The 97,819-nt window shown below is 61.9% G+C and carries 94 protein-coding genes (1 of these 94 cut by a window edge); 56 read left to right on the top strand and 38 right to left on the bottom strand.

Annotated features, from left to right (window positions below):
* Positions 1–334, top strand: partial view of a glutathione peroxidase gene (locus F2P47_RS12085; protein ID WP_152216626.1) — the 3' portion only. The gene continues 155 nt to the left of window position 1, outside the view; only the last 334 of its 489 coding nucleotides appear in the window; its start codon lies off the left edge, out of view; it ends in the stop codon at positions 332–334.
* On the opposite strand, the gene F2P47_RS12090 is transcribed toward F2P47_RS12085, so the two are convergent.
* From F2P47_RS12090 to F2P47_RS12100, 3 genes are all read right to left on the bottom strand, one after another.
* Complete coding sequence (locus F2P47_RS12090) at positions 331–1,290, bottom strand: formylglycine-generating enzyme family protein (RefSeq protein WP_343032311.1); 960 nt, start codon at positions 1,288–1,290, stop codon at positions 331–333. The two genes, F2P47_RS12085 and F2P47_RS12090, sit on opposite strands and share 4 nt — an antisense overlap.
* Before the next feature lie 29 nt (positions 1,291–1,319).
* Positions 1,320–2,975 (bottom strand): sulfatase-like hydrolase/transferase, encoded by a 1,656-nt coding sequence (locus F2P47_RS12095; protein WP_152216627.1) that lies wholly within the window; start codon positions 2,973–2,975, stop codon positions 1,320–1,322.
* A 109-nt stretch (positions 2,976–3,084) separates the two neighbouring features.
* Positions 3,085–3,768, bottom strand: coding sequence for a TetR/AcrR family transcriptional regulator (locus F2P47_RS12100; protein WP_152216628.1), 684 nt, complete (start codon positions 3,766–3,768; stop codon positions 3,085–3,087).
* A gap of 137 nt (positions 3,769–3,905) precedes the next feature.
* Between F2P47_RS12100 and F2P47_RS12105 the strand changes: the two genes are divergently transcribed.
* Both F2P47_RS12105 and F2P47_RS12110 read left to right on the top strand, forming a co-directional pair.
* Positions 3,906–4,748: a DAPG hydrolase family protein gene (locus F2P47_RS12105; protein WP_152216629.1), complete on the top strand. Its 843-nt coding sequence runs from the start codon at positions 3,906–3,908 to the stop codon at positions 4,746–4,748.
* Positions 4,749–4,753: 5 nt separating this feature from the next.
* Positions 4,754–6,094, top strand: a complete 1,341-nt coding sequence (locus tag F2P47_RS12110; RefSeq protein WP_152216630.1) for an FAD-binding oxidoreductase — start codon at positions 4,754–4,756, stop codon at positions 6,092–6,094.
* Positions 6,095–6,100: 6 nt separating this feature from the next.
* Here F2P47_RS12110 and mtnA read toward each other — a convergent pair whose 3' ends face one another.
* The 7 genes from mtnA to petA all read right to left on the bottom strand — a co-directional run bounded on the left by mtnA (position 6,101) and on the right by petA (position 12,992).
* Positions 6,101–7,192: an S-methyl-5-thioribose-1-phosphate isomerase gene (gene mtnA / locus F2P47_RS12115; protein WP_152216631.1), complete on the bottom strand. Its 1,092-nt coding sequence runs from the start codon at positions 7,190–7,192 to the stop codon at positions 6,101–6,103.
* Between the two features lie 12 nt (positions 7,193–7,204).
* Positions 7,205–8,752 carry a TerC family protein gene (locus F2P47_RS12120; RefSeq protein ID WP_152216632.1) on the bottom strand — a complete coding sequence of 516 codons (1,548 nt, stop codon included), beginning with the start codon at positions 8,750–8,752 and terminating at the stop codon, positions 7,205–7,207.
* Between the two features lie 8 nt (positions 8,753–8,760).
* Entirely contained in the window at positions 8,761–9,288 is a 528-nt protein-coding gene (locus tag F2P47_RS12125; RefSeq protein ID WP_152216633.1) for an adenine phosphoribosyltransferase, read from the bottom strand.
* A gap of 14 nt (positions 9,289–9,302) precedes the next feature.
* Positions 9,303–10,193, bottom strand: coding sequence for an S-methyl-5'-thioadenosine phosphorylase (locus tag F2P47_RS12130; RefSeq protein ID WP_152216634.1), 891 nt, complete (start codon positions 10,191–10,193; stop codon positions 9,303–9,305).
* A 140-nt stretch (positions 10,194–10,333) separates the two neighbouring features.
* Complete coding sequence (locus tag F2P47_RS12135; protein ID WP_152216635.1) at positions 10,334–11,161, bottom strand: cytochrome c1; 828 nt, start codon at positions 11,159–11,161, stop codon at positions 10,334–10,336.
* A 17-nt stretch (positions 11,162–11,178) separates the two neighbouring features.
* On the bottom strand, positions 11,179–12,438 hold the full coding sequence (locus F2P47_RS12140; RefSeq protein ID WP_152216636.1) for a cytochrome b: 1,260 nt from the start codon (positions 12,436–12,438) through the stop codon (positions 11,179–11,181).
* 14 nt (positions 12,439–12,452) lie between these two features.
* Positions 12,453–12,992, bottom strand: a complete 540-nt coding sequence (petA, locus tag F2P47_RS12145) for a ubiquinol-cytochrome c reductase iron-sulfur subunit (RefSeq protein WP_152216637.1) — start codon at positions 12,990–12,992, stop codon at positions 12,453–12,455.
* 277 nt (positions 12,993–13,269) lie between these two features.
* Here petA and F2P47_RS12150 point away from each other — a divergent pair, with 277 nt between their 5' ends.
* The 3 genes from F2P47_RS12150 to F2P47_RS12160 are packed head-to-tail and all read left to right on the top strand — an operon-like array spanning position 13,270 to position 15,133.
* Entirely contained in the window at positions 13,270–13,761 is a 492-nt protein-coding gene (locus F2P47_RS12150; protein ID WP_152216638.1) for a tRNA (cytidine(34)-2'-O)-methyltransferase, read from the top strand.
* On the top strand, positions 13,758–14,642 hold the full coding sequence (gene hemF / locus F2P47_RS12155) for an oxygen-dependent coproporphyrinogen oxidase (RefSeq protein ID WP_152216639.1): 885 nt from the start codon (positions 13,758–13,760) through the stop codon (positions 14,640–14,642). The genes F2P47_RS12150 and hemF overlap by 4 nt, the downstream gene beginning before the upstream one ends.
* A gap of 14 nt (positions 14,643–14,656) precedes the next feature.
* The gene (locus F2P47_RS12160; RefSeq protein WP_152216640.1) at positions 14,657–15,133 is read left to right on the top strand and encodes an aminoacyl-tRNA deacylase; all 477 of its coding nucleotides are present in this window, start codon (positions 14,657–14,659) and stop codon (positions 15,131–15,133) included.
* Positions 15,134–15,153: 20 nt separating this feature from the next.
* On the opposite strand, the gene F2P47_RS12165 is transcribed toward F2P47_RS12160, so the two are convergent.
* From F2P47_RS12165 to F2P47_RS12190, 6 genes are all read right to left on the bottom strand, one after another.
* On the bottom strand, positions 15,154–16,404 hold the full coding sequence (locus F2P47_RS12165; RefSeq protein WP_204886662.1) for an aminotransferase class I/II-fold pyridoxal phosphate-dependent enzyme: 1,251 nt from the start codon (positions 16,402–16,404) through the stop codon (positions 15,154–15,156).
* A 267-nt stretch (positions 16,405–16,671) separates the two neighbouring features.
* A complete protein-coding gene (hemN, locus tag F2P47_RS12170; RefSeq protein WP_152216641.1) occupies positions 16,672–18,021 on the bottom strand; it encodes an oxygen-independent coproporphyrinogen III oxidase in 1,350 nt (449 codons plus the stop codon).
* 459 nt (positions 18,022–18,480) lie between these two features.
* Positions 18,481–19,029, bottom strand: a complete 549-nt coding sequence (locus tag F2P47_RS12175) for a putative periplasmic lipoprotein (protein WP_152216642.1) — start codon at positions 19,027–19,029, stop codon at positions 18,481–18,483.
* Between the two features lie 94 nt (positions 19,030–19,123).
* Positions 19,124–20,374 (bottom strand): CCA tRNA nucleotidyltransferase, encoded by a 1,251-nt coding sequence (locus F2P47_RS12180; RefSeq protein ID WP_152216643.1) that lies wholly within the window; start codon positions 20,372–20,374, stop codon positions 19,124–19,126.
* Between the two features lie 18 nt (positions 20,375–20,392).
* Positions 20,393–21,061, bottom strand: a complete 669-nt coding sequence (locus F2P47_RS12185) for a CoA pyrophosphatase (protein WP_246176867.1) — start codon at positions 21,059–21,061, stop codon at positions 20,393–20,395.
* Complete coding sequence (locus F2P47_RS12190; RefSeq protein ID WP_152216644.1) at positions 21,058–21,672, bottom strand: DUF1285 domain-containing protein; 615 nt, start codon at positions 21,670–21,672, stop codon at positions 21,058–21,060. The genes F2P47_RS12185 and F2P47_RS12190 overlap by 4 nt, the downstream gene beginning before the upstream one ends.
* A 136-nt stretch (positions 21,673–21,808) precedes the next feature.
* On the opposite strand from F2P47_RS12190, the gene F2P47_RS12195 reads away from it, so the two are divergent.
* The 4 genes from F2P47_RS12195 to F2P47_RS12210 are packed head-to-tail and all read left to right on the top strand — an operon-like array spanning position 21,809 to position 28,643.
* Positions 21,809–22,804: an AAA family ATPase gene (locus tag F2P47_RS12195; protein WP_152216645.1), complete on the top strand. Its 996-nt coding sequence runs from the start codon at positions 21,809–21,811 to the stop codon at positions 22,802–22,804.
* A 13-nt stretch (positions 22,805–22,817) separates the two neighbouring features.
* A complete protein-coding gene (locus F2P47_RS12200; RefSeq protein WP_152216646.1) occupies positions 22,818–23,756 on the top strand; it encodes a DUF58 domain-containing protein in 939 nt (312 codons plus the stop codon).
* 6 nt (positions 23,757–23,762) lie between these two features.
* Positions 23,763–26,552 carry a DUF4159 domain-containing protein gene (locus tag F2P47_RS12205; protein ID WP_152216647.1) on the top strand — a complete coding sequence of 930 codons (2,790 nt, stop codon included), beginning with the start codon at positions 23,763–23,765 and terminating at the stop codon, positions 26,550–26,552.
* A gap of 3 nt (positions 26,553–26,555) precedes the next feature.
* Positions 26,556–28,643 carry a hypothetical protein gene (locus F2P47_RS12210; protein WP_152216648.1) on the top strand — a complete coding sequence of 696 codons (2,088 nt, stop codon included), beginning with the start codon at positions 26,556–26,558 and terminating at the stop codon, positions 28,641–28,643.
* Positions 28,644–28,648: 5 nt separating this feature from the next.
* Here F2P47_RS12210 and F2P47_RS12215 read toward each other — a convergent pair whose 3' ends face one another.
* The 3 genes from F2P47_RS12215 to F2P47_RS12225 form a co-directional block, all read right to left on the bottom strand.
* On the bottom strand, positions 28,649–29,395 hold the full coding sequence (locus F2P47_RS12215) for an alpha/beta fold hydrolase (protein ID WP_185681088.1): 747 nt from the start codon (positions 29,393–29,395) through the stop codon (positions 28,649–28,651).
* A 1-nt stretch (position 29,396) separates the two neighbouring features.
* Positions 29,397–30,362 carry an isopenicillin N synthase family dioxygenase gene (locus F2P47_RS12220; protein ID WP_152216650.1) on the bottom strand — a complete coding sequence of 322 codons (966 nt, stop codon included), beginning with the start codon at positions 30,360–30,362 and terminating at the stop codon, positions 29,397–29,399.
* Between the two features lie 99 nt (positions 30,363–30,461).
* Positions 30,462–31,388, bottom strand: a complete 927-nt coding sequence (locus F2P47_RS12225; RefSeq protein WP_152216651.1) for a LysR family transcriptional regulator — start codon at positions 31,386–31,388, stop codon at positions 30,462–30,464.
* A 260-nt stretch (positions 31,389–31,648) separates the two neighbouring features.
* Here F2P47_RS12225 and F2P47_RS12230 point away from each other — a divergent pair, with 260 nt between their 5' ends.
* From F2P47_RS12230 to F2P47_RS12245, 4 genes are all read left to right on the top strand, one after another.
* Entirely contained in the window at positions 31,649–32,392 is a 744-nt protein-coding gene (locus F2P47_RS12230) for a metal ABC transporter ATP-binding protein (RefSeq protein WP_152216716.1), read from the top strand.
* Positions 32,389–33,261, top strand: a complete 873-nt coding sequence (locus tag F2P47_RS12235; RefSeq protein ID WP_152216652.1) for a metal ABC transporter permease — start codon at positions 32,389–32,391, stop codon at positions 33,259–33,261. The genes F2P47_RS12230 and F2P47_RS12235 overlap by 4 nt, the downstream gene beginning before the upstream one ends.
* Positions 33,262–33,275: 14 nt before the next feature.
* Entirely contained in the window at positions 33,276–34,160 is an 885-nt protein-coding gene (locus F2P47_RS12240; RefSeq protein ID WP_152216653.1) for a metal ABC transporter substrate-binding protein, read from the top strand.
* 156 nt (positions 34,161–34,316) lie between these two features.
* Positions 34,317–34,796 (top strand): GNAT family N-acetyltransferase, encoded by a 480-nt coding sequence (locus F2P47_RS12245; protein WP_152216654.1) that lies wholly within the window; start codon positions 34,317–34,319, stop codon positions 34,794–34,796.
* A 3-nt stretch (positions 34,797–34,799) separates the two neighbouring features.
* Here the strand turns inward: F2P47_RS12245 and F2P47_RS12250 are convergent, their stop codons facing one another.
* Positions 34,800–35,342 carry a GNAT family N-acetyltransferase gene (locus tag F2P47_RS12250; RefSeq protein ID WP_152216655.1) on the bottom strand — a complete coding sequence of 181 codons (543 nt, stop codon included), beginning with the start codon at positions 35,340–35,342 and terminating at the stop codon, positions 34,800–34,802.
* Positions 35,343–35,693: 351 nt separating this feature from the next.
* On the opposite strand from F2P47_RS12250, the gene F2P47_RS12255 reads away from it, so the two are divergent.
* A complete protein-coding gene (locus F2P47_RS12255; RefSeq protein ID WP_152216656.1) occupies positions 35,694–36,608 on the top strand; it encodes an SDR family NAD(P)-dependent oxidoreductase in 915 nt (304 codons plus the stop codon).
* Between the two features lie 305 nt (positions 36,609–36,913).
* On the opposite strand, the gene F2P47_RS12260 is transcribed toward F2P47_RS12255, so the two are convergent.
* Both F2P47_RS12260 and F2P47_RS12265 read right to left on the bottom strand, forming a co-directional pair.
* The gene (locus F2P47_RS12260) at positions 36,914–37,309 is read right to left on the bottom strand and encodes a hypothetical protein (RefSeq protein WP_152216657.1); all 396 of its coding nucleotides are present in this window, start codon (positions 37,307–37,309) and stop codon (positions 36,914–36,916) included.
* 6 nt (positions 37,310–37,315) lie between these two features.
* Positions 37,316–38,260 (bottom strand): LysR family transcriptional regulator, encoded by a 945-nt coding sequence (locus tag F2P47_RS12265; RefSeq protein ID WP_152216658.1) that lies wholly within the window; start codon positions 38,258–38,260, stop codon positions 37,316–37,318.
* Positions 38,261–38,380: 120 nt separating this feature from the next.
* On the opposite strand from F2P47_RS12265, the gene wrbA reads away from it, so the two are divergent.
* The 3 genes from wrbA to F2P47_RS12280 all read left to right on the top strand — a co-directional run bounded on the left by wrbA (position 38,381) and on the right by F2P47_RS12280 (position 40,805).
* Positions 38,381–38,989, top strand: a complete 609-nt coding sequence (gene wrbA, locus F2P47_RS12270) for an NAD(P)H:quinone oxidoreductase (RefSeq protein WP_152216659.1) — start codon at positions 38,381–38,383, stop codon at positions 38,987–38,989.
* A 113-nt stretch (positions 38,990–39,102) separates the two neighbouring features.
* Positions 39,103–39,813 (top strand): pirin family protein, encoded by a 711-nt coding sequence (locus tag F2P47_RS12275; RefSeq protein WP_152216660.1) that lies wholly within the window; start codon positions 39,103–39,105, stop codon positions 39,811–39,813.
* Positions 39,814–39,824: 11 nt separating this feature from the next.
* Positions 39,825–40,805, top strand: coding sequence for a glutathione S-transferase family protein (locus F2P47_RS12280; RefSeq protein ID WP_152216661.1), 981 nt, complete (start codon positions 39,825–39,827; stop codon positions 40,803–40,805).
* 6 nt (positions 40,806–40,811) lie between these two features.
* Here F2P47_RS12280 and F2P47_RS12285 read toward each other — a convergent pair whose 3' ends face one another.
* Positions 40,812–41,165 (bottom strand): hypothetical protein, encoded by a 354-nt coding sequence (locus F2P47_RS12285; protein WP_152216662.1) that lies wholly within the window; start codon positions 41,163–41,165, stop codon positions 40,812–40,814.
* Positions 41,166–41,264: 99 nt separating this feature from the next.
* On the opposite strand from F2P47_RS12285, the gene F2P47_RS12290 reads away from it, so the two are divergent.
* Entirely contained in the window at positions 41,265–42,695 is a 1,431-nt protein-coding gene (locus tag F2P47_RS12290) for an amidase (protein WP_246176869.1), read from the top strand.
* A gap of 15 nt (positions 42,696–42,710) precedes the next feature.
* Here F2P47_RS12290 and F2P47_RS12295 read toward each other — a convergent pair whose 3' ends face one another.
* Positions 42,711–43,187 carry an NUDIX domain-containing protein gene (locus F2P47_RS12295; RefSeq protein WP_152216663.1) on the bottom strand — a complete coding sequence of 159 codons (477 nt, stop codon included), beginning with the start codon at positions 43,185–43,187 and terminating at the stop codon, positions 42,711–42,713.
* Positions 43,188–43,301: 114 nt separating this feature from the next.
* Here F2P47_RS12295 and F2P47_RS12300 point away from each other — a divergent pair, with 114 nt between their 5' ends.
* From F2P47_RS12300 to F2P47_RS12320, 5 genes are all read left to right on the top strand, one after another.
* Positions 43,302–44,093 carry a hypothetical protein gene (locus F2P47_RS12300; RefSeq protein WP_152216664.1) on the top strand — a complete coding sequence of 264 codons (792 nt, stop codon included), beginning with the start codon at positions 43,302–43,304 and terminating at the stop codon, positions 44,091–44,093.
* 53 nt (positions 44,094–44,146) lie between these two features.
* Positions 44,147–45,013, top strand: coding sequence for a class I SAM-dependent methyltransferase (locus F2P47_RS12305; RefSeq protein ID WP_185681089.1), 867 nt, complete (start codon positions 44,147–44,149; stop codon positions 45,011–45,013).
* A gap of 123 nt (positions 45,014–45,136) precedes the next feature.
* Positions 45,137–45,631 (top strand): response regulator, encoded by a 495-nt coding sequence (locus F2P47_RS12310; RefSeq protein ID WP_152216666.1) that lies wholly within the window; start codon positions 45,137–45,139, stop codon positions 45,629–45,631.
* A 10-nt stretch (positions 45,632–45,641) separates the two neighbouring features.
* Positions 45,642–46,142: an Hpt domain-containing protein gene (locus tag F2P47_RS12315; RefSeq protein WP_152216667.1), complete on the top strand. Its 501-nt coding sequence runs from the start codon at positions 45,642–45,644 to the stop codon at positions 46,140–46,142.
* Positions 46,139–46,642, top strand: a complete 504-nt coding sequence (locus tag F2P47_RS12320; protein ID WP_152216668.1) for a response regulator — start codon at positions 46,139–46,141, stop codon at positions 46,640–46,642. Before F2P47_RS12315 ends, F2P47_RS12320 begins: the two co-directional genes overlap by 4 nt.
* Here F2P47_RS12320 and F2P47_RS12325 read toward each other — a convergent pair.
* Entirely contained in the window at positions 46,632–47,450 is an 819-nt protein-coding gene (locus F2P47_RS12325) for an alpha/beta fold hydrolase (RefSeq protein ID WP_185681090.1), read from the bottom strand. The two genes, F2P47_RS12320 and F2P47_RS12325, sit on opposite strands and share 11 nt — an antisense overlap.
* Before the next feature lie 225 nt (positions 47,451–47,675).
* On the opposite strand from F2P47_RS12325, the gene F2P47_RS12330 reads away from it, so the two are divergent.
* From F2P47_RS12330 to F2P47_RS12390, 13 genes are all read left to right on the top strand, one after another.
* On the top strand, positions 47,676–48,809 hold the full coding sequence (locus tag F2P47_RS12330; RefSeq protein WP_152216670.1) for a ferritin-like domain-containing protein: 1,134 nt from the start codon (positions 47,676–47,678) through the stop codon (positions 48,807–48,809).
* Positions 48,810–48,994: 185 nt separating this feature from the next.
* Positions 48,995–50,608, top strand: coding sequence for an acyl-CoA synthetase (locus tag F2P47_RS12335; RefSeq protein WP_152216671.1), 1,614 nt, complete (start codon positions 48,995–48,997; stop codon positions 50,606–50,608).
* A gap of 19 nt (positions 50,609–50,627) precedes the next feature.
* Positions 50,628–51,107 (top strand): nuclear transport factor 2 family protein, encoded by a 480-nt coding sequence (locus F2P47_RS12340; RefSeq protein WP_152216672.1) that lies wholly within the window; start codon positions 50,628–50,630, stop codon positions 51,105–51,107.
* 128 nt (positions 51,108–51,235) lie between these two features.
* Entirely contained in the window at positions 51,236–52,423 is a 1,188-nt protein-coding gene (locus tag F2P47_RS12345) for an acyl-CoA dehydrogenase family protein (RefSeq protein ID WP_152216673.1), read from the top strand.
* Between the two features lie 60 nt (positions 52,424–52,483).
* A complete protein-coding gene (locus tag F2P47_RS12350; protein WP_152216674.1) occupies positions 52,484–53,623 on the top strand; it encodes an acyl-CoA dehydrogenase family protein in 1,140 nt (379 codons plus the stop codon).
* Between the two features lie 197 nt (positions 53,624–53,820).
* Positions 53,821–54,129, top strand: a complete 309-nt coding sequence (locus F2P47_RS12355; RefSeq protein WP_152216675.1) for a hypothetical protein — start codon at positions 53,821–53,823, stop codon at positions 54,127–54,129.
* Positions 54,129–54,794, top strand: a complete 666-nt coding sequence (locus tag F2P47_RS12360; protein WP_152216676.1) for a DUF1007 family protein — start codon at positions 54,129–54,131, stop codon at positions 54,792–54,794. The genes F2P47_RS12355 and F2P47_RS12360 overlap by 1 nt, the downstream gene beginning before the upstream one ends.
* 13 nt (positions 54,795–54,807) lie before the next feature.
* Positions 54,808–55,884 (top strand): nickel/cobalt transporter, encoded by a 1,077-nt coding sequence (locus F2P47_RS12365; RefSeq protein ID WP_152216677.1) that lies wholly within the window; start codon positions 54,808–54,810, stop codon positions 55,882–55,884.
* A gap of 106 nt (positions 55,885–55,990) precedes the next feature.
* Positions 55,991–56,230 (top strand): AMP nucleosidase, encoded by a 240-nt coding sequence (locus F2P47_RS12370; protein ID WP_152216678.1) that lies wholly within the window; start codon positions 55,991–55,993, stop codon positions 56,228–56,230.
* 277 nt (positions 56,231–56,507) lie between these two features.
* Positions 56,508–56,711 (top strand): cold-shock protein, encoded by a 204-nt coding sequence (locus F2P47_RS12375; protein WP_152216679.1) that lies wholly within the window; start codon positions 56,508–56,510, stop codon positions 56,709–56,711.
* A gap of 167 nt (positions 56,712–56,878) precedes the next feature.
* Positions 56,879–57,802 carry an alpha/beta hydrolase gene (locus F2P47_RS12380; RefSeq protein ID WP_152216680.1) on the top strand — a complete coding sequence of 308 codons (924 nt, stop codon included), beginning with the start codon at positions 56,879–56,881 and terminating at the stop codon, positions 57,800–57,802.
* Positions 57,799–58,422 carry a glutathione S-transferase family protein gene (locus F2P47_RS12385; RefSeq protein ID WP_152216681.1) on the top strand — a complete coding sequence of 208 codons (624 nt, stop codon included), beginning with the start codon at positions 57,799–57,801 and terminating at the stop codon, positions 58,420–58,422. Before F2P47_RS12380 ends, F2P47_RS12385 begins: the two co-directional genes overlap by 4 nt.
* Positions 58,423–58,438: 16 nt before the next feature.
* On the top strand, positions 58,439–59,065 hold the full coding sequence (locus F2P47_RS12390) for a DedA family protein (RefSeq protein ID WP_152216682.1): 627 nt from the start codon (positions 58,439–58,441) through the stop codon (positions 59,063–59,065).
* On the opposite strand, the gene F2P47_RS12395 is transcribed toward F2P47_RS12390, so the two are convergent.
* Positions 59,062–59,637 carry a YbhB/YbcL family Raf kinase inhibitor-like protein gene (locus F2P47_RS12395; RefSeq protein ID WP_185681092.1) on the bottom strand — a complete coding sequence of 192 codons (576 nt, stop codon included), beginning with the start codon at positions 59,635–59,637 and terminating at the stop codon, positions 59,062–59,064. The two genes, F2P47_RS12390 and F2P47_RS12395, sit on opposite strands and share 4 nt — an antisense overlap.
* A gap of 510 nt (positions 59,638–60,147) precedes the next feature.
* Between F2P47_RS12395 and pstS the strand changes: the two genes are divergently transcribed.
* The 4 genes from pstS (at position 60,148) to pstB (ending at position 63,929) form a co-directional block, all read left to right on the top strand.
* A complete protein-coding gene (pstS, locus tag F2P47_RS12400; RefSeq protein WP_152216684.1) occupies positions 60,148–61,191 on the top strand; it encodes a phosphate ABC transporter substrate-binding protein PstS in 1,044 nt (347 codons plus the stop codon).
* 124 nt (positions 61,192–61,315) lie between these two features.
* The gene (pstC, locus tag F2P47_RS12405) at positions 61,316–62,263 is read left to right on the top strand and encodes a phosphate ABC transporter permease subunit PstC (protein ID WP_246176871.1); all 948 of its coding nucleotides are present in this window, start codon (positions 61,316–61,318) and stop codon (positions 62,261–62,263) included.
* On the top strand, positions 62,260–63,105 hold the full coding sequence (gene pstA / locus F2P47_RS12410; RefSeq protein WP_152216686.1) for a phosphate ABC transporter permease PstA: 846 nt from the start codon (positions 62,260–62,262) through the stop codon (positions 63,103–63,105). The genes pstC and pstA overlap by 4 nt, the downstream gene beginning before the upstream one ends.
* 29 nt (positions 63,106–63,134) lie before the next feature.
* A complete protein-coding gene (gene pstB / locus F2P47_RS12415; RefSeq protein ID WP_152216718.1) occupies positions 63,135–63,929 on the top strand; it encodes a phosphate ABC transporter ATP-binding protein PstB in 795 nt (264 codons plus the stop codon).
* Between the two features lie 9 nt (positions 63,930–63,938).
* Here the strand turns inward: pstB and F2P47_RS12420 are convergent, their stop codons facing one another.
* The 8 genes from F2P47_RS12420 to F2P47_RS12455 all read right to left on the bottom strand — a co-directional run bounded on the left by F2P47_RS12420 (position 63,939) and on the right by F2P47_RS12455 (position 73,323).
* On the bottom strand, positions 63,939–65,105 hold the full coding sequence (locus F2P47_RS12420; RefSeq protein WP_152216687.1) for an acyl-CoA dehydrogenase family protein: 1,167 nt from the start codon (positions 65,103–65,105) through the stop codon (positions 63,939–63,941).
* Between the two features lie 26 nt (positions 65,106–65,131).
* Complete coding sequence (locus tag F2P47_RS12425) at positions 65,132–65,830, bottom strand: fumarylacetoacetate hydrolase family protein (protein ID WP_152216688.1); 699 nt, start codon at positions 65,828–65,830, stop codon at positions 65,132–65,134.
* A 13-nt stretch (positions 65,831–65,843) separates the two neighbouring features.
* Positions 65,844–67,796, bottom strand: a complete 1,953-nt coding sequence (locus F2P47_RS12430; RefSeq protein ID WP_152216689.1) for an acetoacetate--CoA ligase — start codon at positions 67,794–67,796, stop codon at positions 65,844–65,846.
* Between the two features lie 21 nt (positions 67,797–67,817).
* A complete protein-coding gene (locus tag F2P47_RS12435) occupies positions 67,818–68,591 on the bottom strand; it encodes an enoyl-CoA hydratase (protein ID WP_152216690.1) in 774 nt (257 codons plus the stop codon).
* A 25-nt stretch (positions 68,592–68,616) separates the two neighbouring features.
* A complete protein-coding gene (gene mmsB, locus F2P47_RS12440) occupies positions 68,617–69,507 on the bottom strand; it encodes a 3-hydroxyisobutyrate dehydrogenase (RefSeq protein WP_152216691.1) in 891 nt (296 codons plus the stop codon).
* A gap of 13 nt (positions 69,508–69,520) precedes the next feature.
* Complete coding sequence (locus F2P47_RS12445; protein ID WP_152216692.1) at positions 69,521–70,561, bottom strand: enoyl-CoA hydratase/isomerase family protein; 1,041 nt, start codon at positions 70,559–70,561, stop codon at positions 69,521–69,523.
* A 5-nt stretch (positions 70,562–70,566) separates the two neighbouring features.
* Positions 70,567–71,703, bottom strand: coding sequence for an isobutyryl-CoA dehydrogenase (locus F2P47_RS12450; RefSeq protein ID WP_152216693.1), 1,137 nt, complete (start codon positions 71,701–71,703; stop codon positions 70,567–70,569).
* Between the two features lie 120 nt (positions 71,704–71,823).
* Positions 71,824–73,323 carry a CoA-acylating methylmalonate-semialdehyde dehydrogenase gene (locus tag F2P47_RS12455; RefSeq protein WP_152216694.1) on the bottom strand — a complete coding sequence of 500 codons (1,500 nt, stop codon included), beginning with the start codon at positions 73,321–73,323 and terminating at the stop codon, positions 71,824–71,826.
* Positions 73,324–73,408: 85 nt separating this feature from the next.
* Here F2P47_RS12455 and F2P47_RS12460 point away from each other — a divergent pair, with 85 nt between their 5' ends.
* The 3 genes from F2P47_RS12460 to F2P47_RS12470 all read left to right on the top strand — a co-directional run bounded on the left by F2P47_RS12460 (position 73,409) and on the right by F2P47_RS12470 (position 77,131).
* Positions 73,409–74,332 carry a LysR family transcriptional regulator gene (locus F2P47_RS12460; protein WP_204886671.1) on the top strand — a complete coding sequence of 308 codons (924 nt, stop codon included), beginning with the start codon at positions 73,409–73,411 and terminating at the stop codon, positions 74,330–74,332.
* Between the two features lie 106 nt (positions 74,333–74,438).
* Positions 74,439–76,694, top strand: a complete 2,256-nt coding sequence (locus F2P47_RS12465) for a CHASE2 domain-containing protein (protein ID WP_185681093.1) — start codon at positions 74,439–74,441, stop codon at positions 76,692–76,694.
* A gap of 50 nt (positions 76,695–76,744) precedes the next feature.
* The gene (locus F2P47_RS12470) at positions 76,745–77,131 is read left to right on the top strand and encodes a DUF3307 domain-containing protein (protein WP_152216696.1); all 387 of its coding nucleotides are present in this window, start codon (positions 76,745–76,747) and stop codon (positions 77,129–77,131) included.
* 13 nt (positions 77,132–77,144) lie between these two features.
* Here F2P47_RS12470 and F2P47_RS12475 read toward each other — a convergent pair whose 3' ends face one another.
* A complete protein-coding gene (locus F2P47_RS12475) occupies positions 77,145–78,575 on the bottom strand; it encodes a mechanosensitive ion channel family protein (protein WP_152216697.1) in 1,431 nt (476 codons plus the stop codon).
* Positions 78,576–78,752: 177 nt separating this feature from the next.
* Here F2P47_RS12475 and F2P47_RS12480 point away from each other — a divergent pair, with 177 nt between their 5' ends.
* From F2P47_RS12480 to F2P47_RS12500, 5 genes are all read left to right on the top strand, one after another.
* Positions 78,753–80,078, top strand: a complete 1,326-nt coding sequence (locus F2P47_RS12480; protein WP_152216698.1) for a PP2C family protein-serine/threonine phosphatase — start codon at positions 78,753–78,755, stop codon at positions 80,076–80,078.
* A gap of 255 nt (positions 80,079–80,333) precedes the next feature.
* On the top strand, positions 80,334–81,419 hold the full coding sequence (locus tag F2P47_RS12485; RefSeq protein ID WP_152216699.1) for a FecR family protein: 1,086 nt from the start codon (positions 80,334–80,336) through the stop codon (positions 81,417–81,419).
* A gap of 104 nt (positions 81,420–81,523) precedes the next feature.
* Positions 81,524–81,772 (top strand): GIY-YIG nuclease family protein, encoded by a 249-nt coding sequence (locus F2P47_RS12490; protein ID WP_152216700.1) that lies wholly within the window; start codon positions 81,524–81,526, stop codon positions 81,770–81,772.
* A 15-nt stretch (positions 81,773–81,787) separates the two neighbouring features.
* Positions 81,788–82,009: a SlyX family protein gene (locus F2P47_RS12495; protein WP_185681094.1), complete on the top strand. Its 222-nt coding sequence runs from the start codon at positions 81,788–81,790 to the stop codon at positions 82,007–82,009.
* 10 nt (positions 82,010–82,019) lie between these two features.
* A complete protein-coding gene (locus F2P47_RS12500; protein ID WP_204886677.1) occupies positions 82,020–82,691 on the top strand; it encodes a pseudouridine synthase in 672 nt (223 codons plus the stop codon).
* Positions 82,692–82,714: 23 nt separating this feature from the next.
* On the opposite strand, the gene F2P47_RS12505 is transcribed toward F2P47_RS12500, so the two are convergent.
* The 3 genes from F2P47_RS12505 to F2P47_RS12515 all read right to left on the bottom strand — a co-directional run bounded on the left by F2P47_RS12505 (position 82,715) and on the right by F2P47_RS12515 (position 87,011).
* The gene (locus F2P47_RS12505; protein WP_152216702.1) at positions 82,715–82,984 is read right to left on the bottom strand and encodes a hypothetical protein; all 270 of its coding nucleotides are present in this window, start codon (positions 82,982–82,984) and stop codon (positions 82,715–82,717) included.
* Positions 82,985–83,163: 179 nt separating this feature from the next.
* Positions 83,164–84,333, bottom strand: coding sequence for an acyl-CoA dehydrogenase family protein (locus F2P47_RS12510; protein WP_152216703.1), 1,170 nt, complete (start codon positions 84,331–84,333; stop codon positions 83,164–83,166).
* 212 nt (positions 84,334–84,545) lie between these two features.
* On the bottom strand, positions 84,546–87,011 hold the full coding sequence (locus F2P47_RS12515; RefSeq protein ID WP_152216704.1) for an EAL domain-containing protein: 2,466 nt from the start codon (positions 87,009–87,011) through the stop codon (positions 84,546–84,548).
* A gap of 493 nt (positions 87,012–87,504) precedes the next feature.
* Between F2P47_RS12515 and F2P47_RS12520 the strand changes: the two genes are divergently transcribed.
* The 7 genes from F2P47_RS12520 (at position 87,505) to F2P47_RS12550 (ending at position 97,524) form a co-directional block, all read left to right on the top strand.
* A complete protein-coding gene (locus tag F2P47_RS12520; protein ID WP_152216705.1) occupies positions 87,505–87,594 on the top strand; it encodes a K(+)-transporting ATPase subunit F in 90 nt (29 codons plus the stop codon).
* Between the two features lie 9 nt (positions 87,595–87,603).
* A complete protein-coding gene (gene kdpA, locus F2P47_RS12525) occupies positions 87,604–89,331 on the top strand; it encodes a potassium-transporting ATPase subunit KdpA (protein ID WP_152216706.1) in 1,728 nt (575 codons plus the stop codon).
* Between the two features lie 30 nt (positions 89,332–89,361).
* Positions 89,362–91,422 (top strand): potassium-transporting ATPase subunit KdpB, encoded by a 2,061-nt coding sequence (gene kdpB, locus F2P47_RS12530; RefSeq protein ID WP_152216721.1) that lies wholly within the window; start codon positions 89,362–89,364, stop codon positions 91,420–91,422.
* Positions 91,423–91,432: 10 nt separating this feature from the next.
* Positions 91,433–92,032, top strand: a complete 600-nt coding sequence (gene kdpC, locus F2P47_RS12535) for a potassium-transporting ATPase subunit KdpC (protein WP_152216707.1) — start codon at positions 91,433–91,435, stop codon at positions 92,030–92,032.
* Positions 92,033–92,055: 23 nt separating this feature from the next.
* Positions 92,056–94,761 (top strand): sensor histidine kinase, encoded by a 2,706-nt coding sequence (locus F2P47_RS12540; RefSeq protein WP_152216708.1) that lies wholly within the window; start codon positions 92,056–92,058, stop codon positions 94,759–94,761.
* Positions 94,758–95,447, top strand: a complete 690-nt coding sequence (locus tag F2P47_RS12545; protein WP_152216709.1) for a response regulator — start codon at positions 94,758–94,760, stop codon at positions 95,445–95,447. Before F2P47_RS12540 ends, F2P47_RS12545 begins: the two co-directional genes overlap by 4 nt.
* A 283-nt stretch (positions 95,448–95,730) precedes the next feature.
* Entirely contained in the window at positions 95,731–97,524 is a 1,794-nt protein-coding gene (locus F2P47_RS12550; protein ID WP_152216710.1) for a site-specific integrase, read from the top strand.
* Positions 97,525–97,819: the final 295 nt, after the last annotated feature.

Raw genomic sequence — 97,819 nt, forward strand, 5'->3', positions numbered from 1 at the left:
GAAGTACAAGGACGAAGGGCTGGTCGTGCTTGGTGTGCCGTCGAACGACTTCGCCAATCAGGAGCCGGGCGGCGCGGACGAGATCGCCACGTTCTGCGAAATGAATTTCGGCGTCGACTTCCCGCTCACGGCGAAGGTCAGCGTCAAGGGGCCCGACGCGCATCCTCTTTTCAAATGGATCGGCGCGCAGGGCGGTTTTCTCTCGAAGCCACGCTGGAACTTCTACAAGTATCTGATCGGGCGCGACGGCAAGCTCAAGACATGGTTTGCCAGCACCACGACGCCGGACTCGGCGAAGTTCGAGAAGGCGATTTCGGAGCTGGTGAAGGGCTAAGGCGCCGGTGCTTCAAGAATGGTGCGGAAACCGAGATGGCTTGTCGCCAGATCGGCTTCCTGCCCCTGCCGCGCGCCTGCGCGATAGCGCATGCAGTAGTTCGGCGCGCAGAGATATGAACCGCCCTTGATGACGTGGCGCGGCGCCATGTCCTTGTTATCGTCGGAATAGATGTCCGACGTCCATTCCCAGACATTGCCGATCATATCGTACAGGCCGAAACCATTCGGCTTGTAACAACCAACTGGCGCAAGTCCGACGAAGCCATCTTCCGCCGTGTTGAGCACCGGAAAGATGCCCTGCCAGCTATTGGCCTCTTTCGGCTGCTCGTGCTCGTCGAGCGGATGGCCGGAGCCGCCTCGCGCCGCCCATTCCCATTGCGCCTCATTGGGGATCGCCCGCCCCTTCCAGCGTGCATAGGCTTCGATGTCTTCCATCGTGACGGCAACGACGGGATATTGCTCGCGGCCATCAATGCCCGTATCCGGCCCGCCGGGATGGCGCCAGTTCGCACCCGGAATATATTGCCACCACTGGCTGATATCGCCCGTGCCGTCCACCTTGTTCGGCATGACGAAGACGACCGCGCCCGGCTTCATCATGTACGAAGGCAGGTCATCATGCTTCGTCCTGTCGACGGGACGCTCCGCGAGCGTGACATAACCCGTCGCGGCAACGAATGTGGCGAAGTCGGCATTCGTCACCTCGTGACGGTCGATCCAGAAGCCTTTGACCTCGACATCGTGGATCGGCCCCTCTTCCGGATAGACGGTATCGCCCATATGGAGGCGTCCGCCCGGAACCCAGACCATGCCTGGATGCGCGCCTGTCTCATCGACCGAGGCCGCAAGACAGCGAGCAGGTTCGGCGCTCGCATGCCTCTCCGCCTGCCGCCCGCCGACGATCCAGAGAGTCGCGATCGCGGCGGCCGCAAGGCCAGAGGCCAGCGCTGCCACCGCGATCAAGCGTCTCCCCCTCGGAGTCATCAGTTCGCCCAATAGATATATTCGTCGTCCGGACTATCCGGCGAATGGGCAGGATGATCGATCGCAACGGGTGCTTCCGCAAGGGCCGGCCAGATCGGCTTGTGCTGCTGGCCGTCAATGCCTTGCAGGACGCCGAGTAGTTCCGTCACTTTCGCGGCGTCGGCATCCGCGAGGTTCTTCCGCTCCGTCGGATCGTCCTTCAGATTGAAGAGCCAGTTCTTCTTCGGCCGCTCCGAGACCTGCAGCTTCCAGTCACCCGCCAGCAGAACCTTGTAGTCGCCCGAGCGCCAGAAAAGTGTCTCATGCGGGCGGCCTGGCTGTTTGCCTTCGAGGAAGGGCAACAGGTTCACGCCGTCCATCACGCGATCCGTCGGCATGGCCGCGCCGGCTGCACCCGCCGCCGTTGCAAAGATGTCGACATGCGCCACGGGCAGGCCATATTTCGCAGCCTTGGGCAACGCAGCAGGCCACTTCATGAAATAGGGCACGTGAATGCCGCCCTCAAAGAAGGTCGCCTTCCAGCCGCGATAGGGCTTGTTGATGTCGGGAAGCCCAATGTAGTGCGCGCCGCCATTGTCGCTGGTGAAGATCACCAGCGTATTGTCGTCGAGACCCTGATCCTTAAGCGCCTGAAGCACACGACCGACATTGCGGTCGAGCGCGCGGATCATGGCGGCATAGACCCGCATCTCATGGTCCTTGATCATCGGCAGTGCGTCATAGTCTTCCTGCGTCGCCTGAAGCGGCGTATGCGGAGCATTGAAAGCGAGATACATGAAGAACGGGCGGTTCCTGTTCGCCTTGATCGCGTCCACGGCCTGTTCACCGAGATAGTCGGTCATGTATTTGTCGGGCGTAAAGCGTGGGCCGCCATCCTTGCTCACGGCAAAGGGCAGCGCCGCCCACAGGAACTTGTCGATCGGATCCCAGTCCTGCTTGTTCTGCTGGATGCCCGGCGCGCCGTCCGGCGCGTAGAGCGAGGCACCGAACAGGAAGCCGAGCGACTCGTCGAAGCCCTGCGCCTGCGGACGCATCTCGGGCTTTTCGCCAAGATGCCACTTGCCGAACATCAGCGTGTGATAGCCCTGCGCCTGAAGCAGCTTGCCGATGGTCACCTCGCCGCGCGGGATTCCCATGTCGGCGACGGGAATGTTGTCCTTTTCACGCTCAGGGAAATAGATCCCCTTGCGCGAACCGTACTGGAATTCGCCGATCATCTTTTCGAAAACGGGATGCGTCGGCGTGAATTCGAAACCGAAGCGCGTCGCATAGCGCCCGGTCATGATCGCAGCGCGGGACGGCGCACAGGTCGCGTTACCCGCATAGCCCTGCGTGAGATCGACGCCATCAGCCGCAATCGAATTGATGTTGGGCGTCGGCACGACACCACCCGCTACGCCGCCGCCATTGAGCGTGATGTCGTTGTAGCCGAGGTCGTCGGCGAGGATCAGCACGATATTGGGCGGACGCTTGCCGGCAGGCGGCGTTTCCGGGCCCTGCTGCCAGACGACAGGATGGTTCGGGCCGACCGGGTCGCGCCAATTGTTAATGAGTTTCACCACCGCGAGAGGGTGCTGCTTCACATAGACCACACCGCCAACGGAGACGATTGCCAGCAGGCCGAGCACCGCCCCGCCCCATTTAAGGATTTTCATGCAACTCCCTCCCCCATGCCTGGACGCCCAGCCACGCAGGACGTCATTTAATGCTTTGCATTAAACTAAAGCAGCGGGCAAGCATTGGCAATGGGCCTCGCGCAAAGGGCTATGGCTGCCGCCCGACCGGCCAAGTTTTCGCCAGGGGCCTGATGTGCAATTCCAGCGGCGGAATCTCCCGCCACGCCACCTTCGCCGCCTTGCGGGCGGGGACCCCCAGCATCCGCAATTGCAGCTCCGCGACGCGCGACCCCAACTCCGGCCCGAATCTGCCGTTCAGTCGCCCGAACAGCGCACCCATCGCCATCGAGACGAAGGTGTCGATCACGACGTCGTCTATTTCTGTCGTGAAGACGCCTTGGCTCACGCCCCGCTGCAGATCGGCGCGAAGATAGCCGATCACGCTCTCACGAAGATCCTGAAAGGTCAGGACAGCCCGGAAAAGGGCACCGCCCCAATCCGGTTCGCTGCCGGCAAGGTCGATGAAGCGGCGCGTCGCCATGCTCGTGCGCTCCATGGCGTCGTCGATGTCTGTCATCGCCTCATCGAGCTGACGCACGACCTCCTGCGCAATGCCGAAGGCTACGGCGCCTGCAATCTCGTCCTTGTCGCGGAAATGCACATAGAAGGTGCCATTGGCTACCTCCGCGACCCTGGCGATTTCATTGACCGAGACCGCTTCGAAACCCTGCCTGGCAAAGAGTTGGGCGGCCGCGTCCATGAGCCGGGCGCGGGTGCGCGCGCTTTTGCCCAATAGCACAGCCTCGCTGACAAAAAGCCCCTTCGAACTCACCCTCTACTCCCGCTGTTGAGCACCCAGATTAGCCTGCACGACAATATTTGACAAATATCCCATTTTTGGGAATTCTCTCATTTATTGGATTTGCGGTCGAACACGCCTTCGGCCGAGCAGGAGGAGGATGAGACGCCATGCCGTCGATTGCCGAAAAGGAGCTTTATCTCGGCTACACGCCTGACGAGCTGGAAAGGAGCGCCTATGCCAGATTCTTCCGTCCGCAGATGGCGCCGCTGGCCGGTCATGTCCGCGAGGCATTGCTGACGGGCGCGATTGCCCACGAGCTCATGCCGCCGGTTTCACGCGCCGGCGACCTCCATCACCCCGGCTATTGGGCCGCCGAAACTGGCTATTCGACCTGCTTGGACGGCTCCGCACGGGTTTTTGTGCTGACCCCTATGCCCGGCGTGACCCCTGCCATGTGGGACTGGTGGTTTGCATGGCATGGCAGCGAGGCACAGCGATACAAGCTCTGGCACCCGAGGGCCCATGTTCATGTGGGCTGGGCGGATGGCGAGGGCGATCTGGGCCGCTATGTCGGACGGATCTCGAATGTCGTCGAGTTCGTCGGCCCCGCCCGCATGAACCTGACCATACGCTTCGTCCGACCGTCGGAAGCCGGGCTCGATGAGAAGCGGCTGGTAGCCTCCGGGGAGGTGGCGATCTGCGCGCGAGGCGGCATCGCCGGAACGCCAATGGAGACCGGCTGGCTGATCCATCATGTGCGCCCCGTCGAGGGCGGATCGGAGATGCGATCCCGGTTCTGGGTGGGAGGCGAAAACGTCCGTCCGCGGTCTATGCCGGGCGCTGTCGGCGGGGTGATCGGCAGCATCGCCAGCCGCCTCGTGCCGCTCAAAGCCATCCAGGCCTCCGAGCTCCTCGTCCATTGCGCTCAGGAAATGGCCCATCTCGCCGCCTTTCTGCCGGAGCTCTACGCCACCTTCGGCCCCGCACATCAGCAAGAAAATCGGGAATAGAGAAGATGAAACCCTCGACCGGAAAAGGCATCACCCTCGAACGCAGGACGCCCGGCTTCGACGGTGCCGTACTCGGCACAAGCTTCAACGCTCGCGACCCCGGACGCCGGCCTGACGTGGTCGTTCAGGCAAATGACGTATTCGATGTGATCGCCGCGGTGCAGCGCGCGCGACGGGAAAATCTGAAGATCGGAATCTGCTCGGGCGGACACAGCTGGGCACAGAACCATATCCGCGACGGCGGAATGATGCTCGACCTGTCGCGCCTGAACCGCATCGAGATTGACGTCGCGTCAAAGACCGCGATTGTGGGGCCCGGTTGCCTGTGCGGCGACGTAGACGCGGCTGTCGCGAAAGAGAATCTGTTCTTTCCCGTCGCCCACGCCTACACGGTCGGCATAGGCGGATTTCTGCTGCAAGGCGGCTTCGGCTGGAACAGCCGCATGCTCGGACTGGCCTGCCAAAGCGTGATCGGGCTCGACATCGTGCTGGCGGATGGAAGCCTCGTTCATGCCAGCGAGACGGAAAACGCCGATCTCTACTGGGCCGCACGCGGTTCCGGGCCCGGCTTCTTTGGCGTCGTGGTTCGCTTTCATCTCAAACTGCATCCACGCCCCAAATTCATCGGGCTGAAGATTCAGGTCTTCCGCATGAAGCATCTGGAAGAGGTCTTCGCCTGGGCGGACCGCGTTGGCCCGCATGTATCGCAGAAGGTCGAGTTCCAGATGGTGCTCAACCGCAAGGCGATGGGCATCTTTGCCCCCGGCATCGAGGTCATTACCCCGGTCCTTGCCGACAGCTTCAAGGACGCTCGCGAAGCGGTCTCCTTCATGTCGAAAAGTGCAATCAGCTCGAAGGCCAGCTTCACGCTGCCGCTGCTACCCATGTCCTTGTCCATGATGATGAAGACGGGGGAGCGGACGCTCTTTTTGCCTAACACGCATTGGAACGCGGACAATATGTGGATGAACGGACCGATAGATCCGCTGTTGCCGCATCTCCGCCATATGGCCGACACCCAGCCACCGGCGCCGACCCATGTGCTGTGGCTCAACTGGAACCCGCCACAGCAAAGACCCGACATGGCCTTTTCCATGGAGGCGAGAACCTATCTCGCGCTCTATTGCGGCTTGCGCGACGGCGCCGACGCCGCGCGGCATGAAAGCTGGGCGACAGATAACATGCGTGCGATGGAACCTTATGGCGTCGGCATCCAGTTGGCGGACGAGAATCTCGCGCGCCGCCCCGCCCGCTTCGTATCGGACGCAAATCTCGTCAGGCTGGACGAAATCCGCGCCGTGCGCGATCCGGAAGGACGCTTCCATCCCTGGATGGGCAGGCCGTGACGCCGCTCAGCGCCGTTCGGGATAAAGCGACAGCAGCCCCTCGCGGGTTGCCGCGGCGACGCCGCGCTCGGTGATAAGGCCAGTGACCAGGCGGGCGGGCGTGACGTCGAATCCGTAATTCGCGGCGGCGCTTCCAGGGGCGGATATTTCGACGGTGACGATCTCGCCCGCGTCGGTGCGGCCCGTAATATGCGTGACTTCGCGAGCCGAGCGCTGCTCAATGGGGATTTCCGCCACGCCGTCATCTAGCGTCCAGTCGATCGTCGTGTGCGGCAACGCGACATAGAAAGGAACGTCATTGTCAAAAGCGGCGAGCGCCTTGAGGTAGGTGCCGATCTTGTTCGCGACATCGCCCGTGGCCGTTGTGCGGTCGGTGCCCACGATGCAGAGATCGACCTGCCCATGCTGCATCAGGTGACCGCCCGCATTGTCGGGAATGATCGTATGCGGAACACCGTGGCGGCCAAGCTCGAAGGCGGTGAGCGATGCGCCCTGATTGCGCGGCCGTGTCTCGTCGACCCAGACATGCACGGGGATGCCCGCGTCATGCGCCATGTAGATCGGCGCGAGCGCGGTGCCCCAGTCGACACAGGCGAGCCAGCCCGCATTGCAATGCGTGAGGATGTTGACGGTCTTGCCCGGTTTCACCTCGGCATGGCCGCGAATGATCTTCAACCCGTTCTCGCCGATGCGACGACAGATCTCGACGTCATCGTCGCAAATCTTCGAAGCGGCAGCGTAAGCCGCGTCGACGCGGACGCTGTGACCGTGAGGCTTCACCGCCTTCACCATCTCGTCCAGCGCCCATTTGAGATTGACGGCGGTGGGTCGCGTCGCCGCGAGCATTTGATAGGCTTCGTTCAGCGTGGCGTCTGACGCGTCGTCGCGCAGCGCAAGACAGAGGCCATAAGCGGCAGTGGCGCCGATCAGCGGCGCACCGCGCACCACCATGTCCTTGATCGCCCGGGCCGCATCATCCGCCGAGCGCAGGCGGACCGTTTGAAAGGCATGGGGCAGCTTCGTCTGATCGATAACCTCGATGGACCAGCCGTCATCCGCGACCCAGATGGTGCGATAGTGAACGCCGTCGATCTTCATGCGCGCTTTCCCTCAATGACCGCCATTCGACTGCAGCGCCTCGATCTCGAGTTCGGCAATGCGGCGGCTATCCATCTTCGTCACAGTGAAAACGAGATCGTCATGCTCAATGCGGTCTCCCGTCTCCGGCACACGCCCGAGATACCAGAGAACATATCCGGCCACTGTCGAATAATTATCGCCTTCCATCGAAAGATCGCGGCCAATGGCAAAAGCGAGGCGGCGAATATCGGCCATGCCGTCAACCCGCCAATGGCCCTCGCCCAGCCTCTGCAGCCAGGGCGTTTCATCATGCGCATCGGGGAACTCGCCCGCAATCGCCTCAAGCACATCGAAGGGCGTAACAAGGCCTTCGATACTGCCATATTCATCCGTCACCAGTGCGAGCTGAACATGCGAGCGACGGAACTGTTCCAGCAGTTGCAGAACGCCGAGCCCCTCATGGACGACGAGCGGCTTGCGGACACTCTTCGCCTCATTGATGGCGCCATGCGTGAGCAGGTCTTCCATCAGGTCTTGCGCCCTCGCATAGCCGACGAGTTCCTCATCCGATGAGCGGCAGACCGGATAGAGCCCATGCGGAGAACCGCGCAACAGGTTCAGCAGATCTTCGGCGCTGTCGGCAAGCTTCACCCAGACGATGTCCCGGCGCGGCGTCATGATGGAGCTTACCTGCCGCTCACCGAGCGTCAGCACGCCGCTCACCATGGTGCGCTCCTCCGCGCCGAAACCTTCCGGAACACCCTCTGTACCGGTCGCCTCCGCCCCCTCCTCCGCGGCAGCCGGGCCACCAAGCAGACGGAAGACCGTCTCGGCGGTGCGCTGGCGGAAGGGCCGAGCGGCGGCGTGGCGCACCCGGTTCCGCTGCGCCCATTGGTTGAAGCTCTCGATCAGAATCGAGAAGCCGATTGCCGCGTAGAGATAACCCTTGGGGATATGGAAGCCGAAGCCTTCCGCGACGAGGCTGAAGCCGATCATCATCAGGAAGCCGAGGCAGAGAACCACGACGGTCGGATGCGCGTTGACGAATTTCGTCAATGGACCCGAGGCCAGCATCATCACGCCCATGGCGACGATCACGGCGGCCATCATCACCGGCAGATTGTCCACCATGCCGACGGCGGTGACGACGGAGTCGATCGAGAAGACCGCGTCGAGAATGATGATCTGCGCGACGACGATCCAGAATCTGGCATGCGCCTTCGCTGCCCCGCTCTCTTCGGACGCCGGCTCCAGCCGCTCGTGCAGCTCCATCGTCGCCTTGGTGAGGAGGAAGATGCCGCCACCCAGCATGATGAGATCGCGGCCCGCGAAGTCGATGCCGTAGATGATAAAAAGCGGCGTCGTCAGCGTCACCAGCCAGGAAATGCTAGCGAGCAGACCGAGGCGCATGAAGAGCGCGAAACCAAGGCCAGTGAGCCGCGCACGGTTGCGCTCGGAGACCGGAAGCTTGTCAGCCAGGATCGCGACGAAGACCAGATTGTCGATGCCGAGCACGATCTCGAGCACGACAAGCGTTGCGAGACCCACCCAGATCGTCGGATCAGCGATCCATTCCATTGTTGCTGCTAATGCCCTTCATAGGCGCAAAGCGAAAGGACCTCGATGTCGAGGGCTTCGAGGCGCTGCCGTCCGCCGAGTTCCGACAGCTCGATCACGAAGCTCGCGGCCAGCACATTGCCGCCCGCGCGGGCGAAGAGCTTGACCGCCGCTTCCGCTGTGCCGCCCGTGGCGATCAGATCGTCGATGAGAAGGATGCGGTCGCCTGCGGAGATGGCGTCGGAGTGAATTTCGACGGTATCGGTGCCATATTCGAGATCATATTCTTGGCCGATTGTGGTCCAGGGCAGCTTGCCCTTCTTGCGCACGGGAACGAATCCGAGGCCGAGCTGATGCGCGACAGCGCCGCCGAGAATGAAACCGTGTGCCTCGATGCCCGCAACCTTGTCGAATTTCGCGCCCTTATGCAGCTGCACCAGCGCATCGACGGCGGAACGGAACCCCTCTGCATCGCCGAGAAGCGTGGTGATGTCGCGGAAGAAGATGCCTTCCTTCGGGTAGTCCGGAATGGTGCGGATGAATTGCTTCACGTCCATTGTTCTTCAAAACCTCAGCTGGAATGCAATACGCGGCCCGCGACCGCATCGAGCTTGCGAACAAGCTCAGGGTCGCGCTTGGCTGGCGCGGTGATCAGCGCCGTATCGAGAACGCGGTCGAGGCCATGCGGCGACGGCGTGCGCTCCGGTCCGAAGCTCGCCGCGACCGAGCGGATGACGGTTCGCGCATGGCCGGCATTTTCTTCCAGCACACGCACGACGTCCGACACTTCGACATGGGCGTGGTGCGGATGCCAGCAGTCATAGTCGGTGACCATGGCGACCGTCGCGTAGCAAATCTCGGCTTCGCGGGCGAGCTTCGCCTCCGGCATGTTGGTCATGCCGATGACCGAACAGCCCCAGGAACGGTAAAGGTTCGACTCCGCCAGCGTGGAGAATTGCGGACCTTCCATGACAAGATAGGTGCCACCCCGCGCATAGGCGATGCTGTTATTCTTGCACGCCTTTTCGAGATGGTCGCCGAGGCGCGGGCAGACCGGCTGCGCCATGGAGACATGGGCGACGAAGCCTTCGCCGAAAAAGCTCTTCTCGCGCGCAAAGCTGCGGTCGATGAACTGATCGACGATGACGAAGGTTCCCGGCGGAAGCTCTTCCTTGAGCGATCCGACCGCCGAGACCGAGATGATGTCGGTCACGCCGACGCGCTTCAGAGCGTCGATATTGGCGCGGTAGTTGATGCTTGAGGGCGAATGCGGATGGCCGCGGCCGTGGCGCGGCAGAAACACCATTTCGACGGTGCCGCTCTCGGTCGGCAGTTCGCCGAAATGCAGCTCGTCGGAAGGCTCGCCCCAGGGGCTTGAAACCTTCTCCCAGCGCTCGTTCTTCAAGCCCGGAAATTCGTAGACGCCGCTGCCGCCAATGACGCCCAGAACCGTTTTCGCCATATTCGCCTCGCCAAATCCGCCGCCCCGCTCCGAACCGATGCTCACGTCGCGGGCGGCGAAACATAACAAACAAATATGCGATAGACATGAAAAAGGGCCTCGCGAGAGGCCCTTTTCCGTTCAAAAACCGCTCCGCCAGCTCAATGCTGGTCGGCCCAGATCTTCCGGGTCGCGAAGTAGAGGATGCCAGTAAGCGCGATCAGGTAGAGCACGACCTGGAGGCCCAGGCGGTGACGCTGCTCGAGCTTGGGCTCTGCCGCCCACATCAGGAACTGGGCCACGTCCTTCGACATCTGTTCGGCGGTATTGGGCGTACCGTCCGTGTAGTCGACCTGCCCGTCGCTGAGCGGCTTGGGCATCGCGATGATGCCGCTGCCAGCCACGAAGACGGGATTGTAGTTGCCGCCAGCCGGGACATGAACATTTGCCGGGGCTTCTTCATAGCCGTTCAGCAGCGAGTAGATATAGTCCGCCCCGCCTTCACGCGCCTTGGCGATGAGCGAGAGATCCGGCGGCGCGGCGCCGAGCGAAGCGGCAGCCGCTTCGTCGTTCGGATAGGGCGACGGGAACGGGTCCTTGCCCTCGGCGGGACGCTCGAACATTTCACCCGAGGAGTCCGGGCCGTCCTGCACCTTGTATCCGGCAGCAATCGCCTTCACTTCGGCGGCCGTGAATTCCGGCCCGCCTTTCTCGGCGAGGTTGCGGAAGTGGACCATGCTCATCGCATGGCAGGTCGAGCAGACTTCCTTGTAGACCTTGTAGCCACGACGCAGCGCGTCGCGGTCATAGGTGCCGAACGGGCCGTTGAAGGACCATGCGACATGCTTGAGCGGAGCTTCCGCGCCCTCGGCCTGGGCCGGAGCCGAGGCACCGAGGGACAGGCCCAGCGCGAGGGCGCCGAAGGCTGCCACGCCAGCGAGTTTCGAAGCGAACCCGATGCGGAAAGTTTTGGTCATTTTCTGCGTCATTTGCGTCTCGCCCCGTCTCAGTTCTTCGTTCCGAGAACCGACGCCGAGATACTCTCGGGCAGCGGCTTCGTCTTCTCGATCAGGCCGAGGAGAGGGAAGAGAACGATGAAGTGGAGGAAATAGTAGCTTGCGAGGATGCGCGCGAAATGCGTCACCGTGAAGCCACCATCGCCAACATGGATCAGGATCGTGTCCGGCGACTGGGCACCGCACCAGCCGAGCGCAAGGCAGACGGCAAGGTGAATCCAGAAGAACTGCTTGTACAGCGGGCGGAACCGCGCCGAACGCACCTTCGAGGTGTCGAGCCAGGGCAGCACGAAGAGCACTGCGATGGCGCCGAACATCAGGACGACGCCGGCAAGCTTGTCCGGGACGGCGCGCAGGATCGCGTAGAACGGCAGCAGATACCATTCCGGCACGATGTGCGGGGGCGTCTTGAGCGCGTTCGCCACGACGTAGTTCTCGACGTCGCCGAGACCGTTCGGGTTGAAGAACACGAAGTAGGCAAAGAGGATCACAAAGAGCGAGAGACCGAAGGCATCCTTCACCGTCGCATAGGGCGTGAAGGGAACCGTGTCCTGATCCTTGTTCTTGACTTCGACGCCCGCCGGATTGTTCTGGCCCGTCACATGGAGCGCCCAGATGTGGAGGATGACCACACCGGCGATCAGGAACGGGAACAGGTAGTGCAGCGAGAAGAAGCGGTTCAGCGTCGGATCGCCGACCGCGAAGCCACCCCAGAGCCAGGTGCGGAGCGACTCGCCCACCAGCGGGATCGCGCCGAAGAGGTTGGTGATGACCGTCGCGCCCCAGAAGCTCATCTGGCCCCAGGGAAGCACGTAGCCGAAGAAGGCGGTCGCCATCATCAGGAGATAGATGAGGCAGCCGAGGATCCACAGCACTTCGCGGGGCGCCTTGTAGGAGCCGTAATAGAGACCGCGGAACATGTGGATATAGACGGCGATGAAGAACATCGACGCGCCGTTGGCGTGGATGTAGCGCAGCAGCCAGCCATAATTCACGTCGCGCATGATGCTTTCGACGGACCTGAAGGCCAGTTCGGTCTGCGGAATGTAGTGCATCGCAAGCACGATGCCGGTAATGATCTGCACGCCAAGGCAGAAGGTCAGCACGCCGCCAAAGGTCCACCAGTAATTGAGGTTCTTCGGGACGGGATAGCTGACCGCAGTGTCGTGGCCGAGCCGAAGGATCGGCAGGCGCGCATCGAGCCAGCGGGTAAAGCCGTTGCTCGGGTTGTAGGTGCTATGACCACTCATTTTTTCAGGTCCCCTCAGCCGATCAGGATCTTGGAGTCGGATACGAACTTGTAGGGCGGCACCTCGAGGTTGAGCGGCGCCGGGCCCTTCCGGATGCGGCCGGACGTGTCGTAGACCGAACCATGGCAGGGGCAGAAATAGCCGTTGAACTCGCCCTTGTAAGCGAGCGGCACGCAACCCAGATGGGTGCAGATGCCGATGAGCACCAGCCACTGCTTTTCGAGCTGACCGTTCGGGCCCTTCACGAGGCGGACATCATCGGTCTGCGGATCACGCAGCTCGGCAACGTCGACGCTCTCGGCGGCCTTGATCTCGTCTTCGGAGCGGTGGCGGATAAAGACCGGCTTGCCGCGCCATTTGATGGTGATTTCCTGACCGACGGGGATTTTCGAAATATCCACTTCGATCGAGGCGAGCGCCAGAACCGAGGCGTCCGGGTTCATCTGGTCGATGAGCGGCCAGACGGCAGCCGCTGCGCCAACTGCGGCGAAGGCTCCGGTGGCCACGTAGAGGAAATCGCGCCGTGTCGGCTCGGCCGCGTGGATTTCTGCCACGGTTCAGGTCTCCTTGAATAAAAGCCGAACGCCGCCAGCCCGCCATGGGCGGTTACCCCACGCTTTCGACGTGTGGCTGAAGGCGGCGCGGCGCAAACCCGCGAGATCGAACGAAAGCGTACGAATCCCCCGCTTTCATCCCATACGCGGCGTTTTGTGGCATTCAATCCCAGGCTTGTCCAGCCCCGCCTGCGCTGCGGCAGGATGACGCATCGCCGCATCTGCCGGAGCGGGGCAAGGCTCAAGACGCGCCTCGTTCTCAAACCCGGAAAAACCCATGCGATTGGCCCTCTTCGAGCCCGATATTGCGCAAAACACAGGGACGCTTCTCCGCCTCGGCGCATGCCTCGGTGTTGGGCTCGATATCATCGAACCTTGCGGCTTCCCCTGGGGCGCCAGCGCCTTCAAGCGGGCGGGCATGGACTATGTGCCCCTTGCCGATGTGGTCCGGCATGACAGCTGGGAGGATTTCCTGAGCGCGCGCCCCTCCACGGGCCGCCTGATCCTGCTGACCACAAGGAGTGCCGAGCCCTATACCGGCTTCGAATACCGGCGCGACGACACCCTGCTCCTTGGCCGGGAGACGGCGGGCGTCCCGGCCCATGTCCATGAGCGCGCCGACGCCCGGGTCACGATTCCGATGCTGCCCCCTGCCCGGTCGCTCAATGTGGCCATCGCTGCGGCCATGGTTCTCGGCGAGGGCTTGAGGCAGACAGCGGGCTTTCCGCCGGTTACAAGTGCCCCGGAAACGGATGGAGGCGGCATATGAGCGACACGGCATTGATCGAAGAGCGCAAGGTCCGGGCGGCGGCCTGGTTCCGCGGGCTTCGCGACCTGATCTGCGCCGGGTTCGAACGGCTTGAGGACGAGCTGACCGGCACCTATGCCGAGCGAGCGCCCGGCCGCTTCGAACGTACGCCCTGGAAGCGCGGCGACGGCTCCACCGATCAGGGCGGCGGCGAGATGTCCATCATGCATGGCCGCGTCTTCGAAAAGGTCGGCGTCCATATCTCGACCGTCCATGGCGAATTCTCGGAAGACTTCCGCAAGCAGATGCAGGGCGCCGAGCAAGACCCGCGCTTCTGGGCGGGCGGCATCTCGCTCATCGCCCATATGCAGAACCCGCGCGTGCCGGCCGTGCACATGAATACGCGCTTCGTGGTGACCACGAAGACATGGTTCGGCGGCGGCGGCGATCTCACCCCCGTGCTCGACGTGCAGCGGCAGCAGGACCATCCCGACACGATCGACTTTCACGCCGCGATGAAGGGCGCCTGCGACGCGCATGACGCGAGCTACTATCCGCGCTTCAAGAAATGGTGCGACGAATATTTCTTCCTGCCGCACCGCAATGAGCCGCGCGGCACAGGCGGCATTTTCTACGACCACCACAATTCCGGCGACTGGGAGAAGGACTTCGCCTTCACGCAGGATGTGGGCCGCGCCTTCCTCGACATCTATCCGAAGCTGGTGCGACGCCACATGAACGAGGCGTGGACGCCGGAGGAACGCGAGGAGCAGTTGATCCGCCGCGGGCGCTATGTCGAGTTCAACCTGCTCTATGACCGCGGCACGACATTCGGATTGAAGACCGGCGGCAACGTCGCCTCGATCCTGTCGTCCATGCCGCCGGAAGTGAAGTGGCCGTGAGAGTCTGAGACGCCATGGCGAAAGGCGAAACGGCGGCGCAGCGCTTTCTGCGTCTCAACGGGCTCAAGGGCACGTTCCGCGAGGTGCCGGTGCCGAAGGACCGCAAGACCTCGGCGCTGGAAATGGCGGAAGCGAGCGGCATAGACCCTGCCCGGCTATTCAAGACGCTGGTCGTGGAGACGGATGACGGCAAGCTCGCAGTCGCCATCGTCCCCGCCTCACGCGATCTCGACCGCAAGGCGCTCGCCCGCGAGATCGGCGCGAAACGCATCGACCTCGCGGCGAAGGACAAGGCGGTGAAGATCACCGGCTATCAGATGGGCGCTTGCAGTCCGCTCGGCCAGAAGAAGAAGCTGCCGACATGGCTCGACGCAAGCGCGGAAGGCTTCGCAACGATCTATGTCAGCGGCGGCGCCTTCGGCCTTGAACTGGAAATCGAGGCAAGCGAATTGCTGAAGGCGACAGAGGGTAAGCTCGCCTCCATCGCCTGAAGCAATTGATCGCGCGGTGCTCAGCCTGCGAGCAGGCCCTGGTTTTCTTCCAGAACGCCAGCAAGACGCCCGATCTGCTCGCGCGTGTGGCCCGCATTGAGCATCACCCGGAGCCGCGCCTTGCGAATGCCGACCGCCGGAAACTTCACGGCGTCGACATGGATGCCCGCATCCTTGAGCAGGCCGGCGAAGCGATCGCAGAGCCTTTCGTCGCCGATGAACACCGGGACGATGGGCGTGGTGCGCGACAGGACGCGGTAGGGAAGCTTGTCCATCAACGAGAGGAAATATTGCTGATTCGCCCACATGCGCGCCCGACGTTCCGGCTCGTCGCGGACCATGTCGATGGCTTCGATGCAAGCGAGCGCCTGATCGGGCGGGAGCGTCGAGGTGAAGGAATAGGCCGAGCAGCTCAGGCGGAGGATGTCTCCGATATAGCTTTCCGTTGCGATGAAGCCGCCGATCGCACCATAGGCCTTGCTCAGCGTGCCCATCTGGATGAGCCGCGGGCTCGTCACGCCGAAATGTTCCGACGTGCCGCTGCCATGGGCCCCGAGCACGCCTGTGCCATGCGCATCGTCGATATAGACCATCGCATCGTAGCGATCGGCGAGGTCCAGCAATTCCGGCAACGGTGCTATGTCGCCATCCTGGCTGAAGACACCATCGCTGACGATGATCTTGCCCTCGGCGTCGGATTTGCCGAGCAACGATTCCAGATGGTTCATGTCGCGGTGGCGATAGTTGAACTTCTGGACTTCGGAAAGCCGGATGCCCTCGCGAATGCTCAGGTGATTGTATTCGTCGGAGAAATAGGCGTAGTTGAATTTGCACTGCGGCCGGAAGCCATAGATGCGCGCGGATTGCGCGGGCTTCACGAGCGAGGAGAGCACGCCGAGATTCGTGAGGTAGCCCGTCGCGAAGATCAGCGACGTTTCCTTCTTCTTCAGCGCCGCGAGCTTCGCTTCCAGTTCGACATAGACATCGAGATTTCCACCGAGCAACCGTGACTCGCAATTGCCGACGCCGTAGAGATCGAGGCCTTTGCGCGCTGCCGCGACGAGGCGCGGACTGTCGGCCAGACCCAGATAGTTGTTGGTGCTGAAGGACACATAGGTCTTGCCCTTTTCGCGGAAGGTGGGTGAAGGGAGGCTTGCGACAGTCTGCACCTCATGGAGTGCATCGCCGCCACCCATCCAGTCTCCGATGTCGCGATATTCACGCATCGTCGAGACAGCACGAGTCGTTACGTCGCTTTGCGCGAACGTCATTGCAGCTTCCGGCAAAATGGATGCTCCTCAGATAAACAACTATCGCGCCCCGGCGCCCTTACATCGCCGATGCGAATAAACCTGTTCACATAGAACAAGACATCATCGGCGGGGCTAAACTCTTCCGCTTTCTGATAGCTGTCGAATTAAATTTCAGACAGAGGTGCTTTATGTATTTGTGTGTACTTATATGTACTTACGCCGAAAGTAACGCCGTATGTAAACGGCATTGATCCGTATGGAAACATATCGAAATTTGGAAGGCAATCAGACCGCTTTTGAATGACGCGCTTCGCCCGCCATGAGATAGCGGTCGAAGACGGCGCAGGCGGCGCGGACGAGCGGCTTACCCTCTTCCGTGACGACAAGGCGATGTCCTTCGCGTCTGACGATGCCATCGGCTTCGAGGCCGGCCATCGCTTCGAGCTCCGGCTCGAAGCTCGCACCGGTCTTGCCATAAAGGGCAGCGATGTGGTCGAGATCGACGCCCATGTCGCACATCAGCCGCTCGATAATCGCGCGGCGAAGTTCATCGTCCGCGTCGATGGCGATGCCGCGCGTGATCGGCAGCTTTCCCGCATGCACCATCTCCCTGTAGCGGTCGATGGCGATTTCATTCGCAACATAGCCCTGCGGCAAAGAGCCAATGGCCGACGCGCCGAAGCCGATCAGCGCGGGCGCGCTGTCGGTCGTGTAGCCCTGAAAATTGCGATGCAGTTCGCCCTTCTTCTGCGCGAGCGTGAGCTCATCGTCAGGCAGGGCGAAATGATCGAGGCCGATGGCGACGTAGCCTAGCTCCTGAAGCCGCGCGGACGCCGCCTCATATTGCCGCCAGCGTTCCGCCATGCCGGGCAAAGCCTCTTCGGGGATGAGCTTCTGATGCGTCTTCATCCATGGCACATGCGCGTAGCCGAAAAGCGCGATGCGCGCGGGGCGCAGCGACGCGCCGCGTTCCACCGTCTCGACCACGCTTTCAACCGTCTGATGCGGGAGCCCGTAGCAGAGGTCCATGTTGATCGCATCGACGCCATGCTTGCGCAGCCAGAGGATGACGCGCTCCGTTACCTCGAAGGGCTGAATGCGGTTGATCGCCTTCTGCACGACGGGGTTGAAGTCCTGCACGCCGATGGAGGCGCGCGTGACACCCGCCCTCGCCATGGCGATCACATAGTTCTCGTCAGCCGTACGCGGGTCGAGCTCGACGGCAATCTCGGCACCCGGCAGCATGTCGAAATTCGCGCGCAGCTTCTCGACCATGCGGGTGAAGTCTTCCGGTTTCAGAACCGTCGGGCTGCCGCCGCCGAAATGGATGTGTCGGAACGCCATTCGGGCGGGGAGTTTCGAGGCGACGAGTTCGATTTCGGCAAGCAGCGCGTCGAGATAGCTCGCCACCGGCGCATAGCGCTTCGTCGCCTTGGTGTGGCAACCGCAGAACCAGCACATCTCCGCGCAATAGGCGACATGGAGATAGAGCGAGAGAGGCGTCGCGGGATCGAGTTCGCCGAGCCAGCGCTCATAGCGCGCGCCATCGACGCCGGGGCCGAAATGGGGCGCCGTCGGGTAGGAGGTGTAACGCGGCACCCGGAGGTCGTATCTTTCAATGAGATCGGCACGCATGGCGGGACGCTATCCTGATTTACACGGCGGGCAATCGGTCGCTTTGTCGCGGCTGATCTTCCCGGAAGTCGATGCAGCAAACTCGCCTTCAGGCGGATTCGCGGCATTGATCGGGGTCAAAATCGCGACTTCCGGCCCAATTCTGCCCTCTGCTCGGGGAAGCCTGCGACATTGCGTCAGATCAAGGCGTGTAAGAACGACTCGCGCTCTATTGTCCCCGACTCCAGCAAGGGAGAGCACCATGCTCGTTCAAATCGATTCCAATCCGCGCCTCGCCGCGATCTGGCATTTCGGTGAGGTGATGTGCGTTCCCGTGGCCGTGCTGCTGACGGTGACGGCGTTTATGTTCTAAGGTGCTTGTTGCCGAAGTCCCAGGTCGCGCCGGTTTGATATCGCCCCACAAACTGCAATGAGCGGCAAAGCCGGCTTTCCCATTCGGAAAAGCCGGCTCTGTTATTCTCATTTGCTGACAAGGTTTGAAAATTCCGGGTTCGTGACCGCGTTCTTGATGAGACCCTGTACCGCCGGTGTAAGAGCCTGTGCGGTTTGGGTGCAGGCAGTTGCAGCGTCGAATCCGCTGGGAAACTCATACCTGCTCTGCGCCGAGAGAGATGCGCCCGTCTTCGGATTCTTGAGCGTTGCCGCTAAGTCCCACCAACCGTTGGTCAGGCCGGAAGTCGACGAAAATTCAGCGTGATCCAAGCGGGCGTCAAGGGCCACGTTTGTGCCATAGACATCCGCAAACTTGAGCTCATCGTTGAATGAATCCTGCACGAATTGCGCAATGCTGCGCTTGTTGGATGCCTCAATAGGCCCCATCAACCGGCAGTTCGCACTGAAATTACTTGCATCGACCATGTTTGAGACATTGACTCTGGCGCCAGCCAGCTTGCGCAACGCAACATTGTTGTCGGCGTTTACAGCATAGGTTGACGGTGTCATCGTCGAACAGCCAGCAAGAACAAAACACGTAGCAACGATACTCACTACAGAGAGAAGTTTTTTCATATTGCCCCCCAAAGGTTGAAAATCAGCCCACGGGACAATTATCACAACTCTCATCACTGAAGAAACCGTCAGCTCAGGAACTGCTGGCACAAACTCAGTAAATCGTCGCCTGCACCACGGCCTTCAGCCGTTCTATGATCGAGAACTCGTCGTCGGTGAAATCGGCGTCGATCCACCACTCCTCGACCTCGCGCCAGACGCGGCCGATTTCCGGCCCTTCGGGTACACCTGCCGCCTTGATCATCGCGCCCGTCAGCGGGAATTCCGGCTTCGTCCAGCTATCGGCCATGGCGAGCAGCGCGCGCCACTGGAAGGCGTTGTGTCCTTTGCGATCATTTGCCCAGCCGAGCATGACACGGTCTTTGAAGAGTTCCGACCCCATCAGATAGAGCGCGCGATGGAGTTCGCGCATGGAGAGATAGGAAACGATCTTCGTCTTGTCGTTGAGCGCTTTTGAAACGCGATCGCGATCCTTGTTCGACAGACGCAAACGCTCGGCCAGCACCGCAACGCCCGTCTCGTCGAGATCGAGCATGGAGGCAAGGCGCAGGATCGGCGTCACCGTGAAGAGCTGGTTCGCCTCGATGTCGACGAGCTTTTCGAAGCGGTCGAGGCGCGAGGCTTCCGGCAGCACGACGGAGAGAATGCCCGCCGCCGCCATCTGGCGGAAAGCTGCGCCCGCATTGTCGGCCGCCGCCGTCTTCAGAAGTTCGTCGCGCACGCGCTCGCCGGAAAGCTGGCGCAACCCCTCGCGCAGATCGGCGCACGCCTTGAGTCCTGTGCTGTCGGGTTCGCCTACGCCATACCAGGCATGAATGCGGAAGAAGCGCAGGATACGCAGATAATCCTCACGGATACGCGCATCCGCGTCACCGATGAAGCGCACGCGACGCGCCTTGAGGTCCGCGCGGCCCTGCCCCAGCGGATCGTGAACCGTGCCGTCGGCATCGGCATAGAGCGCGTTCATCGTGAAGTCACGACGCTCGGCATCGGCCTGCCAATCCTCGGTGAAGGCGACGTCCGCATGGCGGCCATGCGACTTCACATCGACGCGCAGCGTGGTGATCTCGAAATGCCGCGTCGGCGTCACCGCGGTCACCGTGCCATGGGCGATGCCGGTCGGCACAACCTTGATGCCTTTCGCGGTGAGCAGCACGCTGGCGCGCTCCGGCGTTTCATTGGTGGCAATGTCGATGTCGAGAACCGGCTCGCCCAACAGCGCGTTGCGAACGCAGCCGCCGACGAAGCGTGCCGTACCGCCATCCGACGCCAATGTCTCCATGACGGCGCGCGTGTCCGCTTCATTCAGCCAGCTGGCGCGGGCAAGCTCCTTCTCGGCACTCATGGCGTATCCCCTCAACTCTTATTCGCCGGCGAAAATCCGGTCGTACATGTTCTTCAGCATTCCAGCGGTCGCGCCCCATATGTAATGGCCATTATAAGGCATGGCGTAATATTCGCGCTTCTTTCCCCGCCATGTGGCGCTGTGCCGTTCGTGATTCTCCGGGTTCATCAGAAACGAGAGCGGCACCTCGAAGACTTCCGCCACCTCGGCGTCCTGCACGGTCAGCGTGAAGCCGGGCCGGACGAATCCGACCACCGGCAGGATGCGGAAGCCGGTGCCCGTCTCATAGCTGTCGAGAAAACCGGCCACCTCGACGAATGAGGATTTGAGCCCCACTTCCTCATCCGCCTCGCGCAACGCCGCCTCCCTGGGCGTTTCCCCCGGCTCGATCTTGCCGCCGGGAAAGGCCACCTGACCGGCGTGATTGCCCAGATTGTCGGATCGCCGCGTCAGCAGCACAGTCGGCCCGTTTGCATGCTCCACGATGGGCACGAGCACGGCGGCGGCACGAAGCGTGATGACAGGCGTGTCGTCGTCATCGTCCGGGTTCATGTCATGGTCGCCACGCAGACGCCCATTCGCCGCCAGCGTCATGCGCGGCGCAAGCAGGGTTTCGAGCGTCGGCGACATCCGGTCCACCCGGGCAATAATGCGGTCGCGGTAATGGTCCATGACGGGCAGCTTCAAAAAGCCATCTCCTCTACCGGCATGAAGGGAAAGAAGACGCCGCCCGACCAGATGCCGAACCAGCGCTTGCCCTCATGCTCCTCTTCCGTCCCAAGCTCCACGAGATCGTAGAAGACCGCGCGGTTGATCAGCGCTTCGAGCCTTGCCCTTACGTGCACGTAAGGGGCGGGTTCGCCCGTTTCCGTGTCGACCACGAATCGAATCGGATGTTCCGCCCCCGCCACCGTCACATCGCCCACATTGGTGGTGAAGGTCAGTGTCTGGTCGCGGGCCGTCCCCTCCCCCGACATGGCAACGGCGAGGAAAGGCGCGTCATCGACCTTGATGCCGACCTTCTCGACGGGAGTGACAAGATAATATTTTCCGTCCTCGTCATGGCGCAGGATGGTCGAGAAGAGGCGGACCAGTCTTTCGCGGCCGATGGGTGTCCCCATGTAGAACCAGGTGCCGTCGCGGGCGATTCGCATGTCGATATCGCCACAAAACTCCGGATTCCAGAGGTGAACGGGCGGTAGGCCGCGCGCCTTCTTCCCCTCCGACTCGGCGGCGGCTAGCAGCCCTGACGGAGCGGCGGTGCGCTCCCTGGCCCCTTTATCTTCCGGCGAACCCATCAAACAACTATCCCTGATGCCAAACTGATCAATCCGGCCATAATATCGTCACGAAACCCACCGCGAATGGTCGGGCTAATGCGGCTTCCGCCCCTTTCACTTCTGAATGGGACCGGCTCACTCTATACTTAGGTCAATGCAGACACTCAGTGAAGCGGACGGCAGCGCCGTCCAGGAAATCGAAGCCGCCGGCGTCAAGATCGCGGCGGCCCGCGCGGCCATTGCCGAAGTCATCTACGGCCAGGAACAGGTCATAGACCAAACGCTGGTGACGGTGCTGGCAGGCGGCCACGCGCTGCTTGTCGGTGTGCCGGGCCTCGCCAAAACCCTGCTGGTCCATACCATGGGCGTGGTTCTGGGGCTCGACGACAAGCGCGTCCAGTTCACGCCGGACCTCATGCCCGCCGATATTCTGGGTTCCGAGGTGCTGGAAGAGACGGAACGCGGCCATCGCAGCTTCCGCTTCATCAAGGGCCCGGTCTTCTGCCAGCTCCTGATGGCGGACGAAATCAACCGCGCCTCCCCACGCACCCAGTCCGCGCTCCTGCAGGCCATGCAGGAAAAGCAGGTGACGGTGGCGGGTGTCCGTTACGAACTCCCCTCGCCCTTCCATGTGCTGGCGACGCAGAACCCGCTGGAGCAGGAAGGCACCTATCCGCTCCCCGAAGCGCAGCTCGACCGCTTCCTCATGCAGATCGATGTGCTTTATCCCGACCTTGAAGCCGAACGGCGTATGCTGCTGGCGACGACGGGTCTTGAAGACGTGACCGTGCGCCCGGCCATGACGGTGGAAGATCTCCGCGCCGCGCAGCGCCTCGTGCGTCGAGTGCCCGTGGGGGAGAAGGTCGTCAACGCTATCCTCGAACTCGTTCGCGCGGCGCGGCCCGAGGAAGGCGCGTCGGAGGAAGTCGAGCGCCATGTCGCCTGGGGCCCCGGCCCCCGCGCGAGCCAGGCTCTGATGCTGGCCGTACGCGCCCGCGCCCTCATCGACGGGCGCTTCTCGCCCTCGATCGAGGATGTGAAGGCGCTCGCTGCGCCGGTTCTCCGCCACCGCATGGCCCTCAACTTCTCGGCCCGCGCGGAAGGCGTCACCGTCAGCGGCGTGATCGACCGCCTCTGCCGCAACATCTGAGGGAACCACGCCCATGCGGCTTCCCTTCCCGCTCGCGGCAAACCCGGCGGCGACCGCCCTGCGCGAACAGGCCGAGGCGCTGGCCGAAGCCTTTCCGCCGCTTGTCGCGGAAGCGGAGCATGTGGCAAGCACCGTGGCACAGGGCGTTCATGGACGCCGCCGCACCGGCATGGGCGAAAGCTTCTGGCAGTTCCGCCGTTTCCGCGAGGGTGACACCGCCGCCTCGGTGGACTGGCGCCATTCCGCGCGCTCGCGCCACCTCTTCGTGCGCGAGGCCGAATGGTCGGCGGCCGAAAGCGTCTGGATATGGCGCGATGCCTCGCCCTCCATGGATTATGCCTCCGACAATCAGGTGCCGACGAAGAAAGACCGCGCAACAGTCCTCGCGCTGGCGCTGACATCGCTCCTCATTCAGGGCGGCGAGAACGTCGCGCCGCTCGGCGGCGGCTTTGCCCCGACGACGGGCCGCACGGCGCAGCGGCGCATGGCCCATGCGCTGATCGATAAGCCCGCCGATGGCGCGGCAGCATCGAGCCTTCCGCCCCTCGAGCACCTGCCGCGCTACGCGCAGGTGGTCCTCATCAGCGATTTTCTCTCGCCGGTCGAAGATATCGTCGCCAGCATCAAGGGCTATGCCGCGGAAGGCATTCGCGGGCACATGATCCAGATACTCGATCCGGCGGAAGAAGACCTGCCTTTCAATGGGCGAACCGAGTTCGAAGGAATCGAGGAAAATCTGCGGCTGATGACCGGCCGCGCCGAGCGGCTGCGCAAGGCCTATCACGCGCGGCTCAACCTTCACCGCGACCGCATCATCGAAGCTGCCCGGCGCGTCGACTTCACCTTCGCCACGCATCGCACCGACCGCGCGCCGCATACGGCGCTCCTCGCGCTCTACGTCGCTTTGTCCGGCGCAAAAGATGCCCGCAAGCCGCCGCGTCCGGGAGCCTGAGCCCTCATGCTTCAACTCGGCGCTCTCGCTTTTGCCAGCCCCTGGGTGCTTCTGGGCCTCGCCGCGCTTCCAGCGATCTGGTGGCTGCTCAGGATCAGCCCGCCGCTGCCGAAGCGTGTGCGCTTTCCGGCGATCCGCCTGCTCGTCGGTCTCGCGCATGAGGAAGAAACACCGGCCCACACGCCGCTCTGGCTGCTGCTCCTGCGGCTCGTGCTCGCGGCGGTCGTTGTCTTCGCCATAGCCGATCCAATGTGGAACCCCGCGCCCCGTGTCGCGGGCTCCGGGCCGCTTCTCATCGTCGTCGACAATGGCTGGACCTCCGCGACACGCTGGCGCGACCGCGTGAATGCGATGGACGCTCTCATCGCCGATGCGCGGCGCAACGACCGGACTGTGCTCGTCGTCGGCACGGCTCCTTCGCCCTCGTCGTCGGGCATGGTGTTCAAATCGCCCGACGACGCTGCAGCACAGGCCCGAGCGCTGCGGCCGGAACCTTATGCGACCGATCGCATGGCGCTGCTCCAGCGCCTCGAAGCCGCCGCCCCGATTCCCACAGACGGCGTACAGACGATCTGGCTGTCCGATGGCATCGACAATGGCAAGGCTTCGGACTTCTCCGCCGGGCTTTCGAAACTCGCAGGCAATCGTGGCCTTGAAGTCGTGGAGCCGCGCGCCAGTGACCTCGCTCTCGCGCTACTGCCGCCTTCGGTCGAGGGAGACGAATTTGTAGCGAGCGTCATCCGCGCCGACGCGACGGCGCCCGCAACCGGCGCGGTGCGTGCGCTCGAAGCGGATGGCGGATTGCTGGGCGAAGCGCCTTTCAAATTCGAGATTGGCGAGCGCAAGGCCACGGCAAAATTCGATCTGCCCATCGAGCTGCGCAACCGCGTCAGCCGTTTGGAAATTGCAGGCGAAACCTCGGCGGGCGCGGTGAGCCTCATCGACGAGCGTTGGCGCCGGCGCACTGTCGGCCTCGTCTCGGGGGCACCCATCGAGGAGGCGCAGCCGCTTCTCTCCGACCTCTATTATCTCCAGCGCGCACTCGACCCCTTCGCCGAAATCCGCCACGCCGCCGCCGATCGTGGCGCGAAAAGCGAAATCGCCGATCTCCTCTCGAAGCCGCTTTCCGTGCTGGTGCTGTCCGATCTCGGCAATCTCATTGGCTCCGATCACAATGCCATTGCAAGCTGGATCGATCAGGGCGGCGTACTGCTGCGCTTCGCAGGGCCGCATCTCGCGGGCGCGAGCGACGATCTCGTTCCCGTTCCACTGAGAACCGGCGGGCGCGCGCTTGGCGGCGCGCTCTCATGGACGAACCCGCAGCACCTCGCGCCCTTCGAGGCAGGCAGCCCCTTTTACGGTCTTGCGACGCCGGACGATGTCACCGTCTCTCAACAGGTGCTTGCCGAGCCGACGCTCGACCTCGCCGCTCACACATGGGCGCGGCTCGCGGATGGCACGCCGCTTGTCACCGCGACGCGGCGCGGCAAGGGCATGATCGTTCTCTTCCATGTGACGGCGAACAGCGAATGGTCAAACCTGCCGCTTTCAGGCCTGTTCGTCGACATGCTTCGCCGCGTGATCGGCCTGTCGCAGGGTGTCGCGGCGGAAGACAATGACGCCACGGATGTGACGCTTGCCCCTGTCCACACGCTGGACGGCTTCGGTCGCCTTGGCATACCGCCCGCAACGGCGACATCTCTTCCCGCCGCCAATGTCGACGATACGCCGGCAGGTCCGCACCATCCGCCGGGCCTCTACGGACCCGCCGACGCCCCGCGCGCCTTCAATCTCGGGCGCGACGGGCTGAAACTCGAACCCATCGGCTCGCTTGCAGGCGGCGCCTCGCGCCATCCCTTCGCCGAGACGCGCGAAACGCGGCTTCGTCCTTTGGCTCTCGCCCTCGCCGTTGCGCTTATCATCGCCGACGGCATTGCCGCGCTCTATGTGACCGGGCTTTTCGACACGACGCCGATCCGACGGCGCGGGCGGCGCATGATGGCGCCCGCGCTCTTGCTCGCCATCGGCGGGTTGGCGCTTCTGCATCCCCTGCCCGCCCGCGCGGCCGACGATGCCGACGCCTTCGCGCTCAAGGCGACGACGGACACGCATCTCGCCTATGTCATCACAGGTGACAGGACGGTGGACGATGTAAGCGAGGCCGGGTTGCGGGGCCTGACCGAGGTCCTGCGTCAGCGCACCTCCTTCGAGCCGGGCGATGCCATGGGCGTCGACATCGCGCATGACGAGCTTTCCTTCTTCCCCGTGCTCTACTGGCCGATGACGTCAGGCCAGGAAAACCTCTCCGCCGAAACATTGACGCGCATCGACCTCTACATGAAGAATGGCGGCACCATTCTCTTCGACACGCGCGATCAGGATCGCTCGGTCGGCGGCCTGCCTGGCCCCGGCACCGAGACGTTGCGCCGCCTCCTCGGCCGTCTCGACCTGCCGCCCCTGCAACCGGTGCCGGAAAGCCATGTGCTGCGGAAGTCCTTCTACATTCTGCAGAGCTTTCCGGGACGCATGGATGGCGGCCAGATATGGATCGAGACGAGTAACGGCGGCAGCGCCAATGACGGCGTCTCTCCCATCCTCGTCGGCTCGAACGACTACGCCGCCGCCTGGGCGCGTGACGCGAACGGCCGTCCGATGTTTCCCTGCCAGCCGGGCGGCGAAATGCAGCGCGAAATGGCCGAGCGTTTCGGCGTCAACCTCGTGATGTATGCGCTGACCGGCAACTACAAGTCCGATCAGGTCCATGTGCCTGCCCTTCTCGAACGGATGGGGCGTTAGCACATGGCTGGCTGGGACATCATTTTCGAACCCTCCGTGCCGCCAGCGCTCATTCTGGCGCTCGCCATGACAGGTATTGCCGTCCTTCTCTACTCCGCCTATCGCCGCGCGCGGGGCGCGCCCTGGCGTGCTGCCGCGCTCGCCATCACACTCATCGCCCTCGTCAACCCGACGATGCGACAGGAAGACCGGCAACCCGTTCCTGATGTGGCGGCCATCGTCGTCGACCGCAGCGACAGCATGAATATCGGCGCGCGGCCCCAGGAAGCTCAGGCCGCGCTCGCCCGTGTCGAGGCCGATCTCAAATCGATCAAGGGCATCGACACGCGCGTCGTCTATGTCGAAGGCGGCTCCGAGGGCACGGATGAAAGCGGCGAAGGTACGCGCGCCTTCGCAGCGCTGGAGCAGGCGCTTTCCGATGTGCCGCGCGAGCGCGTCGCGGGCGCAATCATCATTACCGACGGCGAGGTTCATGACGCGCCGAAGAACGCAAAAGCACTTGGCTTCGACGCGCCGGTCCACAGCCTCATCGTCGGACGCAAGAACGAGAAAGACCGCCGCCTCACTATTCTCGAAGCGCCGCGCTTCGGAATCGTCGACGAGCCGATGAAGCTCGCCTTCCGCGTCGACGACACGGGCGCCGAGGGACAGGGCAAGGCCGAAGCGCCCGTCACCATCTCGGTCGATGGCAAGGAAATGATGAGGACAGATGTCGTCATCGGCCAAAAGACAGAAGTCACCCTGTCGTTGAAACATGGCGGACCGAACGTCATCGAAATTGACGCGGCGCCGGGCACCGACGAGCTGACGCTGCTCAACAACCGCGCAGTCGTCGTCGCCAACGGCATTCGCGACCGGCTGCGCGTGTTGCTGATCTCGGGCGAGCCGCATCCCGGCGAGCGCACATGGCGCAACCTCCTCAAGGCCGACCCCTCTGTCGATCTCGTTCACTTCACGATTCTCAGGCCGCCAGAAAAGCAGGACAACACGCCGATCAACGAGCTCTCGCTTATCGCCTTTCCGACGCGCGAGTTGTTCGTCGACAAGCTCGATGAGTTCGATCTGATTATCTTCGACCGCTTCAAGCGTCAGGGCATTCTGCCGCTCGAATATCTGTCGAACATCGCGCGTTATGTCGAAGACGGCGGCGCCGTGCTCGACGCGGCAGGCCCTGCCTTCGCGTCGCCCTACTCGCTTTATCGCACACCGCTTGCCGCCGTCCTGCCAGCGCAGCCGACGGGCGAGGTGACGCTTGGCGGCTTCAGGCCGGAAGTGACGGAGACGGGGCGCAAGCATCCCGTCACCGCCGATCTTCCCGGCGCGGACGGCCCTTCGCCGAAATGGGGCCGCTGGTTCCGCGTCATCGACAGCAAGGTCGATCGCGGTGAAGTGCTGATGAGCGCGCCGGGCGGCCGCCCGCTGATGGTGCTCGACCATGCGGGCAAGGGCCGCGTCGCGCAGCTTCTCTCCGATCAGATATGGCTATGGTCGCGCGGCTACGAAGGCGGCGGACCGCAGGCGGAACTGTTGCGCCGCCTCGCCCACTGGCTGATGAAGGAGCCGGACCTCGAGGAGGAAAACCTTGCCGCCTCGATGGAAGGCGCCACGCTCGCCGTCAAGCGCCGCACCATGGCCGACGCGACATCGCCTGCGGAAGTGACGCTGCCATCGGGCAAGGTCGTGGAGCTTCCGCTAGAAAAGACAGCGCCGGGCCGCTTCGAAGGCCGGATGCCGGCGAAGGAACTCGGCCTTTATCGCGTGGCGCAAGAGGGGCTCAATGCGGTGACGGCGGCAGGCCCGCTCAATCCGAAGGAATTCGCAGATGTGCGGGCGACCGACGCTATCCTGAAGCCCATCGCAAACGCGACGGGCGGCGGCACCTACTGGGTCGGTGAGAATGCCGCCGACACGCCGCAGGTGCGTGGTGTGCGTCCTGATCATGACGCGGCGGGCGACAACTGGATCGGCCTCAAGCGCAACGATCAATATCTCGTCAACGCCGTGCGTCAGGTGCCGCTGCTCTCCGGACCCATCGCGCTCATTCTGATCCTCGGCGCATTGGCCCTCGCCTGGCGCCGTGAAGGCCGGTAGAACCGTCAGGCCGCAGCCGTTGCGCTCTCGACTTCCTCGATGATGATCCTTGCGACTTCCGCGGGCGCAGAGAGCAAGGGCGCATGGCCCGTTTCGAGCTTTGCGACGCGCGCACCGGGCAAAAGTTCCTGCATCCGGCGCTGCGCCACCAGCAAAACGGAACGGTCGCCCAGCGCCTCGACGTAAAGACGCGGCACCCGGCCAAAGCGCTCATCCGTCAGGTGCGGCGTCAGAACAAGACCGCCCAGAGGCTGCGGCACGAGTTGCGTGAAGGCCCAGTCCGCGAGATCGACGGGCGCATCGTGATAGAAGATTTCGCGCGCACCCTGCTTCGACACCGCGCAGACCGTGCGCCCCTCGTTCCAGACGAGAAACGGCCAGATGCCGTCGATGCCGCGTTCCTCGCCTAGCTCCGCCGTAATGTCGCTGAAGCTCTTTCCATCCGGCGGAGTAATGCCCGCGATCAGGATGAGGCCACGCACCCGGTCGGGATCGTTCTCGGCCACCTGACAGGCGACCGTCGCGCCGCCGCTATGGCCGACGACGAAGGCAGGCGCATCGAGCGAGCGGAGAACGTCGCTGACCTGTGCCGCATAGAGATCGAGCGAAATCCCCTCGGTGGGTGAAGGCGGCACCATGGGCAAGTCGACCGCATGAACCTCGAAACCCGCGGCTTCAAGATAGGGCCGCACCAGATTCCAGGCCCAGCTACCCTGCCAGGCGCCATGGATCAGGACGAGATGATGCTCCATTTCAGTAGGTCGCCGCGAAGCAATCGCGCAGATGCTGCTCGACCGTGATGGGAAGATATTTCGAGGGATTCGCCTCGTCGGCGCAGCCTGGCAGGCAATCGACCACATAATCGGGATGGCCGTCGAAGAAATAGGGCAGCGAATAACGCGCCTTGCCCGACTTGTTGATGACGCGATGCAGGTTCGAGCGATAGCGGTCATTGGTCCAGCGCGCGATCATGTCGCCGAGGTTCACCACGAAACTTCCGGGGATCGGCGGTGCATCCACCCAGCCGCGCACAGGATCCTTTACCTGCAAGCCGCCGGAATCATCCTGCATGAGCAGCGTCACGCCGCCGAAATCCGTATGTGCGCCGCAGCCGATTTCCCCCTCGCGCGCCGCAACGGGCTGCGGCGGGTAATAGAGAAGGCGCTGCACGCTCACGGGATCGCGATTGAAGTCGTCGAAGAAATCTTCGGGCAATCCGAGCGTCTGGGCGATGCCACTCATCAACAGACGCGCCAGCCGCTCCATCTCGTCGGCATAGGCGCTTATCGTCTCCTTGAAGCCCGGAAGACCCTCGGGCCACTGGTTCGGCCCGCGATTATACTGTCCGGCCACGACGCAGGGATGATCCAGCGGATAGTCGACGCCCATCAGGAAGCTTTCCTTGAGGTCGGGAAGCGTGCCGGGATCGAGCGTCTGAAGGCCGGGCACTTCATAGCCGCGGTTCTGCGTCAGCGAGTGCGCCACGTCGAGCGCCATCTTCTCTTCCATCGGCTTGGCGAAGAACTGCTTCGCATAGTCGAAGGTCCGGTCGATCAGCTCCTGCGGCACACCGTGGCCGACAAGGTAGAGAAAGCCCTTGTCCACGCATGCCGATTTCAGCTTCGCAATGGCGGCGGCGCGAACCGCGTCATCCGCCGAAGCGAGTTCGGAAGCGTCAACAATGGGAAGCGCGGGAGCGTCGATTTCGACCGTCAACATGGTGGCACTCACGAAAAGACTGGAACCGGCTATGAGCCTACGTCCGGTCAAGCGATGCCAAAAGCAGAGAAAAAAGGACAGCTTGATGCCAAAACGGCATCAGCGCTTATAGGCGGGGTCCGCCTCGGCGCGAGCAGCCAGTTCCTCGGCCAGGAGCCGAAGCAAGACATCCGCCGCAACCGGCAACGAGCGCCCGGCGCGCGCATAAATGCCGAGATCGCTCAGCACGAACCGCTTGGCATGAACGAGCGGAATGTGCAGGAAGCGTTTGTCGCGCAATTCGCCCTCGATGCCGAAGCGAGTCTGAAAGGCGATGCCGACACCCAATTCCGCAAGCCGCTTCGTCAGCGCGATCGAATTCGACACGACCGTCTTTCGCACTGGCGCCGAACGCGCCATCAAGGGTTCGAGGGCGCGGTAGATCGAGAGGTCGGGCTTTGCCAGAAGCGCCGGATAGGCGCTGCATTCGGAAAAGCTCACCGTCTTGTGTTTTTTAAGCGGGTGGTTGCGCGGCATGACCGCGCCGAGAACGAAGCGTCCTACCGCTACCTGTCTGAGCGCCCTGTCATGCGGCAGATCGAAGGCGATGCCGATATCCGCCTCGCCCTCGGCCACCGCCTCCGCAATGGCGCCCGACCCCATGCTGGTAATGCCGATCGTAATGTTGGGATATTGCTTGTTCAGTTTTTCGATCACGGTGGGCAGAAAGTCCGTGGCGAGCCCTTCGACGGCGGCGATTTCCACATGGCCGATGCGAACGCCCTTCAACGCCTCGAGTTCGGAGCGTGTGCGCTCGGCATCCTGAAGCACCTCAATGACGTGGCGGCTCAACACCTCGCCCGCCGCAGTCAGCTTCAACCCACCGGGCAAGCGCTCGAAGAGCGGCATGCCGATCTCCTCCTCAAGCCGAAGGATCTGCCGGTTCACGGCGGAGGAGGCGACATTGAGCTGCCGCGCCGCCTCGCGGATCGAGCGGCAGCGCCGGACAACGTCGAAATAATGGAGAGCGGAAGAATGAAGACGCAAGGAACACCCGAATGCCGAGAGAGTTTCCGATCATACATCGTCGGCGTGCATGACGGGACGTTCACTTGCACGCCGGATCGTTTCGGCCTAGTTTCGCGATGTTATAATATTACATCGACATGAAGCTCCATCATGCAGAGTCACGACGCGGATATCCCCTCCCCCAGCTTCTCGGCGCTTGGCGCGAGCCTTTGGCTGAGGCTCATCGTGGCGCTTTGCGCCTCGGGTTTTCTTTGGCTCGCCGTCTGGTGGGCAAACTGATGGGCGGCATCATCGACGTTATAGACCTGACGGTCGCCTATGACCGCCAGCCTGCCGTCCATCACGTAAGTGGCAGTTTCGCGCGCGGAAGCCTCACCGCCGTTGTCGGGCCGAACGGCGCCGGCAAATCAACGCTCATCAAGACCATCGTCGGGCTGATGAATCCGAGCACCGGCCGCGTCGAACGCCACGGGCTCGGGCGCCGCGCCATCGCCTATTTGCCGCAACAGGCGGAAATCGACCGCAGTTTCCCCATCAACGTGGCGGACACAGTGGCGCTCGGCCTCTGGAACGAGATCGGCCTCTGGGGCTCAATCAAGCCGAAGGGCTGGAAGCGCATCGCCGACGCACTGGCGCATGTGGGCCTCGAAGGCTTCGGCCACCACCCTATTGCGGCACTTTCCGCCGGGCAGTTCCAGCGCGTGCTCTTCGCGCGGCTCCTGCTCCAGGACTCAGCCGTCATCCTGCTCGACGAGCCCTTCGCCGCAATTGACGAGCGCACCACCGCCGACCTTCTCGCCATCATCCACCATTGGCATGAGGAAGGCCGCACTGTCATCGCGGTGCTGCACGACATGGAGCAGGTGCGCCAGCACTTCCCGCAAACGCTGCTCATGGCGCGTGAACTCATCGGCTGGGGCGCCACATCGCAAGTGCTGACCGACGAAGCGTTGCGCCGCGCCCGTGCCATCGCCCAGGGATGGACAAACAATCACAATCACGCGACGGGGCACGCGGCATGAGTATCTACGCCACACTCATCGCGCCCTTCGCCGATTACGGCTTCATGCGCCGCGCCCTTGTTGCCTGCCTCGCGCTGGCGCTCGGATCGGGACCCATTGGTACTTTCCTCGTTCTGCGACGCATGAGCCTGATGGGCGACGCGATGAGCCATGCGATCCTCCCCGGCGCGGCGATCGGCTTTCTGGTCGCAGGCCTTTCGCTCTGGGCCATGTCGGCCGGCGGGCTCATCGTCGGCCTCGCCGTCGCGCTGCTTGCGGGGCTGGTCAGCCGCGCAACGTCGCTGCGCGAGGATGCGAGCCTCGCAGGCTTCTATCTCATCAGCCTCGCGCTCGGCGTTCTCATCGTCTCGACGCGCGGCTCGAACGTCGACCTGCTGCATGTCCTCTTCGGCAGCATTCTTTCGGTAGACGATCAGGCGCTGATGCTCGTCGCCGCCATCTCGACGCTGAGCCTCGTCGTCCTCGCCATCATCTATCGCCCGCTTGTCGTCGAATGTTTCGATCCGGGTTTCCTGCGCGCGGCAGCGGGCGGCGGCTCGCTCTACCACATCATCTTCCTGGTCCTCGTAGTGCTGAACCTCGTCGCCGGCTTCCAGGCGCTTGGCACGCTGATGGCCGTCGGCTTGATGATGCTGCCAGCCGCCGCAGCGCGTTTCTGGGCGAGCGCCGTCTGGTCACTCGCGGCGCTCTCGTCGCTCATCGCCTTCGTATCGGGCTGGGTGGGACTTCTCGTCTCCTACAATTTCAACCTGCCCTCCGGCCCCGCCATCATCCTGACGGCGGGCGCGTTCTACAGCTTCTCGATCATCCTCGGCCGCCACGGAAGCCTGCGCAATCGCTACTTCCCCGGCGCTCATTTCCACAATTGAAGCGGAGGCCCACAGTGAAGAAGATTTTCGCTCTTGCCGCGATCCTGCTCTCGCTCGCTGCCACGCCCGCTACGGCGCACGAGCTGAATGTCGTGGCGAGTTTCAGCGTTCTCGGCGACATCGTCGCCCGCGTGGGCGGCGACAAGATTTCGCTCACCGTGCTGGTCGGCCCCGATGGCGACGCGCACACATTCGAGCCGAGCCCGAAGGACGCAAAGGCGCTCGCCCATGCCGACCTCGTCGTCGTCAACGGGCTGCATTTCGAAACGTGGATGGACAAGCTCGTCGCCGCCTCGGGCTACAAGGGCCCCATCGCAGTCGCGAGCAAAGGCATCGTTCCCCGCGAAATGGTAGAAGATGGCCACACCATCCCAGATCCCCATGCCTGGCAGGATCTCGCCAACGGCGCGATCTATGTCCACAACGTCGCCGCCATGCTGAAGGCCGCCTCGCCGGAGAACGCCGCCACATTCGAGGCGAATGCCGCTACGCTCTCCAAGGAAATTGCCGATCTCGACCGCTGGACGCATGACGAAATCAGCTCCGTGCCGCAGCAGAAGCGCATGGTCATCACGACGCATGATGCCTTCGGCTATTTCGGCGCGGCCTATGGCGTCACCTTCAGGGCGCCCGAAGGCCTCAGCACCGAAGCAGAGCCAAGCGCGGGCGCGCTCGCAGGCCTCATCGACCAGATCAAGCGCGAGAAGATCAAGGCGCTCTTCATCGAGAACATGACCGATCCGCGCCTTATCCAGATGATCGCCCGGGAAACGGGCGCGGTCATGGGCGGAGAACTCTATTCCGATGCGCTGTCGAAGCCAGGCGGCCCGGCGCCCACTTACCCTGCCATGTTCCGCAACAATGTGCCGAAACTTGTCTCGGCCATGATGAAGAACTGACGGTGCGCCACTCCTGCGACGGTGCGCCACTGGCGATTTTTCATAAACGATGTATAGGTCTGCGCCGTCAGGGGCTTTAGCCCCGGCGCATTCACAATCTTGCATTCACAATCTTCAGGTCTACCCGTGCTTACGCTGGTTTCAGAGTGGCGCCAGATGACGCCGGACGATGTCCGCGAGGTCCACAGGATCGGCGAAATCGTCCATCCCGCCTATCCCGAGGATATTGAAACGGTGAAGGAGCGGCTTTCGCTCTTCCCGGCCGGCAGCTTCGTCGCATACGCAAAAGACCGACTCCTCGGCTATGCGATCTCGCATCCTTCGGTGGTCGGCAAGCCGCCGGCGCTCGACAGCATGCTCGGCAGCCTGCCCGAAGACGCGAATTGTCTGTTCCTGCATGACATCGCGCTCACCGAGGCGTCGCGCGGGCTCGGCCTCGGCCGTTCGCTGCTCGACCGGCTGAAGACTGCGGCGCAACAGGCCAATCTCGGCCGCATAGCGCTCGTCTCGGTGAACAATTCCCGCGGCTACTGGCAGGCGCAGGGCTTCCGCGTCTTCGAGGCCGACGCGGCGCTGGCGGTGAAGCTCGCCACCTATGGAGACGACGCCGCCTATATGGTTCTGGAGATCGCCTGATCGTCAGGCTGCGCCAACCGCCGCAATCTCTTCAGACGGCTTGCCGGGCATAGGCTTCGTGATCGCCCCATGCGCGTGGCCAAAGGCGCCGATATCGAGCTCGCGGTAGAGAAGCCGTGCCGGATCGACCGGGCCCGGCATGGTGAGCCGCCCTGCCGGAACCGGACCGAAACCGACTTTCACATAATAGGGTTCGTCGCCCACCAGAATGACGAGCTGATAGCCCATCGCCTTGGCATCGGCGAGGCCCCGCCGCATCAGATTGATGCCGACGCCCTGCCCCCGGAGCATGGGCACAACCGCGAGCGGCCCCAGCATCAGGCCCGGCACGCCGCCGATCACCACCGGCCAGAAACGCAGGCTGCCGATGAGCTTGCGCTCCTCGCCCTCGCCCATAAAGGCGACGTAGCAAAGCTCGGGGATTGCTTCGTTGCCCTCACGCAGCCGCTGGGCTGTCTTGGCGTAGCGGCCGGGGCCGAAGCTCAGGTCGAGAAGGGCTTCGATGGCGGGGCCGTGCTCGGGCCGTTCGATCTCGATGTCAAACATGGGATTGGGTCTTTCGGACGGGACATTGCAAAGGCTGAAAAGCGCCCGCCGCACGGTCAACTCGGGCAATCAGCCCCGGTAGACGCCGTAAACGCGGCAGCACGCCTGGGCGAGAGCCGAGCGGCCCTCGCTACCCATTCGTCGTCGCTGCGTCGTAAAGCGCGTCATGTCCGATCCCTCTGGGCTCCGCCCTTTTCGGCGAAAAGACCCTATTAGCCGCAGGCGGATAGCATGGGGCCGCCCCGACGTAAAGCGAAAGCTCGGGGCGTATCCGGTCAAAAAGGCTGGAATGTCGGGCCTTCCATCGGCTAGCTTGCCCTCCAATTCCAAACGAAAAGCAGGGAGAATTCCATGGGACTTCTTGAGGGCAAGGTCGTTCTGGTCACCGGCGCCGCCGGCGGCATCGGCAAGGAATGCGCGCTGATCGCAGCCCGTGAGGGCGCGAAGGTCATCGTCAACGACCTCGGCGGCAGCGTGAAGGGCGGCGACGAGGGTAATGCCTCGGCCGCGCAGAAGACGGTCGACGAGATCAAGGCGGCGGGCGGCGAAGCGGTCGCGAACTCCGACAGCGTGGCACTGAAGTCTGGCGCCGAGAACATGATCGCCCAGGCGCTCGACACCTTCGGCGGCCTCCACTCGATCATCAGCCCGGCCGGCATCCTGCGCGACGGCATGTTCCACAAGATGCCCGACGAGGACTGGAAGGCCGTCATCGACGTCCATCTCCATGGCAGCTACAACATCACGCGCGCGGCCATCAATCACTTCCGCGAGCAGCAGGAAGGCAGCTTCGTTCTCTTCACCTCGACCTCGGGCCTCATCGGCAATATCGGCCAGGCGAACTACGCCGCCGCCAAGATGGGCATCGCCGGTCTCTCGCGCATCATCGCCATGGAAGGCGCGGCGAAGAACGTCCGCTCCAACATCATCGCGCCCTTCGCCTGGACGCGCATGATCGCGACCATCCCGGTCAAGGACGAAGTGTCCGCGAAGCGCGTCGAGCGCATGAAGAACGCGATGCGCGCCGAGCAGGTCGGCAATTTCGCCGTGGCGCTTGCCGCGCCGAGCTGCACGTCGAACGGCCAGATCTATTCGGTCCGCGGCAACGAGCTGGTGCTCTTCTCCCAGCCTCGCCCCGTGAAGTCGGTCGCCCGCATCGACGGCTGGACGCCCGAGACGATCCTGACCCACGCCTTCCCTGCCATGGAAGGCGGCTATACCGACCTTGGCAATACGGGCTCGGTGTTCACCTGGGAACCGGTGTAAGCGCTTACCCACATTTCGTCACGGCCCGCATAAAGCGGGCCGTGACGAAGAAGTGCATATGGACTTTTCAGGCGGCGACACCCATATAGGTGTCGCCGTTTGGCTTTCAGGAGGTTGCGATGGCCCATCGAAAGAAGGCGCCTCCCAAGAGGCGCAATATCGCGGCGAAGGCACTCGCCTCACCGCTCCACCGACAGCGAGTCGTGAAAAACCGCTGCAAATACGACCGCAAAAGGCGCGATGCCACCGAAGGCCTCGCGTCTTTTCATTTTGCTGGAAGGCAGATGAACGACCGATCTTTCTGTTCAATCCCAGCCGGAGCGTAATCTCGAATATGCTCTTTGCCACCAATGCGGCAAACCAGCGTTCATACCATGCGCCTCAGAGATATTGCATAAGACGCTAATTAATACGTCGTCGGGATAGCGCCCTTCCGGGTTGCCCATTTTCAGAAGATGACCCGAAATCTGGTGGTGCATGTCGGTCAAGCCGCGGGCAATCTCTATCTTCTCAGCATCCGAATAGCTTCTCTCCCGTATCGCAACGACATTGGATTCGAGCATCGCCGAATTTTCATATGTCGATCGACCGAACATATCACGTCCCACAAGAGTCAACTCCCAGCTCAGCAGAAGAAGCATTCTTGTCTGTTGCTCTGGTGACATTGCCGTAAATTGCGCGACGTAATCTGCCTTTTGCATGATTGGCTACTTCCGGCCCTTCTTCGCCGCCTGATCGAGCGGCCCGATCCAGGGTGCCTTGCCGGGGCCGAACTCCTCGACAGCGAAATCCACGAAGGCGCGGACCTTGGCCGAGAGATGCCGCGTATGCGGATAGATGACGTGCAGCGTCAGCGGCGAAAACTGCCAGTCATCACAGACGGAGATGAGTTCTCCAGATCGCAACCTTTCGTAGCAGATGAAATCCGGCGAGAGAGAAAGCGCTTGCCCCGCCATCAGCACTGCACTCGCAGCATCGGCATTGTTGCAAAGAAGCGACCCCTTCAACTCCACCTGCAGGCGCTTGCCGGCTGCATCTTGCATTTCCAGAAGCTCGGGCCGCTGCACCTGCGTGTAGAGGATGAAAGAGTGATCGGCGAGATCGCGCGGATGCTTCGGAACACCGTGCGTCTTGAAATATTCCGGCGTGCCGACGATGAAGCGGCGAACGGGCGCGAGCTGCCGCGCAATGAGGCTTGAATCAAGCAGCGCCGAAATGCGCAAAGAGACGTCGAAGCCCTCCTCCATCAGATCGATGCGGCGGTCGTTCAACTCCAGATCGACGACGAGTTCGGGATAGCGGGCGAGAAATTTCGGCAGCACCGGCCCAAGTTCGCGGATGCCGAAAGTCATTGGCGCGTTGATACGCAAACGCCCACGCACCGCGCCCTCGATGCAGACCGCATCCCTTTCCGCCTCCTCCGCCTCCGCAACGATGCGGCTCGCGCGCTCGAAAACGACCGCGCCTGCCTCGGTGACGCTGATCTTGCGCGTCGTCCGGTTCAGAAGTCGGACGCCGAGTTCGTCCTCCAGCATTGAGACCTGGCGGCTGACCATGGATTTGGAGAGTTTCAGCGCTTCGGCGGCGGCGGTGAAGCTGCCGAGTTCGACCACCTTGGCATAGGCGGCAAAGGCATTGAGATCCAGGGCCATTTGTTTCTTCCGGGGAACAATATGTTCTCAAAAGACTGGATTGTTTCAGTGTTCAAGGCAACCAAATATAGCCCCGAAGACATTGCACAGCCCCTGACCGGGGCGACCAAGGGGTAAAAAATGGCCGACAAGACGCGCGTTCTGGTTCTCTATCACAGCTCCTACGGGCATATCGAAAAGATGGCGGAAGCTGTCGCCGCCGGCGCGCGTTCGGAAGCGGACGTCGAAGTCGATGTGAAGCGCGTTCCGGAGACCATGACCGAAGAGCAGCTCAAAGCCGCGCATATGAAGACCGACCAGATGGCCCCGGTCGTCACGGTGGACGAGCTTGCCGGCTATGACGCCATCATCCTCGGCACGCCGACCCGCTTCGGCAACATGTCCGGCCAGATGCGCAGCTTCCTCGATCAGACGGGCGGCCTCTGGGCTAAAGGCGCGCTCATCGGCAAGGTCGGCAGCGTGTTCACGTCGACCGGCATCGGCGTCGGCAATGAGTCCACGATCCTGACGACGCATGTGACGCTGCTCCACCACGGCATGGTGGTTGTCGGCGTTCCCTTCGGCGCACCTGGCCTCGGCAACATTTCGGAAGTCCATGGCGGTTCTTTCTATGGCGCTGGTTCCATCGCGGGGCCCGACGGTTCGCGCAACCCGAGCGCGGTGGAACTCGACATGGCGAAGCATCAAGGCGCGCATGTCGCGCGCATCGCGAAGAAATTGAAGAACTGAAGAACTGAACAACCTACGCGGAGCATGTAAGCGTTCGCTCCGCGCACCCGGTCGGCGTCCCTCCCCCCGCGGCGCTGGCCGGGCGTTATTTTTAGTGAGAGAGGAGACATATCGTGATCGACATCAGACCATTCGAAAGTCTCGGCGGCGCCAACCATGGTTGGCTGAACGCGAAGCATCACTTCTCCTTCAGCAATTACTACGACCCTGCCCGCATGGGCTGGGGCGTGCTGCGCGTCTGGAACGATGACCTGATCAAGCCGCGTACAGGCTTCCCGCCCCATCCCCATCGCGACATGGAGATCATCACCTTCGTGCGCGAAGGCGCGATCACCCATCGCGACCACCTGAACAATCAGGGCCGCACGGCAGCGGGAGACGTTCAGGTCATGTCGGCCGGACGTGGAATCCAGCATGAGGAATGGAACCTCGAAGACGCGGACACCACGCTCTTCCAGATATGGATCGAAACGCGCAAGCAGGGCATTCGTCCGCGCTGGGAGCAGGCGGAATTCCCCAAGGATGATCGCAAGGGCCAGCTTGTGCAGCTCGCGAGCGGCAAGCCCGATGCGCCTGCCGAAGCGCTCTATATCGAGCAGGATGCTGCCATCCTCGGCGCCAACCTCGAAAAGGGCCAGGAAGTGACATACGCCCTTCCGGGCGGACGTCTCGGCTATCTGGTCCCGTCAAAGGGCAGTGTCACTGTCAATGGCGTGCTGGTACCAGAACGCTCGGGCGCGGCGATCCGCGACGTCGAAAACCTCGTCATTCGTGCCGAAGAAGACGCCGAGATCGTTCTCGCCGATCTTCCGCCCGAAGCTTAAGGAGCCGCCACATGGGATTGCTCGTCGACGGACAATGGCAGGGCCAATGGTACGACACGGGCAAGACCGGCGGCCGCTTCGTGCGCAGCGATGCAGGCTTTCGCAACTGGGTGACGGCGGACGGGTCCGCCGGCCCCAGCGGCGAAGGCGGCTTCAGGGCGGAAGCCGGCCGCTACCATCTCTATGTCTCGCTCGCCTGCCCCTGGGCGCATCGCGCGCTGATCTTCCGCAAGCTGAAGCGGCTCGCCGGCAAGATCTCGCTCACCATTGTCGATCCGCTGATGCTGGATGAAGGCTGGACGATGAAGGGTGGCCATGCCGGCACGTCCCCGGACAATGTGAACGGCAAGACGCGGCTCTATGAGGTCTACCAACTTGCAACGCCCGATTACACAGGCCGCGTCACCGTGCCCCTGCTTTGGGATAAGGAACGGGGCACCATCGTTTCAAACGAGTCGTCGGAAATCATCCGGATGTTCAATTCGGCATTTGACGCACTGCCCGGCGTCGACGCCTCGCTCGATTTCTACCCGCAAGGCTCACGCAGTGAGATCGACGCGATCAACGCCGTCGTCTACGACCTCGTGAACAACGGCGTCTACAAGGCCGGCTTCGCGACGAAGCAGGACGCCTATGAAGAAGCCGTGAAAGCCCTTTTTGCCGAACTCGACCGGATCGAAGAACGGCTTTCACGTCAACGCTACCTTGCAGGCGCGCAAATCACCGAAGCCGATTGGCGGCTCCTTACGACGCTGATCCGTTTCGACGCGGTCTATCACGGCCACTTCAAATGCAACCTGCGCCGCATCGCGGATTATCCGAACATCGCGAATTATACGCGTGAGCTTTATCAGATGCCGGGCGTCGCCGAGACGGTAAATCTTGATCATATCAAGCTGCACTATTACGGCAGCCACAAGACGATAAATCCCACCGGCATCGTGCCGCTAGGGCCCCTGCTCAATTTCGACGCGCCGCATGATCGCGGCTGAGAGCGTCTATTTCTCGGTATGGGAGAAGACGCGCTTCACATCGATCATGGTGCGATATTCATTGTAGCGCATACTGCTCGGCATTCTCGCGTTGAACGCCTTGAGTTGCTCATTGTTACTCAATGAGACGGCCTGCTCCACCGACGCAATCACACAAGCGCGCCCCATATTGGGTCCGCGCGGCATCGACATGCATTCCCGCGCCGCGGTGTGCACAAGCGTGAGCTGCTGATCGTTGAGGGCGCTCAGCGTCGCATCGTCCGTCGGAAAATCGCTCGCCGAACCGGCGAACGCCGGAACGGCCAAAAGAAAAGCGGCGAGTCCGAGCGCCACGGCGACACCGGAAATATTCTTCATCATCTCTCTTCCTCCTTGCCTGCTTCCAGTCGCGCGCGCCATAAAATGCTGGCCGCCGCGCTGTGTCTCCTTAAAATGAATGAAGGACAGAATATTGGGGGAATGATGGCGGGATTTTCCGATTACGACAAATACGACGCGCTGGGGCTGGCGGAACTGGTGCGGAACGGCGCCATCAAGCCGGAAGAGCTGCTCGACGAGGCCATCGGTCGGGTCGAAAAGACCAACCCGAAGATCAATGCGGTCATTTTCAAGCATTATGACGAGGCAAGGCGCCAGATCGAGAGCGGCCTGCCCGAGGGTAGGTTCAAGGGTGTGCCCTTTCTGCTGAAGGACCTCCACCTGCTCTATAAAGGCACGGTTACGAGCTTCGGCTCCGCCGCCTACAAGGACAACAAGGCCGATCACAACAGCACACTCACGACACGCTATCTCGAGGCGGGGCTGGTCATTTTCGGCAAGACCAATTCGCCCGAGTTCGGCCTCTCGGTCACGACCGAGCCGCATCACTATGGCCCGACGCGCAACCCCTGGAACACCGAACATTCAGCGGGCGGCTCATCCGGCGGGGCGGCGGCGGCCGTCGCTGCGGGGTTCCTGCCCGTTGCCAATGCGAGCGACGGCGGCGGCTCGATCCGCATTCCGGCATCGGCCTGTGGCCTCTTCGGAATGAAGCCGACGCGGGCACGCACACCCATGGGCCCCGATCGCGGCGAAGGCTGGGCCGGCATGTCGTCCGCCCACGCCGTGTCGCGCAGCGTGCGCGACAGCGCCGCCATGCTCGACGTGACGCATGGGCCCGCGGCGGGAGATCCCTATGCCGCACCCGCCTTCGCCGGCTCCTATCTCGACGAAGTGTCGAAAGCGCCGGGCAAGCTGTGCATCTCATTCACGACGAAGCGTCCGAACGGTACGCAAAGCCATGGCGATGTCGTGAAGGCGATAGAAGCGACGGCGAAGCTTCTCGCCGATCTCGGCCATCACGTCGAGGAAGACGCGCCCGCGATCGATGTCGAGGAAATGGCAAAGCATCAAGGAACGCTCATCGGCGCCAATACGCTCTTCGCGCTCAACATGCGCGCTGCTGAACTCGGACGCGGGATCGCGAAGGAGGAGATCGAATTCTTCACGAGCCTCGTCTCCGAACTCGCCAAGACGCGCAGCGCTGCCGATTATGTGGCGGCGACGCTTTACATTCACCAGATGGGCCGCAAATTCGCCGCTTATCACGAGCGTTACGACATCCACCTCTCGCCCACGCTCTCGCTGCCGCCGATCAAGCTCGGCGCGCTCAACACCATGTCGCCCGACGTCGGCGCCTATCTCGCATTGAGCGCCGAATATGTGCCCAGTATCGGCGTCTACAACATGACCGGTCAGCCCTCCATGTCCGTGCCGCTGCACTGGAACGGGGAAGGCCTCCCCATCGGCTCCATGTTCACGGGCCGCTTCGGCGATGAGGCGACGCTGTTCCGCCTTGCCGGGCAGCTTGAGGCGGCGCAGCCCTGGGCGCATCGGCGGCCGACGATCTGAAAAGGCGGGCGCGCCTCACCAGAGGTCGGGCGCGTCCTCCCCCGCCAGTACTTCGCGGATGCGGGCTCTCGTGCCGGGTGTCGTTCCCTCGGGCAGCGCATCCGGCGGAAAGAAATCATATTCGGCAATTTCGAAACTGGTCCGCGCCACCCGGTCGTAGCTTCCATGCTCGACCAGAAAGAGCGCGACGTGATCGGATTTGAATTCGCGAAAATTCGCATAGAGCCCGACAAATCTGGGCCTGCCTCTCAGCAGGATGCCCGCCTCCTCGTCCAGCTCGCGCGTCAGCGCCGTCATCACGGTTTCCGAGCGCTCTACCCCGCCGCCCGGCATGTACCAACCACCGACATAGGAATGGCGAACAAGCAGCACATGGCCGCGCTCATCGCGCACCAACCCGCGGACGCCGAAGGTCAATGGCCGGCTGAGCCGGTAATAGATCCGGGTGAGCGGCCGAATGATTTTCCAGAGGGGAGCAGGGAGATTCGCCATAAGGGGACTCTAGCAGATCGGCGGAGGCCGGCCCCGCGTTTAGGTTGCGTCAACGTATTAGAGCATAGGCTTGCCCTGCGCGGATGATGGGCCGCATCCGCCGAGGGCCAGAAGATGGGCATTGTTTCTCTGCTCTTGGGCAGCAGTAAAAAGAAGAAGCGTAAAAATCCCGCCAGACCGCGCGCCCCGCGGAGCGCGGTCGCGCGCGCGCTGCGCCACACCGCCGCCGGTGCCGGATCGCGCTCAGCTGCCGAGCTCGGCCAGCGCATCGCCACCGGTCTTTCCACCATAGAAACCGCGGTCCTTGCCATCGACACGGTGGGCGAGCGCCTGCGTGAAGCCCTCGACCTCGTTCGCGCAGCGAACACGACCGACGATCCGGGCCACCGGGCGCTTTTCGCCGGCCGCTATGACGATGTGCGCGCCGAAATCGATGCCGCCGTCGGCTCCGCCTCGCATAACCGCATCAACCTCATAAACGGTCGGTTGATCGGCGGGAAACATCCCGCCCTCGACATCGAACTCAATGAGGATGGACGCGCAGGCGTCGCCGTTCACGTCGTCAACCTGACGACCGGCGCGGGCGGGCTCGAACTTTCGCCGCCGCGTTCGGGCTTCGCCGAAAATGAAGAACTCTCCATGATCGCCGGCGAGATCGCGGCTGCTCAGACGCTCGTTTCCCGCGTCAGCGAACGCTTTCTCGACCATGCCGCACTGATAGCGGATCGGCTCGCACGGCTCCAGTCGGCGGCAGGCCCCCGCCTTATCGAGCCGGAACTTCCAACCGGCGCCGATGCCGCCCTGCCAGAGGAGATGGAACTCGGCCCCATCGAACTCGGCATCACCGAGATCGAGCAGCGCCTGCGCCTTCTCGCCGAGCGCGAAGAGGCGATTCCCGCCGATTGATCTTGCCCTCTCCCGCTTCGCCTTCCATGCTGGAGCAAAAAGGGAGACCCGACATGACATCCGGCGAAACCGCGGCGCAGAACAATTCCGAACAGATCGAAGCCTGGAACGGCATAGTCGGGACCAAATGGGTCGCGGCGCAGGACCGGCTCGACCGCATGCTCGCGCCTTTCAGCGTGGCATTATTGAAGGCGGCGAATGTCGCACCCGCCGAACGCGTGCTCGACATCGGCTGCGGATGCGGCGCGACGACGCTCGAATTCGCCCGCGCGACCGGCCCCAAGGGCCGCGTCCTCGGCGTCGACATCTCGGTACCCATGGTCGGACGCGCCCGGGAACGCGCAGCGGCGGAAGGACTCAGCGCGACATTCGAGATCGCCGATGCATCGGCTCATGCCTTCGCCCCCGAAAGCTTCGACATCATGGCGTCGCGCTTCGGCGTGATGTTCTTCGCCGATCCGGCATCTGCCTTCGCCAATATCCGGTCTGCGCTGACGCGGGAAGGCCGCCTTGCCTTCGTCTGCTGGCGCCCTGTGGCAGAGAATGGCTGGATCACGGTGCCATTTCGGGCAGTGCTCGCCCACATCGCGCCACCCGAGCCCGGCGTCCCCGGTGCGCCCGGCCCCTTCGCCTTCGCCGATAGCGCCCATGTCACCTCGATCCTGACGCGCGCCGGTTTCCGCGACATCGTCATGACGCCACACGATGCCATGATGACACTCGGCGCGGGCCCCAATGCGCTCGAGGAAGCAGTGGCCCAGTCGATCGAGGTTGGGCCGGTCGGACGGATGCTCAACGACCAACCGCGTGAAATCATCGCCCGCGTCCGGGAGAGCATGAGGAACGAACTCGCAAAGCACGTGACAGCGGAAGGGCTGGCGCTGGGCGGCGCGGTCTGGATCGTCACCGCCAGGGCCTGATTGCGACGGGCTTGGGACTGCCAACTGGCGAATCCCCCCAAATTGCTACCTTTTCTTTAGAACCTCTCCGCTAGGGTGCCCATGAACGCGTGGGGCGTTCGCTGAGGTTTCGTGGGGGTAAGCATGGCTCGATCTCTTTTCGAGATGCTGACGATACTGGTTGTCGACGATAGCCTGCACATGCGCAGACTGATCGCGCGGCTGCTCGATGTGCTCGGCGTCGGCCAGGTTATCGTCGCCAGCGATGGCGAGGAAGCCTGGGCGAAGTTTCTCGAGCACCGCCCCGATGTCGTCATCACCGATGCCGCCATGAAGCCGACAGACGGATTTGTGCTCGCCCAGCGGCTGCGCGCCATCGGCGAGGATGAACTACGCGCCGTGCCCATCATCATGGTGTCCGCGCATAGCGAACTCTCCGCCGTCGAACGCGCGCGCGATTCCGGCGTCACAGATTTCATCTGCAAGCCGGTCTCGCCGCGCCTCCTCTATGAACGCCTCGTCGGCGCACTGAACAGGCCCCGCAAGCTCATCGAAACCCCGAACTTCACCGGACCGGACCGCCGGATCGACGCCGAGGCCATCGACGGCCCCGAGCGCCGTCAAGTGACCTATATCTGAGGGGCATCGCATGAACGACGCTCAATCACCCGAAGTTCCAGCGCGCTTCCTTCGTCTTCCCTCGATCGCGGAGCGCAAGCTCGGCGCCGACTTCACCGCGCCTGTGCGCCTCGACCCCCGCGTCCTCGATCAGATGCAGGAGACGATCCGCGAGCTCACAGCCAAATACTCCGAGAACCTGAAGGCGCAGGTAGGCTCGCTCTTTTCCTTCGTGGAGCCAACCGGCGCGGGCGAGCCGGACGCGCGCAACCAGCTCTATTCCATGGCGCATGAGATTCGCGGGCTCGCGGGCACCTTCGGCTACCCGACCGTCGGACGCTTCGCGCATTCGCTTTGCGCCTATCTCGAAAACTACAAGCCCGTCGTCTCCACCGTCTTGCGCTTTCATGTCGAAGCCATGTATGACGCGCTGCAGCAGGGCGGCGGCGACGAAATTCTCGCAAGCGAGACGCTGGCCTCACTCGACAGACTCATCGCCCTCACGCATGACGGCGAAAGATCGGCCGGATGACGGACAGGGAGCTCTTCGCAAAGCTCAAGATCCTCATCGTCGACGACAGCGCCGAGATGAGGAGCGTCCTCGCCGCGCTTTGCGAAAGCATGGGCGTGGGCGCGATCCTCAGTGCTTCGAGTGGTGAGCAGGGACTTAAACTCTTCTGCGCCGAAGCGCCCGACCTCATCATCACCGACGGCAGCATGCGCCCGATGGACGGCTACGAGTTGACGCGCAGCGTTCGCAGCGGCGAATGCCGTGAAGACGGCACCGAAAGCTGCGACCGCGACGTGCCGGTGCTGATGATCTCCGGCCATGTCGGCCCGGAAATGGTGCGGCTCGCTCGCGACAATGGCGTCACCGACTACATCGGCAAGCCCATCACCGCGGCGGTGCTCTACGAACGCATTCTTGCCGCCGTGTCAAAACCGATCCACATCGTCGAGACGAAAGCCTATCGCGGGCCCTCGCCGACGCGGCGGCTTGTTCCGCGCATATCGGATACCTTCAGCGAATAACCTCGTCGAGGAAGCGCGAGAAGAGCGCATTGAAGCGCGGCGCGTCCTGCCAGAAAGGCGCGTGGCCGAGCCCGTCGAGCACATGCACCTTTCCGTCCCACAGGTTGCGGTAGGCGACAGTGTTCAGGAACGCATTGTTGACGAAGGGCTCCGCTCCGCCAGTGACGACGGCTAGCGGCTGCAGCGCCGTCTCCGCAATCTCGCGTCCGTCCATATCCTTGCCTTCGATGATCGACTGCAGCATCAGCGGGCGGAAGCGGCCATCGGCGCGCAGGGCAACCGCCACCATCCAGTCTTCGAGCGGCACGTCCGCGCCCGCGCCTGCCTGCGCCTGGGAACGCGCCTCCTCTTCGGTGAACTGATCCTTGAAGGTAAGGCCCATATTTTCCGACGGCAGGAAACCATCCTGCATGTCGGCTCCGCCCGCCGGCGGTGTGCCGGTGATCCAGGCGGCAACGGTGCCGGGCCAACGCGCCATCAATTCCAGCGCCACATGACCGCCCAGCGACCACCCCATCACGACCGCCTGAGAAATACCGCGAGCCTTGAGGAAGGCAATGGCGGCATTGGCAAAACCGTGGATGGAATAGGTCGCCCCCGGATCTGGCGCGTCGGAGCTTTCGCCGTGACCGGGCAGATCGAAGGCGATCAGCCGGTAGCGTCGGCCGATCTCGCTCTCAAATTGCCGGCCGAACATCTCCTTGGCCGAGGAATTGCCATGGATGAAAAGAACCGCCGGGCCGTCGCTCTCGGTCTCGACCCATGCGATCCGCCCATGTTCGGTCTCGGTGAAACCTGATTTTTTCATTTTCGCCCCCTTTGTTTTCATCAGGTTAGCACCAGTTCCGCCCACGCCGCATAGGCCTCGGGACCGGATCGGAAAGCGTGACCAAAAGTGACATGGGCGTCATTATTTTTTGCAAGCCTTAACTCTCCGTCCTATATTGATAAGGGGAATGAGGGCGGACGCGAGGGATGACGCGGACTTGCCAGCAAGGGAACGGGCCGGAAAAGGCCGCGCACAGGAGGAGCTATGACGAAGATCGAAACGAATCTGACCGTGGATCCGGCTTACGAAGCCGTCGCCCCGGATGACTTTCCCGCGATGATGGATGTCGAGCGCTACGGCAAGCGCTCCAACGCTTTCGACAAGATCATCTCGGCGACCCACGATCATTTCTGGGATCCGATGGACAAGAAGTATGTCGACTTCTCGCAGCCCTTCGACATGGAAAACGAATACCTGATCGATCCGACGCAGAACACGGATCTCAAGACCGCCGTCGCCGACAAGCTCGACGAGAAGCAGAAGATCAAGCTCGTCAATCTCGACGTGCAGTGGTCGCTTTCGTCGATCCTTCACGGCGAAGCTGGCGCGCTGGCGCTTTCGGCTTCGCTCTGCCACATCCTGAAAGATCCGGGCGCGCAGGAATATGCCGCGAACCAGACGCGCGAAGAGGCCCGCCACGTCGCCGGCTTCTCGAACTATATCAAGGCCCGCTGGGGCAAGCCTGTTGCGGTCGGTCCGGCGCTCGGCGACGTTCTCACCGAACTCGTTCTCTCGCCGCTGGTCTGGAAAAAGATCGTCGGTATGCAAATGCTCGTCGAAGGCCTCGCCATGGGCGCCTTCGCGACCTTCTACAAGGTGAGCCGCGATCCGCTGCTCGTGAAGCTGATGCAGCTCACCATGACGGACGAGGCGTTCCACCACAAGTTCGGAAAGATCTGGGCGGACCGCACCATCCCCAACATCAATGTAGACGAGCGCAACCAGATCGAAGACTGGGCGTGGCACGTGTTCGAAATCCTGCTCTACAACCTCGGCAGCCCCGAGCAGAAGAAGCACATCTATGCCGCCGTCGGTCTTGACTGGCAGTGGGTGCAGGGCGCTTTCATGGAGGCCCTCACGGATGTCAATATCCGCGAGGAGATGCAGGAGACGACCAACATCTTCCGCGTCCTCATCAAGACGCTGCTCAAGGCCGGCATCATCACCAACCGCACCGCCGGCAACTATGCAGCCTTCATCGACATGAAGGAGCTTTATGCCGAAGGCGACCGCATGATCGGCGACGACATCGCGGAAGAAGGCATCAAGTACCTCCTTCAGCTGAACGGTCAGGGCACTCGCGCCTATTCGCTCGACAGCATGTCGGCGGCCGAATAAGCGGCGAAAGCCACCGGAAGTCGAGGGGCGGCCCCGAAAAGGCCGCCCCTTTTTCGTTGGTCCTGCCCCGGCCTGCGCCCCGTTTCCAGAACGGGTGACGGGCGCGATTTTCCCTGTATCATGCCCCCAAACAGAAATTGGCCCGAAGAGGCCGACACCATATGACTTCTGGGAGGAGTTCGTTCATGCCTTGGAATTTCGGGGACATTCTCGACGCTATTTCGCCAGTCCTGCCCCAGGACGCCCCGGCCTTCATCCATCAGGACCGCGTCATCACCTGGGGAGAAAGCACGAAGCGCACCAACAACCTCGCCCGCGCCCTCATCGAACGCGGCGCGAAGCCGGGCGACAAGGTCGCCTTCTATATGCGCAACCGGCCCGAATACATGGAACTGCTCAATGCCTGCTTCAAGGCGCGGCTGACCCATGTGAACGTCAACTATCGCTACAAGGCCGACGAGGTTTTCTACATCTTCGACAACTCGGACGCGCAGACGGTCGTCTACGGTTCGGAATTCCGCGACATCATCGAGGAAATCAGACCGCGCCTTACCAAGGTCCATACCTTCGTCGAAGTGAATGACGGCGGCGAGATCGCCTCCTTCGCGGAGCGTTACGAGACGCTGGCAAACACCGGCAGCGGCGAGAAGCTCGATATCAAGCGTTCGCCCGACGATCTTCTCTTCATCTATACCGGCGGCACCACCGGCATGCCCAAGGGCGTGATGTGGCGTCACGACGATCTGCGCGAAGTCCAGCTTGCGGCGGGCCGCAAGCTAGGCCCCGTGCCGGAAACGATGGAACAGCTCGTCGAAGCGCTGAAGCTGATGGGCCCGCAGGGCTGCCATCTGCCCGCCTGCCCGCTCATGCATGGCACGGGTCTTCTGAGCTCGCTCGGCGTCATCATGGCGGGCGGCGCGCTGGTCACGCTGGAAAGCCCGTCGCTCGACGCCGATGAACTCTGGGAAGCCGTCGACCGCAACAAGGTGCAGAGCATTGCCATTGTCGGCGATGCATTCGCAAAGCCGATGCTGCGCACGCTCGACGAGACGCCGGGGAAATACGACCTCTCCAGCATTGTCACGATCATTTCCTCGGGCGTCATGTGGTCGACGGAAGTGAAGCGCAGCCTTCTCAAGCACATTCCGCAGGCCATCATGACCGACAGCTTCGGCGCCTCGGAAGGCATCGGCTTCGGCGCCTCGATGATGACGAAGGACGGCGAGATCGGGACCGCGAAATTCCAGATCGGCGACCGCTGCAAGGTCTTCGACGAAAAGGAAGAGCAGGTCGAGCCGGGCAGCGGCAAGCCGGGCATCATCGCCATGGCGGCCCCCATCCCCGTCGGCTACTACAAGGACGAGAAAAAGACCGCCGAGACCTTCCGCACCATCAAGGGTGAGCGCTACTCGATCCCCGGCGACTGGTGCACGGTCGAAGCAGACGGTACGCTGACGCTGCTCGGACGCGGCTCCGTCTGCATCAACACCGCAGGCGAAAAGGTCTATCCGGAAGAAGTCGAGGAAGTGCTGAAAACGCACCCCGCCGTCGAAGACGCGCTGGTCGTCGGCCTTCCCGATGAGAAATGGGGACAGGCCGTCACCGGCATCATCAAGCTCGCGCATGGTCACTCGTTCGACGAGGCCGCAATCCGCGCCCATGTGCGCGAGAAGCTCGCAGGCTACAAGACGCCGAAGCGTATCCTGCTCGGCGCCACCATCGCCTTCCGCGCGCCGAACGGCAAGGCGGACTACAAGGGCGTGACGGCCTTCGCCAAGCACGAACTCGGCGTAGCTTGATGCATCGGGGAGAGCGGTGATGACGCAGGACGAATTCGCCGCTCTCCTAGCACGATTCTCCGCCGCCGCTACGGCGGGCGACGGCAAGGCATTCGCCGAATGCTTCACCGAGGATGGCGTCTATCACGACTACATCTATGGCGATCACAAGGGCCGCGCCGAAATCGCGCATATGCTCGAAGAATATTTCCATCGCGATGCGCGCGATTACGACTGGCGTATGCTCGACCCTGTTTGCAACGGCAATCTCGGCTATGCATGGTCGCTGTCGAAATTCGTCTCGACGGTTCCGGCCTATGAAGGCAAGCAAGTCGTCATCGACGGCATGAGCCGTTTCGAACTGAAGGACGGGCTCATTTCCGACTACCGTGAAAGCGTGAATGGCGGTGTCGCGATGGCGCAGCTAGGTGTCGATGAGCCGAGGCTCGTCGGTGTGCTGCGCCGCTGGGCCCGGCAATTGCGCGAGCGGCCCGAAGTCGAGCGCTATCTCCGCCGATAGACGCAATTTACCTATGGATTATTGCGGCACAGCTTCCGCACGCACCGTCATTGTCAATTGCCTAAGACTTTCCGGCTGATATTCTGCCACCCCGCAATTGAAATCCTGTTCGTATCGAGGAGACATCAATGGAACCCATCGAGAAGTTCCGCCAGGAAACGCGCGAATGGCTGGAGGCGAATTGCCCCGCTTCGATGCGCACATCCATGCCCGAGGAAGAAACGCCATGGGGCGGACGCAACGCGACATGGGCCAATCCAGATTCGAAAGTCTGGCTCGATCGCATGGCGTCGCGCGGCTGGACCGCACCGACATGGCCCAGGGAATATGGCGGTGGCGGCCTGACGAAGGAGGAAAGCCTCGTCCTAGGCCAGGAGATGCGCCGCATCAAGGCGCGCCAGCCGCTATCGAGCTTCGGCCTCTGGATGCTTGGGCCGGCCCTTCTCGAATTCGCCAATGAAGAGCAGAAGCGCGAGCACCTGCCGCCGATCGTGCGCGGCGAGATCCGCTGGTGCCAGGGCTATTCGGAACCGGGCGCGGGCTCCGACCTCGCCGGTCTTCAGACCAAGGCCGAGGACAAGGGCGACTATTACCTCGTCAATGGCCAGAAGATCTGGACCTCCTATGCGGACAAGGCCGACTGGATTTTCTGCCTCGTGCGCACGGACACGGCGAAGAAGCATGACGGCATCAGCTTCCTGCTTTTCGACATGACGACGCCGGGCGTCGAAGCGCGGCCGATCACCATGATCTCCGGCGCCTCGCCCTTCTGCGAAACCTTCTTTACCGATGTGAAGGTGCCGAAAAAGAATCTCGTCGGCGAACTCAACAAAGGCTGGACGATAGCGAAGCGCCTGCTCCAGCACGAGCGCGACATGATCTCCGGCATGGGCCTCGGCTCGGGCGTCGGCAGCTCCGCGAGCCTCGAAGCGCTGGCGAAGGATTATTTCGGCGAAGCCAATGGCCGCGTCGCTTCGGCCGCGCTGCGCGAGCACATCGCCAAGCAGAAGATGGACGGAAAGGCCTTCGCGCTGACATTGCAGCGCACGGCGGAAGAAGCGAAGGCGGGCATCGGCACCGGCGCCGCCTCGTCGATCTTCAAATATTACGGCACCGAGCTCAACAAGCGCCGCTACGAGCTCCTGCTCGAAATTCTCGGCACGCAGGGTCTCGGCTGGGAAGGCGAAGGCTTCACCGAAGAGGAACTTGGCGTCACACGCTCCTGGCTCCGCTCCAAGGGCAATTCCATCGAAGGCGGCACGTCGGAAGTGCAGCTCAACGTGGTGGCCAAGCGCGTGCTCGGACTGCCGGACTGAGGCGCGGCACCGCTTCGACGCCCCCTCTCCGCATCAACGATAACTAAAAGAGTATTTTCGATGGCATTGGTACTGACCGAGGAACAACAGCTTCTTCGCGACACGGCAACCCAGTTCTTTCAGGAGCGCGTTCCCGTTGCCAACCTGCGCAGGCTTCGCGATACGAAAGAGCCCGCCGGCTTCGACCGCGGCGCCTGGAAGGAAATGGCCGATCTCGGCTTCGCGGGCATCCTGATCTCGGAGAAATACGGCGGCACGGATTTCGGCCCCGTCGGTCTCGGCCTCGTACTCGAACAGGCGGGACGCACGCTCGCCGCGAGCCCGCTCGTCTCGACGGTTCTTCTCTGCGGTTCGGCCGTGCAGCTTGCGGGCAGCGCGACGCAGCGTCAGGACATTCTTCCCGCCATCGCGGCCGGCGAGCTCATCATGGCGCTCGCGCTGGAAGAAGGCCCGCACCACAATCCGACGCATATAGCGACGCGCGCCGTGGCTGAGGGATCCTCCTATCGCATCTCCGGCAAGAAGACTTTCGTGCTCGATGGCCACGTCGCCGACCGCCTGATCGTTGCCGCGCGTACATCGGGCAAGGACGATGACAAGTCGGGCATCACGCTCTTCCTCGTCGATGCGAAGACCAAGGGTGTTTCGATCGAACGAACCTTGATGGTCGACAGCCGCAACGCCGCGAACATCTCCTTCGACAACGTCGTCGTCTCCGCCGACAACGTGCTCGGCTCTGTCGATGGTGGCACGGACGTGCTCGATCAGGTTCTCGACATTGCCCGCATCGGGCTTTCGGCAGAACTTCTCGGCCTTGTGCAGGCGGTGTTCGACCAGACGGTCGACTACCTGAAGGAGCGCAAGCAGTTCGGCGTCGTGATCGGCTCGTTCCAGGCGCTGAAGCACCGCGCTGCCGACATGTTCGCCGAGATCGAGCTGTGCCGCTCGGTTGTGCTCGACGCGCTTTCCGCGCTCGAAGCGCGGCGAAACGACGTACCGCAGGCGGCGAGCCTCGCCAAGGCGCGGCTTTCCGATACGGCCCGCGTCGTCACCAATGAGGGCCTCCAGATGCATGGCGGCATGGGCATGACCGACCAGTTCGATGTCGGCCTTTATATGAAGCGCGCCCGCGTCGCCGCCGCCACCTTCGGCGATGGCAATTTCCACCGGGATCGATACGCCACGCTGGAAGGCTTCTGAACGGCCTGCCGCCCGCCGGAAACACCGGCGGGCGGTCTTGTTTCCGGTCATTATGGCCGCGAAACGCAACCGAACACTTGTTTGAGCGGTCTGCCTTCCCAAATTTAATGATGGCTTTCTTGACAGGCCCCGCGCCCCGGTATGTGCTTGGGCGCAGAGTTCCCGCAAGGGAACACCCCAGATTCGGAGTATGAGCCATGCGCAAGATCACTCTTGCAGCTCTCGCCGGCGCCGCGGGCCTCCTGGCCGCCACGCCGTCATTCGCCTTCACGACCTATCAGGTGCAGACCGACGGCGCCAACGCCGCGCAATACACCGACCAGAGCGTGGGCAATGCGAGCAACAATGGCGGCTTCAACTTCTCCATGAAGAGCAGCCAAGACGCGACCGATAACTTCGGTACGCCCGGCTATTACAACAACGTCGACAATACCAATTCCCAGCAGGCCCCCTCGCGTGACATGGGCTGGCAGGGTACGGGCTATTACCTTCGCCCCAATAACTGATGCTCTCGAAATTCCCGGCCAAAGCGCGATGTCTCAGCATCGCGCTTTTTCTTTGGATGAGCGGACTGACGCCCGCCCTCGCGCATCCGCATGTCTGGATCGACATGAAGACGGACCTCGCCTTCAACGACCAGAGGCAGCTGACCGCACTCACGGTCACATGGACCTTCGACGAATTCTATTCCGCCTTCGCGGTCGAGGATTTCAAAAAGACGTCTGATGGCGGCTATGCAACCTCCGACCTCAACAAGCTTGTCGACGTCAATCTGACGAACCTGAAGGACTGGAACTATTTCACCGAGGTGACCGCCAACGGCAAGCAGGTGAAATTCGGCACTGCAAAGAATGCCGGGGCGAGCTACGACAAGAAGCTCGGCCGCTTCACGATGATCTTCACCGTACCGCTGGCGACTCCGGTTGCGGCTACGGCTGCGGCGCCCGTCCAGTTCCGCATCTACGATCCAAGTTTCTATATCGCGATCGATTATGTGAAGACCGATCCGATCCATATGATTTCGGGCGCGCATGACGGCTGCGCCGTCACGACCAAGATTCCCAATGCGGAAAAGATCTGGACCAGCCTGCCTGAAAGCGCCTTCACCGGAACGAAGAATGCCGGACTCGGCAGGAATTTCGCATCCACGGCAACTTTGATCTGCAAGTAAGAGGACTAGACGCATGCGCGTTGGGAGTATCGGACGATCATTCGCCCTTCTCTGCATGCTGTTTCTTTTCGCGCCAGGCGGAACGGCACTCGCCGCGCAGCCCTTCGCGATGCCCGGCGCGCCCGGTGAGGCAGCACCCGCCGCTTCTTCTGGACAGCCGGAAAACGGGGCAGCGGAAGCGCAACCGAACGGTGTGTGGCACTTCATCGCCAAGCCGCTCGTCTATGCCATGACCGTGCAGCAACGCTATTACCGCAGCCTTGCCAGCGCGCTACGTGAAGTTTCCAACGAACATTCGCTCGCCGCCGCGTGGACGCTCGTCTCACTCTCCTTTGTCTACGGCATTTTTCATGCCGTCGGTCCCGGCCACGGCAAGGTCATCGTCACCTCCTATCTGCTGGCCGACGAGCGCGAGGTGAAGCGCGGTGTGCTGATCGCCTTCATGTCGTCTTTCACGCAGGCCGTGACCGCCATTGTCGCGGTGGGCGCTCTCTCCGTCCTTCTTGGCTTCACGCGCCGCAGCGTTGCGGACGCCGTGCCCATGATCGAGCAGGTGAGCTTCGTGCTGGTGACGGGGCTCGGCGCATGGCTTTTCTGGCGCGCGCTGAAACGCGGCCGCGGACACGGCCATCACCTTCATGCGCATGTGGGACACGCCCACCACGCCCATGACCATGACCATGACCATGAATGCGATCACGGATGCGGACACTCCCATCTGCCGGCGCCGCAAGAGCTCGACGCGAATCCCGGCTGGCGAGGCATTGCGGCGATGATCCTCGCCGTCGGCCTTCGCCCCTGTACGGGTGCGGTCCTTGTTCTCCTCTTTGCGCTTGCGCAAGGGACCTTCGCCATTGGCGCCCTATCGGCCTTTGCCATGTCGGTCGGGACGGCGATCACCGTTTCGACGCTGGCCGTCATGACTGTCTTTTCGAAAAACACGGCGCTCCGTATCTCCAGCCGAACCGACAATCCCTGGACTCGACGTATCGAGCGTGGGCTCGAACTCGGCGGGGGGCTCTTTATCCTGGCCATGGGTCTATTCCTGCTGGCGGGCTCACTTCTCGCCCCAGCGCAACCCCTGCTCTGAGCGAACCGGATACTCGACAAGCACGCCCCCCCGCCGCATACTGCGCCCGCGCCGGGCGAGGCCTCGCGCCATCGATCCAGTATTCAGCGAACGACGAGACACCGGTATGGCCGACGAGACAAAAACCAGCAATCTGCCCGAACGCATCACCGTGCTGGCCCGGGAGTTCACGCCCGCCGCCATGGAGTTCCATCGCCGGAACATGAGCGAGAAGGGCTATCGCATGGAGGGCCAGATCGTTCAGCGCCGGTTCCAGATGATCGAGGGCCTGGGCGCTCCCAAGGACCTTTTCGACGGCGAGCTTTTCTACGCCGCCACCTTCGTTCGCAAGGGCGACGAGCAGTAATCCCTTCGCGTCTGCAAATGGGACAGGGTCAAATTTCCCCACATAACCAAGGATTTGCGGGCGTCGCAAAAGACGTCCGTGAGTGCCCCGTCGTGGCCAAACGCTGTTGACTTGGACAAACTAATCTTGTCTGCTTTGTCGGCAATCGACATTTTGGCCTGCCTTGGCTGATTTGCCCTACGGGCCTTTCAAGACACTTCCAAAAATCAGGTTGTCATCATCAGCCGCGCGATGGGAGCGTGGTTATTACCGCACGCAAGTGCGCAAGGAGACCCAAATGGCTACTGGTACTGTGAAGTGGTTCAACGCTCAGAAGGGCTACGGCTTCATTCAGCCGTCCGACGGAGGTCGCGATGTGTTCGTGCACATCAGCGCCGTGGAGCGCGCTGGCCTCAGCACGCTCAACGAAGGTCAGAAGATCAACTATGAGCTCGTGACCGAAAAGGGCAAGACATCGGCCGCGAACCTCACGGTCGCGTAACTCGCCTTCGGCTTTGCAAAAATCGGTGGCCGGGCCTTGTGCCCGGCCATTTTGTTTTGAGGCCCCTGCCTCATCTGGCGCTCCTTGACAGGCCGCGCCCAGACCGATTGCATCGGCCCACAAGCATTGCACACCAATAACCGGCGCCAAGCCCCGGGGGGATCCAAATGAGCCTGCAGCTTCTTCTCATCAATCCGATGATGCGTTTTCAGGTGAAACGCCGCTTCAAGAAAAACCCGGATGTGATGACGCTTCGCCCCGTCATGCAGGCGATGGAGCCGCAGAACGCGAAGCTTCCCGCCGACGTCACCGCGCAGCAGATAACGCTTGGCGGCGTACCCGTCGAAAAGCTCACTGCGACGGCGGCCGAAAGCAGCGGCGCCTTCTTCTACATCCATGGTGGCGGCTGGGTTGCCGGATCGCCGCGCACTCATCGTCCGCTCACACACCGGCTCGCAACGCAGACAGGCATGGCCGTCTACGCCGTTGATTACAGGCTCGCGCCGGAGCATGTCTTCCCGGCGGGTCTCGACGATTGCGTCGCGGCCTATCGTGCCCTTCTCGAAGAAGTGCCTGCGCATGAGATCGTGGTCGGCGGCGACAGCGCGGGCGGCAATCTCGCCCTCGCCCTTGCGCTTCGCCTCAAGGCCGAAGGCATTCCACTACCCGCTGCACTTGTCTGCCTTTCTCCCGCGACGGATCTCGCGGCGACAGGCGGGTCACGCATCAGCAATGCCAAGCGCGATGCTCTTTTTGTCGAGGAAATGATGGAAACGGTGGAAGGCCGTTACTGCCCCGGCGCCGATCCGCTCAATCCCTATATCTCGCCGCTTCATGGTGACGTTGCCAATCTTCCGCCCACGCTCTTCCATGTCGGGGACACGGAAATGTTACTCGACGACTCCACGCGCATGGCCGACAAGATGCGCGCGGCGGCGGTGTCCGTGACGATCAAGGTCTGGCCCAAGGTGCCACATGTCTGGCACCTCATGGCGGATCTTCTGCCGGAAGCCCGGCAGGCGATCGACGAGATCGTCGTCTTTGTCCAGATACATCGGCGCGCCGCGTCCGGATTGGAGAAGGCTTCATGATCAAGGTTCATCACCTCAACAATTCGCGCTCCCAGCGCATCCTCTGGTTGCTGGAGGAACTGGACCTTCCTTATGAGATCGTCCACTACCAACGCGATGCCGTGACCAATCTCGCACCGCCGGAGTTGAAGGCGATCCATCCGCTCGGCAAATCGCCCGTCATCACGGATGGCGACCTCACCGTCGCGGAGTCGGGCGCCATCGTCGAATATCTGGTGCGCAAATATGGCAAGGGCCGGCTCACGCCTGCCGAGACTTCGCCGGACTATGTGCCCTATCTCCAGTGGATGCATTTCGCGGAAGGCTCTGCCATGCTTCCGCTTCTGCTTGCGCTTTATGTCGGCCGCCTCGGCGATGCGGGCGCGCCGCTCCATCCGCGTATCTTTGGCGAAATCGCGAACCACCTCTCCTACATGAACAATGCCATTGAAAAAGGTGGCTATCTGCTGGGCGACGAATTCAGCGCCGCCGACATTCTCAACTCCTTCGTGCTAGAGGCGGCAAAGGTGCGCGGCCTTCTCGGCGACTATCCGAACCTCATCAATCTTCTTGCACGCCTTCAGGAGCGGCCCGCCTATCAGCGTGCGCTGACGCGTGGCGGTCCTTATGCCTTCGCCTGAGAAAGGGCTCTGAACGGTGGGTGACCATGTCCATGTGCTTGTCGAATTCATCAGGCTGCATGCCGAGTGGACTGGCCCCATCATCTTTCTCGTCGCATTCGGCGAGTCCTTCGCCTTTGTGAGCCTTTTCGTTCCCGGCACGGCAATCATGGTCGCCGCCGGAACGCTAGTCCATGACGGCACAGTGCCCATTGTTCCGCTGCTCGTTGGCGGCATTATGGGCGCGACGCTGGGTGACGGCATTTCCTATTGGCTGGGCCTTCGCTTCGGCCATCTCGTCCCCGACATGTGGCCCTTCAGGACGCGGCCCGAGCTTCTCGCCAACGGGCATCGCTTTTTCGAGAAGCACGGCGGCAAGAGCGTCTTCATCGGACGTTTCTTCGGTCCCGTGCGCGCGGTCATTCCACTCATCGCGGGCATGATGGAAATGCCGGCGGGACGCTTCTGGTTGGCGAACATCCTCTCCGGTCTGATCTGGGCGCCGATCCTTCTCATACCCGGCATCGCGGCGACCTCCATCTGGCAATTGCTGGAGCGAGAGGAAGGCTGGACACCCTATGCGCTCACGGGCGCCTTCCTCGTCGTTGCCACCGCGGCCTGGATCGTCTGGACCTGCGGAGGGAAAAACGGCCGGCGGGGCTAGGGACGCCCGTACAGAAACACGATCGATCCTGTTGCAAGCGCATGTTGCCGAAAGAGCACCGCCGCCTTCGCACCCGTCGCCGTGGCGTCGAGGGCGACATTCGCCTCATCGAGCGCGTAAACCGTCAGCACATAATGATGTGGCGTGTCGCCTTGCGGCGGACACGGCCCCTGATAACCGTTCTCGCCGAAATCGCCTGTGCCTTGCACCACACCGGCGGGCATCCCTCCGCTTCGGCTCGCTCCCTCCGGCAAGTTGCCGACGGAGGCCGGAATGCCGAAGACGATCCAGTGCCACCAGCCGCGTCCGCCGCCCGCATCCGGATCGAACATCGTCAGGGCGAAGCTCTTCGTCCCCTTCGGAGTGTTTCGCCAGAAAATGTCCGGCGAAACGTTCTCGCCGCCGCATCGACCATCGACGAATCTGGTCGAGGGCAGTCCTGCGCCCTCCCTCAGCGAGTGGCTTTCGACCCGGAGCGATGTCGATCCGGCCATGACCGTGTGACCGTCGCTCGCAACAAGTGCCGCGATGGCGGACAGAAGCAAACTCACAAGAACGCGGCGCTTTTTCATGGACATTTCTCCCGGTCATCCTCGCACGAACCATGCAAGACCCTACAATGTTCCCGGTTATGACTGCCGCACTGTTACAAAACCATGATTTGCCCTCACCGTGTCGAAACGGCATTTGTTTAGGTGATGACCGCACCTTCGGACACATGCCCGACCGAAAACCTTGCCCCCGACCGCGAGGTTTTTGTCGTTGAGCATCGTTCGGGGCGCATAGCGTCGCAAGGGTCAGGTCATTGCGGCATCGGCATTTCCGCCGTTTCCGGCTCGATGGAGAAGGCTCCGGTGAGACAGGTGCGAATCTGTTCCCCGGTTCAACCGGAACCCGGTTTTCGTCCAGAAACAGCTCTCCTCAGGGGGGCCCAAACCACTATGGCGAGCAACATGACACGGCGCTTTCAGTGTGAAGCTTTCGCGTCATGGGTCGGATCGCCTCGATACGTCATCAAATCGTCACTGAACCGTCGTAGTCAGGGGGGCACTCGCCGCCGGCTCGACAGAGGAAACAACACCATGCTGAAATCTCTTGCAAAATTGGGCCGGGCGAGTCTCTTCGCCGTTTCCGCCCTTGTTGTTGCGACTGCGGCGAACGCAGGCGACATTTCCGGCGCTGGCGCCACCTTCCCCTATCCGATCTACGCGAAATGGGCCGATGCCTACAAAAAGGAAACCGGCATCGGCTTGAACTACCAGTCGATCGGCTCCGGCGGCGGCATCAAGCAGATCAAGGCGAAGACCGTCGACTTCGGCGCCTCCGATGCGCCGCTCAAGGGCGAAGACCTGAGCTCGATCGGTCTCGCGCAATTCCCGATGGTGATGGGTGCAATCGTCCCCGTCGTCAATCTTCCGGGCGTGAAGCCGGGCGAGATGAAGCTCACGGGCCACGTCCTCGCTGAAATCTATCTCGGCAACATCACGAAGTGGAACGATCCCCAGATCGTGAAGATCAACAAGGGCGTCAATCTCCCGGACAGCTCCATTGCGGTCGTTCACCGTTCGGACGGGTCGGGCACGACCTTCAATTTCGCCTACTACCTCAACGCCGTGGATGCCAAGTGGTCTTCGGTCGGCGTCAACACCTCGCTTGAATGGCCGGTCGGTCTCGGCGGCAAGGGCAATGAAGGCGTGTCGGCTCTCGTCGGGCAGACGCAGGGTTCGATCGGCTATGTCGAATATGCCTATGCGCTCCAGAACCACCTGACCTACACGGACATGATCAACAAGGCCGGCAAGACCGTTTCGCCGAGCCTCAAGACCATCCAGGCCGCTGCCGCCAACGCCAATTGGTCGAGCGTCCCCGGCTTCGGCGTCATCCTCGCCGACCAGCCCGGCGCCGACAGCTGGCCGATGACGGCCGCGACTTTCATCCTCGTCTACAAGGCGCAGGACAAGCCGGAAAATGCCAAGGCGGTGCTGAACTTCTTCAGCTGGTGCTACGACAAGGGCGACAAGATGGCCGAAGACCTCATCTACGTCCCGATGCCGGACAATGTCGTCGAGATGGTCAAGAAGAGCTGGTCCGAGGTCAAGGACGCCAGCGGCAAGCCGGTTCTCTAAGGCTCGCTCACTTCTCCGAGGCTTCAATGCAATGAAAGTGGGGAGGAAGCGTAAAGCTCCCTCCCCATCTCATGGCCGGGAACGTATTATGCTCGAAATTGCCACTCTCGACCGGGAAAAGTCCATGCAAAGCAGAAGAAGCCGCTTCGGCATGCGCCTCGGCGACCCAGTCTTCCGCGGTGTCACTTTCGCCTTCACCGTGTTTGTGCTGCTTATCCTGGGTGGCGTCATTGCGGTTCTCTTCGACGGTGCATGGCCTGCCCTTCACAAGTTCGGTCCGGCCTTCGTCTGGGCGTCCGGCTGGAACCCTGTCACCGAGAAATTCGGTGCGCTGGTGCCGCTTGTCGGCACGATCATCACATCGATCATCGCGATGGTGATAGGCGTCCCCTTCAGCTTCGGCCTCGCCTTCTTCCTCACCGAGATCTGCCCGCACAAGATTCGTCAGCCCATCGCCATCGCGATCGAGTTGCTGGCCGCCGTGCCGAGCATCATCTACGGTATCTGGGGTCTCTTCGTTCTCGCCCCGCTCTTCCAGCACTACGTCGAGCCTTTCCTGATTTCCACGCTTGGCTCCGTCCCCGTCCTCGGCATGTTCTTTCAGGGACCGCCCATCGGCATCGGCATGCTGCTTGCCGGTCTGATTCTCGGTCTGATGGTTCTGCCCTTCATCACGGCGGTCATGCGCGAAGTCTTTCTCAGCGTTCCGCCCGTCCTGCGCGAATCGGCCTATGGCCTCGGCGCGACGCGGTGGGAGGTCGTCTGGCGCGTGGTTCTGCCCTATTGCCGCACCGGCGTGGTCGGCGGCGTGATGCTCGGCCTCGGCCGCGCGCTCGGCGAGACCATGGCTGTCACCTTCGTCATCGGCAACGCCCACCGCCTCAGTGCCTCCCTGCTCGCACCGGGCACAACGATCTCGGCAGCGCTCGCCAATGAATTCACCGAAGCCGACGGCGAAATTTACACTGCCTCTCTGATCGGGCTTGGCCTCGTCCTCTTCGTGCTGACCTTCTTCGTGCTCGCCATCGGCAAGCGCCTTCTTCTGCGTTCGACGAAAGGAACGCTCGCATGAACCGCGCCGTCGTCAACCGCCGTCACCGCAACGACAAGATCATCACCGTTCTCTCTCTCGTGATGACCGGCTTCGTTCTCTTCACGCTCAGCACCATCCTCATCACGCTGTTCTGGAACGGCATCCAGGCCATCAAGCCCTCGCTCTTTCTCGAAAGCACGCCACCTCCCGGCAGTGAGGGCGGACTCGCCAACGCGATTGTCGGCAGCCTCATGATGACGGGCCTCGGCATCGCCATCGCAACGCCGGTTGGCGTTCTTGCCGGCACCTTCCTCGCCGAATATGCCCGACATAGCCGACTTGCGGAGATGGTGCGCTTCATCAACGACATTCTGCTGAGCGCGCCCTCAATCATTATCGGCCTTTTCGTCTACGGCATCGTCGTTATCGGCATGGGACATTTCTCGGGCTGGGCGGGCGTCGCGGCGCTGGCGATCATCGCCATCCCGATCATCGTGCGCACGACCGAGGACATGCTGTCGCTCATCCCCGACGCACTCCGGGAGGCGGGCGCCGCGCTCGGCACGCCGCGCTGGATGGTCATCACGAGCATTAGCTACCGTGCGGCCTTTCAGGGCATCCTGACAGGCATTCTGCTCGCCGTTGCCCGCGTCAGCGGCGAAACCGCGCCGCTGCTCTTCACCGCGCTCAACAACCAGTTCTGGAGCACCAATCTCAACGCTCCACTGGCCAATCTTCCCGTCGTTATCTTCCAGTTCGCCATGAGCCCATATGAGGATTGGCGCAACCTGGCCTGGGGCGGCGCGCTTCTCATCACCACGGCGGTTCTTGCGCTCAATATCGCCGCCCGATTCTCTGCAAAACAAAAGGCACGCTCATGACCAGCGATATAGCCATCGAACGGCCGACCATGCACACGATCACGGCGCCGAATGCGAAGGATGGCCCGCTCCCACCCGAGAAGATCGTCGTTAAAGACCTGAACTTCTATTACGGCCATTTTCATGCGCTGAAAAACGTCAACATCTCGATCCATGATCGCCGCGTGACCGCCTTCATCGGCCCGTCGGGTTGCGGCAAGTCGACCCTGCTGCGCACCATGAACCGCATCTACGAGATGTATCCGGGCCAGCGCGCGGAAGGCGAAATCAATGTCGACGGCGACAATATCCTCGCCCAGAAGGACCTCACCGAGCTTCGTTCCAAGATCGGCATGGTTTTCCAGAAGCCGACGCCCTTCCCGATGTCGATCTACGAGAATGTCGCCTTTGGCATCCGCCTCTATGAGAAGCTCAACAAGGCCGATCTCGACGAACGCGTGTTCTGGGCGCTATCGCGCGTCGCGCTCTGGGATGAGGTGAAGGACAAGCTCAACCAGCTCGGCACCGGCCTTTCCGGCGGCCAGCAACAACGTCTTTGCGTCGCCCGCGCGGTTGCCGTGAAGCCTGAAATCCTGCTGATGGACGAACCGGCCTCGGCCCTCGATCCGATCTCGACAGCGAAGCTCGAAGAACTGATCGAGGAACTCCGTCAGGATTACTGCATCGTGATCGTCACTCACAACATGCAGCAAGCCGCCCGTGCCGCGGACTACACCGCCTTCATGTATCTGGGCGAGCTTGTCGAGTTCGACACGTCGGAAAAAATCTTCACCAATCCGTCCAACATCCGCACACGCGACTACGTGACGGGCCGCTTCGGCTAGGAGAAGCGGTCAGTAAGACTTGGGCTGGCCGAGCACTTTTTCCGCGATGAAGCTGAGGATGAGCTGCATGCTTACCGGCGCGATGCGCGGGATCCAGCTTTCGCGCATATAACGCTCGACGTGATATTCCTTCGCATAGCCCATTCCGCCATGCGTCAGGATCGCCGTCTCACAAGCATGGAACGCAGCTTCCGCGGCGAGGTATTTGGCGGCATTGGCTTCGGCGCCACACTCCTTGCCGTTGTCATAGAGCGACGCGGCCTTGAAGGTCATCAGGTTCGCAGCTTCGAGTTCCGCCCAGCATTTCGCCAATGGATGCTGGATGCCCTGGTTCTGGCCGATGGGACGTCCAAAGACGACGCGCTCGCGCGCATAGGCAGACGCCTTCCTGAGCGCCGCGCGGCCCAGACCGATCGCTTCCGCCGCGATCAATATGCGCTCGGGATTGAGCCCATGCAGGATCTGCTGGAACCCCTTCCCTTCCGCGCCGATGCGGTTCTCGACCGGGATCTCAAGCCCGTCGAAAAAAAGCATGTTCGAGTCGACCGCCGAGCGGCCCATTTTCGGGATTTCCCGCACCTCGACCTTGGAGCGATCGAAATCCGTATAGAAAAGGCTGAGCCCATCCGTCTTCTTCGTAAGCTCGTCGTAAGGCGTGGTGCGGGCGAGCAGCAGCATCTTCGATGCAACCTGCGCGGTCGTGATCCAGATCTTCTGTCCGCGCACGATATAGCGGTCACTCTTCCGCTCGGCAAAGGTCTTGAGACCCGTCGTGTTGAGGCCAGCATCCGGTTCCGTCACCGCGAAACATGCCTTGTCCTCGCCGCGGATCAGCGGCGGCAGCATGCGCGTCTTCTGATCCTCAGTGCCGAAGACGACGACGGGATTAAGGCCGAAGATATTGAGATGGACGGCAGAGGCACCGCTCATGCCGCCGCCTGATTCCGAGATCGCCTGCATCATCAGCGCGGCCTCGGTAATGCCGAGGCCCGCGCCGCCGACAGATTCCGGCATTGCGATGCCGAGCCAACCCTGATCGGCCACGGCTTTGTAGAAGTCTTCGGGGAAGCCGCCCGCCTTGTCCTTCTTCAACCAGTAGTCGTCGTCAAAAGGCTCGCAGAGCTTGAAAATCGCGTCGCGGATCTGTTGCTGGTCGGGCGTAAGCGAGAAATCCATGGACCCGGCCTCCCTCGCCGGCTGATTTATTCTGCGGGGCCTATGGAGAGCGTGATGCCGCCCACGCCTTCGACCATGCCCTCAAGCCTGTCGCCGGGCTTTACCGGCCCGACGCCTTCGGGCGTCCCCGTGTAGATGATATCGCCCGGTTGCAGATGATAGTAGCGTGAAAGATGAGCGATCAAGGCGGGTACCGGATGGATGAGATCGGAGAGGTCGCCCGCCTGCTTCACCTCGCCATTGAGCTTCAACTGCACCAGGCCTTTTTCGGGATGGCCTGTGATGCTTGCGGGCACAACCTCGGAAAGCACGGCAGCATTCTCGAAATCCTTGGCGAGGTCCCAAGGGCGCTGCTTTTCACGCAGCGCGAACTGAATGTCGCGCCGCGTCATGTCGAGGCCGCAGGCATAGCCGAACACATGATCGAGCGCATCGGCGGCAGCAACGCGGAAGCCACCCCTGCCGATAGCGACGACCATTTCCATTTCATACTGAAGGTTGGCTGTCTCCGGCGCATAGGCGATCATGCTGCCGCTCGCGACATAGTGATGCGCGGATTTATTGAAATAAAATGGCGCCTCGCGATCCGGCTCAACCCCCATCTCGCGCGCATGCGCCGCATAGTTTCGCCCGACGCAAAAGATGCGATGAATGGGGAACAACTCGTCCCGCCCCCGAATGGGAACAGCGACGGTCGCAGGCGGCGTGAAGAGGTAGCGGGACAACTCAGCCCTCCTGTCAGGACTTCAACTCAACTATGTCGATGAAAAGGTCGAGTGCTTCGGGGTTGGCGAGCGCTTCCTTGTTCTTGATGGGACGTCCATGCACGACATCGCGCACGGCGAGTTCAGTGATTTTGCCGGATTTGGTGCGTGGAATGTCGGCGACGGCGACGATCTTCGCAGGTACGTGTCGTGGCGAAGCACCGTCTCGGATTTTCTTGCGTATCTTCACCTGAAGGGCATCGTCGAGCATGGTGCCGTGTTTCATCACGACGAAGAGGATGACGCGGGCATCACCTTCCCAATCCTGACCGATGGCGATCGCTTCCTGAATTTCTGGAAGCTGCTCCACCTGCGCGTAGATTTCCGCCGTGCCGATGCGCACGCCGCCCGGATTGAGCGTCGCGTCGGAGCGGCCATGAATGATGAAACCGCCATGCTCGGTGATCTCAGCGAAGTCGCCGTGACACCAGACGCCGGGGAAACGTTCGAAATAGGCGGCGCGATATTTGGCGCCGTCCGCATCATTCCAGAAACAGACCGGCATGGACGGGAAGGGCTTCGTGCAAACGAGTTCGCCCTTCACGCCAATGACAGGCTCGCCGTCATCGTTCCAGACGTTGGTTGCCATGCCGAGACCCTTGGCCTGAATCTCGCCGCGCCAGACCGGGTCCCACGGAGAGCCGCCGACGAAGCAGGAGAGAATGTCGGTGCCGCCCGAAATCGAGGAGAGCTGCACATCCGCCTTCACGTCGCGATAGATGAAATCGAAACTCTCAGGCACCAGCGGCGAGCCGGTGGAGAGGATCGTTTCCATGCTGGCAAGTGAATGCGTCTCGCGCGGCTTGAAGCCCGATTTCTTCACCGCATCGATGAACTTCGCGGATGTGCCGAAAATCCTGATCTTCGCGGCATCAATATAGTCGAAGAGCACGCGCTCGGAGGGATGGAAGGGCGATCCGTCGTAAAGGGCCAGCGTCGCGCCAGCAGCGAGCCCCGAGACGAGCCAGTTCCACATCATCCAGCCGCAGGTCGTGAAGTAGAAGAGCACGTCGCCCGGCTTCTCGTCGCAGGAAAGCTTGTGCTCTTTCAGATGCTGAAGAAGCGTGCCACCAGCCGAATGCACGATGCATTTGGGAACGCCAGTCGTGCCACTCGAATACATGATGTAGAGCGGATGCGCGAAAGGGAGTCTTGCGAAGCTGAGCGGCGCAACGGGAACATTCGCGACAAGCGTCTCGAAATCCTCCGCCTTGGCTAAATCCTTCGGCCCCTCGCCAATGAAGGGCACGATGGCCACATGTTCGAGGCTCGGCAGGCCTTCGATGATTTCGGCAAGCTTCTCATGGCTCGGCAACACCTTGCCCGCATAGCGATAGCCATCGCGGGCAACGAGCACCTTGGGTGCGATCTGGCCGAAGCGATCGAGCACGCCGCGTACGCCGAAATCGGGCGAGCATGACGAGAAGACCGCACCGAGACTCGTGACCGCCAGCATGGCGATGATCGTCTCCGGGCAATTCGGCATGAAAGCTGCGACGCGGTCGCCCGGCTCGACGCCCCAGCGCCGCAACACGGAAGCAAACCGCGCGACACGCGACTTAAGCTCCGTCCAGGTTGTCGGCGCAGATGCTACGCCTTCATTATTGAAGAGCAGCGCGGGCCCGTCGCCTTCATGCGCGAGCAGATTCTCCGCGAAGTTGAGTTTCGCGTCGGGGAAGAACTTCGCGCCGGGCATCTGGTCGCCATCGACGATGAAGCGCGTACCCTTCTCCCCGACCACGCCGCAGAAATCCCAGACCGCATCCCAGAAAGCTTCCGGATGGTCGATCGACCACTGGTGAAGCGCTGCGTAATCCGCGAACTGCGTCCCGTGCCGCGCGGCGAGATGCGCGGCGAAGGCGGTCAGATTGGTCGCCGCGACGCGGGCCGACGACGGTGTCCAGAGCGGTGCTTCTGTGTTCGTCACGTGTCGCCCTTTCCAGGCCGATCAGGAGTGCTTGAAGTTCGGCGCGCGCTTCTCGATGAAGGCCGCCATACCTTCCTTCTGGTCTGCATTGGCAAAACCCGAATGGAAGACGCGGCGCTCGAAGCGGACGCCCTCTGCGAGCGTCACCTCGAAGCTGCGGTTGACGCTCTCCTTGATCGCCATGGTGGCGGGCAGAGACATACCCGCAATCGTTTCGGCGAGTTTTGCAGCCTCTTCGAGAAGCTTGTCCGCCGGCACGATACGCGCGACGAGGCCGGACCGCTCGGCTTCTTCCGCATCCATGAAGCGCCCCGTCAGGCACATTTCCATCGCCTTCGCCTTGCCGACGGCGCGGGTGAGGCGCTGCGAACCGCCCATGCCCGGAATGACGCCGAGCTTCACTTCCGGTTGGCCGAATTTTGCGCTGTCGGCGGCGAGAATGAAGTCGCACATCATGGCGAGTTCGCAGCCGCCGCCCAGCGCGAAGCCCGCCACCGCCGCGATGATCGGCTTGCGTACGCGGGTCAGTTCTTCCCAGGGCGCAAACCAGTCGGCGAGATACATTTCCGTCGCTTCGCGCCCGGCCATCTCCTTGATGTCCGCGCCGGCGGCGAAGGCCTTGGCCGAACCGGTGATGACGATGCAGCCGATGCCCGCATCCGCATCGAAGCCCTTGGCCGCCGCAATCACCTCATTCATCAGCGTCGCGTTGAGCGCGTTGAGCGCCTGCGGCCGGTTGAGCGTGATGGTGGCGACGCGGCCCTGCGTCTCGGTGAGGATGGTTTCGTAAGCCATGTTCGTCGTCTCCCGGAGATCGCGGTTAAATCTGGCCCTTGATGAGCTTTATGACGCCGGAGAAGTCTATCGCATCATGCCCCAGAGCTTCCATCAGAGCGTAAACCTGAGCCGCATGTGCGCCGAGCGGCGTCGGTACCCGCGCCGTTCTGGAAGCGTCCTGGGCGAGGCGAAGGTCCTTCAGCATCATGCCCGCCGTGAAGCCCGGCTTGTAATCGCGATTGGCCGGCGAGGTCGGCACGGGGCCCGGCACCGGGCAGTAAGACGTCAGCGACCAGCACTGACCGGAGGCGGTCGAGGAAATATCGAAGAGCTTCTGCGCATCGAGTCCGAGCTTCTCGCCGAGTGCAAAGGCTTCCGACACCGCAATCATCGAGATACCGAGGATCATGTTGTTGCAGACCTTGGCGACCTGCCCCGTGCCCGCGGCACCTGCGTGGAAGATGTTCTTGCCCATCCTCTCGATGATCGGCAACGCCTTGGCGAAAGCTTCTTCCTCGCCGCCAACCATGAATGTAAGCGTGCCGGCTTCCGCGCCACCGACACCGCCCGAGACGGGGGCATCGAGCATCGACATGCCTGCTGCGACCGCTGCCGCGATGACCTCTCTCGCGGTCGGCACGTCGATCGTTGAGCTGTCGATGAATACCGTTCCTTCGTCGGCCGCGGCGAGGAGGCCACCCTCGCCGAGATAGACCGAGCGCACGTGTTCGCCCGCAGGCAACATCGTCACGACGAATTCGACGCCCTTGGCAGCGTCGGCGGCGGTTGGAACTGCGGTGGCACCTGCTTCAACCAGACCAGCAACCGCCTCCTTCGAGAGGTCGAATACCTTCAGCGCATGCCCCGCCTTCACGAGGTTGCGCGCCATTGGCCCGCCCATATTGCCGAGGCCGATGAATCCGATCTTCGCCATTGTTGTTCTTCCCTTATTCGAATGTCAGTTCGCCGCTTTCGAGCGGCGCGAAATAAGCGTCGATCTCCGCTGTCGTCACATCGTCGAGCTTCGCAGGCTTCCATTTCGGTGCCTGATCCTTGTCGATGATGATGGCGCGTACGCCCTCGTAGAAATCATGACCCTTGATGAAGCGATTGGTGAGCCGGTATTCGAGCTGCATCGCTTCCTCGAAGGAGAGCCTATCGCCCTCCCGGATCTGGCGATAGGCGACGCTACAACTCGTCGGCGATTTGGTTTCAATGTTGGCCGCGACCTTCGCCTCCCACTCGCCGCCATCCGCTTTCAGCGAGGCGACGATTTCGGAAACGGAACCCTTGGCAAAATGCCTGTCGATCGACGCGCGGTGCCGCGCAAGCGGCGCCTCGTCCGCAGGCGCGGAGAGCTCGCGCAGCGCCACATCGATCGACACCCCTTCTGCAAGACGCATCTTCAGTAAGTCGAGCCTATCGCTCGGTACATAAACGTCTGCAATGCCGGCATAGACCGCATCCGCAACCTTCAACCGCTCGCCGGTGATCCCGAGGAACATGCCGATCTCGCCAGGGCAGCGCGGCAGAAAATACGTGCCGCCGACATCCGGGAAAAGGCCGACGCCCGTTTCCGGCATGGCGAAGGTCAGCCGCTCCGTCGCGACGCGACGCGAGCCGTTGACCGAAACGCCGACGCCGCCGCCCATGTCGATGCCGTCCATCAGCGCGACATAGGGCTTTGGATAGCGCTTGATATAGGTGTTGAGCCGATATTCCTCGCGCCAGAAAGCAAGCGCGGATGGATCGCCAGTCTTGCCCCAGTCATGCAGCGCGCGAATGTCGCCGCCTGCGCAGAATGCCTTCTCGCCCGCACCCTCGATGATGACGATCTTCACGCGGTCATCCGCCGCCCAGGCCCTGAGCTGCGGGTGGATCAGGCGAACCATGTTGAGCGTCAGCGCGTTCAGCGCCTTCGGACGATTGAGCGTGATGATACCCGCGACGCCGTTGCGCGCGAACAGAACCTCGGCTTCTTCAGACATGTCGATCAGTTCTTCAGCAGTTCGCGCGCAATGATGACGCGCATGATCTCATTCGTGCCTTCGAGGATCTGATGCACGCGCAGATCGCGCACATGACGCTCCAGCGGGAAATCGTTGAGATAGCCATAGCCGCCGTGAAGCTGCAGCGCCTCATTGGCGACACGGAAGCTGACATCGGTGACGAAGCGCTTCGCCATCGCCGCCTGCATGGTCGCGTCCGGCGTCTTGGCCTGCACCTTGGTCGCGGCCTGATAGAGCAGCAGACGCGCGGCTTCGAGTTCGGTCGCCATGTCGGCGAGCTTGAACTGAAGCGCCTGAAACGTTGCGAGCGGCTTGCCAAATTGCTGGCGCTCGTTGAGATAGGCCTTAGCGCGCTCGAAGGCCACGCGCGCGGTACCGATCGCACAGGCCGCGATGTTGAGACGTCCGCCATCGAGGCCCATCATGGCGAACTTGAAGCCTTCACCTTCTTCGCCGACGCGGTTCGAAACAGGCACACGGCAATCCTCGAAGATCACCTGCGCCGTCGGCTGCGAATTCCAGCCCATCTTCTTTTCCGGCGCGCCGAAGGAAAGGCCCGGCGCACCCTTCTCGACGACAATGCAGGAAACGCCTTTCGGGCCAGCCTCGCCCGTGCGCACCATCGCGACATATATGTCCGACGTGCCGCCACCCGAGATGAAGGCTTTCGAGCCGTTGATGACATAGTGGTCGCCGTCGCGAACCGCGCGTGTGCGCAGCGACGCGGCGTCCGAGCCCGAACCCGGCTCGGTAAGGCAATAGCTCGCGATCAGTTCCATGGTGGTGAGGCGCGGGAGATATTTCTGCCGCAGCTCTTCCGACCCGAATGTGTCGATCATCCAGGACGCCATGTTGTGGATCGTGAGGTAAGCCGCCGTCGAAGTGCAGCCACCCGAGAGAGCTTCGAAGATGAGCGCGGCGTCGAGGCGCGTCAGCGCAGAGCCGCCGACATCTTCCTTCACATAGATGCCTGCAAAGCCGAGCGCCGCCGCTTTACGCAGCGTTTCCACCGGAAAGAAATGCGTCCGGTCCCATTCCGCTGCGTAAGGCTCAAGTTCCTCCGCCGCAAAAGACCGCGCCACATCCTGGAAAGCGCGCTGCTCTTCCGTCAGCTCAAACATCTTGTGACTCCCTCAGATATTCAATTCCCGCCGGGCTGGACGGAGGCACAAATGCCACCGTCCTGATATCGCGGTCCGGCCCCCTCCGCCAGACCGCGATTTGTCCCGACTATGCTTCAATCATCCCATGGTCGGAATGACGAAGGACGAACCTTCCTTCAGTCCGGACGGCCAGCGCGACGTCACCGTCTTGACCTTCGTCCAGAACTTCACGCCTTCCGTACCGTGCTGGTTCGTATCGCCAAAGGCCGAACGCTTCCAGCCGCCGAAGCTGTGATAGGCAAGCGGTACGGGGATCGGCACGTTGATGCCGACCATGCCGACCTGGACGCGTGACGCGAAAGTGCGGGCCGCATCGCCGTCGCGGGTGAAGATCGCGACACCATTGCCATATTGATGCTTGGTCGGCAGTTCGGCGGCCTCGTCGAAATTCTTCGCGCGCACGATCTGAAGCACCGGGCCGAAGATTTCTTCCCGATAGGTCGTCATGTCCGGCGTGACATTGTCGAAGAGCGTACCGCCGAGGAAAAAGCCCTTCTCATAGCCCTGCAGCTTGAAACCGCGGCCGTCGACGAGGAGCTTCGCACCTTCCTTTTCGGCAAGGTCGATGTAGCCCTTCACCTTGTCGAGATGGGCCTGGGTGACGAGCGGGCCGTAGTCGCTGTCGGCTGCCGTCGAAATGCCGATCTTGAGCGCCTGAACGCGTGGCACGAGCTTTTCGATGAGGCGTTCGGCCGTCTCGTCGCCAACTGGCACCGCAACGGGCAACGCCATGCAGCGTTCGCCCGCCGAGCCATAGGCCGAGCCGATAAGATCGTTCACGACCTGATCCATGTCGGCATCCGGCATGATGATCGCATGGTTCTTCGCACCGCCCATGGCCTGAACGCGCTTTCCATGCGCCGCGCCCGTCGCATAGATGTACTGGGCGATGGCAGACGAGCCGACGAAGCTCACCGCCGGAATTGTCGGATCAGTCAGGATCGCGTCGACAGCTTCCTTGTCGCCATTGACGACGTTGAGCACGCCTTCCGGCGCGCCCGCTTCGAGGAAAAGTTCGGCAAGGCGCAGCGGCACCGACGGATCCTTCTCCGACGGCTTCAGAATGAAGGTGTTGCCGCAGGCGATGGCGACACCGAACATCCACATCGGGATCATGGCCGGAAAGTTGAACGGCGTAATGCCGGCAACGACGCCGAGGGGCTGGCGCATCGAATACATGTCGATGCCGGGGCCCGCACCTTCCGTGAATTCACCCTTCTGGAGATGCGGAATGCCGCAGGCGAATTCGATCACTTCAAGGCCGCGCTGAATGTCGCCCTTGGAGTCGGCGACGACCTTGCCATGCTCGGAGGAAAGAAGCTCGGCAAGCTCCTGCATGTTCGTTTCGAGCAGGCGCTTGAACTCGAACATGACGCGGGCGCGGCGCTGCGGGTTCGTCGCCGCCCAGCCGGGGAAGGCCTTGGCGGCCACTTCGACGGCGGCGCGAAGCTCTGCGGTGGTCGCAAGCGGCGTGCGAGCCGTGATCTCGCCTGTGTTCGGGTTGGTGACATCGAGGAAGCGGCCACTGGTGCCCTTCACATGCTTGCCGCCAATGAAATGCGTGAGTTCCTTGACCATCGCTCGCTCCAAACCTTCCGACTTTTGATGCTGTGCGCCTTGTTTACCGGCTGCGTCAGCGCATGGAAACTGGTATAAATGCAGCATGAAGCTGCAAAATCGCATGCCGCTGGATTGGGAAAATCTGCGGCTTTTCCTCGAAACGACGCGCCACTCGACGCTGGCCGATGCGGCGCTGCGCCTGAAGATCGACCCGACGACACTAGGCCGCCGGTTGCGCAGATTCGAGCGCGAAATCGGGACAGCCCTTTTCGAGCGAGTGCCGCAGGGACTGCGCCTCACGCCCATGGGCCAGGTGCTCGCCGCACATGCGGAGCAGATGGAAGATGCGAGCCTCCAGGCCCTGGAGGCGATCAAGGGCACCGGCGGCGCGGCCCGCGGCACCGTCCGGATAAGCGCCACCGAGGGCTTCGGCACTTTCATCATCGCGCCCGCCCTGGTGGAACTCAGCCGTCAGCACCCCGACCTCGAAATCGACCTCGTGGCATCGACGGGCTTTCTCAGCGTATCGAAGCGCGAGGCGGACATGGCGATCCTTTTGGCGCGGCCCACAGCAGGCCGCCTGGTGGCGCAAAAGCTCAGTAATTATGCGCTGATGCTCTATGCCTCGAAAAGCTACCTGCGCGGCGTTCCGCCCATCCGCACACCGTCCGACCTCGCGGGTCATCGGCTCGTTTCCTATGTCGACGATCTCATCTATTCGCCCAAGCTGCGCTATCTGAACGAATTGCCCGGCACACTCTCTCCGACGCTCCGGAGTTCGAGCATCGTCGGCCAATATCAGGCGACCAGGGCCGGCGCCGGCCTCTGCGTTCTGCCCTGCTTCATCGCCGATCAGGAGAAGAGCCTCGTGCGCGTGTTGCCCGAACACATTCGCCTCGAACGGACGTTCTGGCTCGCCGTGCATGAGGAAATGCGAAACTTCGCGCGCGTGAAGGCCGTCTCCGAATTCCTGCTTGCAACCACTGCCGCCCAGCATGCGCTTCTCACGGGCGAGCAGCCGGGATGATCGCCTCCCTGATCCTCGGTTGTGCGGGATAGCGGCACATAAACGCCTCTACCTCGAAACATGCTGTTCCACTATGCTTCAAGGACCTGCAGGGGTTGGAAACGATATGACTGATCTGAACGATAGGGTGAAGAGGGGGCTCAACTGGCTTGCCCACCTTCCCTCGTTCTACATCGCGACCATCGCCCTTTTTCTCGTTGGCGCGATCTTCCTGCGTATCAGCGACCCCTTTCCCGTCAAGGCGCTGCGCTTCATTGCCTTCGACGCCTATCAGAAGATCGCTCCCGCGAAATACGACCCGAGCCTCCCTGTACGGATCGTCGACATCGACGAGGCATCACTGAAGCGTTACGGCCAGTGGCCATGGCCGCGCACCGTCATGGCGGAGTTGCGCGACAAGCTCGCCGCGGACGGCGCGGCTGCCGTCGCGTTCGACGTGATGTTCGCGGAGCCCGACCGCACCTCTCTCGACCGGATCGCCGCCGCCTTGCCAAAACGCGCCGCTGAGGCGCTGACGGCTGCCGCGGGCCCGCTGCAAAGCAATGACGCCATATTCGCGCAAAGCATCGCGCGTGCGCCCACCGTGCTCGCGGTAACGCTGAACCATGCTCAAAGCGCGCCCGGCCTCAAATCGAAGGCGGGCTTCGCCATTGCAGGCGACGACCCCCGCCCCTTCCTCCAGACCTTTTCCGGCGCGGTCGACAATCTCCCTGAGCTGGATGCCGGCGCGCAGGGGCTCGGCTCCGTCAACTGGATACCTGACCGCGATGAAGTCGTTCGCCGCGTCCCGCTGATGTTCGCGAAGGACGGCCAGATCATTCCCTCGCTCGCGGCGGAGGCCCTGCGCGTCGCGCAAGGGGCCAGCACCTTCGTTCTGAAAGCGTCGAATGCGAGCGGCGAGACCGCTTTTGGCCAGGCGACGGGCATGAACCATGTCCGCATTGGCCAGTTCGAAGTGCCCACCGATCCCGACGGCGCCGTCTGGCTCAAATACCGCCCCTCGCACCCGGAAGCCTATATTCCCGCCTGGCGTGTGATTTCCGGCGAGGCGAACCCCGATGATATCGCCGGACGCATCATCTTCGTCGGCACCAGCGCCGCGGGCCTAATCGACCTTCGCGCCACGCCGCTGGCTCAAGGCGTGCCGGGCGTCGAAGTCCATGCCCAGATCCTCGAGCATATCCTGACCGGCAAATTCCTCACCCGACCGGACTATGCGCTTCCAATCGAGCTTGCCATCTTCGCGATATTGGGAATTGGCATAGCCACTCTGCTGCTCAAAACCTCTGCGATCGTCGCCGCGCCGATTTCGCTCGCGATCATCGCCGCACTACCCGTCGGCGGGTGGTTCGCCTTCGTGAAGGCGGGCCTTCTTTTCGATCCGCTCTATCCTGCCTTCTGCCTCTTTCTCATCGTCGCGGGCGGCACCGTCTATCTCTATCGCCGCACCGAGCAGCAGCGCGCGGAAGTGCGCCGCGCCTTCGGTCAATATGTGTCCCCGACCGTCGTGCAGGAACTCATCGCGCACCCCGAAAAGCTGGTGCTTGGCGGCGAGGAGCGCGAACTCACCATTCTTTTCTGCGACGTTCGCAATTTCACCACCATCTCCGAAGGCCTGACCGCCATCGAGCTTACTCGCTTTATCAACGAGCTTTTGACGCCGCTTACCGACCTCGTTCTCGCCAGCGGGGGCACGGTCGACAAATATATGGGCGATGCGATCATGGCGTTCTGGAACGCGCCGCTCGACGACGCCGATCACGCGCATCACGCCTGCGAAACGGCGCGCTCCATCGCCGCCGCCATGGCGCCCCTGAACGAGCGCTGGCGCGCGGAAGCGACAAGACTCAACCGTCCGTTCAAGGATGTTCGCATCGGCATCGGCGTCAATACCGGCATTTGTTGCGTCGGCAATCTCGGCTCGACGCAGCGCTTCGACTATTCCGCCATCGGCGACGAGGTGAACGTCTCCTCACGTCTCGAAGGCCTGTCCAAATTCTATGGCGTCACGACGGTTGTCAGCGAAGCGGCTGCTTCCAAATGTCCGGACATCGCCTATCTCGAACTCGACCTCGTGCAGGTCAAGGGCCGCACCAAGCCGTCGCGTCTCTACACAATGGTTGAAACGCTGGGTTGCAGCGCCGATCTCTATGAAGAACTCATCGCGGACCATACGGCGATGCTGACAAAATACAGAAGCCGCCAGTGGGACAACGCCGAGGCTGCAATCGGCGTCTGCCGCGCCAAGGGCGTCGCAGCGCTCGAAACGCTTTACAATCTTTTAGAAGGCCGCATAGCAGAGTTCCGTCTTACCCCTCCACCTGACGATTGGGACGGGGCCTTCGTCGCGACAGAAAAATGATCAGCCGCATCCCGCGGCCCTGTATGGAACTCAACAAGTAAAGGTGCCTGATGGGTTTTCCGCTATTGACGATTCTGGGCGGACTCGTCCTGTTTCAGTCGAAACATTTTCTCTTCGACTTTGTTTTTCAGACGAGCTACCAGCTGAAGAACAAGGGCACCTATGCTCACCCGGGCGGCATCCTGCATGCCGGGCTCCATGCGGCGGGATCGCTTCCGGCGATCTATCTCTTCAGCCCCTCAGCCACGATGGTGGCGGGCCTCGTCGTCGCCGAATTCGTCATCCATTATCACATGGACTGGCTCAAGGAGCGCGTGGTGCGTGTCAACGGCCTGACGAACAAAGACGCGACCTTCTGGCACATCTTCGGTATCGACCAGCTCGTCCACAACCTCACTTACACGGCCATGCTTACGGTCCTGCTGGCGCAGGTCTGACTGCTGCCGCGCCTCAGTCGCCCGCGCTGAAGCTTCGGACGAAGAAGTCGCGCATCTTTGACAGAAGATCTTGTTCAACCGCCTTCTTGTGCACGGTTCTGTTGGACGCCTCGGCAAGCTGCACCTGCCGCTCGGCGAGGATCTGGCTGAACTGGACCAGCAGCTCCGGCGCATCGGGCAAGAGCGCTTCGATCGCTTCCTTCGTGATTTCCAGAACCCGCAGGGGCGTCGCCGCCTTCACGGTCGCCGTGCGCGGCGCACCGGTGAGGAGCGACATTTCGCCTACGATGTCGTCGAGCGCGAGCACATTGACCTGCTGCTCGCCCCCATCGATCCCCTTGACGGTTACATCTGCGGCACCGTCGAGGATCACGAACATCGAGCCCCCCGTGTCGTTCTGGCGGATGAGCGTATTGCCCGCAGGCAAGATCACGAGCCTGCATCGTGCCGCTATGTCTCCCTGCTGCTCGGCGCTGAGCGCGCGCACGAAGAGAGGCACCCGCCTGATTGCCTGCCGGGCTTCCTGGGCGAAGGGAACTTCCGTCACGGGCGGCTGGGTCAATTCAACCTGCTGGACCGGCGTCGGCAGCGCCGTCTTGCGGATCGCATCCTGTGCAGCGCGAAGCATGATCGACTGCGCCTCGTCCGGGCTGATGCGGTCCGGATAAAAATAGAACCGCACCGAGTAATAAACGGAATCCTGATCAATCCTGTCGACAAGGACCGAAGGCGCGGGATGCTGGCTCAGGCCCCGCGCCCGCGCTGCCTTGACGGCTTCGCCCATGAGAATGTTGACGGCCCGCTCGGAGGGCACACGCATATCCAGGCAGATCTCCACAGTGAGACGCTTGGCACCGTCTGGCCGGCTATGATTGGTGATCGGGTTGGACGTCACCAGGCGGTTCGGAATGATCAGCCTGCGTCCATCGTTCAATCGGATAAATGTGGTGCGCCAGGCGATACCTTCGACGCGGCCATAATCCGCCGCCCCGAGATCGGCAGCATGAATCGTGACCCAGTCGCCGATGGCATAGGAGCGATCCAGATTGATCGAGAGGCCGCCGAAGAGATCCTGGATCATTGTCTGGAGGGCGAAACCCAGAATGACCGCCGTCGCGCCGGAAGCCGCGGCAATGCCGGACGCAGCCACACCGACTTCCAGATAAAGCCCCGTCGAAAGACCGATCGCCAGAAAAATAGCAGTCGTCAGATCCCTGACGAGGGCGGGTGCCTTGCGCCCTTTCTTGCGGCGAAAAATCCGGTTCCAGTAGAAATAGCGGAACAGGCGGTCGGCAAGAAGCGACAGGACGAGTGAGAGCAAAATGCCGAGCGAGTCGACGGCAAACGCCGCCATGGAGTCAGGAAGGACCGCCAGGAACCAGCCGAGCGTCCAAAAACGCAGTAGCGCCAAGCTGGCCGCAATAATGGCAAAAGTCACAATCATATGAATAGCACCCCTCTCCGCCCCCCGACGGGCATCGACGCAATGCCGGGGTGGCGGCCTCCATATAACCTAGAGTGCGGACCAGCCCATTGACAATCGTCCGGGAAGGAATGCAGCTAGCTCTGGAGGATCGATCTCTCGTTGAACGATGGCAAAGGCTCTGCAACAACACCCATCATGCCCCACGATCTAGACACAACGCCCCTTCAGCACACAATCCGCCAGCACAATGCCTTTGCGGAATTCAGCGCGGAGGCACTCGACCGATTGATCGAGGGCAGTTCGATTGTCGCCTTTGCGCCCGACGAAATTCTCGTGCGTCAGGGGGCCGATAGCGACGCGGCCTTTTTCATCCTGGAAGGCGAGGTCGAGGTCATCGCCGAAAGCAGCTTCGGCGCTGTCCCCCTTGCTCGGCTCCCGGCCAGAAGCCTGATCGGCGACATCGGGGTCCTGGCCAACCTCCCCCGTACGGCCACGCTGCGCGCCATCGGACCGGTCAACGTCCTGCGCATCGGCCGTGACGGCCTGCTTCAGGCGGGCCGCGACCATCCGGGATTGCTGATCTCCGTGATCGGACAGCTCGGCCAGCGCCTCGGCGCGGTCAACAAGGCCGTCGGCTTCTACACCAATGCGCTGGCGGCTCTGGAGCGGCAGGATTTCGACCCGGCCATCCTCGACACATTACTCAACCCCGTTCCCGAGCTCGTCGACTTCGCACAGACGTTCCGGCGCATGGCAGAGCAGATCATCCTGCGCCGCCGCCAGCACGACGAGATGGCCAGCGCCTCCATCATCCAGCGCGCCATGCTGCCGCGCGAGACGGCGATGGAAGAATTTGCCGGAAAGGCCGACATCCACGCCGAGATGCGCCCCGCCCGCGAAGTCGGCGGCGATTTCTACGACGTTCTTCGGCTCGACGAGCGCCGGGTCGGCATTTCGGTCGGCGATGTTTGCGGCAAGGGCGTACCCGCCTCGCTCTTCATGGCCATCACGCAGACGGTGGCGCGTCTCGTCGTCCGGCAGGAACTCGATCTCGCCTCCGCCATGGCACGGGCCAATCTGCTGCTCTGTGCCGACAATGTCTCTTCCATGTTCGCCACCCTCTTCTATGCCATTCTCGATCTGGAGACGGGCGAGCTCACCTATTGCAATTGCGGTCACAATCCGCCGCTGCTCGTGCGCGGCGACGGATCGATCGAGATGCTGACGAATACCGGCATCGCGCTCGCGATGTTCGACGAGGCTCCCTATTCGAGCCGCACAACCAGGCTCGAGCCGGGCGACAGGCTCTTCCTCTATTCGGACGGCATCACCGAGGCGCACAACGAAGACAAGGCCCTTTTCGGCGACGACCGCCTCAAGGCGACGATCAGAATGGCGGCAAGCCTTCCCGGCCGACAGGCGATCGACAGCATCATCGCCGCAGTCGATGAATTCGCAGGCGACGCACCGCAGTTCGACGACATCACCTGCCTCAGCCTGCATTTCCTTCCCGCGAACTGACCACCGGGCAGCACCATGGCGGCTCGCAGCAGAAATCCTGCGGCAACCCTGTTCCGTATAGAGACAAATATACCCTGCTCAAGGTTCACCGGAACAACGCGGACGAATTCGCGTTTTACCATAGGAAAATCAATGGAAATATTTTCCCCTTGGCATAGGCTGAAGCTGACGCAGCGCGACGACAGTCTCCGCTGAATGGTGCGGTGAAGTTTAACGGCGCGAGCGGATTCAACTTTCCTTCCGGAGGTGAAGCGCATGGCGATCTCGTTTACAAAGGCCGTTCTTCGCAGCGCGGTCGTTGCCGTGTCGCTGATCGCAGGCGCTTTGCTCGCTCAACCAGCCCTCGCCGATGCGCCCGCGCAGGCCGGCATAGCCGCAACCATTCGAAACGACGTACAACAATCCTCGACCAATGGCGCCGTTCGCGCGCTTCTGTCGGGCGGTGCGGTGTTCCAGAACGATATGGTGCGGACCGGAAAGAAAGGCTCCGCCGAACTGCGCTTCCTTGACCAGACGGACCTCAAGGTCGCCCCCGGGTCGGAGGTCAAGATCGACAAGTTCGTCTACGATCCTAACCGCACTGCGGGCACGGTCGCCATCACTGTCGCAAGGGGCGCGCTGCGCTTCGTGACCGGTACGCAGGACAAGCCCGCCTACAAGATCAACACAGCCGTCGCAAGCATCGGCGTACGCGGCACGGTGCTCAACATCGTCGCGACCGAGCAGGGACTGGCGGTCGTGCTCGCCGAGGGGCAGGCCATCGTGACCGGTAACGACGGCAAGACCTCGACCATGGAGGTCGCGGGCAATATCGTCCTTGTCGGCCCGGATGGCAGCGCGACCACGCAGAGCGGCTCGCTGACCGATGCCGTAGCGAAGCTTATTCAGGAATCCGATGACCCGGCACGCACCGCTGCTCAGCTTCTCGCCGCGATCGGCGCCGTCGGAGACGAGGCCACCGAACAGAATTTGCGGGACATTGCAGCAGGCATTGCGCAGGCAGGCGTCGGCGCCGAAGACCTCGCCCAGGCCGTGAGCGACTATGTGCAGGGCGCCGTCGATCAGGCATCGAGCGCGGGCGATATCATCAAGGGCGCAAAATATCTGAACGATGATCTCAAGGGCGGAACAGGCAAGGGCCTTGCAGAGGCGGCCGCCGCCATCGGCGAGACAGACGCCAATACCGCCGCCGCGATCCAGGCCGCAGTGGACGGAGCCAACGATCCTGTTCTCAAGGACGCTTACGACGCTGCATCGGGACCGACCCAGGGCACTCAGCCCGGCGGTGACAATCTCCTCCAGAACCAGCAAAACCAGCAGGATACGCGGAGCCCGAATTAGGCGGCGGAGCAGTACCGCGAATAAAAGGCCCCGGCGGAAGCCGGGGCTTTTTCCTTGTGATGACGCCTTCGCCGGAGCTGGCTTCGGCGTTATGCTCCCGCCCCATGTCGAAGACTTGGTACCTTTACATACTGGAATGCGCGGGCGGGCGGCTCTATACAGGCATCGCCCTCGACGTGGAGGCGCGCTACAAGGCGCATGCCGAAGGGCGCGGGGCAAAATTCACGCGCAGCTTTCCACCAAGCCGGGTGGTGCTGGTGCAGAGCTTCCCTAACCGCTCAGAAGCCTCGAAAGCGGAGCACGCGCTGAAGCAGCTCTCGCCTGCGGAAAAGCGCAAGCTCGCCGAGACGTGAAAGGATATGCGTCCAATGTCAGACACCGAACTTTTGAGCGCGCGCATCGACAAGCTTGAAATGCATGCGGCTCATCAGGAACAGATGATCGAGGATCTGCAAAAGGTCGTCGCGGATCAATGGAGCGAAATCGAGCGGCTGACACGCAAGCTCGCCGCGCAAGGCGTCCGCCTCGAAGCGGTTGAGGAACGCACCGACGGCCCCGCCCCGGTCGAGCCTCCACCGCCGCATTACTAAGCTGAGGCCCATGTCGTTCGGTCCACCCAAACCCTTTCACTACGCGCCGCCGATGGAACCTTTTCTCGAGGTCCTCTATCGCGACGACGACATTCTCGTGCTGTCCAAGCCGAGCGGTTTGCTTCATGTGCCGGGCAAGCCCGCCGAACATGCCGACTGTCTCGAAGCGCGCGCGCAATCGGCTTTCCCAAGCGCGATGACCGTGCATCGTCTCGACAAGGATACCTCGGGCGTGGTGGTGATGGGGTTGAACCGCAAGGCGCATGCGCATCTCAGCCAGCAGTTCGAGACGCGGCAGACGCGCAAGGTCTATATGGCGCGCGTCTGGGGCATCGTCGCGGGAGAAAGCGGCCATATCGATCTGCCGATCGCCTGCGACTGGCCGAACCGCCCGAAGCAGATGGTCGACCGCGAGAATGGAAGACCCGCCCAAACCGACTGGAAAGTCATCGCCCGCGAAGTTGCCGCGACGCGCGTCGAGCTACATCCGGCAACCGGACGCCCGCACCAGCTCCGCGTTCACATGCTGAGCCTTGGTCATCCGATATTGGGCGACAATTTCTACGCCCATGAAGCGGCCCTTGCCGCTGCCGATCGGCTGCAACTCCATGCCGAAAAGCTGAGCTTCCGCCATCCGTCGGAAGGAAGCGACTGCGCCTTTACGGTCGCCTGCCCCTTCTGACGTCAGCAGCGCAAGACAACGTCTCAGGCGCCGAAACGCAACTCGACCGAATTGGAATTCGAGTTCGAATTGCTGTTGGAGTTGGAGTTCGAATTCGAGTTGGAGTTCCAGTTCGAATTGCCGTTCGAGTTGAAATTCCAGTTCCAGTTCGAACTGGAGCCGCCGACCGAGCCGCCACCCGAGGAACAGGCCAAAGCCGGCGTCGCCGTCGCGAAGGCATAGACGAGAACACCCGCGGCGAGAGACAGGGCGCCGCCCAGAAAGTACCAGCGCCTGGAAAGAACTATCTTCATTCGGTTCACCTCGTGACACGCATCGTCTCGCCTGACCCAAAAAGAGACATATTCGGGCCACGCGAGTCAAATTCGCTATGTACGAGGCAAGGTATGTGCCGGTCCTGATGGTTAATTCTCATCGGGGGCACGGCGCGATTGCGCATCGGCGAGGTTGAGCCCGCCGATGCGCAACAAGCTCATTTGCGGTGCGACTGCTCGACGAGCTTTCGCGCCATGCTCCAGCGATGAACTTCACTCGGGCCGTCATAGATGCGGAAGGCGCGCATATCCATGAAGATGCGCATCACGATGGTCTCGGTCGTGACGCCCTGCCCGCCCAGCACCTGCACCGCGCGATCGACGACGCGCCACGACGCTTCCGAGCAAACCACCTTGGCGCGGCTCGACTCGTAATTGCCCTTCTCTCCACGATCGAGAAGCCAGGCCGTGTGCCAGATGTGCAGCCGCGCCGTCTGCAGATCCATGTCATTGTCGGCCAGCATGAAGCCGACGCCCTCATGTTCGGCAAGCGGCTTGCCGAAAGCCTGGCGCTGCGCCGCATAGGCAAGGGCGATGTCATGTGCGCGGCGCGCCTGGCCGAGCCAGCGCATGCAATGGGTGAGACGCGCGGGCGCAAGGCGGATCTGCGCGTAGCGGAAGCCTTTGCCGATTTCGCCGAGCACATCTTCCTGCGGGATGCGCAGGTTCTCGAAGCGCAGCACGCCGTGACCGCCGGTGAAACAGGCGTCCATCGCATCCATGTTGCGTTCTAGATGGATGCCCGGCTTGTCCATGTCGGTGAGAAACATGGTCGCGGAGCCGTCTTCCATCCGCGCCATGATGATCGCGTAGGAAGCGCCGTCAGCGCCGGTGATGAACCACTTCGTGCCATTGAGCACATAGTCTGAGCCATGTTTCACGGCGGTGGTCGAAAGCATGGAGGGGTCGGAGCCTGCTCCCGGCGAAGGCTCGGTCATCGCGAAGCAGGAGCGGATCTGCCCCTCGACCTGCGGACGCAACCAGCGCTCCTTCTGCGCAGGCGTCGCGACTTCTTCCATCAGATGGATGTTGCCTTCATCCGGCGCATGGATATTCAGCGCCGTGGGCCCAAGCGTCGAATAACCCGCCTCCTCGAAGACGACGGCCTTCGCGATGTGATTGAGACCAAGGCCGCCCAACTCCTTCGAGGCATGAGGCGTCAGCAGCCCCGCCTTTTTCGCCAACGACACAAGTTCGCGGCGAAGATCTTCGTTGGGTCCATGCGAGGTCACACGCGGATCGCGCTCGAAGGGAATGATCTCGTCGGCGATGAAGCTGCGCGTGCGTTCGCGCAATTCGACGAGTTCGGGTGAAAGAGAGAAATCCAAGACGCCTCCGCCATGTGAAGTTTATCGGGCGGGGCAATGGCCAAGCGCCTCCCCCGCGGCGCGCCGGCATCATAACGACTTCCACGCGGCACTCCACCACATCGCGGGTGAGCAGAGACAAAAACGGATATCGCCTTGAGTTGCCCTAGCGTCTGTCTGGTTCGCCGGCAGGGCCATCGGTCGATCAAGCATATTCAGTCGCCGCCCTCGCCTTAATTTGGCGCAGGATTTTCATCGCACTTCACTGTCGGTTCGATGAACCCCCCGCGCAACAACTCGGTTACGCGTCCAGCTTGCACGGGCCTGCTGAAATAGAAGCCCTGACCCACCGTGCATCCGGCGGACATAAGGAAATCGAGCTGGGCCTTCGTCTGGACGCCCTCTGCAACGACCTCGACATTGAGCTCACGCGCCAGGCCGAGTGTCACCCTGGTGATCACCATGTCGCTGGCATTGTCCGGGATGCCGAGGACAAATTGTTGCGCAATTTTGAGACGGCTCACAGGGTACGCACTCAGATATGCAAGGGAGGAGTAGCCAGTTCCGAAATCATCGATCGCAATACTTGCGCCGAGATCCCTGATACGGGTCAAGGTGTCGCCATGCGCCTGCGTGGTCTCCATCAGAACGGACTCGGTAAGTTCGAGTTCGATATCGCCCGGCGCGACGTCCCACCGTTTAAAGGACTCGGACAAAAACTGTTCGTAGCCCGAATTGGTATAAAGCTCAGCGGCAGAGACATTAATCGCGACGAGCGGCGGCGCGATCCCCTGATCCCGCCAGTCCTTGATCTGCTGGCATGCACGATCGAGCACCCAGTGACCGAGCGCATTAATGCTCCCGGTCTTTTCCGCAATGGGAATGAAGCCATCCGGCATGAGCAGCCCGCGTTGCGGGTGATTCCAGCGAAGCAGCGCTTCCAGCCCCACGATCTGGCCGGAGGCGAGCTTGACCTGTGGCTGGTAGTACAGCTCCATCTCACCGTTATCGAGCGCGGCGCGCAGATCGTTGGTCAGCTCAACGCGCTCATGTACTTTCCGATCGAGTTCGGCCGAATGGAGGCAATACCGGGCGCGGCCTTCGTCCTTTGCGCGATAAAGTGCGAGATCGGCCTGCGCGAGGATCGCTTCAGGGCCGGCAATCTCCGGGTCGTAGAATGCGATTCCGGCGCTCACCGTGAGGTGAATTTCGTTGCCATCGATTTGATAGGGAGCGGCCATCGATTTCATCAGTTTGGCGGCCAGAACGCCCGCGTCCGAAGGATCGCGCAAGTCGGTTTGGAGAACCGCGAACTCGTCGCCGCCAAACCGCGCGGCAATGTCACTCTCGCGCACAGTGTTTTTGATGCGGACAGCGACGGCCTGCAACAGGCGGTCGCCTTCCACATGGCCGAGCGTGTCGTTGACGTCCTTGAACTTGTCCAGATCGAGATAAAGGACGGCAAAAGCTCTGGCGCCGCGCCTGCTGGATGCAAAAGCTTCATGGAGCCGCTCCACGAACGCAGGGCGATTGGGCAGTCCGGTGAGATCGTCATGGAGCGCCTGCTCGCGCAGCAGCGCTTCCGCTGCCTTGTACTCGGTGACGTCACGGGCTATAGCGATAGTCCGGGCGGGATTTCCGCCGGCACCCAAAGCCAAGACTGCACGGCCGCGAGCATAAAAATGGCTCCCGTCCTTTCGTTGCATCCTGAATTCGGATTCGGATATTTTGCCCGATTTTTCAGCCCCTCGGACATTTTCAGCGGGAATTTCGCGGTCCTCCGGCACGAGAAAGTCGAGCCATCGTCTGCCGATCAAATCCTCGGCCTTCTCATATCCGAGGAGCGTCGCGGTGGATGTGTTGGCCGCCTGGACAATGCCGTTCCTGTCCCAGACGACAATAGCGTCGGGCGACAGGTCGAACAGGTTACGATAATCTCGTTCGCCCTCCCGCATTGTTTTTTCGAGCAGCGCCTCCCTGGCCCAATCGCGCCTGAAGGATCTCCAGATCTCGGCATCCGGGGTTTTCTTTGTTCCATTCAAAGGATGCCCGAGATAGTGCTCCACACGAGCTTCGATCCGGTCTGGCGGCGCCATGATGAAGCGGCAAGCGTCATCGCCCTTGGCGCGACAGGAAATCTCGGTGGCGACCAGAGACACGCCGAAACTTTCCTCGCACCATCCGGAGGAATATCCGGCGCTCATAAGGCAGACCGGGAAATCGGTCCGCTTGCCGGCGCGGATCCAGGCATCCGCTTCGAAGGAGTAAGGGTGATCGTAGATAAGGTAATAATTCTCGTTGGGCTGGGGCTTCGAGTCTTCCAATATGTCTACGGAGGCCCAGCCCGCATGAGCGAAATATACAGGCCCGGCAGAAAGCTTGCTGAGCGGATCGCTCAACCCCATCGCCTGGTGAAAATGGCATGCGTCCGCTTTTCCAAGCGCATGAGCGATGTCGAATAGAACCTGACTTGCGATGCTGACGGCCTCGTGCTCCGAATGAGCGAAGAGGCGTTTGACGACATTGAAGAATTCGATAGACAACGCCGCCCCTCTAACGAGGACGAACCGCTCACCCGAAATTTCAATCATGCCCTTGGCAGGGTCATTTTGCCAGTATTCGAAAAGCCGGCTGAAATGCTCTTCGGCCTTGCCGAAAACAGCATCGAACTGTGGCGGCACCTTGACTATTCGCGGCATTGCCCGACCTCATCTTCGCGGAATTGCGGAACTCTCACGCGATGCGCGTCCCGACGGACGTTTTGCAGCGTCGATTTATCCCGCTCGGAGCCGACCGCTACAGTCGTCGTCTCCGTGTGAACTATCTACAAGGAGGTTTCAGCCACGCCATCCACCCCGCAGAAAATGACAACGCTGGGTACGGAATATTTATTAAATCACCCCAAGCAGAGCTTGTCCTGCCCCATCAGCGAGAATTTTCACTGAACTATGGATTTCGGGATAGACGAGAGACATCCGAATGCTCCCGGGTCTAATAGCGCATTTATGCCTTCTTTATTCTCCCGCTTCCTATTCCATCTCGACTTTTTACTGCGATCCAAGGTCTCATTGAGGCACCGAATAAGCTCTTGAGGATTGACCATGCTCGACATCGGCATGCTGGCCATTGCGCTCGCCTCCTTCGCGGCGCTCTACGCCTATCTCCATCTCTGCAACCGACTGTGAGGACGACATGAGCTTCGATCTCATTCTGGGCGGCGGAGTCGCCCTCTTCATCCTCGGCTATCTTCTAGTCGTCCTTGCCATGCCAGAAAGGTTCTAGGAGCCTGCCATGACAGCGAACGGTCTTATCCAGATCGCGCTCTTCAGCGCGATCGTCCTCCTCGTTACACGCCCGCTCGGCGGCTACATGACACGCGTCTTCAACGGAGACTATGTCTTCCTCACGCCGATCCTCCGGCCCATCGAGATGCTCTTCTACAAGCTCGCTGGCGTCGACGAAAAGGACGACCAGCATTGGCTTCGCTATGGTGGGGCGATGCTCATGTTCAGCGTCGCCGGCTTCGCGCTCCTCTACGCGATCCTGAGATTGCAAGGCTACCTACCCTTCAACCCGCAGGGATTCGGTGCCGTCGAGCCGATGCTCGCCTTCAACACCGCGATCTCCTTCGTCACCAACACCAACTGGCAGAACTATGGCGGCGAGACGACGCTGAGCTATTTCACCCAGATGGCCGGGCTGACTGTTCACAACTTCGTATCGGCAGCAACGGGCATCGCGCTGGCGATGGCCTTCATCCGCGGCTTCTCCCGCGCCTCGGCCAAAGGTCTCGGCAATTTCTGGGTCGACCTCACCCGCTGCTCGCTCTATGTGCTGCTCCCGGTCTCGATCGTCGTCGGCCTCTTCTTCATCTGGCAGGGCATGCCGCAAACGCTCGGCGCCTATGTCAATGCAACGACCATCGAAGGTGCGCACCAGACCATCGCGGTCGGCCCGGTTGCTTCGCAGGAAGTGATCAAGATGTTCGGCACGAATGGCGGTGGCTTCTTCAACGCAAACTCCACCCATCCCTTCGAGAACCCGAACGCGATCACCAATCTCGTTCAGATGGTTCTCATCTTCGCCATTGGCGCCGCGCTGACCAACGTCTTCGGCCGAATGGTCAAAAACGAATGGCAGGGCTGGGCTCTTTTCGGCACCATGTCCGTGCTTTTCCTTGTCGGCGCTCTCATCGCTTATCACTTCGAGGCCGCCGGCAATCCGAACATCACCGCGCTCGGCGTCGACCAGGCTGCAAGTGCGCTCCAGGCCGGCGGCAACATGGAGGGCAAGGATGTCCGCTTCGGCATCGCCAACTCCGCCCTCTTCGCCACCGTCACTACGGATGCGTCCTGCGGCGCCGTCAACGCCTGGCATGACAGCTTCACGCCGCTCGCCGGCCTCGTTCCCCTCGTCAACATGGAACTCGGCGAAATCATCTTCGGCGGCGTCGGCTCCGGCCTCTACGGCATGCTTCTCTTTGCCATCGTCGCGGTGTTCATCGCCGGTCTGATGGTCGGACGCACACCGGAATATGTCGGCAAGAAGATCGAGGGCTACGACGTCAAGATGACGGCGCTCGCCATTATCATCCTTCCCTTCTCGATCCTCGGCTTTACGGCGCTTGCGAGCTCACTCCCGTTCGGCGTGTCGAGCATCGCCAATGCGGGACCGCACGGCTTCAGCGAGATTCTTTATGGCTTCAGTTCTACGACAGCGAACAACGGCAGCGCCTTCGGCGGCCTGACCGGCAACACGCCCTTCTACAACATCACCCTCGGGCTTGCGATGGCGATCGGCCGCTTCGGCATGATCGTTCCGATGCTCGCCGTTGCTGGCTCTCTTGGCCGCAAGAAGCTCGTTGCCTCGTCCGTGGGCACCTTCCCGACCGATAGCGGGCTCTTCGTCGCGATCCTTACCGCGGTCATCCTGATCGTCGGCGGGCTCACTTTCTTCCCGGCTCTATCGCTCGGTCCGATCGTCGAGCACTTCTCGATGATCCACGGCACGCTTTACTGAGGAACAATCATGTCACTCGCTCACAATCCGATGGCCAGCGAACCCTCGTCTCATCGCATCAAAACATCGTCACTCTTCCGTGGCGACCTCGTCAGGCAGGCGATCGTCGATTCCCTCGTGAAGCTCAGCCCGCGAACGCTGGTCAAGAACCCGGTCATGTTTGTGGTCGAGATCGTAGCCGCGCTTACGACCATCCTGCTGGTGCGCGATCTCGCCGCCGGTGCCCATGTCGGCTTCACCGTCCAGATCGTCTTCTGGCTCTGGTTCACGGTCATCTTCGCGAATTTTGCCGAAGCCCTCGCCGAGGGTCGCGGCAAAGCCCAGGCCGATGCACTTCGCCGCACACGGTCGGAGGCCGTCGCCAAGCTCCTGCAGAAGAACGGCAGCTACGAGATAGTGCCGGCTGCGGAACTCAAGGTCGGAGACGTCGTGCTCGTCGAGGTCAACGACCTCATCCCGAGTGACGGCGAGGTCATCGACGGCGTAGCCTCCGTCGATGAATCCGCCATTACCGGCGAATCCGCACCCGTCATCCGCGAAAGCGGCGGCGATCGTTCAGCCGTCACCGGCGGTACGCGCGTGCTGTCGGACCAGATCAAGGTCCGCATCACCGCGGCGCAGGGATCGACCTTCCTTGACCGCATGATCCACCTTGTCGAAGGTGCCGAACGGCAAAAGACGCCAAACGAGATCGCACTCAATATCCTTCTCGTCGGCCTCACCATCATCTTCCTCTTCGCGACGGTAACGATCCCGAGCTTCGTCTCCTATGCGGGTGGCGCCGTCTCCGTCACGGTGCTGGTCGCCCTCTTCGTTACGCTCATCCCGACGACGATCGGCGCTCTTCTTTCCGCCATCGGCATCGCCGGCATGGATCGCCTGGTCAAGTTCAACGTGCTGGCCATGTCTGGCCGCGCCGTTGAGGCGGCTGGCGACGTCGATACGCTTCTTCTCGACAAGACCGGCACCATCACCCTCGGTAACCGCGTCGCGAGCGAATTCGTGACCATGCCTGGCGTCAGCGACCACGAGCTTGCAGACGCCGCCCAACTCTCTTCGCTGAGCGATGAGACACCTGAGGGCCGCTCCATCGTCGTCCTTGCCAAGGAGAAATACGGTCTGCGCGGCCGCGAACTCGCCAATCTCCATGCGAAGTTCATCCCCTTCTCGGCCCAAACCCGCATGAGCGGCATCGATATCGACGATCATCAGATCCGCAAGGGCGCCGCCGACTCGATCCTCAAATTCGTCACGTCGAATGTGCCGAATGCGATCGTGCCGAGGGAATTCCAGCAGATCGTCGACAAGATCGCGCGCGCCGGCGGCACACCGCTCGCGGTCTCGAAGGACGGCGCCATCCTCGGCGTCATTCATCTGAAGGACATCGTCAAGGGCGGCATCCGCGAACGCTTCGCAGCGCTACGCCGGATGGGCATCCGCACCATCATGATCACGGGCGACAACCCGCTGACGGCGGCCGCTATTGCGGCGGAATCGGGCGTGGACGACTTCCTCGCCCAGGCGACGCCAGAGGACAAGCTGCGCCTCATCCGCGAGGAGCAGGCCAAGGGCAAGCTCGTTGCCATGTGCGGTGACGGCACCAACGACGCCCCCGCGCTCGCCCAGGCCGATGTCGGCGTCGCCATGCAGACCGGCACGCAGGCTGCCCGCGAAGCTGGCAACATGATCGACCTCGACAGCGACCCGACCAAGCTCATCGAGATCGTCGCCATCGGAAAGCAGCTTCTGATGACGCGCGGAACGCTGACCACCTTCTCGATCGCCAACGACGTCGCCAAATATTTCGCGATCATCCCCGCCATGTTCGCCGTCTTCTACCCGCAACTCGGCGTACTCAACATCATGCATCTGGCGACGCCGCAAAGCGCGATCCTGTCCGCCATCATCTTCAACGCCCTCATCATCATCGCGCTCATCCCGCTGGCGCTCAGGGGCGTCCAGTACACGCCGCGCAGCGCCGCCTCCTTCCTGATCCGCAATCTGGTGATCTACGGCGCGGGCGGCGTGATCGTTCCCTTTGTCGGCATCAAGCTCATCGACGTCATCATCACGACGATCGGTCTCGTCTGAGGAACAAGCCATGTTGAAAGATATTCGTCCTGCCATCGTCCTCCTCGCGCTTTTTACACTGCTCCTCGGCCTGGCCTATCCGCTCGGGATGACGCGCGTCGCGGGGGCTCTCTTTCCCCATCAAGCAGAAGGCAGCCTTATTGAGAAAAACGGCATCGTGATCGGCTCCGAGATCATTGGCCAAACCTTCACGGGCGAGAAATATTTCCACGGCCGCCCGTCTGCCACGACCGGCACGGACGACAAGGGCAACTCCATCGCCCTTCCCAACAATGCTGCGAATTCGATGGGCTCCAATCTCGGGCCGACCAACAAGGCGCTCATCGAGCGCATCAAGAACGAGGTCGAGAAGCTCAAGGCCGAGAATCCCAATGCGGCCATTCCGGTCGACATGGTCACCACCTCGGCGAGCGGCTTCGACCCCGACATCACACCGGCAGCCGCCCTCTTCCAGATGCCCCGTGTCGCCAAGGCCCGCAACCTCGATCCCGCGAAAGTCGAAGCGCTCATCAATCAGTTCACGAAGCCTCGAACCCTCGGTATCATCGGCGAACCGGCCGTCAATGTCCTGAAGCTCAACATGGCTCTGGACAGCGAGGCAGTGAAATAGGCGCGTTGATCCGATAGGGATAAATGACAAGCACCGACCAGAAGGCGAGGCGGCCCACTCCCGAAGCCCTGCTGGAGCAGGCGGCGACGGAAGGGCACGGCAAGCTCAAGATCTTTCTCGGTGCCGCGCCCGGTGTCGGAAAGACCTACGAAATGCTGAGTTCCGGCGCCCAGCGCCAGAAGGAAGGCATCGATGTCGTGATCGGCATCGTCGAGACGCATGGCCGGGCGGAGACCGAAAGGTTGACGCACGGCCTCGACTCCCTTCCCCGTGCACGGGTCTCCTACAAGGGCCGCATTCTCGAGGAGATGGATATCGACGCTGTGCTCGCGCGACGCCCGTCGCTCGTCCTCGTCGATGAGCTCGCGCACACCAATGCGCCTGGCTCGCGCCATCCCAAACGCTATCAGGATGTCGAGGAGCTTCTCGACGCCGGCATCGACGTCTATACGACGCTCAACATCCAGCATGTCGAAAGTCTCAACGACGTCATCGCACAGATCACGCGCATCCGCGTACGCGAGACGGTACCGGACTCGATCATCGACCGTGCCGACGAGATCGAAGTCATCGACATCACGCCGGAGGAGCTGATCCAGCGCCTTCACGAGGGCAAGGTCTATGTTCGCGACGCGGCGCAGCGCGCACTGAAGCATTATTTCTCGCCGGGCAATCTGACTGCGCTCCGCGAGCTGGCGCTCCGGCGTACCGCCCAGCGCGTCGACGAGCAGATGCTGAGCTATATGCGCGCGCACGCCATCGCCGGTCCCTGGGCCACGGATGAGCGCCTGCTCGTCTGCATCGATGGCGGCCCCGCCTCCGCCGGCATCGTCCGCTATGCGAGGCGCGCCGCCGACAGGCTGCGCTGCACATGGGCGGCGATCCATGTCGAGACGCTCGGACATGTTCCGTTGACGGAAGGAGAGCGCGATCGGCTGGACGAGGCGCTTCGCCTTGCCGAGACACTCGGGGGAGAGGCCGTCATGGCATCGGGCGACCATGTCGCCGGCGCGATCCTCGACTATGCGCGCGAAAACAATGTCACCCAGATCGTGCTCGGGCGTCCGCGCGGCGACCGCTGGTTCGACAGGTTCCGCCGCACCAGCGTCGATAGCCTGATCCGCGACGCGGGTCCCATCGGTGTCCATGTTGTGCCCGGCGACGAAGACCCATCACCAGACAAGGCCGTGCGCATACGCGCTACCACCGAGGGCGTCGATGCAATGCCCTATGCCGTGAGCACGCTCACCGTCGCCGTGGCGCTCGCGATCGGCGAGCTTATCCAGTTCGTCGCGGCGCTACCGAACATCTCGCTGGTCTTCCTTGCCGCCATTCTCTTTACCGCCGTCAATTACGGGCTGTGGCCGTCGCTCTATGCCTCGCTCATCAGCACACTTGCCTATAACTTCTTCTTCCTGGCGCCGCTCTACACCTTCACCATCACCGACCCGGCGAACATTCTCGCCCTCATCTTCTTCACCATCGTCGCGGTCCTCACGAGCAACCTGACGGCGCGGACAAGGCGGCAGATCGTCGTCGCCCAGTCGCAGGTTAAGACGACCACCGAACTCAATTCCTTCAGCCGCAAGCTCGCGGGCATCAACGATCTCGATGACCTTCTCTGGGCAGCCGCCTTCCAGATCGCCTCCATGCTGCAGCTGCGCGTCGTCTTTCTTTTTCCTGCTGATGGGCACATGAGCGTCACGGCAGGCTATCCGCCCGAAGATGTCGCGGACGATGCGGACCTCGCCGCCGCCCGCTGGGCTTACGACCATCAACGGGCTGCCGGCCGGAGCTCCGATACGCTGCCGGGCGCCAAGCGCCTTTTCCTGCCGATCAAGACGGCGACAGGCATGCTCGCTGTCGTGGGCCTCGACCGCGAGACGCCGGGACCACTCTTCACGGCGGATGAACGCCGCCTTCTGGACGCGTTGCTCGATCAGATCGCGGTCTCGATCGAGCGCATCCGGCTCGCCGAGGACATCGATAATGCGCGAGTTCTGAGCGAGACCGAACGCTTACGGAGTACGCTCCTGACCTCCATCTCGCACGATTTGAGAACCCCGCTTGCGTCCATCATCGGCTCTGTAACGAGCCTCAAGACCTATTTTGATCGCTTCGATGCCGCGCAGCGGAACGACCTTTTATCGACAATCGAGGACGAGGCCGAGCGGCTGAACCGCTTTGTCGGCAATCTCCTCGACATCACCCGGCTCGAGTCCGGCGCACTCAATATTCGCATGACCAGAGTCGACCTCACTGAACTCACCGAGACGGCACTCCGGCGCGCGTCCAGACTGCTTTCGACGCACCACGTCGCGGTTAGCGTTCCGTCCAATCTGCCCTCGGTTATGGCCGACCCCATCCTCCTCGAACAGGTGCTGTTCAACCTTCTCGACAACGCCGCAAAATATTCGCCGGCGGGGAGCACCATTCGTATCGAAGCGGCCTCGGCAGGAAAAAAGGTCCTGATCAGCGTGCTTGACGAAGGAGAAGGCATTCCGCCCGAAGAATTGGAAACCATCTTTGACAAGTTCCGCCGGGCAGGATCAGGTGACAACCGTCCGGCAGGCACGGGACTGGGGCTCGCCATTTGCCGGGGTTTCGTCGAAGTGTTCGGCGGCACGATTTCCGCGACCAGCCGCGCCAGAGGACACGGCTCGGTCTTCACGATCCAGCTACCCTCTACTGAAGTCGTTCAACACCAGTCTGCAGAAGTGAACCATTGACCGTTCCAATACACATCCTTGTCGTGGACGACGAGCCGCAGATTCGCCGCTTTCTGCGCACAAGCCTCGGCGCGCAGGGCTATCGGCTTTCGGAAGCATCGAACGCAGCCGATGCCGCTTCCATCGCTGAGAAAGACAAGCCTGACCTCGTCATCCTCGATCTCGGCCTGCCGGATGGAGAAGGCTTCGGTGTAATCGAGCAGCTGCGGCTCTCTTCTCAGGTGCCGATCGTGATCCTCTCGGTCCGCAATGACGAGCAAGGCAAGGTTCGCGCTCTCGACCTTGGCGCCGACGACTATGTGACGAAACCTTTCGGCATGGAGGAACTCATGGCGCGGATCCGGACCGCGCTTCGCCATCGCCTGCAGGTCCAGGGTGAAGCACCCCTGTTCCGCAGCGGTGCCTTGTCCGTCGACCTCGTGCGCCGTGTCGTGACCGTTGCCGACAACGAAGTGAAGCTCTCCGCGAAGGAATACGACCTGCTGCGGATACTCATCGCACATGCAGGAAAAGTCCTGACGCACGGCTTTCTTCTCAAGGAAGTCTGGGGACCGGCGCATGCCGAGGATGTGCAATATCTCCGTGTCTACATCCGTCAATTGCGCGAGAAACTCGAAGCCGACCCTACCCGTCCACAATTGATTCTGACGGAAACCGGCGTCGGCTACCGGCTCCGCCTCGACTAGCGGATGACCTCCGGTCTCACGCTCAGAAGCGTGGCATTCGTCGTCTGATTTCACTCGGCGCAGTCTGGGCCGGCGAGCGATACAGGCGGCACATTTTCCCCCGAACCCGTACCGAAGGAACTCTCCAAGCCTTTGATTTATAGGGGTGTTGAGAAAGGTGGTAGCGGAGGAGGGACGCTCTACCGCGCCACCCGAATCCCCTTAAATCTCAATATCTTAGATATATCAACAACTTACAAGAGACCAGACTGGTACATTTTACTGGTACATTCTGGGTCTCCTGATGCGCGTTCCCACCAACATTTTCAGACGCGGTGCAATTTTTTATCACCGCCAAGTCGTTCCTAAGGACCTCCTCGCTATAACGGGTTGTAGAGAGCTGAAGCTCTCTCTGCGCACACGCTGTCCTCATACGGCAAGAAGGCGTGGCGCGGTCGTGCAACTGCGAGCGGAAACTCTGTTCGCCTACTTGAGACGGAAAACCTCCTTGCTACCGCTACAGGCGCAAACCGCTATTAAAGCCTTCTATGTCCAAAGTCTGGAGGCTGACGCCGCCGAAAGGAGAAGCGGAAATCCGAGACCCGCCGCTCACGATGAAGCGCAGCGCTTGGCGCTTGATAGCGTTGAACAGGACATCATTGTTGCGCTCCGCCGGGGTAACATTAGCCTTGCGGAAGACTTCATGGATTCCGAGTTCCGTGGATTGGACGAATCTGAACGCAGCTCAGCGTATTACGGCGAACTTTGTCAGAGCGTATTGCGTTCAAGCCTCGAAGTTATTCGTCGGCTGAAGGAGCGAGAGGAAGGAAATTGGGGCGGGATTCCGTCCGATCCCCTTCTCCTCGCCATGACGCTTGCGCCAACAGCGGTTTACGCTATGGCGACTTCCACCATGCCTATTTCAGCACCGGCAACCATTGGAACGCCTGTACCCCCTGCCACCACCAACGTGCCGACAATGGAGGAGCTGATCGAAGCATTCTTCAGGGAGAAGCGTAAGGCTAGCGGGAGCAGTGGCGATGCCGGCTTCGGCAAATATGAAAGAGAGTTCCGCGCCTCGCTGGAGTGGTTCCGTCAGTATTTTGACGGCTACTGGGCACCGGGCGCCTACCAGAGGCACGATCTCGTCAAATATAAGGACGCGTTGCTGGACGTCCCGAAGAACTTTCAGAAGTTCTTCCCCGGCCGGACCATCAAAGAGGCGATCATTGGGAACCGTGTGGCGCACAGACCTACACTTAATACCAACACAATCAACAACAAGCGGCTAGGCGACCTCAAGACATTCTTTCGATGGCTGCATAGCAATGCCTACATCACAACCAATCCGATCGATGGCGTATCGGCCACCCCCCCGAGCAAGAATGCATCGACCCGCCAGAAGCGATACCCCTTCTCTATCGGCGATCTAAAAAAGATATTCCAGTCTCAGGCTTTTCTAGACTTGTCAGCGCATCGCGGCCTCAGAACCGATGACGATCTCAGCGAAGCGCACAAGTACTGGTTGCCGCTTCTGGCTCTTTTCACCGGATGCCGGATGGCGGAGCTCGCTCAATTGCAATGCGCCGACCTGGTCACTTTGGAGGGAAGCCTATTTCTGCGAATCACCGAAGAGGTCAAAGCAGAAACTAAGGACCGCAGCTTGCGAAAATCCGTAAAAAACGCCGGTTCTGATCGGCTTATGCCGGTGCATCCCGAACTCATCAAGCTGGGTTTCGACAAATTTGTCGCCGCCGCTAAGGCGTCGACGAATGATCGTCTGTTTCCCGGATGCGAGCGCAGCAAGGCGGATGGGAGCTTCACACCCTACTCGAAGTTTTTCGCGCGCTTCCTCAAAAGGATCGGCGTCAAGAAGGACCAGATGCTTGCGTTTCATTCCTTCCGGCACAACTTCGAGGATGCCATGAGGGAGGCTGGTCTCGATCAGCACATTCGGTATCGCCTCGCCGGCCGTGCCGACAATCATTCGTCGGCGGGATATGGCAATGGCCATCGACCGGCTCGGCTGTTGGAGGAAATCTCAAAGATTCAATATCCGAGTCTTGACCTTATCCATTTGGAGGTCACCGAGGGATAGTCTTCTGTTTACTCTGCTCGGTGACCCTATCCGTCGAGCGCTGGAGGTGCTTTTAGGAATCCAAAAGGAGAACGGCGACTTCCAAAAGCTTCACCTCTCCCTTTGACAGTTTTTCCGGGAAATCGTTCGGCTAGATACCTGAGCGTCAAAACTGACTTATCCAGATATTCCAACGCCTAATGCGCTAGCCAATGCCTTGCATTTAGGCCGCATCTAATGTAAGCGGTGTTTTGCCCCCACATTACCTCTGGCGTCGTGATCTGCGATCACCTTTTGATGGAAGATTGCAGGGAGT

Origin of the sequence: Parvibaculum sedimenti, assembly GCF_009184905.1 — a bacterium.
GTDB classification, from domain to species: Bacteria; Pseudomonadota; Alphaproteobacteria; order Parvibaculales; family Parvibaculaceae; genus Parvibaculum; species Parvibaculum sedimenti.

What these genes read in the sequence shown, in the direction of transcription:
- F2P47_RS12095 (WP_152216627.1), bottom strand. Translation starts at nt 2,975, where the DNA reads ATGAAAATCCTTAAATGGGGCGGGGCGGTGCTCGGCCTGCTGGCAATC.
- F2P47_RS12105 (WP_152216629.1), top strand. Translation starts at nt 3,906, where the DNA reads ATGCCGTCGATTGCCGAAAAGGAGCTTTATCTCGGCTACACGCCTGAC.
- F2P47_RS12110 (WP_152216630.1), top strand. Translation starts at nt 4,754, where the DNA reads ATGAAACCCTCGACCGGAAAAGGCATCACCCTCGAACGCAGGACGCCC.
- mtnA (WP_152216631.1), bottom strand. Translation starts at nt 7,192, where the DNA reads ATGAAGATCGACGGCGTTCACTATCGCACCATCTGGGTCGCGGATGAC.
- F2P47_RS12120 (WP_152216632.1), bottom strand. Translation starts at nt 8,752, where the DNA reads ATGGAATGGATCGCTGATCCGACGATCTGGGTGGGTCTCGCAACGCTT.
- F2P47_RS12125 (WP_152216633.1), bottom strand. Translation starts at nt 9,288, where the DNA reads ATGGACGTGAAGCAATTCATCCGCACCATTCCGGACTACCCGAAGGAA.
- F2P47_RS12130 (WP_152216634.1), bottom strand. Translation starts at nt 10,193, where the DNA reads ATGGCGAAAACGGTTCTGGGCGTCATTGGCGGCAGCGGCGTCTACGAA.
- F2P47_RS12135 (WP_152216635.1), bottom strand. Translation starts at nt 11,161, where the DNA reads ATGACGCAGAAAATGACCAAAACTTTCCGCATCGGGTTCGCTTCGAAA.
- F2P47_RS12140 (WP_152216636.1), bottom strand. Translation starts at nt 12,438, where the DNA reads ATGAGTGGTCATAGCACCTACAACCCGAGCAACGGCTTTACCCGCTGG.
- F2P47_RS12150 (WP_152216638.1), top strand. Translation starts at nt 13,270, where the DNA reads ATGCGATTGGCCCTCTTCGAGCCCGATATTGCGCAAAACACAGGGACG.
- hemF (WP_152216639.1), top strand. Translation starts at nt 13,758, where the DNA reads ATGAGCGACACGGCATTGATCGAAGAGCGCAAGGTCCGGGCGGCGGCC.
- F2P47_RS12160 (WP_152216640.1), top strand. Translation starts at nt 14,657, where the DNA reads ATGGCGAAAGGCGAAACGGCGGCGCAGCGCTTTCTGCGTCTCAACGGG.
- F2P47_RS12165 (WP_204886662.1), bottom strand. Translation starts at nt 16,404, where the DNA reads ATGACGTTCGCGCAAAGCGACGTAACGACTCGTGCTGTCTCGACGATG.
- hemN (WP_152216641.1), bottom strand. Translation starts at nt 18,021, where the DNA reads ATGCGTGCCGATCTCATTGAAAGATACGACCTCCGGGTGCCGCGTTAC.
- F2P47_RS12175 (WP_152216642.1), bottom strand. Translation starts at nt 19,029, where the DNA reads ATGAAAAAACTTCTCTCTGTAGTGAGTATCGTTGCTACGTGTTTTGTT.
- F2P47_RS12180 (WP_152216643.1), bottom strand. Translation starts at nt 20,374, where the DNA reads ATGAGTGCCGAGAAGGAGCTTGCCCGCGCCAGCTGGCTGAATGAAGCG.
- F2P47_RS12190 (WP_152216644.1), bottom strand. Translation starts at nt 21,672, where the DNA reads ATGGGTTCGCCGGAAGATAAAGGGGCCAGGGAGCGCACCGCCGCTCCG.
- F2P47_RS12195 (WP_152216645.1), top strand. Translation starts at nt 21,809, where the DNA reads ATGCAGACACTCAGTGAAGCGGACGGCAGCGCCGTCCAGGAAATCGAA.
- F2P47_RS12200 (WP_152216646.1), top strand. Translation starts at nt 22,818, where the DNA reads ATGCGGCTTCCCTTCCCGCTCGCGGCAAACCCGGCGGCGACCGCCCTG.
- F2P47_RS12205 (WP_152216647.1), top strand. Translation starts at nt 23,763, where the DNA reads ATGCTTCAACTCGGCGCTCTCGCTTTTGCCAGCCCCTGGGTGCTTCTG.
- F2P47_RS12210 (WP_152216648.1), top strand. Translation starts at nt 26,556, where the DNA reads ATGGCTGGCTGGGACATCATTTTCGAACCCTCCGTGCCGCCAGCGCTC.
- F2P47_RS12215 (WP_185681088.1), bottom strand. Translation starts at nt 29,395, where the DNA reads ATGGAGCATCATCTCGTCCTGATCCATGGCGCCTGGCAGGGTAGCTGG.
- F2P47_RS12220 (WP_152216650.1), bottom strand. Translation starts at nt 30,362, where the DNA reads ATGTTGACGGTCGAAATCGACGCTCCCGCGCTTCCCATTGTTGACGCT.
- F2P47_RS12230 (WP_152216716.1), top strand. Translation starts at nt 31,649, where the DNA reads ATGGGCGGCATCATCGACGTTATAGACCTGACGGTCGCCTATGACCGC.
- F2P47_RS12235 (WP_152216652.1), top strand. Translation starts at nt 32,389, where the DNA reads ATGAGTATCTACGCCACACTCATCGCGCCCTTCGCCGATTACGGCTTC.
- F2P47_RS12245 (WP_152216654.1), top strand. Translation starts at nt 34,317, where the DNA reads ATGACGCCGGACGATGTCCGCGAGGTCCACAGGATCGGCGAAATCGTC.
- F2P47_RS12250 (WP_152216655.1), bottom strand. Translation starts at nt 35,342, where the DNA reads ATGTTTGACATCGAGATCGAACGGCCCGAGCACGGCCCCGCCATCGAA.
- F2P47_RS12255 (WP_152216656.1), top strand. Translation starts at nt 35,694, where the DNA reads ATGGGACTTCTTGAGGGCAAGGTCGTTCTGGTCACCGGCGCCGCCGGC.
- F2P47_RS12260 (WP_152216657.1), bottom strand. Translation starts at nt 37,309, where the DNA reads ATGCAAAAGGCAGATTACGTCGCGCAATTTACGGCAATGTCACCAGAG.
- F2P47_RS12265 (WP_152216658.1), bottom strand. Translation starts at nt 38,260, where the DNA reads ATGGCCCTGGATCTCAATGCCTTTGCCGCCTATGCCAAGGTGGTCGAA.
- wrbA (WP_152216659.1), top strand. Translation starts at nt 38,381, where the DNA reads ATGGCCGACAAGACGCGCGTTCTGGTTCTCTATCACAGCTCCTACGGG.
- F2P47_RS12280 (WP_152216661.1), top strand. Translation starts at nt 39,825, where the DNA reads ATGGGATTGCTCGTCGACGGACAATGGCAGGGCCAATGGTACGACACG.
- F2P47_RS12285 (WP_152216662.1), bottom strand. Translation starts at nt 41,165, where the DNA reads ATGATGAAGAATATTTCCGGTGTCGCCGTGGCGCTCGGACTCGCCGCT.
- F2P47_RS12290 (WP_246176869.1), top strand. Translation starts at nt 41,265, where the DNA reads ATGATGGCGGGATTTTCCGATTACGACAAATACGACGCGCTGGGGCTG.
- F2P47_RS12295 (WP_152216663.1), bottom strand. Translation starts at nt 43,187, where the DNA reads ATGGCGAATCTCCCTGCTCCCCTCTGGAAAATCATTCGGCCGCTCACC.
- F2P47_RS12300 (WP_152216664.1), top strand. Translation starts at nt 43,302, where the DNA reads ATGGGCATTGTTTCTCTGCTCTTGGGCAGCAGTAAAAAGAAGAAGCGT.
- F2P47_RS12305 (WP_185681089.1), top strand. Translation starts at nt 44,147, where the DNA reads ATGACATCCGGCGAAACCGCGGCGCAGAACAATTCCGAACAGATCGAA.
- F2P47_RS12310 (WP_152216666.1), top strand. Translation starts at nt 45,137, where the DNA reads ATGGCTCGATCTCTTTTCGAGATGCTGACGATACTGGTTGTCGACGAT.
- F2P47_RS12315 (WP_152216667.1), top strand. Translation starts at nt 45,642, where the DNA reads ATGAACGACGCTCAATCACCCGAAGTTCCAGCGCGCTTCCTTCGTCTT.
- F2P47_RS12320 (WP_152216668.1), top strand. Translation starts at nt 46,139, where the DNA reads ATGACGGACAGGGAGCTCTTCGCAAAGCTCAAGATCCTCATCGTCGAC.
- F2P47_RS12325 (WP_185681090.1), bottom strand. Translation starts at nt 47,450, where the DNA reads ATGAAAAAATCAGGTTTCACCGAGACCGAACATGGGCGGATCGCATGG.
- F2P47_RS12330 (WP_152216670.1), top strand. Translation starts at nt 47,676, where the DNA reads ATGACGAAGATCGAAACGAATCTGACCGTGGATCCGGCTTACGAAGCC.
- F2P47_RS12335 (WP_152216671.1), top strand. Translation starts at nt 48,995, where the DNA reads ATGCCTTGGAATTTCGGGGACATTCTCGACGCTATTTCGCCAGTCCTG.
- F2P47_RS12340 (WP_152216672.1), top strand. Translation starts at nt 50,628, where the DNA reads ATGACGCAGGACGAATTCGCCGCTCTCCTAGCACGATTCTCCGCCGCC.
- F2P47_RS12345 (WP_152216673.1), top strand. Translation starts at nt 51,236, where the DNA reads ATGGAACCCATCGAGAAGTTCCGCCAGGAAACGCGCGAATGGCTGGAG.
- F2P47_RS12350 (WP_152216674.1), top strand. Translation starts at nt 52,484, where the DNA reads ATGGCATTGGTACTGACCGAGGAACAACAGCTTCTTCGCGACACGGCA.
- F2P47_RS12355 (WP_152216675.1), top strand. Translation starts at nt 53,821, where the DNA reads ATGCGCAAGATCACTCTTGCAGCTCTCGCCGGCGCCGCGGGCCTCCTG.
- F2P47_RS12360 (WP_152216676.1), top strand. Translation starts at nt 54,129, where the DNA reads ATGCTCTCGAAATTCCCGGCCAAAGCGCGATGTCTCAGCATCGCGCTT.
- F2P47_RS12365 (WP_152216677.1), top strand. Translation starts at nt 54,808, where the DNA reads ATGCGCGTTGGGAGTATCGGACGATCATTCGCCCTTCTCTGCATGCTG.
- F2P47_RS12370 (WP_152216678.1), top strand. Translation starts at nt 55,991, where the DNA reads ATGGCCGACGAGACAAAAACCAGCAATCTGCCCGAACGCATCACCGTG.
- F2P47_RS12375 (WP_152216679.1), top strand. Translation starts at nt 56,508, where the DNA reads ATGGCTACTGGTACTGTGAAGTGGTTCAACGCTCAGAAGGGCTACGGC.
- F2P47_RS12380 (WP_152216680.1), top strand. Translation starts at nt 56,879, where the DNA reads ATGAGCCTGCAGCTTCTTCTCATCAATCCGATGATGCGTTTTCAGGTG.
- F2P47_RS12385 (WP_152216681.1), top strand. Translation starts at nt 57,799, where the DNA reads ATGATCAAGGTTCATCACCTCAACAATTCGCGCTCCCAGCGCATCCTC.
- F2P47_RS12395 (WP_185681092.1), bottom strand. Translation starts at nt 59,637, where the DNA reads ATGAAAAAGCGCCGCGTTCTTGTGAGTTTGCTTCTGTCCGCCATCGCG.
- pstS (WP_152216684.1), top strand. Translation starts at nt 60,148, where the DNA reads ATGCTGAAATCTCTTGCAAAATTGGGCCGGGCGAGTCTCTTCGCCGTT.
- pstC (WP_246176871.1), top strand. Translation starts at nt 61,316, where the DNA reads ATGCAAAGCAGAAGAAGCCGCTTCGGCATGCGCCTCGGCGACCCAGTC.
- pstA (WP_152216686.1), top strand. Translation starts at nt 62,260, where the DNA reads ATGAACCGCGCCGTCGTCAACCGCCGTCACCGCAACGACAAGATCATC.
- pstB (WP_152216718.1), top strand. Translation starts at nt 63,135, where the DNA reads ATGCACACGATCACGGCGCCGAATGCGAAGGATGGCCCGCTCCCACCC.
- F2P47_RS12420 (WP_152216687.1), bottom strand. Translation starts at nt 65,105, where the DNA reads ATGGATTTCTCGCTTACGCCCGACCAGCAACAGATCCGCGACGCGATT.
- F2P47_RS12435 (WP_152216690.1), bottom strand. Translation starts at nt 68,591, where the DNA reads ATGGCTTACGAAACCATCCTCACCGAGACGCAGGGCCGCGTCGCCACC.
- mmsB (WP_152216691.1), bottom strand. Translation starts at nt 69,507, where the DNA reads ATGGCGAAGATCGGATTCATCGGCCTCGGCAATATGGGCGGGCCAATG.
- F2P47_RS12445 (WP_152216692.1), bottom strand. Translation starts at nt 70,561, where the DNA reads ATGTCTGAAGAAGCCGAGGTTCTGTTCGCGCGCAACGGCGTCGCGGGT.
- F2P47_RS12450 (WP_152216693.1), bottom strand. Translation starts at nt 71,703, where the DNA reads ATGTTTGAGCTGACGGAAGAGCAGCGCGCTTTCCAGGATGTGGCGCGG.
- F2P47_RS12455 (WP_152216694.1), bottom strand. Translation starts at nt 73,323, where the DNA reads ATGGTCAAGGAACTCACGCATTTCATTGGCGGCAAGCATGTGAAGGGC.
- F2P47_RS12460 (WP_204886671.1), top strand. Translation starts at nt 73,409, where the DNA reads ATGAAGCTGCAAAATCGCATGCCGCTGGATTGGGAAAATCTGCGGCTT.
- F2P47_RS12465 (WP_185681093.1), top strand. Translation starts at nt 74,439, where the DNA reads ATGACTGATCTGAACGATAGGGTGAAGAGGGGGCTCAACTGGCTTGCC.
- F2P47_RS12470 (WP_152216696.1), top strand. Translation starts at nt 76,745, where the DNA reads ATGGGTTTTCCGCTATTGACGATTCTGGGCGGACTCGTCCTGTTTCAG.
- F2P47_RS12475 (WP_152216697.1), bottom strand. Translation starts at nt 78,575, where the DNA reads ATGATTGTGACTTTTGCCATTATTGCGGCCAGCTTGGCGCTACTGCGT.
- F2P47_RS12480 (WP_152216698.1), top strand. Translation starts at nt 78,753, where the DNA reads ATGCCCCACGATCTAGACACAACGCCCCTTCAGCACACAATCCGCCAG.
- F2P47_RS12485 (WP_152216699.1), top strand. Translation starts at nt 80,334, where the DNA reads ATGGCGATCTCGTTTACAAAGGCCGTTCTTCGCAGCGCGGTCGTTGCC.
- F2P47_RS12490 (WP_152216700.1), top strand. Translation starts at nt 81,524, where the DNA reads ATGTCGAAGACTTGGTACCTTTACATACTGGAATGCGCGGGCGGGCGG.
- F2P47_RS12495 (WP_185681094.1), top strand. Translation starts at nt 81,788, where the DNA reads ATGTCAGACACCGAACTTTTGAGCGCGCGCATCGACAAGCTTGAAATG.
- F2P47_RS12500 (WP_204886677.1), top strand. Translation starts at nt 82,020, where the DNA reads ATGTCGTTCGGTCCACCCAAACCCTTTCACTACGCGCCGCCGATGGAA.
- F2P47_RS12505 (WP_152216702.1), bottom strand. Translation starts at nt 82,984, where the DNA reads ATGAAGATAGTTCTTTCCAGGCGCTGGTACTTTCTGGGCGGCGCCCTG.
- F2P47_RS12515 (WP_152216704.1), bottom strand. Translation starts at nt 87,011, where the DNA reads ATGCCGCGAATAGTCAAGGTGCCGCCACAGTTCGATGCTGTTTTCGGC.
- F2P47_RS12520 (WP_152216705.1), top strand. Translation starts at nt 87,505, where the DNA reads ATGAGCTTCGATCTCATTCTGGGCGGCGGAGTCGCCCTCTTCATCCTC.
- kdpA (WP_152216706.1), top strand. Translation starts at nt 87,604, where the DNA reads ATGACAGCGAACGGTCTTATCCAGATCGCGCTCTTCAGCGCGATCGTC.
- kdpB (WP_152216721.1), top strand. Translation starts at nt 89,362, where the DNA reads ATGGCCAGCGAACCCTCGTCTCATCGCATCAAAACATCGTCACTCTTC.
- kdpC (WP_152216707.1), top strand. Translation starts at nt 91,433, where the DNA reads ATGTTGAAAGATATTCGTCCTGCCATCGTCCTCCTCGCGCTTTTTACA.
- F2P47_RS12540 (WP_152216708.1), top strand. Translation starts at nt 92,056, where the DNA reads ATGACAAGCACCGACCAGAAGGCGAGGCGGCCCACTCCCGAAGCCCTG.
- F2P47_RS12550 (WP_152216710.1), top strand. Translation starts at nt 95,731, where the DNA reads ATGCGCGTTCCCACCAACATTTTCAGACGCGGTGCAATTTTTTATCAC.